The sequence below is a fragment of the Pantoea sp. YR525 genome, from assembly GCF_900116775.1.
GTDB lineage: Bacteria > Pseudomonadota > Gammaproteobacteria > Enterobacterales > Enterobacteriaceae > Pantoea > Pantoea symbiotica.
Map to the genome: position 1 here is coordinate 343,985 of NZ_FPBU01000004.1, position 115,343 is coordinate 459,327.

At 54.9% G+C, this 115,343-nt stretch carries 94 protein-coding genes, 2 tRNA genes and 1 riboswitch (2 of these 97 running past the window's edge); of the genes, 43 read left to right on the forward strand and 53 right to left on the reverse strand.

The genetic code is table 11. The features are described 5' to 3' along the window. The 3 genes from BM323_RS10485 to ompC all read left to right on the forward strand — a co-directional run. Positions 1 to 1,618, forward strand: the 3' portion of a protein-coding gene (locus BM323_RS10485; protein ID WP_008105100.1) for a type I secretion system permease/ATPase. The gene continues 515 nt to the left of window position 1, outside the view; 1,618 of the gene's 2,133 nt are visible here — the last part of the coding sequence; its start codon lies off the left edge, out of view; the stop codon is at positions 1,616 to 1,618. Continuing rightward, on the forward strand, positions 1,615 to 2,784 hold the full coding sequence (locus BM323_RS10490) for a putative HlyD family type I secretion protein (RefSeq protein WP_008105099.1): 1,170 nt from the start codon (positions 1,615 to 1,617) through the stop codon (positions 2,782 to 2,784). The genes BM323_RS10485 and BM323_RS10490 overlap by 4 nt, the downstream gene beginning before the upstream one ends. 597 nt (positions 2,785 to 3,381) lie before the next feature. Further along, positions 3,382 to 4,506 carry a porin OmpC gene (gene ompC, locus BM323_RS10495; protein ID WP_008105096.1) on the forward strand — a complete coding sequence of 375 codons (1,125 nt, stop codon included), beginning with the start codon at positions 3,382 to 3,384 and terminating at the stop codon, positions 4,504 to 4,506. Between the two features lie 24 nt (positions 4,507 to 4,530). Here ompC and BM323_RS10500 read toward each other — a convergent pair whose 3' ends face one another. Further along, positions 4,531 to 5,094, reverse strand: a complete 564-nt coding sequence (locus tag BM323_RS10500) for a TetR/AcrR family transcriptional regulator (RefSeq protein ID WP_091003729.1) — start codon at positions 5,092 to 5,094, stop codon at positions 4,531 to 4,533. 93 nt (positions 5,095 to 5,187) lie between these two features. Here BM323_RS10500 and BM323_RS10505 point away from each other — a divergent pair, with 93 nt between their 5' ends. Then, positions 5,188 to 5,643 (forward strand): nuclear transport factor 2 family protein, encoded by a 456-nt coding sequence (locus tag BM323_RS10505; RefSeq protein ID WP_008105092.1) that lies wholly within the window; start codon positions 5,188 to 5,190, stop codon positions 5,641 to 5,643. 3 nt (positions 5,644 to 5,646) lie between these two features. Here BM323_RS10505 and BM323_RS24485 read toward each other — a convergent pair whose 3' ends face one another. Beyond that, complete coding sequence (locus BM323_RS24485; protein ID WP_008105090.1) at positions 5,647 to 5,805, reverse strand: hypothetical protein; 159 nt, start codon at positions 5,803 to 5,805, stop codon at positions 5,647 to 5,649. A 402-nt stretch (positions 5,806 to 6,207) separates the two neighbouring features. On the opposite strand from BM323_RS24485, the gene apbE reads away from it, so the two are divergent. The 3 genes from apbE to BM323_RS10520 all read left to right on the forward strand — a co-directional run bounded on the left by apbE (position 6,208) and on the right by BM323_RS10520 (position 9,736). Then, positions 6,208 to 7,245: an FAD:protein FMN transferase ApbE gene (gene apbE, locus BM323_RS10510; RefSeq protein ID WP_008105087.1), complete on the forward strand. Its 1,038-nt coding sequence runs from the start codon at positions 6,208 to 6,210 to the stop codon at positions 7,243 to 7,245. 11 nt (positions 7,246 to 7,256) lie between these two features. Continuing rightward, entirely contained in the window at positions 7,257 to 7,898 is a 642-nt protein-coding gene (alkB, locus tag BM323_RS10515; protein ID WP_008105085.1) for a DNA oxidative demethylase AlkB, read from the forward strand. A 185-nt stretch (positions 7,899 to 8,083) separates the two neighbouring features. Further along, the gene (locus BM323_RS10520) at positions 8,084 to 9,736 is read left to right on the forward strand and encodes a multidrug ABC transporter permease/ATP-binding protein (protein WP_008105082.1); all 1,653 of its coding nucleotides are present in this window, start codon (positions 8,084 to 8,086) and stop codon (positions 9,734 to 9,736) included. Positions 9,737 to 9,892: 156 nt separating this feature from the next. Here the strand turns inward: BM323_RS10520 and BM323_RS10525 are convergent, their stop codons facing one another. After that, positions 9,893 to 10,615: a 4'-phosphopantetheinyl transferase family protein gene (locus BM323_RS10525; protein ID WP_008105080.1), complete on the reverse strand. Its 723-nt coding sequence runs from the start codon at positions 10,613 to 10,615 to the stop codon at positions 9,893 to 9,895. A gap of 77 nt (positions 10,616 to 10,692) precedes the next feature. Then, entirely contained in the window at positions 10,693 to 10,896 is a 204-nt protein-coding gene (locus BM323_RS10530) for a hypothetical protein (RefSeq protein WP_008105079.1), read from the reverse strand. Between the two features lie 358 nt (positions 10,897 to 11,254). Between BM323_RS10530 and BM323_RS10535 the strand changes: the two genes are divergently transcribed. Next, positions 11,255 to 11,968, forward strand: coding sequence for a hypothetical protein (locus BM323_RS10535; RefSeq protein ID WP_008105077.1), 714 nt, complete (start codon positions 11,255 to 11,257; stop codon positions 11,966 to 11,968). A 64-nt stretch (positions 11,969 to 12,032) separates the two neighbouring features. Here BM323_RS10535 and BM323_RS10540 read toward each other — a convergent pair. The 3 genes from BM323_RS10540 to BM323_RS10550 form a co-directional block, all read right to left on the reverse strand. Next, positions 12,033 to 12,109, reverse strand: a tRNA-Pro gene (locus BM323_RS10540). 70 nt (positions 12,110 to 12,179) lie between these two features. Continuing rightward, positions 12,180 to 13,934, reverse strand: coding sequence for an LPS biosynthesis-modulating metalloenzyme YejM (gene yejM / locus BM323_RS10545; protein ID WP_008105037.1), 1,755 nt, complete (start codon positions 13,932 to 13,934; stop codon positions 12,180 to 12,182). Between the two features lie 22 nt (positions 13,935 to 13,956). Next, entirely contained in the window at positions 13,957 to 14,184 is a 228-nt protein-coding gene (locus BM323_RS10550) for a YejL family protein (RefSeq protein WP_036648480.1), read from the reverse strand. A gap of 158 nt (positions 14,185 to 14,342) precedes the next feature. Between BM323_RS10550 and yejK the strand changes: the two genes are divergently transcribed. Beyond that, complete coding sequence (yejK, locus tag BM323_RS10555) at positions 14,343 to 15,347, forward strand: nucleoid-associated protein YejK (protein ID WP_008105035.1); 1,005 nt, start codon at positions 14,343 to 14,345, stop codon at positions 15,345 to 15,347. A gap of 57 nt (positions 15,348 to 15,404) precedes the next feature. Here yejK and rplY read toward each other — a convergent pair whose 3' ends face one another. Both rplY and BM323_RS10565 read right to left on the reverse strand, forming a co-directional pair. Next, positions 15,405 to 15,689, reverse strand: coding sequence for a 50S ribosomal protein L25 (gene rplY, locus BM323_RS10560; protein ID WP_008105033.1), 285 nt, complete (start codon positions 15,687 to 15,689; stop codon positions 15,405 to 15,407). A gap of 131 nt (positions 15,690 to 15,820) precedes the next feature. Further along, positions 15,821 to 17,575 carry a DNA repair helicase RadD gene (locus BM323_RS10565; RefSeq protein ID WP_036648474.1) on the reverse strand — a complete coding sequence of 585 codons (1,755 nt, stop codon included), beginning with the start codon at positions 17,573 to 17,575 and terminating at the stop codon, positions 15,821 to 15,823. 165 nt (positions 17,576 to 17,740) lie between these two features. Between BM323_RS10565 and rsuA the strand changes: the two genes are divergently transcribed. From rsuA to BM323_RS10580, 3 genes are all read left to right on the forward strand, one after another. After that, a complete protein-coding gene (gene rsuA / locus BM323_RS10570) occupies positions 17,741 to 18,463 on the forward strand; it encodes a 16S rRNA pseudouridine(516) synthase RsuA (RefSeq protein ID WP_008105030.1) in 723 nt (240 codons plus the stop codon). 12 nt (positions 18,464 to 18,475) lie between these two features. Further along, complete coding sequence (locus BM323_RS10575; RefSeq protein ID WP_008105029.1) at positions 18,476 to 19,669, forward strand: Bcr/CflA family multidrug efflux MFS transporter; 1,194 nt, start codon at positions 18,476 to 18,478, stop codon at positions 19,667 to 19,669. 382 nt (positions 19,670 to 20,051) lie between these two features. After that, positions 20,052 to 20,378, forward strand: a complete 327-nt coding sequence (locus BM323_RS10580; RefSeq protein WP_008105027.1) for a YejG family protein — start codon at positions 20,052 to 20,054, stop codon at positions 20,376 to 20,378. Here BM323_RS10580 and yejF read toward each other — a convergent pair. The 9 genes from yejF to yeiP form a co-directional block, all read right to left on the reverse strand. Continuing rightward, the gene (gene yejF / locus BM323_RS10585; protein WP_008105026.1) at positions 20,372 to 21,961 is read right to left on the reverse strand and encodes a microcin C ABC transporter ATP-binding protein YejF; all 1,590 of its coding nucleotides are present in this window, start codon (positions 21,959 to 21,961) and stop codon (positions 20,372 to 20,374) included. The two genes, BM323_RS10580 and yejF, sit on opposite strands and share 7 nt — an antisense overlap. Then, a complete protein-coding gene (locus BM323_RS10590; RefSeq protein WP_008105023.1) occupies positions 21,962 to 22,984 on the reverse strand; it encodes an ABC transporter permease in 1,023 nt (340 codons plus the stop codon). It abuts the gene before it with no gap. Then, positions 22,984 to 24,075, reverse strand: a complete 1,092-nt coding sequence (locus tag BM323_RS10595) for a microcin C ABC transporter permease YejB (RefSeq protein ID WP_008105022.1) — start codon at positions 24,073 to 24,075, stop codon at positions 22,984 to 22,986. Before BM323_RS10595 ends, BM323_RS10590 begins: the two co-directional genes overlap by 1 nt. A 10-nt stretch (positions 24,076 to 24,085) precedes the next feature. Next, positions 24,086 to 25,894 carry an extracellular solute-binding protein gene (locus tag BM323_RS10600; RefSeq protein WP_008105020.1) on the reverse strand — a complete coding sequence of 603 codons (1,809 nt, stop codon included), beginning with the start codon at positions 25,892 to 25,894 and terminating at the stop codon, positions 24,086 to 24,088. 65 nt (positions 25,895 to 25,959) lie between these two features. Further along, a complete protein-coding gene (locus BM323_RS10605; protein ID WP_036648470.1) occupies positions 25,960 to 27,525 on the reverse strand; it encodes a cyclic di-GMP phosphodiesterase in 1,566 nt (521 codons plus the stop codon). A 284-nt stretch (positions 27,526 to 27,809) separates the two neighbouring features. Continuing rightward, positions 27,810 to 28,385, reverse strand: coding sequence for a bifunctional murein DD-endopeptidase/murein LD-carboxypeptidase (gene mepS / locus BM323_RS10610; RefSeq protein ID WP_008105015.1), 576 nt, complete (start codon positions 28,383 to 28,385; stop codon positions 27,810 to 27,812). Positions 28,386 to 28,899: 514 nt separating this feature from the next. Next, the gene (locus BM323_RS10615) at positions 28,900 to 29,607 is read right to left on the reverse strand and encodes a phosphatase PAP2 family protein (protein WP_008105014.1); all 708 of its coding nucleotides are present in this window, start codon (positions 29,605 to 29,607) and stop codon (positions 28,900 to 28,902) included. A gap of 44 nt (positions 29,608 to 29,651) precedes the next feature. Further along, positions 29,652 to 30,626 (reverse strand): CobW family GTP-binding protein, encoded by a 975-nt coding sequence (locus BM323_RS10620; RefSeq protein WP_008105012.1) that lies wholly within the window; start codon positions 30,624 to 30,626, stop codon positions 29,652 to 29,654. A 106-nt stretch (positions 30,627 to 30,732) separates the two neighbouring features. Next, a complete protein-coding gene (gene yeiP / locus BM323_RS10625; protein WP_008105009.1) occupies positions 30,733 to 31,308 on the reverse strand; it encodes an elongation factor P-like protein YeiP in 576 nt (191 codons plus the stop codon). Positions 31,309 to 31,460: 152 nt separating this feature from the next. Between yeiP and BM323_RS10630 the strand changes: the two genes are divergently transcribed. The 4 genes from BM323_RS10630 to fruA all read left to right on the forward strand — a co-directional run bounded on the left by BM323_RS10630 (position 31,461) and on the right by fruA (position 35,774). After that, positions 31,461 to 31,715, forward strand: a complete 255-nt coding sequence (locus tag BM323_RS10630) for a YkgJ family cysteine cluster protein (RefSeq protein WP_008105007.1) — start codon at positions 31,461 to 31,463, stop codon at positions 31,713 to 31,715. A gap of 279 nt (positions 31,716 to 31,994) precedes the next feature. Then, a complete protein-coding gene (gene fruB / locus BM323_RS10635) occupies positions 31,995 to 33,125 on the forward strand; it encodes a fused PTS fructose transporter subunit IIA/HPr protein (RefSeq protein WP_008105005.1) in 1,131 nt (376 codons plus the stop codon). Then, on the forward strand, positions 33,122 to 34,060 hold the full coding sequence (fruK, locus tag BM323_RS10640; protein ID WP_008105004.1) for a 1-phosphofructokinase: 939 nt from the start codon (positions 33,122 to 33,124) through the stop codon (positions 34,058 to 34,060). Before fruB ends, fruK begins: the two co-directional genes overlap by 4 nt. Before the next feature lie 16 nt (positions 34,061 to 34,076). Further along, entirely contained in the window at positions 34,077 to 35,774 is a 1,698-nt protein-coding gene (gene fruA / locus BM323_RS10645) for a PTS fructose transporter subunit IIBC (RefSeq protein ID WP_008105003.1), read from the forward strand. Between the two features lie 107 nt (positions 35,775 to 35,881). Here fruA and nfo read toward each other — a convergent pair whose 3' ends face one another. Together nfo and BM323_RS10655 are read right to left on the reverse strand one after the other, a co-directional pair. After that, positions 35,882 to 36,727, reverse strand: coding sequence for a deoxyribonuclease IV (gene nfo, locus BM323_RS10650; protein ID WP_008104999.1), 846 nt, complete (start codon positions 36,725 to 36,727; stop codon positions 35,882 to 35,884). A gap of 56 nt (positions 36,728 to 36,783) precedes the next feature. Continuing rightward, positions 36,784 to 37,827, reverse strand: coding sequence for a YeiH family putative sulfate export transporter (locus tag BM323_RS10655; protein WP_008104996.1), 1,044 nt, complete (start codon positions 37,825 to 37,827; stop codon positions 36,784 to 36,786). 232 nt (positions 37,828 to 38,059) lie between these two features. On the opposite strand from BM323_RS10655, the gene yieE reads away from it, so the two are divergent. From yieE to BM323_RS10675, 4 genes are all read left to right on the forward strand, one after another. Next, positions 38,060 to 38,926, forward strand: coding sequence for a DNA-binding transcriptional regulator YeiE (yieE, locus tag BM323_RS10660; RefSeq protein ID WP_008104993.1), 867 nt, complete (start codon positions 38,060 to 38,062; stop codon positions 38,924 to 38,926). A 136-nt stretch (positions 38,927 to 39,062) separates the two neighbouring features. Further along, positions 39,063 to 40,529 carry an amino acid permease gene (locus BM323_RS10665; RefSeq protein WP_008104991.1) on the forward strand — a complete coding sequence of 489 codons (1,467 nt, stop codon included), beginning with the start codon at positions 39,063 to 39,065 and terminating at the stop codon, positions 40,527 to 40,529. A 162-nt stretch (positions 40,530 to 40,691) separates the two neighbouring features. Then, positions 40,692 to 41,771, forward strand: coding sequence for a FecCD family ABC transporter permease (locus BM323_RS10670; protein ID WP_008104989.1), 1,080 nt, complete (start codon positions 40,692 to 40,694; stop codon positions 41,769 to 41,771). Further along, entirely contained in the window at positions 41,771 to 42,556 is a 786-nt protein-coding gene (locus BM323_RS10675; protein ID WP_008104987.1) for an ABC transporter ATP-binding protein, read from the forward strand. The genes BM323_RS10670 and BM323_RS10675 overlap by 1 nt, the downstream gene beginning before the upstream one ends. A 190-nt stretch (positions 42,557 to 42,746) precedes the next feature. Here BM323_RS10675 and fghA read toward each other — a convergent pair whose 3' ends face one another. The 3 genes from fghA to BM323_RS10690 form a co-directional block, all read right to left on the reverse strand. Next, a complete protein-coding gene (gene fghA / locus BM323_RS10680) occupies positions 42,747 to 43,589 on the reverse strand; it encodes an S-formylglutathione hydrolase (protein WP_008104985.1) in 843 nt (280 codons plus the stop codon). Positions 43,590 to 43,601: 12 nt separating this feature from the next. Next, entirely contained in the window at positions 43,602 to 44,726 is a 1,125-nt protein-coding gene (locus BM323_RS10685) for an S-(hydroxymethyl)glutathione dehydrogenase/class III alcohol dehydrogenase (RefSeq protein ID WP_008104982.1), read from the reverse strand. Between the two features lie 66 nt (positions 44,727 to 44,792). Beyond that, the gene (locus BM323_RS10690; RefSeq protein WP_008104980.1) at positions 44,793 to 45,704 is read right to left on the reverse strand and encodes a putrescine utilization regulator PtrR; all 912 of its coding nucleotides are present in this window, start codon (positions 45,702 to 45,704) and stop codon (positions 44,793 to 44,795) included. Between the two features lie 99 nt (positions 45,705 to 45,803). Between BM323_RS10690 and BM323_RS10695 the strand changes: the two genes are divergently transcribed. From BM323_RS10695 to mglC, 7 genes are all read left to right on the forward strand, one after another. After that, the gene (locus BM323_RS10695) at positions 45,804 to 46,931 is read left to right on the forward strand and encodes a YbfB/YjiJ family MFS transporter (RefSeq protein WP_008104977.1); all 1,128 of its coding nucleotides are present in this window, start codon (positions 45,804 to 45,806) and stop codon (positions 46,929 to 46,931) included. A gap of 117 nt (positions 46,932 to 47,048) precedes the next feature. Next, complete coding sequence (folE, locus tag BM323_RS10700; protein WP_008104975.1) at positions 47,049 to 47,714, forward strand: GTP cyclohydrolase I FolE; 666 nt, start codon at positions 47,049 to 47,051, stop codon at positions 47,712 to 47,714. A gap of 53 nt (positions 47,715 to 47,767) precedes the next feature. Then, on the forward strand, positions 47,768 to 48,928 hold the full coding sequence (gene yeiB / locus BM323_RS10705) for a DUF418 domain-containing protein YeiB (RefSeq protein WP_008104969.1): 1,161 nt from the start codon (positions 47,768 to 47,770) through the stop codon (positions 48,926 to 48,928). Between the two features lie 142 nt (positions 48,929 to 49,070). Continuing rightward, entirely contained in the window at positions 49,071 to 50,111 is a 1,041-nt protein-coding gene (galS, locus tag BM323_RS10710; RefSeq protein ID WP_008104959.1) for an HTH-type transcriptional regulator GalS, read from the forward strand. A gap of 303 nt (positions 50,112 to 50,414) precedes the next feature. Continuing rightward, positions 50,415 to 51,410 carry a galactose/glucose ABC transporter substrate-binding protein MglB gene (gene mglB / locus BM323_RS10715; protein ID WP_008104956.1) on the forward strand — a complete coding sequence of 332 codons (996 nt, stop codon included), beginning with the start codon at positions 50,415 to 50,417 and terminating at the stop codon, positions 51,408 to 51,410. A 70-nt stretch (positions 51,411 to 51,480) separates the two neighbouring features. Continuing rightward, positions 51,481 to 53,001, forward strand: a complete 1,521-nt coding sequence (gene mglA / locus BM323_RS10720) for a galactose/methyl galactoside ABC transporter ATP-binding protein MglA (RefSeq protein ID WP_008104954.1) — start codon at positions 51,481 to 51,483, stop codon at positions 52,999 to 53,001. An 18-nt stretch (positions 53,002 to 53,019) separates the two neighbouring features. Then, entirely contained in the window at positions 53,020 to 54,030 is a 1,011-nt protein-coding gene (mglC, locus tag BM323_RS10725) for a galactose/methyl galactoside ABC transporter permease MglC (protein ID WP_007889502.1), read from the forward strand. A gap of 127 nt (positions 54,031 to 54,157) precedes the next feature. Here mglC and sanA read toward each other — a convergent pair whose 3' ends face one another. From sanA to metG, 6 genes are all read right to left on the reverse strand, one after another. Further along, positions 54,158 to 54,877 (reverse strand): outer membrane permeability protein SanA, encoded by a 720-nt coding sequence (gene sanA, locus BM323_RS10730; protein ID WP_008104952.1) that lies wholly within the window; start codon positions 54,875 to 54,877, stop codon positions 54,158 to 54,160. Between the two features lie 134 nt (positions 54,878 to 55,011). Then, the gene (locus BM323_RS10735; protein ID WP_008104950.1) at positions 55,012 to 56,709 is read right to left on the reverse strand and encodes an NAD-dependent malic enzyme; all 1,698 of its coding nucleotides are present in this window, start codon (positions 56,707 to 56,709) and stop codon (positions 55,012 to 55,014) included. A gap of 160 nt (positions 56,710 to 56,869) precedes the next feature. Then, positions 56,870 to 57,766, reverse strand: coding sequence for a cytidine deaminase (gene cdd, locus BM323_RS10740; RefSeq protein ID WP_008104947.1), 897 nt, complete (start codon positions 57,764 to 57,766; stop codon positions 56,870 to 56,872). Positions 57,767 to 57,890: 124 nt separating this feature from the next. After that, on the reverse strand, positions 57,891 to 58,583 hold the full coding sequence (locus BM323_RS10745) for a CidB/LrgB family autolysis modulator (RefSeq protein WP_008104945.1): 693 nt from the start codon (positions 58,581 to 58,583) through the stop codon (positions 57,891 to 57,893). Next, on the reverse strand, positions 58,576 to 58,959 hold the full coding sequence (locus BM323_RS10750) for a CidA/LrgA family protein (RefSeq protein WP_008104942.1): 384 nt from the start codon (positions 58,957 to 58,959) through the stop codon (positions 58,576 to 58,578). Before BM323_RS10750 ends, BM323_RS10745 begins: the two co-directional genes overlap by 8 nt. 170 nt (positions 58,960 to 59,129) lie before the next feature. Beyond that, a complete protein-coding gene (gene metG / locus BM323_RS10755) occupies positions 59,130 to 61,163 on the reverse strand; it encodes a methionine--tRNA ligase (RefSeq protein WP_008104940.1) in 2,034 nt (677 codons plus the stop codon). A 284-nt stretch (positions 61,164 to 61,447) separates the two neighbouring features. On the opposite strand from metG, the gene apbC reads away from it, so the two are divergent. Continuing rightward, positions 61,448 to 62,560 (forward strand): iron-sulfur cluster carrier protein ApbC, encoded by a 1,113-nt coding sequence (gene apbC, locus BM323_RS10765; RefSeq protein WP_008104937.1) that lies wholly within the window; start codon positions 61,448 to 61,450, stop codon positions 62,558 to 62,560. Here the strand turns inward: apbC and BM323_RS10770 are convergent. Next, positions 62,557 to 63,009, reverse strand: a complete 453-nt coding sequence (locus tag BM323_RS10770; protein WP_008104935.1) for a GNAT family N-acetyltransferase — start codon at positions 63,007 to 63,009, stop codon at positions 62,557 to 62,559. The genes apbC and BM323_RS10770 overlap by 4 nt on opposite strands. A 328-nt stretch (positions 63,010 to 63,337) precedes the next feature. On the opposite strand from BM323_RS10770, the gene ahpC reads away from it, so the two are divergent. Continuing rightward, on the forward strand, positions 63,338 to 63,901 hold the full coding sequence (ahpC, locus tag BM323_RS10775; protein ID WP_007889514.1) for an alkyl hydroperoxide reductase subunit C: 564 nt from the start codon (positions 63,338 to 63,340) through the stop codon (positions 63,899 to 63,901). A 67-nt stretch (positions 63,902 to 63,968) separates the two neighbouring features. Continuing rightward, the gene (gene ahpF / locus BM323_RS10780; RefSeq protein ID WP_008104932.1) at positions 63,969 to 65,537 is read left to right on the forward strand and encodes an alkyl hydroperoxide reductase subunit F; all 1,569 of its coding nucleotides are present in this window, start codon (positions 63,969 to 63,971) and stop codon (positions 65,535 to 65,537) included. 72 nt (positions 65,538 to 65,609) lie between these two features. Here ahpF and BM323_RS10785 read toward each other — a convergent pair whose 3' ends face one another. From BM323_RS10785 to BM323_RS10810, 6 genes are all read right to left on the reverse strand, one after another. Then, a complete protein-coding gene (locus BM323_RS10785) occupies positions 65,610 to 65,813 on the reverse strand; it encodes a hypothetical protein (RefSeq protein WP_071531650.1) in 204 nt (67 codons plus the stop codon). Positions 65,814 to 66,007: 194 nt separating this feature from the next. Next, positions 66,008 to 67,873: a GNAT family N-acetyltransferase gene (locus tag BM323_RS10790; RefSeq protein WP_008104929.1), complete on the reverse strand. Its 1,866-nt coding sequence runs from the start codon at positions 67,871 to 67,873 to the stop codon at positions 66,008 to 66,010. After that, the gene (galE, locus tag BM323_RS10795) at positions 67,870 to 68,892 is read right to left on the reverse strand and encodes a UDP-glucose 4-epimerase GalE (protein ID WP_008104927.1); all 1,023 of its coding nucleotides are present in this window, start codon (positions 68,890 to 68,892) and stop codon (positions 67,870 to 67,872) included. The genes BM323_RS10790 and galE overlap by 4 nt, the downstream gene beginning before the upstream one ends. Positions 68,893 to 68,948: 56 nt before the next feature. Further along, positions 68,949 to 70,073 (reverse strand): sugar efflux transporter, encoded by a 1,125-nt coding sequence (locus BM323_RS10800; protein WP_008104925.1) that lies wholly within the window; start codon positions 70,071 to 70,073, stop codon positions 68,949 to 68,951. Positions 70,074 to 70,126: 53 nt separating this feature from the next. Then, positions 70,127 to 72,790, reverse strand: a complete 2,664-nt coding sequence (locus tag BM323_RS10805; protein WP_008104923.1) for a beta-N-acetylhexosaminidase — start codon at positions 72,788 to 72,790, stop codon at positions 70,127 to 70,129. Between the two features lie 51 nt (positions 72,791 to 72,841). Continuing rightward, a complete protein-coding gene (locus tag BM323_RS10810; RefSeq protein ID WP_008104921.1) occupies positions 72,842 to 74,239 on the reverse strand; it encodes a chitoporin ChiP in 1,398 nt (465 codons plus the stop codon). 268 nt (positions 74,240 to 74,507) lie between these two features. After that, positions 74,508 to 74,603: riboswitch (TPP riboswitch) on the forward strand. A 33-nt stretch (positions 74,604 to 74,636) separates the two neighbouring features. On the opposite strand from BM323_RS10810, the gene thiM reads away from it, so the two are divergent. From thiM to fbaB, 3 genes are all read left to right on the forward strand, one after another. Then, entirely contained in the window at positions 74,637 to 75,422 is a 786-nt protein-coding gene (gene thiM / locus BM323_RS10815) for a hydroxyethylthiazole kinase (protein WP_008104919.1), read from the forward strand. After that, the gene (gene thiD, locus BM323_RS10820; protein ID WP_008104918.1) at positions 75,419 to 76,219 is read left to right on the forward strand and encodes a bifunctional hydroxymethylpyrimidine kinase/phosphomethylpyrimidine kinase; all 801 of its coding nucleotides are present in this window, start codon (positions 75,419 to 75,421) and stop codon (positions 76,217 to 76,219) included. Before thiM ends, thiD begins: the two co-directional genes overlap by 4 nt. Positions 76,220 to 76,366: 147 nt before the next feature. Then, positions 76,367 to 77,419, forward strand: a complete 1,053-nt coding sequence (gene fbaB, locus BM323_RS10825; protein WP_008104917.1) for a class I fructose-bisphosphate aldolase — start codon at positions 76,367 to 76,369, stop codon at positions 77,417 to 77,419. 65 nt (positions 77,420 to 77,484) lie between these two features. Here fbaB and BM323_RS10830 read toward each other — a convergent pair whose 3' ends face one another. The 5 genes from BM323_RS10830 to BM323_RS10850 form a co-directional block, all read right to left on the reverse strand. Further along, entirely contained in the window at positions 77,485 to 78,171 is a 687-nt protein-coding gene (locus BM323_RS10830) for a GntR family transcriptional regulator (protein WP_008104916.1), read from the reverse strand. A gap of 98 nt (positions 78,172 to 78,269) precedes the next feature. Further along, positions 78,270 to 79,727: a mannitol dehydrogenase family protein gene (locus tag BM323_RS10835; protein WP_091003734.1), complete on the reverse strand. Its 1,458-nt coding sequence runs from the start codon at positions 79,725 to 79,727 to the stop codon at positions 78,270 to 78,272. Between the two features lie 44 nt (positions 79,728 to 79,771). Next, positions 79,772 to 81,055: an MFS transporter gene (locus BM323_RS10840; protein WP_007889540.1), complete on the reverse strand. Its 1,284-nt coding sequence runs from the start codon at positions 81,053 to 81,055 to the stop codon at positions 79,772 to 79,774. Positions 81,056 to 81,139: 84 nt separating this feature from the next. After that, positions 81,140 to 82,150: a Zn-dependent oxidoreductase gene (locus tag BM323_RS10845; protein ID WP_008104914.1), complete on the reverse strand. Its 1,011-nt coding sequence runs from the start codon at positions 82,148 to 82,150 to the stop codon at positions 81,140 to 81,142. A gap of 277 nt (positions 82,151 to 82,427) precedes the next feature. Then, a tRNA-Asn gene (locus BM323_RS10850) sits at positions 82,428 to 82,503 on the reverse strand. Between the two features lie 306 nt (positions 82,504 to 82,809). Here BM323_RS10850 and BM323_RS10855 point away from each other — a divergent pair. Continuing rightward, a complete protein-coding gene (locus BM323_RS10855) occupies positions 82,810 to 83,931 on the forward strand; it encodes a Gfo/Idh/MocA family protein (protein WP_091003738.1) in 1,122 nt (373 codons plus the stop codon). A 39-nt stretch (positions 83,932 to 83,970) separates the two neighbouring features. Here the strand turns inward: BM323_RS10855 and yegS are convergent, their stop codons facing one another. From yegS to BM323_RS10895, 8 genes are all read right to left on the reverse strand, one after another. Continuing rightward, on the reverse strand, positions 83,971 to 84,870 hold the full coding sequence (yegS, locus tag BM323_RS10860) for a lipid kinase YegS (protein WP_091003741.1): 900 nt from the start codon (positions 84,868 to 84,870) through the stop codon (positions 83,971 to 83,973). Positions 84,871 to 85,118: 248 nt separating this feature from the next. Next, on the reverse strand, positions 85,119 to 86,486 hold the full coding sequence (gene yegQ, locus BM323_RS10865) for a prephenate-dependent tRNA uridine(34) hydroxylase TrhP (protein WP_008104911.1): 1,368 nt from the start codon (positions 86,484 to 86,486) through the stop codon (positions 85,119 to 85,121). Between the two features lie 145 nt (positions 86,487 to 86,631). Continuing rightward, positions 86,632 to 87,339 carry an envelope stress response regulator BaeR gene (baeR, locus tag BM323_RS10870; protein WP_008104910.1) on the reverse strand — a complete coding sequence of 236 codons (708 nt, stop codon included), beginning with the start codon at positions 87,337 to 87,339 and terminating at the stop codon, positions 86,632 to 86,634. A gap of 9 nt (positions 87,340 to 87,348) precedes the next feature. Next, positions 87,349 to 88,734, reverse strand: a complete 1,386-nt coding sequence (gene baeS, locus BM323_RS10875; protein WP_008104909.1) for an envelope stress sensor histidine kinase BaeS — start codon at positions 88,732 to 88,734, stop codon at positions 87,349 to 87,351. Beyond that, the gene (gene mdtD / locus BM323_RS10880) at positions 88,731 to 90,137 is read right to left on the reverse strand and encodes a multidrug transporter subunit MdtD (RefSeq protein WP_008104908.1); all 1,407 of its coding nucleotides are present in this window, start codon (positions 90,135 to 90,137) and stop codon (positions 88,731 to 88,733) included. Before mdtD ends, baeS begins: the two co-directional genes overlap by 4 nt. Positions 90,138 to 90,227: 90 nt before the next feature. Next, positions 90,228 to 93,296 (reverse strand): multidrug efflux RND transporter permease subunit MdtC, encoded by a 3,069-nt coding sequence (gene mdtC / locus BM323_RS10885; RefSeq protein ID WP_008104901.1) that lies wholly within the window; start codon positions 93,294 to 93,296, stop codon positions 90,228 to 90,230. After that, positions 93,293 to 96,415 (reverse strand): MdtB/MuxB family multidrug efflux RND transporter permease subunit, encoded by a 3,123-nt coding sequence (locus tag BM323_RS10890; protein WP_008104899.1) that lies wholly within the window; start codon positions 96,413 to 96,415, stop codon positions 93,293 to 93,295. Before BM323_RS10890 ends, mdtC begins: the two co-directional genes overlap by 4 nt. Then, positions 96,415 to 97,635, reverse strand: coding sequence for an MdtA/MuxA family multidrug efflux RND transporter periplasmic adaptor subunit (locus BM323_RS10895; RefSeq protein WP_008104897.1), 1,221 nt, complete (start codon positions 97,633 to 97,635; stop codon positions 96,415 to 96,417). The genes BM323_RS10890 and BM323_RS10895 overlap by 1 nt, the downstream gene beginning before the upstream one ends. Positions 97,636 to 97,873: 238 nt before the next feature. Here BM323_RS10895 and BM323_RS10900 point away from each other — a divergent pair, with 238 nt between their 5' ends. Together BM323_RS10900 and BM323_RS10905 are read left to right on the forward strand one after the other, a co-directional pair. After that, positions 97,874 to 98,836, forward strand: coding sequence for an aldo/keto reductase (locus tag BM323_RS10900; RefSeq protein ID WP_008104896.1), 963 nt, complete (start codon positions 97,874 to 97,876; stop codon positions 98,834 to 98,836). A gap of 218 nt (positions 98,837 to 99,054) precedes the next feature. Next, a complete protein-coding gene (locus BM323_RS10905; protein ID WP_036648467.1) occupies positions 99,055 to 100,389 on the forward strand; it encodes a carbohydrate porin in 1,335 nt (444 codons plus the stop codon). Positions 100,390 to 100,504: 115 nt separating this feature from the next. On the opposite strand, the gene yegD is transcribed toward BM323_RS10905, so the two are convergent. From yegD to BM323_RS10920, 3 genes are all read right to left on the reverse strand, one after another. Further along, on the reverse strand, positions 100,505 to 101,857 hold the full coding sequence (yegD, locus tag BM323_RS10910; protein ID WP_008104893.1) for a molecular chaperone: 1,353 nt from the start codon (positions 101,855 to 101,857) through the stop codon (positions 100,505 to 100,507). Positions 101,858 to 101,934: 77 nt separating this feature from the next. Then, entirely contained in the window at positions 101,935 to 104,499 is a 2,565-nt protein-coding gene (locus BM323_RS10915) for a diguanylate cyclase (RefSeq protein ID WP_008104891.1), read from the reverse strand. Positions 104,500 to 104,660: 161 nt separating this feature from the next. Then, positions 104,661 to 105,272 carry a phosphatase PAP2 family protein gene (locus BM323_RS10920; RefSeq protein ID WP_008104884.1) on the reverse strand — a complete coding sequence of 204 codons (612 nt, stop codon included), beginning with the start codon at positions 105,270 to 105,272 and terminating at the stop codon, positions 104,661 to 104,663. Between the two features lie 230 nt (positions 105,273 to 105,502). Here BM323_RS10920 and udk point away from each other — a divergent pair, with 230 nt between their 5' ends. The 3 genes from udk (at position 105,503) to asmA (ending at position 108,741) form a co-directional block, all read left to right on the forward strand. Continuing rightward, positions 105,503 to 106,141: a uridine kinase gene (gene udk, locus BM323_RS10925; protein WP_008104883.1), complete on the forward strand. Its 639-nt coding sequence runs from the start codon at positions 105,503 to 105,505 to the stop codon at positions 106,139 to 106,141. A 72-nt stretch (positions 106,142 to 106,213) separates the two neighbouring features. Beyond that, positions 106,214 to 106,795: a dCTP deaminase gene (gene dcd / locus BM323_RS10930; RefSeq protein ID WP_007888946.1), complete on the forward strand. Its 582-nt coding sequence runs from the start codon at positions 106,214 to 106,216 to the stop codon at positions 106,793 to 106,795. Positions 106,796 to 106,941: 146 nt separating this feature from the next. Then, entirely contained in the window at positions 106,942 to 108,741 is a 1,800-nt protein-coding gene (gene asmA, locus BM323_RS10935; RefSeq protein ID WP_008104882.1) for an outer membrane assembly protein AsmA, read from the forward strand. Positions 108,742 to 108,777: 36 nt separating this feature from the next. On the opposite strand, the gene BM323_RS10940 is transcribed toward asmA, so the two are convergent. Then, on the reverse strand, positions 108,778 to 110,334 hold the full coding sequence (locus BM323_RS10940) for a TerC family protein (protein ID WP_008104881.1): 1,557 nt from the start codon (positions 110,332 to 110,334) through the stop codon (positions 108,778 to 108,780). Positions 110,335 to 111,123: 789 nt separating this feature from the next. Here BM323_RS10940 and wbaP point away from each other — a divergent pair. From wbaP to wzc, 4 genes are all read left to right on the forward strand, one after another. Further along, entirely contained in the window at positions 111,124 to 112,557 is a 1,434-nt protein-coding gene (wbaP, locus tag BM323_RS10945; protein ID WP_008104880.1) for an undecaprenyl-phosphate galactose phosphotransferase WbaP, read from the forward strand. 273 nt (positions 112,558 to 112,830) lie between these two features. Beyond that, the gene (locus BM323_RS10950; protein WP_008104879.1) at positions 112,831 to 113,961 is read left to right on the forward strand and encodes a polysaccharide export protein; all 1,131 of its coding nucleotides are present in this window, start codon (positions 112,831 to 112,833) and stop codon (positions 113,959 to 113,961) included. Positions 113,962 to 113,970: 9 nt separating this feature from the next. Continuing rightward, positions 113,971 to 114,405 carry an arsenate reductase/protein-tyrosine-phosphatase family protein gene (locus tag BM323_RS10955; protein ID WP_008104877.1) on the forward strand — a complete coding sequence of 145 codons (435 nt, stop codon included), beginning with the start codon at positions 113,971 to 113,973 and terminating at the stop codon, positions 114,403 to 114,405. Between the two features lie 12 nt (positions 114,406 to 114,417). Next, positions 114,418 to 115,343, forward strand: the start of a protein-coding gene (gene wzc / locus BM323_RS10960) for a tyrosine-protein kinase Wzc (protein WP_008104875.1). 1,252 nt of this gene lie beyond the right edge of the window; 926 of the gene's 2,178 nt are visible here — the first part of the coding sequence; it begins with the start codon at positions 114,418 to 114,420; its stop codon lies off the right edge, out of view.

A 115,343-nucleotide genomic window follows, 5' to 3' on the forward strand; every position in this document is an offset into this window, starting at 1 on the left:
GCTGGCGCTGGCGGGCATTTTGTTTTCCATGCAGGTCTACGATCGGGTGATTCCGGCGCAGTCGCAGCCGACGTTGTGGGTGCTGTTTGCCGGTGTGGTGCTGGCTGCGGCGATCGAGTATCTGATTCGCCTGATGCGCACCCAGGTTTCCGATCTGATGGGCAAACGCATCGACCTGAAAATATCCGCCATGCTGTTTGCGCGGGCGATGAATATCCGCAACGAAGCGCGCCCGCGTTCTACTGGCTCCTTTATTGCCCAACTGCGTGAAATTGATCAGGTACGCGAGCTGCTGACTTCCACCACGGTGAATGCCGCCGCCGACCTGCCGTTTGTGCTGCTGTTTCTGCTGATCATGGCGTCGATTGGCGGCTGGCTGGTGCTGATTCCGTTACTGGCGATTCCGCTGATTGTCATTCCCGGCTTGCTGGTGCAGATCCCAATGGCGCGGCTGGCGCAGGAAGGGTTGCGTGAAAGCGCGCTGCGCCAGGCGGTGCTGGTGGAAACCCTTGAAGGCGTCGAAGACATCAAAGCGCTGCAAGCGGAACCCTATTTTCAGCGGCAATGGGAGCAAACGCACGAAGTCAGCGCGGCCATCAGCAATCAACAACGTTTGTGGGGTGCGCGCCTCACCGGTTGGTCGGCCAGCGTGCAGCAGCTCACCTATGCCGGGATGTTGGTGTTCGGTGTCTATCTGGTGCTCGACAATCAGATCACCACCGGCACGCTAGTGGCGTGCAGCTTGCTCTCGTCACGCACCATCGCGCCGCTGATGCAGCTCACCATGGTGTTCTCGCGCTGGCAGCATGCTAAATCGGCAATGAAAGGGCTGGATGAGCTGCTGAAAAAGCCGCTCGACCAACCCGATCACGCCACGCTGGCGCACTGTCCGGTGCTTACCGGCAGCTATCAACTGCAAAACGTGCATTACCGCTATGAAGAGGAGAGCGGTAATAGCGTGCTTAACATTCCGCAGCTGCAGATCACGCCCGGTGAACGTGTGGCGATCCTCGGTAAAGTCGGATCGGGTAAATCGACGCTGCTGAAAATGCTGGCCGGTCAGGCGCGCGCCAGCCAGGGAAAAGTGCTGGTGGACGGCGTCGATCTCACCTGCATCGATCCGGTCGATCTGCGGCGTCAGCTTGGCTGGCTGTCGCAGGATGCGCGGCTGTTTTTCGGTACGCTGCGCCAGAACCTGCTGCTCGGCAATCCTCACGCTAGCGAGCAGGAGATGCTGCAGGCGCTGCACATCAGCAGCGCGTTAGCGCTGGTGCAGCAGGACGCTGCCAGCCTCGATCGCATTATTCATGAAGGCGGACGCGGCTTGTCTGGCGGCCAGCGGCAAATGGTGCTGCTCAGCCGGCTGATTCTGCGCCAGCCGCAGGTGGTTTTGCTGGATGAACCGACGGCGGCGATGGATGAACAGCTGGAAGCGCAGGTGATTCGTCAGCTGGCGCAATGGGTAACCGGGCGCACGCTGGTGCTGGTGACGCATCGTCCCGCGCTGCTGCACATGGTCGATCGCATTATCGTGATGGATAACGGTCGCATTGTGGCCGATGGCGCGCGCGACGAGATTCTGCGTCATGCAGCCAGTAAAAAAGGAGATGCGGCATGAGCGTGGTGTTGCTGGATAAAGAACTGGCGCGGCGTGAACGTCGCACCTCGGCCATCATCTGGCTGTGCGTGGTGGCGCTGCTGCTGTTTCTGCTGTGGGCGTACTTTGCGGTGCTGGATGAAGTGACGGTGGGCATCGGCAAAGTCACGCCTTCCAGCCGCGCGCAGATCATCGATAGCCTTGATGGCGGCATCGTCAAACAGCTCGATGTGTACGAAGGCAATATCGTGCAGCGCGGCGAGGTGCTGGCAACGCTCGATCCCACGCGCTTTCAAACCAATTTTGGTGAAGCGATTGCGCGGGTGCGCACGTTGCGAGCCTCCTCTGAACGTTTACAGGCCGAGCTCAGCGATACGCCGCTGAAATTCAGTACCGATATCCTGCAACATCCCGAGCTGGTGGCGCGTGAAACGCAGCTCTATCAGGCACGGCGGCAGAACTTTATCGAGACCATCGGTAATTTGCAGCAATCGCTGACGTTGGTGCAGGCAGAGCTCAACGTGACGGAACCGCTGATGCTGCGCGGTGCGGCGGGCAAGGTTGATGTGATTCGTCTGCGTCGCCAGGTGAGCGATCTGCGCGGCAAAATCGACGAAGCACGCAACGATTATTATGTGCGCGCTCATGAAGAGCAGGTGAAGAACAACGGTGAACTGGATGCGCAATTGCAGGTGGCGGCGGGCAAGCAGGATCTGCTGACGCGCACCACGCTGATTTCGCCGGTGCGCGGCATTGTGAAAGATGTGCGCGTGACCACCGTGGGCGGCGTGCTGGAGCCGGGTGGCAAGCTGATGGAGATTGTGCCGCTGGAGGATCAGCTGCTGATTGAGACGCGCATCAATCCGCGCGATATCGGCTACATTCGGCCGGGTTTACCTGCGGTGGTGAAGATCACCGCCTACGACGCTTCCATCTATGGCGATCTGCGCGGAGAAGTCGAAACCGTTTCACCCGATACGTTGCAGGACGACGTGCGCCACGACGAATTTTACTATCGCGTCTATGTGCGCACGCAAAAAGCCGAGCTGACTAATAAAAGCGGACGCAAATTCGCCATCATGCCCGGCATGGTGGCCAATGTTGAAATTAAAACCGGTCAGAAAACCGTCATGGATTATTTACTTAAGCCGCTGAATAAAGCGAAGGAATCACTGCGCGAGCGTTGATAATCTGCGCCGACTATTATTGCAGCGATCTTTGTTACGTGCCGAAATTAACATTGCCATTTTAAGGCTATGAATTGAACAAAATGTGCGGAAAGAGGCAAATAATGCGCGGCGATTATTATGGTTAATTTAACCCGCATAATTAACTTTACGCAATATAAGGTGATGCCTGAATTTCGGGCAAAAAAATGCCGGGCAATCTAGCCCGGCGGGAAATTAGGGTAAATCAAATCATTCGGGGTGAATGAAGGTAATAATGAAATAAATGATGATAGCGGGGATAATTGTATGCTCTGGATGGGTTAGAGTTTTGTCATTCAGTGCGGAAATGTAACTCATGTAATTTTATGTTTTTAAACGATTAAATTATATATTTGCAAAAAGTGCTATATTTTTTACCTATCTGTGCTGGTTATTAGTTCCCCGATATTTACATCCTGAAATAACTATTAAATAGAATGAAACAGTTTTGGAAATTTAGTAGCATTTTCGTGATAGATTATTGCCCAACATAAAATAACAATGGCTTGCCGGCTGAATTTTTAATCGTTCAGCTCGCAGTGGCAAAAATAAAGGCACATTAAAGAGGGTAATAAAATGAAACGTCGCGTTCTCTCCCTGATGATTCCTGCATTGCTGGTTGCAGGATCAGCAAGCGCAGCTGAAATTTACAACAAAGATGGCAACAAATTAGACCTCTACGGCAAAGTGGATGGTCTGCATTATTTCTCTGATAACTCTAGCTCAGACGGTGACCAGTCTTACCTGCGTTTTGGCTTCAAAGGTGAAACTCAGGTGACCGATCAGCTGACCGGTTACGGCCAGTGGGAATACCAGGCAGCACTGAACACCGCAGAAAGCGAAGGCACCGCTAACAGCTTTACGCGTGTTGGTTTTGCCGGTTTGAAATTTGGTGATGCAGGTTCATTCGATTACGGCCGTAACTACGGCGTGATGTACGATCTCGGCGCATGGACTGACGTTCTGCCAGAGTTCGGTGGCGATACCTACGGCGCGGACAACTTCCTGTTCCAGCGCAGCAACGGCCTCGCAACCTATCGTAATACCAACTTCTTCGGTTTAGTCGATGGCTGGAACTTCGCGGTTCAGTATCAAGGCAAAAACGATAACCCAACCGAATCTACTGGCTCTGGTCGTGATGTACTGGGCGAGAACGGTGATGGCTACGGTCTGAGCACCACTTATGATCTGGGTTCAGGTTTCGGTATTGGTGCAGCGATGTTCCAGTCTGACCGTACCAATAACCAGAATGGTAATAATCCGCGCACTGCTAACATTCTTGGTCGCGGTGATAAAGCCGAAGCTTACAGCGGCGCGCTGAAGTATGACGCTAACAACGTTTACCTGGCCGCAATGTACAGCCGTTCATATAACGCGACGCGTTTCGGTGCGAGCGATAGCGGCACCGTTTACGGTTACGCTAACAAAGCAGATAACTGGGAATTGGTGGCACAGTACCAGTTCGACTTCGGCCTGCGTCCATCTCTGGCATTCGTCTCTTCTCGCGGGACTGACATCGAAGGTTATGGCAGCCAGAACCTGAAGAAATACATTGATGTAGGCGCAACTTACTACTTCAATAAAAACATGTCGACCTACGTTGATTACCAGATCAACCTGCTGGACGACAACAACTTCACCGACGCAGCCGGTATCAATACCGATGACGTCGTAGCGCTGGGCTTGGTTTACCAGTTCTAAGGGTGATGGAGCGTGACTTGCCGGTCACGCTCCCGTTTCCAGCAGCGCATTCAGCGCGGCACGCAGCACCTCAACCACCTGTTCCGCATCCTCGCCAATCTGTACCTGCACAATCGCGCCCTCAACCAGCAACACCATTTGCGCCGTTTTTACCTGCTGCTCGGGCATCAACTTGTCGCTTATCGCCTGCGCCATCTCACGTTTATGCTGACGAATAATTTCGCTGGCTTCCGGTAACGTGCTGCCCAGTTCCGCCGCGGTATTAATAAACGCGCAGCCGCGATAATCATCATCCCTGAACCAGCTCAGTAATGCTGCGGGCAGGGCATCGATCAACGCCGCGTGCTGATTCAGCGCATGACGAAACGCCAGCATCCAGCGCTGATGACGCTGCTGCAAAAACGCCAGCACCAGCGCATTTTTCGCCGGAAAGTGACGATAGAAAGTCACTTTAGTCACGCCCGCTTCTGCAATCACCTTATCCACGCCGGTGGCACGAATGCCCTGTTGGTAAAACAACTGCTGCGCGCACAGCAAGATACGATCGCGCGCGGATGCGCTGGCATCAAAGATCAGAGGCTCAAGCATAAAAAATTCCTTGTGTGCATGTAGACAGAATTGTCTACATACTGCAGGATGAATCAAGTAGACAGATCTGTCTACTTAATCGGGAGAAATAACATGCTGGTGCCACCATTTAATCAACAAACCGCGTTACAGAAAGTCCGCATGGCTGAAGACGCCTGGAACAGCTGCGATGCGCAGCGTGTTTCGCTGGTGTACAGCGAAGACACGCGCTGGCGCAATCGCAGTGAGTTCGTTAATGGGCGCGCAGAAGTCGTGACCTTCCTGCAGCGCAAGTGGGTCAAAGAGTTGGATTATCGACTGATCAAAGAGTTATGGGCGTGGCACGAAGATAAGCTGGCGGTGCGCTTTGCCTATGAATGGCATGATGACAGCGGTAACTGGTTCCGCAGCTATGGCAATGAGAACTGGCACTTTGGCGCCGATGGTTTGATGATTCAGCGATTCGCCTGCATCAACGATCTGCCGATCCACGCAGACCAACGTCTGTTCCACTGGCCAGCTGGCACGCGCCCGGACGATCATCCGGGCCTGAGTGAGTTGGGGTTGTAGCGATTATTGGATACCGCGCCATTTTTTGGCTTTGGGCGCCGGTTGCGGCGGCGGGTTGGTGATGGCGGTCAGGCTGCCTTCCATCGCGACACCCGCCAGTGTAAAGGCGGAGAAGCTAAGCCAGTGCTGCCATTTACTGTTTTGTGTTTTAGTATTTTCCATTCTGCACCTCGCTGAAGTTCAACTCATCTTCAACAATGCAGCATTCATGCCAGCGAACCGCTCTCAGCGCCACGCGCCTTGCAGCGACTTTGCTACACTGCGCCAGCGCTGAAGCGGTGCAGAAGGGTGATTTTCTGGTGCAATAATTTAACGTCGGCGTGCAGGATAGTGCTGAATCAGGCGATGGCGGTAAGTCTGCCAACATTTGAAGCTGCCATAAATAAACAGCGCGGCGGTAATTGCGACAATCATATAAACCATCTGATGCTCCTGTAGGCATAACGTTGCAGGAACCGGTTATCCTGTGTCAGCGTTTATCGAACATCAAGCAGCTTTAGACTGCTTTACAAGCGAGTTATGCTTTGTAATTGGCTGTAGTAATGCGTTACAGATGAGGAATTGATGCGTTTTCAGAATATTCTGCTATTTAGCCTGCTGGCATTGGGACTCAGCGGTTGCGAAAAAAACAGCAGCCAACCCGCGCTGGTGCTGGATGGCAAAACCATGGGCACCGTGTGGCGCGTCAGCGTTGCCGGGGTTGATCCGCAGCGCAAAGCGGTGTTACAGCAGCTGATTCAGCAACAGCTGGATCGTGATGACGGCGAACTCTCGACATGGAAAAGCGATTCGGTGCTGTCGCGCTTTAATCAGTATCAAGGTAATACTCCGCAGCCGGTGAGCGCCGATATGGCGGATATTGTCACTGAAGCGCTGCGAATTGGGCACAAAACCTCGGGTGCGATGGATATTACCGTCGGCCCGCTGGTCAATCTATGGGGCTTTGGCCCGACGAAGCAGCCGGCGCACACGCCCAGCGAGGCGGAAATCGCCGCAGCTCAAGCGCTGACCGGTTTGCAGCATCTGCGCGTCATTCAGGGCGTTGACGGCCAATGGCTGCAGAAAGATCTGCCCGGCTTGTATGTCGATCTCTCGACCATGGGCGAAGGTTATGCCACCGATCATCTGGCGCGCCTGATGGAGCAGCAAGGTATCACCAATTATCTGGTTTCGGTGGGCGGCGCGGTTTTGAGCCGAGGCGTTAATGCCAATCAGCAGCCGTGGCGCGTGGCGATCCAGAAACCCACCGATCGCGAAAACGCGGTGGAAGCGCGTGTTGATTTGCAAGGGCACGGCATCAGCACTTCCGGCAGCTATCGCAACTATTATGAACTGGACGGCAAACGCATTTCGCACGTCATCGATCCCCCCACGGGCAGACCGATTGAGCATAAGCTGGTATCGGCGACGGTGATTGCCACCACCGCGCTGGAAGCGGATGGCTGGGATACCGGTTTAATGGTGCTCGGCAGCGAACGCGCTAAAGCGTTGGCGTTAAAAGAGCATCTGGCGGTTTATTTGATCAGCAAGCAGGGTGACGGCTTTACTCACTGGATGTCGCCGCAGTTTAAAACCTTCCTCATCGATCAGACATCTCAATAAAGGAGGCGCACATGCTGGATTTATTTAGTGACGAAGCGCCGTGGCAGGAACCGCTGGCGGATGGCGCGGTGATTCTGCGACGTCGTGCCCGCGAGCAGGGCGATGCGCTGCTGGCGGCGATTCACGACGTCGCCGCTAAAAATCCCTTTGCCCATCGCATCACGCCCGGCGGCCATCGCATGTCGGTGGCGATGACTAACTGCGGCGATTTTGGTTGGTCCACCGATTCTCGCGGTTATCAATATACCGAGCAGGACAGCAACAGCGGACACCATTGGCCGCCGATGCCCGCGCTATTCCGCGAACTGGCGCAGCACACCGCACGCGAAGCGGGCTTTGCCGGTTTTAATCCTGATGCCTGCCTGATTAACCGCTACGAACCCGGCGCAAAACTGACGCTGCATCAGGATAAAGATGAGAAGGATCTGCGCCAGCCGATTGTGTCGGTTTCATTAGGATTGCCTGCAGTATTCCAGTTCGGTGGTTTCGAACGCGGTGATGCCACCCAGCGCGTGCTGCTGGAACATGGCGATATTGTGGTGTGGGGCGGGCCATCGCGCCTGCGTTATCACGGCATTTTGCCGCTCAAACCCGGCATTCATCCGCAGGCAGGCGCGTTCCGTTTCAACCTGACTTTCCGCCGTGCTTTTTAGGCACTTTCGGCGTTTATATGCTGGTGCGCATGAATGCGCACCCTACGAAACCCCGCCATATATCCGTAGGGTCGCCATTCATGGCGACCAATTCATTCAGGCAACTAAGAGATGAGAATTATTCTTGCTATCAGCCAAGGCGACATTAAACTGCAGGCTGCTTTATTGACCGCTGGAACCCTTTGATGGCATTGCTGCAAGTCGTTTTTCGCCAGTACCGCTGGCCTTTTATTGGCGTTATTCTTCTCACGTTGTTAAGTGCCGTGCTCGGTATCGGCCTGATTGCCTATATCAATAATGAGCTGATCGTCGCGGTGAATACCTCGATTTCGGTGCTGCCAAGTTTCCTTGGCCAACTGTTCCTGCTGATGGCGGTGACGCTCGGCTCACAGCTGGCGTTGACCATGCTCGGCCACCACTTTGTCTGGCGGCTGCGCGGCGAATTCATCAAACGGATCCTCGACACGCGCGTGGAGCGCATCGAACAGATCGGCAATGCTCAGTTGCTGGCCGGCCTCACCAGCGATGTGCGCGCCATCACCATCGCCTTCGTGCGTTTACCCGAGCTGATTCAGGGCATCATTATTACGCTGGGTTCGGCGCTTTATCTCGCCTGGCTTTCACCGAAAATGCTGCTGATCACCTGCCTGTGGCTGGTGGTGACGCTGGTTGGCGGTTGGTTGCTGGTATCACGGGTTTATCAGCACATGGCTAAGTTGCGGGAGATCGAAGATGACCTGTATCGCGATTTCCAGACCATTATTGAAGGGCGCAAAGAGCTGCAGCTCAACCGCGAACGTGCGCAGCTGATTTACGACAGCGTTTATCAGGAAAATGCCAAAAGCTATCGCCACCATATTGTGCGTGCCGATACCTTCCATCTCAGCGCGGTGAACTGGTCGAATATCATGATGCTGGGCGCAATTGGCATCGTGTTCTTTATGGCGAACGGATTGGGCTGGGCCAACACGGCAGTGGCGGCAACCTATTCGCTGACGCTGCTGTTCCTGCGCACGCCGCTGCTGGCGGCGGTTGGCGCCTTGCCGACGCTGCTCAGTGCGCAGGTTGCCTTCCGCAAACTCAACACCTTCGAACTGGCACCGTATGAAGAAACCTTCAAGGCGCTGCCAAAAGTCAGCGAATGGCAAACGCTGGAACTGCGCGACGTCTGCTTCCACTACGGCGAGCACGGATTCCAGGTTGGGCCTATCAATTTGACGCTGCGTCGCGGCGAGTTGGTATTCCTGATTGGCGGCAACGGCAGCGGAAAATCGACGCTGGCGATGTTGCTTACCGGCCTGTATCAACCGCAATCGGGCAGCTTACTGCTGGACGGCAAAGTGGTTGACTGGCAAAACCTCGATGCGTATCGCAAACATTTCTCGGCGGTGTTTACTGACGTACATCTGTTTGATCGCTTGATCGGCGACCAGGGGCAACCGGCCAATCCTGCGCTGGTGCAGCAGTGGCTGGAGCGTCTGAAGATGCAGGACAAGCTCAAGCTGGAAGGCAACAAGGTGCTCAATCTGCAACTGTCGAAAGGGCAGAGCAAGCGACTGGCGCTGCTGCTGGCGGCTGCCGAAGAGCGCGACATCCTGCTGCTCGACGAATGGGCAGCGGATCAGGATCCGCATTTCCGTCGCATCTTCTATCGTGAGCTACTGCCGTGGTTACAGGAATCGGGCAAAACGGTGTTCGCCATCAGCCACGACGATCACTACTTTATTCATGCCGATCGCTTGCTGGAGATGCGCGAAGGTCAGCTGAGTGAGTTGACCGGCAACGAACGCGATATGGCAACGCTGGATGCGGTGCAACGTACCGATACCGGCCATTAACGCCAGCCGGGAAAGCTTAGCGAAAACCCTTATTGGGCAAGAGGTTGCGGAGTGAGTAAAGTGACTTCCAGCAGAAATCCTCGTTTCTGCGTCCCTGGAACACTTTTCTGTCGTCTTGTGTTGTCACCGGCTCGGGTTTATTTCTGAGCTGGTTTTTTATTTTGGTAGCGGATGCGTCAGCAGCGTAATCACGCGGTTTCCAGCCAGCCAGAAACGCGCCTGCAGCAATACTTTCGTGGTGAAATGCCCATCAAAATCCCGACACAAGCGCAGCGTTGCGCGGCCTTGCTGCACGTCCAGCTCTACGACTTCCGCCTGAAGAAAATCCATCGGCTGATGCAACTGCGGCCACAGCGCTTTGTAAATACTCTCTTTCAGTGAAAACAGTAGCGTAGCGGCTTGGGCAAAGGGCAAAGGTTGCGCGAGCAGACGCTGTTTTTCCGCCATGTTCATCAACATTTCAGCAGTTTCATCAGCGGTTTCCTCCGCCATTATCTGCTCAACGTCCACGCCAATGCACAATGGCTCGCGTGTCGCAGCCATTACTGCAACGCTGTGCGTGTGCGACAGCGACGCCTGAATGCCGGCGGGCCACATCGGAGAACGATCAGGTGCATTACACAATACAAATTGCGGTAAGCCGAAGTGCGCAAGGTTTTGCTGCACCAGCCAACGACTCGCCAGATGCTCGGCTTTGCGCTTGATCACCGCGCTCTGTAGCGACGCGGGCAGCGGCAATTGCCACGCCTGATGCAGCTCGGCATGCCAATGTTGTTGATCAAATTCACACCAGGCGATCGGTAAGACATCCAGCGACATGCCAGCAGCACGGATAAACGGGGAAGAGGGCAGAACAAGCGGCGTTTGAGAGGCGAACATAAAAAATCACGGCTGACGGAAAACGTAGTTTTACCAGCCAGCCGGATGGAGAGCAAGCCAAAGGGGCTCACCTACTTTTAGTTGTTTGGCGGAATAGCCATTCCTTTAATCTGCACCACGAAGTGCTGATGGCCTTTGGTGATGCGCGCACCGCGATCGCACCAACGCGAGGCGAGACGGAAGAAATCGTCGCTGCCGATATCGTAAGCCAGTTCAACTTTATTGATACCCGAGTGCAGGAGTTCTTCCGCATCCTGCAGGTTTTTTGCTTTGATGACCATAATGGTTTCCATCGAAAAAACAAGAGACCTAAGAGTAAGAGAATTCTGTGACAGTTTTGTTTCAGTTTGATGAAGTGCTGTCATATTTATCCAGAAATGTGATCTGGCTCGGGTTGGGTTGCTTTCGGTAAGTTACTGATTAAAAGTCATTTATAACCTTCAGATTGGCGATAATCTGATATTTCTTCTGATTTCTAAAGAGATGGGGGCGTGGCGGAAAAATTTAATCTTCCAGATCGGGAACACAAATAAACTGTGTGTTTCTATATAAGAGACGTTTGAGGGTGACGTAGGTCAAATTTAAAAACAATAAGAAGTGTATAAATACGTCAACTTAATTCGAATCGGAAATTAACAAGTGAAATCTACCTTTGTTGCTTTATTCATTAGCATGGCTGCTTTTAACCTGAATGCTATGGATTTTTCACAGGCTCAGGAAGGCGTTAGCCATTCAAGTCGTATGGCATCCGCTGCACAAGCTCGTATTAATGATGCCCAAAGCCGAGCTTACGAAAGTGGCACTTTGCACGATAGTAATGATGCTCAAATGATGAATAGCGCAAGCGAAGCAAGAGCAAATGCAATAGCTGAGGAACGTGGATATGCCGCTGCACTGGCCAATGCTGTCAATACTCAATCACAACAAGATGCTAACTATGGCATTAAAGGCAATGCAAACCTGACAAACCAGGTTAAAGGTATGCAGCAAGCTGTTTCCTATTCAGGTGTGTCGCCGCGTCAGGGATATGGGGCAACTATTAATGTTGCTGTAAGCAGTTTGAAACCAGATACAAAAGTCAGTGTGACAGTGAACGGAGTTACCAAAGTGACTACGGCCGCTGCTATTACCGCGGTTAATCCAGAAGCACAAATTGCCGTCTCACATGTTTCCGCCTTTCAGGCTAATCCGGGCAAAGGTTCCAAAAATGATCAAGGCTCATCACATTCTGTTGGTGGCAGCGGCAATGGTGCTAATAATGCTGCTAACACTCATAGCGCGCATGGCTTAGGTGGTGGTGATCATATTGGTGGCGGTTCAGCAATGGGCGGTGGATTCCACGGTAGCTGGTAGGCGAGACTATTGAGATATGAAAAAAGGGACTATCCCGAAAGATAATCCCTTTTTCGCAGTGATTTGGTCGGCACGAGAGGATTTGAACCTCCGACCCCGGACACCCCATGACCGTGCGCTACCAGGCTGCGCTACGTGCCGAACGTGGAAGAATATTACTGTTTCCGCGCACGATTGCAATATGAGCAGCATTTAACTGCCTCATAATTAATCAGTTTGCGACGAATCGCTTCTCTTCCGTTAATACCTGCAGCAGCAGCGCCAACTGCGGTTTATGATCTTTTAGCTTGTTACCCTGCGCATCATAAGCGCTGTAGCTGCCGTTGTTATTCAGCACCAGCGTCACGGTTGGCGTGGTCACCACCAGTTTGCCATCTTCGCTGCTCGCCACCCAATCGTGGCTGCGTTGCGCGGCAAACAGATCTTCACCCTGCGAGAAGTTGGCGGGGTTGGTGCGCACGTGCAGCAGACGCTGCATCAGCGTGGTCATCACATCCTGCTGATCGGTCAGGCGATCGATGGTTTGCGCGGGCGTATTCGGCCAATGCACCACCAGCGGCACCTGCAAGGTCGCACGATTACCTGGATTATCATCGTTGCTATCAAGATTAACCGCACGCTGCGCCGTAATCACCACCACGGTGTTTTTCAGCAAATCGCGATCCTGCAAGGTTTGCAGCACCGCATTAATTTGCTCATCGACACCGCTTGCCTGACGCGTATAGCTGCGCTGGCGCGCCTTCAGGTTGTCGCCATTAACCGTGACACCGTTCAGGGCAATCCACGAGAACCATGGTGCGCTGTTTGCTCTCTGGCCGTTGAGCCAGTTTTGCCACTGCGTCACCGTGGTGCTATTCGGCTGGGTATCGGCCTGCGGCAGCGAATAGTCTGCTAATAAAGCCTGACGATACAGCGGTTGGCTAAAGCCGTCCGATGAGAACAAGCCAAACTGATACCCTTGCGCATTCAGCGCATTGAGCAGGGCGGAAGGCGTGCGCGATGCTAAGACGCCATCCATATAGCTGGAAGAGATGCCGTAGAACAGGCCAAACAACCCTTTTTCCGGCTGCAGTCCCGCGCTGTAGTGCTGGGTGAAGCGCACATTTTCGCTGGCGAAATGATTAAGCGATGGCAGGGCTTTATCGACGGTGGCGTTATTCAGGCCATCAACGGTCAGCACCAGCAGATTGTGGCGCGTACCGCCATCGCGGAAGGTAATGTCACTCAGCGGATACTGCACTGACAACGCTTCTGGATCGCCCTGTTGCACCAAACGGCGCTGATACTCTTGCGCATCCAGCAAACCGTGACGCTCAAGGAAGCGACGCGCGGTCATTGGATAGGAGAGCGGCAGATTGGCGCGCTGCATGGTAATCGGGCGATAGAAGTTGGCATCGGCCCAGATATACAGCAGATGGCTAGCGAAGAAGGCGCTGATAAACAGGGCGGCCAGCGGCTTACCGAACGAACGCCGATTAAGGCTACGCAGCTTTTGCCAGCTCCAGGTCGCAAACAGCATTTCGACGAGGAAAATCAGTGGCACGCTAATAAACATCAGCTGCCAGTCACGCGCCATCTCGCTTTGATCGGGGTTAATCACCAGCTCCCACACCACCGGATTGAGGTGCAAGTGGAAGCGGCTGAATACCGCGCTATCGACCATAATCAGCGTCAGCCCGGCGGTGGCGATAATCGCCGACAGCACCCTCAGCAATCGCTGTGACATCACCACAAAGGTGAGCGGGAAAATGATCAGCAGATAGCCCGCGAAGACAATGAAACTGAAATGACCGATCCAGCTGGTAAAGGCATAGATACGTCCCGCGAGCGACGCGGGCCAGTCGGCGACCAACAGGTAGCGGCTGCCTAATATAAACGCGAAGATAATATTAAACAGGGCAAACCAATGCCCCCAGCTGATCATCTGGGAGACTTTTTCGCGGTAGCGCTGCCGGTTGGTTACCATATTATGAGGTCAAATCTGCATATTAATGAGCGTTATCGTCGCGTACGGATGACTGCAACGCATCCGCGAAAGATCGTGCCAGAGTGCGGCGTTGAGCCGGTGAAACGCTGGTATTGATCAAGTTAGTTACCATGTTACCCAATACCATCAGGGAAAGGTCGGTTGGCGCTTTGTCTTTTTCAAGAATCTGCGCCATCTCTGCGAGGAGCTTTTCCACGCGTTCGTCACTGTAACGGGATGATTGTGGCATATCGTCGTCTAATCAAGGGTGAAAAGGCGGTATATTACCGTAACAACGCACTTTTTTCCGCAATTTTATCGCAAGCAGAGCGATCAGTTTGTGCTGATAGTTGAAAGCGGCTGCGGGCGGTGTTTGAATACGCGCCTGAGCTAAAAGGAGAGTCTACCATGAGTCTGGATATCGACCAGATTGCCCTGCATCAGTTAGTTAAACGTGATGAAAACCAGCTGGAACTGGTACTGCGCGACACTTTGCTGCCCGCGACCCACGCGGTTGAAGAGATGGCAGAAGAGCTGCATCGGGTTTACAGCGCCAAAAGCAAAGCTTACGGCCTGTTTAACGAGGACAGCGAACTGGCCGACGCGTTGCGTAACTGCCGCAAAGGGGATGATGACTTTCTGGCATTTAGCCGTGCGGCAACCGGACGTCTGCGCGATGAGCTGGGTAAATATCCGTTTGCGGAAGGCGGCGTGGTGTTGTTCCTGCACTATCGCTATCTGGCCGTCGAATATTTGCTGATTGCGGTTCTCAACAGCCAGTCGAGCATGCGCGTGAATGAACAGCTGGATATCAGCAGCACGCATTATCTCGATATCAATCATGCGGATATCGTGGCACGCATCGATCTCACCGAGTGGGAAACCAACCCGGAATCCACCCGTTATCTCACCTTCCTGCGCGGTCGCGTCGGCCGTAAAGTGGCAGATTTCTTTATGGATTTCCTCGGTGCCAGCGTCGGTCTGGACACCAAGGCGCAAAACCGTGGCTTGCTGCAAGCGGTGGATGATTATTGCGCCGAATCGGATCTCGATAAAAACGAGCGCCAGAACTATCGTCAGCAGGTTTACACTTACTGCAACGATCAGCTGCAGGCCGGCGAAGAGATTGCGCTGCACGATCTCTCCAGCGAATTACCGCCGCTGGGCGAAAAAACCTTCCAGGCGTTTACTCAGGAGCAGGGGTACGAGCTGGAAGAGACCTTCCCGGCGGATCGAAGCACCTTGCGTCAGTTGACCAAGTTCGCTGGTAGCGGCGGTGGCTTAACCCTGAACTTTGACGCCATGCTGCTTGGCGAGCGCATCTTCTGGGATCCCACCACCGACACGCTGACCATCAAAGGCACGCCACCGAATCTGCGCGATCAGCTGCAACGTCGTACCAGCAGTAAATAAATTTCAGCCATAAAAAAACGCCGCATATGCGGCGTTTTTTTTCAACTCATTCAGCGATTAAGCGCGAACGAAGTCGATGTGGAACAGTTTTGGCTTGAACGGATGACGCTGTACCGCCTGAGCTTTAACTTTGATTTCTTTACCATCAACAGCGATGGTCAGCACTTCGCTGTAGAACTCAGCTTTAACTTGCACGTTCATCACAGCGTCGTGGTCCAGTTCGATAGCAACTGGTGCTTCATTTCCGCCATAGATGATGGCTGGGAATTTGTTTGCTACACGCAGGCGGCGGCTCGCACCCTTACCCTGGTCTTTACGTACTTCAGCGTTAATAGTGAACATTTGATGTCTCTTCAATAGTTCCTGCTACAGGCGACCCAGCAACAGGACGGTTATTCAAACTGCTTTTACGGATGCAAAAGCGGGCGGCATTATAGCCCCAATGATGCCGCAGGGGCAAATGATTCTGCCGCTTATCGCAGCTCATTGGCGCGGCGATAACGGCCCTGATAATCAAACATTTTTTCGCGGATCTGCCAGAAATGGCCTTTTGCACGTGCCACCACGAAATCTGGATGGCGTAATAAAGGCTGTAAGGCGATCACATCTGCTGCGGTTTGCCAGCCAAGTTCAACGCCTGGCGCGCGCTGATGCGGACGCATAAACAGCTGCTCAAAGGCTTTACGTTGCGCTGGGGTTTGCAGGCGAAAACGTTCGCTGACGCTGGTGCCATCTTCATCGAAATAAGTAGCTTTCAGCCATTCACCTTTGTCATCGCGTCCTTGCTCCAGCGTCATGCCAGAACAGCGCAATACGCGCGCATCTTTCAGTTTCAGCGCGGCTTTCAGCATGTCATCCGGGTCGACCAGAATTTTGTCGCATTGATTGCAGCGCCGCGCGGCGATGTCATTCTCGGCTCCGCAATCCGGGCAGCTTTTAAAGCGGAAGCGGTAATCACACTGTTCGCGCTCGCCTTCATCATCTTCCAGCACGCCCTGACAGCGGCGGCCAAAATGCTCGATGATGTGACCATCTTCAGTGGTTTTGCCCCAAAAGGTATTGGCGAAACCGCAGGCGGGACAGAACACCTGCACCGGCTGATTGTCGCTGGCGCCTTTCGGTGCGCCGACTTCGGGGGTGAAAAGATCGTGTGGATTTCCAGCGTAATCCAGCACCAGACAATCGGTTTTGCCGGGCGACAGGCGCAAACCGCGACCGACAATCTGCTGATAGAGGCTGACGGATTCGGTAGGGCGCAGAATGGCGATCAAATCAACGTGGGGCGCGTCAAAGCCGGTGGTCAGAACGGCAACGTTGACCAGGAACTTCAGCTGCTGCGCTTTAAATTCACCAATTAAGCGGTCGCGATCTTTCACTGCCGTTTCCGCCGATACCAGCGCGCTGTTTTCAGGCAGTAGCGTGAGAATTTCACGGGCGTGTTCCACGGTAGAAGCAAACACCATCACGCCGCGTCGATCTTCAGCAAACTCAACAATCTGCCGGATAATATGCGGCGTCACGCGATGCTGTTGTTTCAGCTCGCGGTTGAGATCGGCTTCGCTAAACAGCCCATTATTCTGCGGGATCAGCCGGCTGAAATCGTACTGCACCACCGGCATATCTAAGCGCTCCGGCGGCACCAGAAAGCCGTGTTTGATCATATAGCGCAGCGGCAGCTCATAAATGCAGTCGCGGAACAGTGCTTTCTCATCACCGCGCACCATGCCGTGATAGTGGAACTGGTAAATCCAGCCTTTGCCGAGACGGAAGGGCGTGGCGGTCAAACCCAACAGGCGCAGCTGCGGATTATGTTGCCGCAGGTGAGTGAACAGCAGCTGATACTGACTCTCTTCGTTATCGCTGATGCGGTGACACTCATCGACGATCACCAGCGAAAAGGCGCTGTCGAAGCGATCAAGATTGCGCGCCACCGACTGCACGCTGCCAAACACCACTTTGCTTTCGCTCTGTTTGCGCTGCAAACCGGCGGCGAAGATGTCGGCTTGCAGGCCATACGCCTGATATTTACTGTGATTCTGCTCCACCAGCTCTTTCACGTGGGCCAGCACCAATACTCGTCCGCGCGCTAACCGCGCCAGTTCAGCAATCACCAGACTCTTTCCCGCGCCGGTCGGCAGCACAATCACCGCCGGCGTAGCATGGCGACGAAAGTGGTTGAGCGTGGCGTCAACCGCCTCTTGTTGGTATGGGCGCAGGGTGAATGACATCGGGGCAAACTTTTTTCTGGAACGGACGCGCATTATGGCATGAAAGCCAGTTAAACGCAGGTTCACTACTGTTAGCAGTCTAAGGATCAAGCTATACTGCCCACACTTTCTTAACGGACAAAACACCGTTTCAGTTTCCCCCGCAGTAACAGGCAAAGCGAATTCATGCGACTCGAAAAATTCATATCTCAGCAACTGGAAGTTAGCCGTGCTATCGCTGGACGCGAAATCCGCGCCAAAAAAGTCACCATTAACGGCGAAGTCGTGCGCGATGCGGCTTACAAAGTACTGCCAGACGATGACGTCGAATACGACGGCAATCCACTGGTGGTGCAGCAAGGTCCGCGCTACTTCATGCTGAACAAGCCGCAAGGTTACGTCTGCTCAACCGACGATCCCGATCATCCCACCGTGCTGTTCTTTATCGAAGAACCTGCGGCGTTCAAGTTGCATGCGGCGGGACGTCTCGATATCGACACCACCGGTTTGGTGCTGCTGACCGACGATGGCCAATGGTCACACCGCATTACCTCACCGAAGCATCACCTGGAAAAAACCTATCTGGTGGAAGTCGAAGAGCCGATCGATCCAGAACTGGTTGAGAAGTTTGCTGCAGGTGTACAGCTGCACAATGAGAAAGAGCTCACCAAACCTGCGGTGCTGGAGATCCTTGATGAGAAAGCGGCACGCTTGACCATCAGTGAAGGGCGCTACCATCAGGTCAAACGCATGTTTGCGGCGATGGGTAACCATGTATCGGCGCTGCATCGCGAACGTATTGGTGACATCGAGCTCGATGAAGATCTCGGTGAAGGTGAATATCGTGAATTGACCCAGCAAGAGGTCGACAGCATCGGCCTGCCAGAAGAACTCAAACAACGCAAATAGCGGGAGAACGCGGTGCGCAAGGAAAAGAATTCACCGGTTGGTTTAGTGGTCATCCTCGGATTGCTGGCGATGTTGATGCCACTTTCGATTGATATGTATCTGCCGGCCATGCCGCAAATCGCCCATGAGTTCGCGGTTTCGGCGGGCAGCGTGCAGATGACGCTCAACCTCTACATCCTCGGTTTCGCCATTGGCCAGTTGGTGTATGGACCTCTGGCGGACAGCTACGGACGTAAACCGGTGATTGTGCTGGGCACGCTGATCTTTGCCTGCGCCGCTGCGGCTTGTGCGCTGTCACAAACCATCGATCAGCTGATCTTTATGCGCTTCCTGCACGGCTTATCGGCCGCTGCTGCCAGCGTGGTGATCAACGCCTTGATGCGCGATACCTACTCGAAAGAGGACTTCTCGCGCATGATGTCGTTCGTGATGCTGGTGACCACCATCGCGCCGCTGCTGGCACCGATTATCGGTGGCTGGCTGCTGTTGCTGTGGAACTGGCACGCCATCTTCTGGACGCTGGCGGGTGCCGCGCTGATCACCACGGTGCTGGTGGTGACGCAAATCCGTGAAACGCTTAAGCCTGAACAGCGGCAGCGCTTTCATCTGCGTACCACATTAGGCAACTTCGTGGCGCTGGTGCGCCATAAACGCGCCTTCAGTTATATGCTGGCGAGCGGTTTCTCCTTTGCCGGATTATTCACCTTCCTCAACGCCGGTCCGTTTGTGTACATCGAAGTGAACCACGTTTCACCGCAGAACTTCGGCTATTACTTTGGCCTCAACGTGGTGTTTCTGTTCGTGATGACGCTAATCAATAGCCGCGCCGTGCGCCGCTTTGGTCCGGTGAAAATGTTCCGCCTGGGATTGGTGATTCAGTTCGCGATGGGCGTTTGGCTGCTGATTTCCAGCGCGCTGGATTTAGGTTTCCTGTCGCTGGTATTTGGCGTGGCGATGTTTATTGGCTGCGTCTCGACGGTGTCGTCGAATGCGATGGCGGTGATTCTGGATGAGTTCCCGCACATGGCGGGCACGGCTTCCTCGCTGGCGGGCACGCTGCGCTTTGGTGTCGGTGCGTTAGTCGGCGCGCTGCTCTCATTAGTCAGCATTAACAGCGCATGGCCGATGGTGGCTACGATTGCGCTGTGCGCCACCATCTCGATTTTGCTGTTCACCTATGCTTCACGGCCTCAACGGGCAGCGTGACATCCTCAAGGTCGCCATGAATGGCGACCTTACATATCCTGAATCTTTCCGTAGGGTCGCCATTTATGGCGACCTGGCCTAACTTAAATCTCTCCCCTCACTCGCTAATCCCCATTCATTCGTTATGCTTAATGTTTCCATTATGTGAAAATTTAGAGATAAAAAAGTAACGATAATGCGTCTAAAATGATTGTTAACCGCAGCCGAACACGGTAAACATAGGCATAAATGTGAGAAGCCTCGCAAATTATAAATTGGCTACACGCTTTGTGCTTAAAACGAGAAGGCAGACTGAGTTCGTATTCTGAGCTAACCAGGTTGGGATTCACCACGTTATGCCGTCGTCGTGAATAAAGTTAACGTCTCTGGGGGCCGTATAACTATGCTGCAACTTTCCGTTGTGCATCGCTTGCCACAACATTATCGCTGGTCGCTTGAACATGCGGGTGAAATTGAGCGTCAGGAAGCGGCGAATGGCGTACATGCCGAAGATTTAGTGGTGCTGCGCCTGCTGAGCCACGATGGTCATCCGGCGCTGGAAATTCTGCACCAGCTGAAAGAAACGCTGGCGCAGATTCAGGTCGAGTGCAAAATTGCCCAGTGTGAAGGGCAGCCTTGTCTGTTGATTCAACGTGATGACGAAAGCGCGACCAACTGCTGCCTGAAAAATCAGGGTGTTGCTATCGCCGAAACCTTCGATGGTCACTGACTCAGATCTTTTCCCTGCGCTGACGCCAGTAGCTGCCGCGTGTAATCGGCTGCTGGTGCGTTAAAAAGTGTTTCGCAATCACCTTGTTCCACCACTTCACCCTGACGCAGCACAATCAGCTGATGACAGAGCGCGCGTACCACCTGCAAATCATGACTGATAAACAGATAGGCGAGCTGATGCTGCTGCTGCAAACGACGCAGTAAGGTCAGAATTTGCTTCTGCACTGAGCGGTCCAGCGACGAGGTGGGTTCATCCAGCACAATCAGCTGCGGCTCAAGGATCAACGCGCGGGCGATAGCGATGCGCTGGCGCTGACCGCCGGAAAACTCCGCCGGATAACGTGAACGGCTGTCGGCATCAAGTCCCACTTCCTGCATCACCGCAATCACTTTGGCTTCCTGCTCGGCAGCACTGAGTTCCGGACGATGCACCGCTAAGCCTTCTGCAATCACCTGTTGCACCGTCATGCGCGGATTGAGCGACGAATTGGGATCCTGAAACACCACCTGAATGCGCTGGCGCAGCGGCAACAACTGCTTTGGCGACAGCTGATGCAGCGGCTGATCGTCAAACCAGATCTCCCCGCGCGCGGTGATTAAGCGCAGCAGCGCCAGGCCCGTAGTACTTTTACCTGAACCCGATTCGCCGACCAATCCCAGGCTTTCGCCACGACGCAGCGTAAAGCTGAGATCCTTGAGCGCCAGCTTCTCTGCCACGGTGCGACGCAGCAATCCACGCCGGATCGGGAAACCAACCTGCAGATTCTTCACCTGCAACAGCGGCTTAGCATCCAGCAGCGGCACCGGTTGACCATCCGGCTCGGCGGCGATCAGCTCACGCGTGTAGGGCTGCTGCGGTTGGCTAAACAGCAAATCGCAGCGGTTGTGTTCCACACCGCGGCCATTACGCATCACCGTGACGCTGTGCGCCAGCTGACGCACAATATTCAGGTTATGGGTGATGAACAGCATGCCCATGTTGAGTTCACGCTGCAGTTCGCGCAGCAGTTGCAGAATCTGCGCCTGAACCGTGACATCCAGCGCGGTGGTCGGTTCATCGGCGATCAGCAGCTTCGGCTGCGTCAGCAGCGCCATGGCGATCATCACGCGCTGCCGCTCGCCACCGGAAAGCTGATGCGGAAAATCCTGCAAACGAGACGCCGCGTTACGAATGCCGACGCGATCCAGGCAACTGAGCATTTCGCCACGCGCGGCTTCGCGCCGCATCCCGCGATGCACCGACAGCACTTCATACAGCTGCTTTTCCACATTGTGCAGCGGATTGAGCGACACCATCGGCTCCTGAAAAATCATCGCCATCTGGTTGCCACGCAGCCCGCGCAGGGTACGTTCGCTGGCCTGCAAAATATCCTGGCCGTTAAATAGGATTTCGCCTTGCGGATAGTTGACCGGCGGCTGCGGCAATAAGCGCATGATTGACAGCGCGGTCACGCTTTTACCGGAACCGGATTCGCCCACCAGCGCCAGCGTTTCGCCAGCATCAATGTGCAGCGAAATGTCTTCCACCACGCGGCGATCCTGAAAGGCCACCGCCAGATGATTCACCGTTAACAGGCTCATTTAGCGTCCTCGGCTCGGGTCAAAGGCATCGCGAACCGCTTCGCCGATAAAGATCAGTAATGACAGCAGCAGGGCGAGGGCAAAGAAGCCCGCCAGCCCCAGCCACGGCGCCTGTAAATTGTTTTTGCCCTGTAACAGCAGCTCGCCGAGCGATGGCGATCCGACTGGCAAACCAAAACCAAGGAAGTCGAGCGAGGTTAACGTGGTGATTGAGCCGCACAGGATAAACGGTAGAAACGTTAATGTGGCGACCATGGCGTTTGGCAGCATGTGGCGCAGCATAATACGGCTGTCGCTGACGCCGAGCGCGCGCGCCGCACGTATATAATCGTAGTTACGCGCACGCAGGAATTCGGCACGCACTACGCTCACCAGGCTCATCCAGCCAAACACCACGGTAACCAGCAGCAGCCACCAAAAGCCGGGCTGAATTACGCTGGAGAGCAGAATCAGCAGGAACAGCGAAGGCATGCCGGACCACACTTCAATCAGGCGTTGGCCGACCAAATCGATGCGGCCACCAAAGTAGCCTTGCACCGCGCCGACCACGATGCCAATCACGCTGGAGAATAGCGTCAACATAATGCCGAACAGCAATGAGATGCGCGTGCCATACAGCAAGCGTGCCAGCACATCGCCGCCGTTAGCATCGGTGCCGAGCCAGTTTTGCGCCGAAGGCGGAGAAGGGAAGGGCACATCGGTGGCGAAGTTGATGGTGCTGTCGCTAAAGCGAATCGGTGCCCAAATCGCCCAACCTTGCTGATCGATGCGCTGCTTCAACCACGGATCCTGATAATCAGCGGGCGTAGAGAAATCACCGCCGTAATCACTTTCGCTGTAGTTGAACAGCAGCGGCATGTACCAGCGCTGCTGATAATGCACCAGCAGCGGTTTGTCGTTGGCCAGCAACTCAGCGCCCAACGACAGGACAAAAATGATCAGGAAAATCCACAGCGACCAGTAACCGCGACGGTTATGGCGAAAACGCTGCCAGCGCTGCTGGTTAACAGGAGATAAGCGCATCAGCGTCCCTCAAAATCAATGCGCGGATCGACCAGCGTGTAGGTCAGATCGCTGAGAATGTTCATCAGCAGGCCAATTAACGTGAAGATGTAAAGCGTGCCAAACATCACCGGATAATCGCGCTGGATGGTGGCGTCGTAGCCGAGCAGGCCCAAACCATTAAGCGAGAACATCACCTCAATTAACACCGAGCTGGTGAAAAACATGCTGATAAAGGTGGCAGGAAAACCAGCGATCACCAGCAGCATGGCATTGCGGAACACGTGGCCGTACAGCACGCGCTTCTCATCCAGCCCTTTGGCGCGCGCGGTGACCACGTATTGTTTGCGGATCTCATCGAGGAAGGAGTTTTTGGTCAGCATGGTCAGCGTGGCAAAACCGCCAATCACCGTCGCCAGCACCGGCAGCGTGATGTGCCACAGGTAATCGGTGATTTTGCTGTACCACGGCAGCGCATCAAACTGCGGTGACGTCAGGCCGCGCAGCGGGAACCAGTCAAAGTAGCTGCCGCCGGCAAACAGCACAATCAGCATGATGCCGAACAGGAACGCCGGAATCGAATAGCCAATGATGATAAAGGTGCTACTCCAGATATCGAAGGCGCTGCCGTTACGCACCGCTTTTTTGATGCCCAGCGGAATCGACACCAGATAAATGATCAAGGTGCTCCACAATCCCAAACTGACCGAGACCGGCAAACTCTCTTTGATTAACTGCAGCACCGATGCGCTGCGGAACAGGCTGTCGCCGAAATCAAAACGGATGTAGTTCCACAGCATTTCGCCGTAACGCTGCAGCAGCGGCTTATCGAAGCCGTAACGATGCTTAATTTCCGCGATCACTTCCGGATCCAGGCCGCGTGCGCCGCGATATTGGCTGTCGCCGGGATTGTCGCGCACCAGCGATCCGCGCGTGCTGCTGTCGCCACCGCCTGAGCCGGGAATACCGGTGCTATGACCAAACTGCACGTTGGCTAACGCCTGATCCACCGGGCCGCCGGGTGCTATCTGCACAATAAAGAAGTTCAGGGTGATGATCGCCCACAGCGTGGGGATGATCAGCAGTAACCTGCGAAGAAAATAGGCTGCCAAACCGTGCTCCTCAGCGTCGATCGGCCGGCAATCGCCCGGCTTTGTTCACATCGTACCACCAGTTTTCCAGACCGGTAGCAAACGCGGGTTTAATCTCGGGATGGGAAAACTTGTCCCAATACGCCATGCGATCTTCCGCGCTGTACCACATCGGAATCATGTAGGCATTCCACAGCAGGATGCGATCCAGTGCCTGACCAAGCGGCAGCAGCGCTTTCTCATCGCCCTGATGCTCAACGATCTGCTGGACAAAATGGTCGACGATGGGATCTTTCACGCGCGGCGTATTCCATGAGGAGTTGATGAACTCAGACTGCCAGATGGTGCGCAAGCTGGTGGAGGGCCATGGCATCGCGTAATAGAGTGACGGAATCATGTCGTAGTCACCTTCGCGTAAACGCCGTAAATATTGCGAGCTGTCAATCTGGCGCAATGTGATTTGGATGCCAAGCCGTTGCAGGCTGTGCTGGAACGGCAGCGCCCAGTCGTTTTGCGTGCCGCTGCGCATCAGTAATTCGAAACGGAACGGCTGGCCGGTTTTCACGTTCACCAGCTGCTGGTTTTTAATCTCCCAGCCCGCTTCTTTTAGCAGCTTCATGGCTTGCAACAGGTTGCCGCGATCGAAACCGCTGCCGTCGGAACGGGGCGGGGCATACTCATTGTTGAACACTTCCGCTGGCAGCTGCGCCTTGTACGGCGCCAGCAGAATCAACTGCTCGGCTTTGGGATAGCCAAGTGCAGCATATTCGGTGTTCTGGAAATAGCTGCGCGTGCGTTTATAAGCGCCGTAGAACAACGCTTTATTCATCCACTCAAAATCGAACGCTAGCGTGATGGCTTCGCGTACGCGACGATCGGCGAACAGCGGCTTTTCGTTGTTAAAGGCCAGCCAACGCGTGTCGGTGGAAACGGTGTTGGGAATGGTTGATTTGACGATGGCGTGACTATCAAAGTTGCGCCCGCGATATTGCGTGGCCCATTTCTTGGCTGAACTCTCTTCACGCAAATCGTAAGCGCCGGCTTTGAAGGCCTCGAACGCCACGTTGTCATCGAGATAATAGTCGTAGCGCAGGGTGTCGAAGTTAAAGCGTCCGCGATTGACCGGCAGATTGGCCGCCCAGTAATCTTTCACCCGGCTGTACTGGATAAACTGACCCGACTTATACGAGGTGACGCGATAAGGTCCGCTGGCCAGCGGCGGATAACCAATCGGCTCATTAAACTTTTTGTTTTGCCAGAATTTTTCTGGGATGACCGGCAGCGTTAACCAGCTAAGAACGCGATCTTTGTCCGGCTTCGGCATGTCGATACGCACGGTGAGGCGGTTAAGCGCTTTAACTTGCACGTCGCGAAACGCCACGCGGAATTGCGGCACACCTTCCGTCATGAATTTCTGAAAGGTAAAAGCCACATCCTGCGCGGTAATCGGTGTTCCGTCCTGAAACTGCGCATGCGGATTGATCGACACTTCCATCCAGCGATAGTCGTCAGGATAGCGCGCCGATTCAGCGATCAGCGGATAGTAGCTGCCAGGTTCATCATCGGAGGTGGTAAACAGGCCGTCATACAGCGTATCGGTGCCAATGCCGGGATTGCCGCGCGAGGCGAAGCGATTGAAGTTGTCGTAGGTACCGACTACCGCCAGCGTGATTTTGCCGCCTTTGGGCGCGGCGGGATTGGCGTAATCGTAGTGCGTGAAATTGACCGCATATTTCGGCTCGCCCAGTTTAGCAAAGGCATAGCTTTCGTTGATGGTTGCGGCATGCAGCGGCGCAATGGCGCTACAAAACAATAACGCTGTGACAAGACGCAGCAGCATAAGTGAGGCGATCTCCTGTGGTGTTCCGCACTTTATGGTAGCAGTTTCATGGGGTTCGCGTGATGCTAACTCAGCACGCGCTGGCGTTGGAAATAACTGGCGAGTTTTTCAGGTCGTAGCGGGCGGCTAAACAGATAGCCCTGTAAATGCGTCACGCCGCGATTCACCAGCCATGCAGCCTGATCGCCGGTTTCAACGCCTTCCGCCACGGTTTTCAGGTTGAGTTTTTTCGCCAGCAGCAGCACCGCATCAAGAACCGGCGAGGTGACGGTTTCCGTGCCAATGCTTTGCACAAACCCACGATCGATCTTCAGATAATCGAACGGATATTTTTCCAGATAGATCAGCGCACTGTGTCCGGTGCCAAAATCATCAATCGCAATTTTGAAATTGTTTTCATGAAGCCAGGCGAAGATTTCACCGGCATTTTTTTCCCCGACCATAGTGCGTTCGGTAATCTCAAACACATAGTTGAAATGATCAGGCGGCATGGCATTAATCCATACCTGCACATCATGACGGAAACTCTCTGAGGCGAGATGCAGCGGCGAGAGATTGAGGCTCAGACGTGTGCCACGCGGCAGTTGTTTACAGAGAAACTGTGCATCGCGTGCCACCAGGGTAAACAGATGCTGGGTGAGCGGAATAATCAGGTTTTGCGCTTCGGCGTAGCTTATAAAGGCATCAGGCGGAATCATGCCTTCAGTGGGATGCGTCCAGCGCAGCAGCGCTTCCACGCCGTAAGGTTGTCCATCATGTGCGGTAACCAGCGGCTGGTATTCAACGTGAAACTGGCCACGTTTGATTCCCTGCATGATCTCTTTGCCCGGACGCTGATGTCGAGTCAGCAATAGCCAACTCAAAGCGGAAACCAGTAAGGAAAATAGTATCCCAGTGAGCAACGTCAGTGAGTAATCGCGTGGCGCTAGGGTGCTGCCAAAGAGCACAAAGCGCAGGTCGCTATTGTTAAAGGCTATTTCATGCAGCGATGCAGGCAAATCACTGGCGTGCACCACCTTATTGCTGCCGCTGAGTAGCGCCTTATTACCGATCACCAACGCCATACCGGTGATTTCAGGATGATAGGAAGCCAGCAGCTGGTAAGGCGTCAGGCTGATGTTCATGGTGGCGAGAATGCCGGTCTCTGCCGAACCTGGATTTTTCAGCCAAAGCGCCAGCGCCGGTTTTGTTGGCAGCAATGGCGTGCCTTCCAGTAAGCGCATATCGTGATCGCGTTCCAGTTCAGATTCAGGCGATATCGCGTTGGCAGCCAGCAAAAAACTGCCCGTAGCAGAAGAGCAGTAAGCATTACTGTCACGGACTAGCAGAATGGCGCGGATATTTCCCGCAAACGCGGCGCGAGAAGTCAGCTCACGGCCGACGCTGTTACAGGTTAATTGTGTGTATTGCTGCAGTGGATAAAGCGTATCCACCAGGGTTGTAATGACCTGTTGTAAATCGTCACGGCTGTGAGCCAGTAGCTGTTGATGTTGTTGTACGCGTTTTTGCCAGGTCAGTGTTAACAGGACGGTGACAAAAAGCAGAAAAAACAACGTGCCGATGATTACGCTACTCCAGGCGATGCGTCTTGAGTAGCTGGCGTGGCGTTTTAATGTCCCCGAAAGTGGCATGGAGTGTATTCCCCTTGTCTTGCCATTTTTTATTATGTTTATCACTTTGGTCATTACCCAGAGTCCTGCCGACATCGCAGTAATCACGGCGTCTGAAGGGCGATGTTTGGGTATCAGGAAGTCAACGAGAATATAACGAGAGCGCGAAGAATGTCTCGTTATATTTTTGATTCTCAATTACTTTTTATCGATTGGATTTGAGTTAAAAACAGTGGGCGAAAAAAAAACGCTGCCGGGGCAGCGTTTTCTGATTCTCTGGCTGAGAGGATCTTCAAAAGAATACGTTAGCTCGGGTTTTTAGCGAGAACCCGACGCGCTTCACGGTAACGATTTTTCCAATAACTGTCATTCAGATTGGAAATCATCACGCCACTGCTAGTGGATGCGTGAACAAAATTATCGTTGCCGAGATAAATGCCAACGTGGCGACCGGTAGAACCGGCGCGGAACAGCACTAAGTCACCTGCGCGCAATTTATTGCGTGAAATCTCTTTGCCGGTGTCTTGCTGTTCTGACGTTGAGCGTGGCAAATCTAAACCAAACTGCTCGCGAAAGGTGCGCTGAACAAAAGCAGAACAATCAATGCCGCGTTTGGTGTCGCCGCCTAAGCGATAACGTACACCTTTCCAGTCACTGTACTGTTCCATGATGCGGGACTTAACGTCCACGTTCTGCACCATCTGTTCAAATTCGTCCTGAGACGCTTGAAGTAAAAAACCATTCTGGTTGTTAACTTCATGATTCTCGTTATTCGCGTTCTGACCGTTATGGGTGCTGCTACATGCTGATAAAAGTGTTGCCAGAGCAACTGCGGGAATGATCCGCCTGAGGTATCTCAGTATTGGTTGAGACTTGACCATTGTACGTGAATTCCTTCGGTTTCCTTACGACAGAATGTCGTCAGCCAGATGACAAAACGGGTTGAGATTAATAAGTACGGCCGTCTAAGACAAATCCTTAATTACTAAAATGTGTTAATGCACACATTTTTGTAGCTTTAAGCACCGCATTTTATGCTGTTGCTTACTAATCGGATTTGAGGTTAACCGATTACAGACCGCGTGGCGAGTGCTTTTATATAAATATTCAAAGGTTTTTTCGATGTGAAATCAATCTGTAACACAATGGCTAGTTTATCAACAATTGGCAGCGATTTAATAGCCAAACAGCGGTGCAATAAGGGGGTAATTCTGGCGCTAAGGCCGATTTTAAGAGGGTTCGGGCTGGACAGACTAAGATAAAGGCTATTGTTCCGCATTTTTCATCATAATCTTTTCTTTTACCTGAATAATGTTAGTTTGCTAATAGTTTATTCAGGTTTTAAATAAGCGCGAGCGATCGACTTTTTATTCTATGATCACTCGCGCTTAACAATTACCTGCGCGGCTTATATTTGCCCGGCAACGAACGATCCAGCCAATTGACTAGCTTGTCGCTGAATGGCGTTAACAGGCACCAGCTCATGCCAACCAGCACCACCGACAACGAACCAACAACAATATCGGTAAACCAGTGTGCACCCGCCATCACGCGTGGCAGAGCAAACACCACGCTAATCGCCAGGCCCACCAGAAACGCGCGGAAGCCGAAATAGCGCCACATAAAGCAGGTGAAGATCATCAGCATCATGCCGTGGTCGCCCGGGAAGCTATCTTTCGACGCATCTTTGGCCGGGATGCCGGTCAGTTCGCTTACGCGATGCACATTGTCAAAGAACAGCGTTGGGCTGGAGTGTTGCACCGGCAACAGATGGCCGAGCTGGTTCAGGATCACGGCGCTAAGCAACATGGTGATGCCAATCGCGAGCATGCGGCGGCGGCCTTGCGGTGTTTCGCGACGCCAGAAGCACAGATACAGCGCACCCATCGCCAGCAGTGAAACCACATCGAAGCCGCGGAAGTTAGTGATGGCCACTAACAGCGCGAAGCCGTGATGATCAACCATCTGGTCATTGAAGCCATAAAAGATGGCTTTATCGATACCAAACCAGAACCCGTGATCGGGCGGCAGGTACCATGAAACAAACAACATTATCCCTAGCGCATTCAGCAGCAGGATGGTGATTAATCGTGACGCGCGCATAAAAAATAAATCCAAAGTGAAAACAACGGGGCAACCTAACGCATCTAATTTAAACGAATCTTCAACAAGGCGGTCTGCAAAAGGTTCCAGTCTACGGGCTGATGATGGATTAATTCGATGCGGCTATCCGGCGGTGTAGTAGGGCGCGTTTCGATAAACAAGTCTTCGCCCTGGCGATTGATGTTGACTAAACCGTCCGACGTGCGCAGTACGCCTTTAACGCGATCCACCGGCGCAAGCCGCGCCCACTCTAGTGCGGCAATGGTATCAAACACGGTTTCCTCATCAAAAATCCAGCCGCAGGAAGCATAACCCTGGCCTTCATTGAGCGCCCGACGCCAGCGCGCCTGACCATCCAGTTTCAGTGCGGCTAAGCCTTGTGGACGTGAAGCGTGGTGGTGATGGGCTGCATCGGGAACCGCACGATCCGCCAAGGCGGGTTGCGTCAGCAGCGCGGGATCGATCGCACCCCAGGCCGCTTCTACCAGTTGGCGTTCACCCAAAAATTGCAGCTGCCAATCCTGTAAACGCTGACGATCCTCATCGCTCCAGCGATCGCTTTTGTTCGCCACAATGATATCGGCCGCCACTAGCTGATCGCGGAAGTTCTCATTCTCCACCACGCGTGCGTCGGCGAGCTGGCGCGGATCGAGCAGCGTTAAGGTGGCATCCACCTGAATCCAGGGTTGATAGACGGCAGCACGCAGCATGTTCAGCAGCTGTTTGGGATGGCCAAGTCCAGTGGGTTCGATAATCAGACGATCGGGTTTCGCCTGCTTCAGCAGCATGTTCAGCCCAACCTGCAGCGGCAAGCCGTTAACGCAGCACATGCAGCCGCCGGGAATCTCTTTCAGCGTGGCACCACGATCGGCGAGCAGTGCGCCGTCGATGCCAATTTCGCCAAATTCGTTGACCAGTATCGCCCAGTTTTCGTTGGCGGGTTTGTTGGCTAACAGATGCAGCAGCGTGGTGGTTTTTCCGCTGCCGAGAAATCCGGTGATGAGGTTTACGCGCGTCACAAAAGGGCTCCCAAAAAAAGAGAATAAATCGCGCGCGGATGAGGGGCATCCGGCACGCACGGCCTTGTTATACTATAACAATCACCGGCGGCCGGACGGAAGCACGTTATGAGTCAGCGCGTCCCATGTAACGGCGTTCCGCAATATGAATGCGGATGCGATCGCCATTGCTCAGATATTCTGGCACCTGAATGGATAAGCCGGTGCTCATGCCAGCGGGTTTGGATCGCGCGCTAGCGGAGGCGCCTTTGATGCCCGGTGAGGTATCAACAATTTCCATGTCAACGGTTTGTGGCAGTTCAAGCGCCAATACCTGGCCGTCCATCGTCAGTACCTGAATGCCAGGAATGCCGCCTTCAGGAATAAACAGCAGCTCTTCTTCGATTTGCTCTTTCTTGAAGTTGTACGGCGTGTAGTCTTCGTCATCCATAAACACATACTCATCACCATCTATATAAGAGAAGGTGACGGCGCGGCGGCTGAGCGAAATGGCGTCAATAATATCGTCGCCTTTGAAGCGCTCTTCCACTTTCAGGCCGGTGCGGACATCGGTAAAACGCATCTTATAAAGCGTCGCGGCACCGCGCGCACTTGGGCTCTGTACATCAATGTCTTTCACCAGCAACAGTTTGCCGTTCCAGGTGACAGCCATCCCTTTTTTGATCTCATTTGCCTTTGGCATGGTGGTTTTCTCGCTGACGGGAGGTTAATGCGCGTCACGTTACTCGCGCGGCGAAAAACTGGCAAGCGAGGCAATGTAAAATTGTTGCCGGTGCATGGCATTCGCGGCCTCAGACTGTTATTGTCGCGGCGAATTGTCTACAGGAGCGCATGATGTTTTGTCGTGACCAGTGCGGTGCCTGTTGCACAGCCCCCTCAATCTCATCCCCGATTCCTGGCATGCCACACGGCAAGCCGGCCAATACGCGTTGCGTGCAACTTGATGAGCAGCAGCGCTGCAAAATCTTTGGTTCACCTCTGCGTCCTGCGGTCTGTGCCGGTCTACAACCGAGCGCTGAAATGTGCGGCAGCAGCCGTGATAGCGCCATGACGTTCTTGCTAAAACTGGAAGCTGATACCGCACCTTGAACCCTTTGCTGACGCAGAGCTGAAGAATTTGGCTTAGTGCCGGTTGTCTGTACAGCAAAAGCATCAGCCCGCCTGCCGGTAAAAATCTTAAATCCAACATGAAGTGTGCGGGACGTCAAAAATCTGCTACTCAGATCGCGCATTTTCTTGCCTGCTGTTCGTGGCTGTACCATATTCCCTGAAACGTTTCAGCGTTGTCATTCCGGCTAAGTCCGCGATGCATAGCATCTTTTTTCAACATCTAGCTGAAACGATTCAATACAGCAAGCGAGGAGAGATATGTTCCAGCTCGAAGTTCAGGCCATTCATACCGGTGCTAGCGCACAGAATAAAGAAGAGGCCATTCGTCAGGTTGCCGCTGCGTTAACCGCTGCGGGCAATGTGGCTGAAGGCTACGTTAACGGCATGCTGGCGCGCGAACAGCAAACCACCACTTTCCTGGGTAACGGCATTGCCATTCCGCACGGCACCACCGACACCCGCGACCTGGTGCTGAAAACTGGCGTGCAGGTTTACCAGTTCCCGCAGGGCGTGGATTGGGGCGACGGACAAACGGCGTATGTGGCGATCGGTATTGCTGCCAAGTCTGATGAACACCTCGCGTTGCTGCGCCAGCTCACCCACGTATTAAGCGACGACAGCATTGCTGAACAGCTGAAAACCGCTTCTGCGGAAGATCTGCGAGCCTTGCTGATGGGCGAAAACCAGGCGGCAGAATTCAAATTCGATACCTCGCTGATTGCCGTTGATGTAGCGGCCAGCGATTTGATCACCTTACAGGCACTGAACGCCGGTCGTCTGCAGGCTGCAGGCGCGGTAGACGCGTCCTTTATTGCTGACGTGATTTCACGGGCACCGCTGAGCCTGGGTCAGGGCATCTGGCTGAGCGACAGCGCTAACGGCAATATTGGCAGCGCAGTGGCTGTCAGCCGCACCGCTGTGCCATTCCAGCATCAGGGCGAAAACGTTGCGCTGCTGCTGACCGTGGCGGCTAACGATCAGCGTCCGCTGGAGGTGCTGGGCTACCTCAGTAACTTGCTGCTAACCAACAAAGCTGAACGTCTGCTGAAGGCCGATGCCGCCGGGATTCTGGCGCTGCTGACCAGCGAAGTCGATGAAGCCGCTGAGCTGCTGACCGCGGAGTTCACCATTCGCAACGAACACGGATTGCATGCGCGTCCGGGCACGGCGCTGGTTACTGTGATCAAACAGTTCAACAGCGATATCACTGTGACCAATCTCGACGGCAGCGGTAAACCCGCTAACGGCCGTAGCCTGATGAAAGTCGTCGCGCTGGGCGTGAAAAAAGGCCATCGCCTGCGCTTTACCGCCAGCGGTGATGATGCGCAGCAGGCGCTGAACGCGATTGAAGAAGCCATTAACGCCGGTTTAGGCGAGGGGGCAGCATGAGTCGTCGTGTCGCAACAATTACCTTAAACCCGGCTTACGATCTGGTCGGTTACACGCCAGAAATTGAGCGCGGTGAAGTTAACCTGGTGAAAACCACCGGTCTGCACGCGGCGGGTAAGGGCATCAACGTTGCCAAGGTGCTGAAGGATCTCGGTATTGATGTCACCGTCGGCGGTTTCCTCGGCAAAGAGAATCAGGACGGCTTTCAGCAGCTGTTCAGCGAGCTCGGCATTGCTAACCGTTTTCAGGTGGTGCAGGGCCGTACACGTATCAACGTTAAGCTGACTGAAAAAGACGGCGATGTAACCGACCTGAATTTCTCCGGTTTTGACGTAACCGCGCAGGATTGGGAGCGCTTCACCGCCGATTCACTCACCTGGCTGGGCCAGTTCGACATGGTGTGCGTCAGCGGCAGCTTGCCAGCCGGCGTAGCGCCAGAAGCGTTCACCAAGTGGATGAGCGATCTGCGCACGCTGTGCCCGTGCATCATCTTCGACAGCAGCCGCGAAGCGCTGGTCGCCGGTCTGAAAGCCGCGCCGTGGCTGGTGAAACCGAACCGCCGCGAGCTGGAGATTTGGGCTGGTCGCAAACTGCCTGCACTGCAGGACGTGATTGGTGCTGCACATGAACTGCGTGAGCAAGGTATTGCGCACGTGGTGATTTCTCTCGGTGCGGAAGGCGCGCTGTGGGTGAATGCTTCCGGCGAATGGATCGCCAAACCGCCTGCTTGCGAAGTGGTCAGCACCGTTGGTGCCGGCGATTCGATGGTCGGCGGCCTGATTTACGGCTTGCTGATGCGTGAATCCAGCGAGCACACGCTGCGTCTGGCAACGGCAGTGGCGGCGATGGCCGTCAGCCAAAGCAACGTTGGCGTTAAAGATCGTACCCAGTTGGCCGCGATGATGGCGCGCGTCGACTTACAACCCGTTAACTAACAGCAGGAGAGCGATAATGAAAACGCTGCTGATAAAAGATTCTTCACTGGGACTGGCTTCAGGACATCTGGCGCTGGAACGCTTACGTGCGACGGCGGCACAAGCCGGACTGACGCTGACCGATAATGCCGCCGAAGCGGAACTGGTGCTGGTTGCTGGTCTTAATGCGCCGCATGACGCAGAGCTGGCGGGTAAATCGCTGGCGCTGGTTGATGTGCAGCAAGCGCTGCGCGATCCGTTGGCGGCAATCAATCAAGCCAAAGCGAGTGCCAAAACCTGGCAGCCTGCTGCTGCAACCGCTGCCGCGCCAGTGGCGGCGCAGAACGGTGGTCAGAAACGCATCGTGGCGGTGACCGCTTGCCCAACTGGCGTTGCCCATACCTTTATGGCCGCCGAAGCTATTCAGGCCGAAGCGACCAAGCGTGGCTGGTGGGTGAAAGTCGAAACCCGTGGTTCTGTGGGCGCAGGCAACGCGATTACGCCAGAAGAAGTAGCGGCGGCCGATCTGGTGATCGTCGCGGCTGATATCGATGTGGATCTGGCGAAATTTGCCGGTAAGCCGATGTACCGCACCTCAACCAGTCTGGCGCTGAAGAAAACCGCGCAGGAGCTGGATAAAGCGCAGGCCGAAGCGAAAACCTATCAGCCGAGCGGCAATCAGGCGGCCAGCGCGCAGGGCGACAGCAAAGAGAAAGCCGGTGCCTATCGTCACCTGCTGACCGGCGTGTCCTACATGCTGCCGATGGTGGTTGCCGGTGGTTTGAGCATCGCGCTGTCATTCGCCTTTGGTATCACCGCATTTAAAGAGCCGGGTACTTTAGCGGCTGCATTGATGCAGATTGGTGGCGGCAGCGCCTTTGCGCTGATGGTGCCCGTTTTGGCCGGCTTCATTGCCTTCTCGATTGCGGACCGTCCGGGTCTGACGCCAGGTTTGATTGGCGGCATGATCGCCACCAGCATTAACGCCGGTTTCCTTGGCGGCATCATCGCCGGTTTCATCGCCGGTTACGCCGCGAAGATGCTCAGCAGCAAAGTAAAACTGCCGCAGAGTATGGAAGCGTTGAAGCCGATTCTGATCATTCCGCTGGTGGCGAGTTTGATTACCGGTTTGCTGATGATTTACGTGGTTGGTAAGCCGGTTGCTGGCATCATGACTGGCCTGACAACCTGGCTGGCAAACATGGGCACGGCGAATGCGGTGCTGCTGGGCGCGATTCTCGGTGGCATGATGTGTACCGACATGGGCGGTCCGGTGAACAAAGTGGCTTACGCATTTGGTGTTGGTCTGCTGAGTTCACAAACCTACGCACCGATGGCGGCCATTATGGCGGCCGGTATGGTGCCACCGCTGGCGATGGGCCTGGCGACGATTGTTGCGCGTCGTAAGTTCAACAAAGGTCAGCAGGAAGGCGGTAAAGCGGCGCTGGTACTTGGTCTGTGCTTTATCTCTGAAGGTGCCATTCCGTTTGCGGCGCGTGACCCAATGCGTGTGCTGCCATGCTGTATCATTGGCGGCGCGGTAACCGGTGCGATTTCCATGGCGATTGGCGCGAAACTGATGGCACCGCACGGTGGCCTGTTCGTCCTGCTGATTCCAGGCGCGATTACCCCAGTTTTGGGTTATCTGATGGCGATTGTGATTGGCACTGCGGTGGCAGGTCTTGGCTACGCCATCCTGAAACGTCCGGAAGAAGAGCTGGTAAAAGCGGCGTAATCTTCGCCAGACATGAAAAAGGGAGCCTCGGCTCCCTTTCGTTTATGGCTGGCATCAATACAGAACCATTCCGTAGGGTCGCCATTCATGGCGACCTGGTTAAATAATTAACCCTGCTGCTCTGACTTCAGCCATGCAATCTCATCCTTCCAGATATCCGGATTGATGGTTTCCAGAATCATCGGAATGCCGTCAAAACGTTTATCCTTCATCAGCCAGCTGAACGCCGTTTTGCCGATATTGCCTTCACCCAAACTGTGATGGCGGTCGACGCGACTGCCCAGCGTGCTCTTGGCATCATTAAGGTGCATCCCTCGCAGATACTGGAAACCGACGATGCGTTCAAAATCGCTAAACGTCTCCGCGCAGGCTTCTTCGGTACGTAAATCGTAACCGCCCGCAAACGCGTGGCAGGTATCAATGCACACGCCAACGCGCGACTTATCTTCTACATGTTCAATAATGGTGGCGAGGTGCTCAAAGCGGAAACCGAGGTTGCTGCCCTGACCGGCGGTGTTTTCGATCACCGCCACCACGCTGCTGGTTTTATCCAGCGCGATGTTGATCGATTCGGCAATACGCTTCAGGCACGCCTCTTCATCAATTTGCTTAAGATGGCTGCCGGGATGGAAGTTCAGCAAGGTCAAACCCAGCTGCTCGGCACGTTGCATTTCATCGAGGAAAGCTTCGCGCGATTTCTCCAGTGCTTCCATCACCGGATGGCCAAGGTTAATCAGATAGCTATCGTGCGGCAGGATCTGCGCAGAGGTGAAGTTGTAGCGATCGCAGGCGGTTTTAAACGCATCGATCACTTCCCCTGACAGCGGTGCTGCTTTCCACTGGCGCTGATTTTTGGTGAACAAGGCAAACGCGGTGGCTTCGAGTTCGTGGGCACGGATAACTGCCTGGTCCACGCCGCCTGATGCACTGACGTGTGCGCCGATATATTTCATGCCGCTCTCCTGATTGGGCGATTGCTACTGCAAAGCGCTCACTATAGCGGATGCGATTACGCCATGAAATGTTGCACCAGCACATTGAGTGCTCCGCCGCCAACAATCAACCAGCCAAACATCATCAAGCCGAGCAGCAACGGTTTCAAACCGGCCTGCTTTAAGGCACTGAAACGCGTGGTTAAACCCAGCGCCGCCATCGCCATTGCCAGCAGCAGATTCGCCAGCTGATTCAGCGTACTAACTACATTGGCAGGTAATAGATGAAGCGAGTTAAACAGCGCAACCACAATAAACAGCAGCGCGAACCACGGGAAACTGATTGATTGCTGCTGCGCGCTGTGGCTACGTTGACGCTTCAGCCAGCTGCCCAGAATCAGTAAGAAGGGCGCTAACATCATCACGCGCAGCATTTTAGCGATCACCGCAGTATTCTCGGTTTCTGCACCCATCGCATGACCAGCCGCGACAACCTGCGCCACTTCATGCAGCGTCGATCCGGTAAAGATGCCGAAATGTTCTGCACTGACCGTTGGCAGCAGCGACCACAGCAGCGGATACAGCACGATGCCAACGGTGCCAAACAGCACCACGGTGGCAACCGCTACCGCCACTTTTGACGGCGCAGCTTTAACGATAGGTTCACTCGCCAGCACCGCCGCCGCGCCGCAAATGCTACTGCCCGCACCAATCAGCCACACGGTTTCACGGTCCATCTTCAACAGCCGAATGCCGATAAAACAGGTCAGCAGGAAAGTGGAGCTGAGGACCAGCGCATCGATCAGCACGCCGCTCAGACCAACATCAGCAATCTGCTGCACGGTAATACGAAAGCCATACAGGATGATGCCGAGGCGCAGCAAGCGCTGTTTCGCCAGCAGCACGCCGCTGTCACAAGCTCCAGCAATCTGCGGATAAAGGCTGTTGCCGAGCACGATGCCCAAAATAATCGCTAACGTCAGCGCACCGAATCCGGCACCGGCCAACCAAGACTGATTGCCAAGCCATGCCGCGATACCGGCAATCGCGACAGTCAGCAGCAAACCCGGCAGCCACTGATGTAGATGAAACGGGGTTTTATTCACGCTTAACTCAGCCATACTTTTCTCCTTATCGTGTCGGCATTCATTTCGAAATGCCGCTCACTTAAGCAATAAATCGCTTATGTAATCAGGTGCGCATGAATGCGCACCCTACGAAAACCCGTAGGGGCGCCATTTATGGCGACCTTCTAACATTCAATCTCTGCCTCAAGCGTGCGCTGCACTGGTATAAAAGTAAAATTGATAATATATTTATAATTAACCAGTATAAGTAATATAAGAGGGACACATGCACATCACGTTGCGGCAGATTGAAGTGTTTACCGAAGTGCTGAAAAGCGGCTCGACAACCCAGGCTTCGCAAGTGCTGTCGCTGTCGCAGTCGGCGGTGAGCGCCGCGTTAGCGGATCTGGAAAACCAGCTTGGCGTTCAGCTGTTTGACCGCGTCGGTAAGCGGCTGGTGGTGAATGAGCATGGACGTTTACTCTATCCGCGCGCCGTGGGATTGATGGAGCAGGCGGGTGAAATCGAACAGCTGTTTAAAGAAGATAACGGGGCGATTCGCCTGTTCGCCAGCAGCACCATCGGCAATTATCTGCTGCCCGGCATGATCGCTGCCTATCGCCGTGATTTCCCCGCGCTGCCGCTGGAGCTGAGTGTCGGCAACAGCCAGGATGCGATTAATGCGGTGGCGGATTTTCGCGTCGATATCGGTTTGATCGAAGGTCCATGTCACGAGCTGGATATTATCAGCGAGCCGTGGCTGGAAGATGAGCTGGTGGTATTTGCCGCGCCGGATGCTGCCATCCTGCAGCAGCCGATTACGCTGGAAACACTCGCCGCCGCGCCGTGGATTCTGCGTGAACGCGGTTCGGGTACGCGTGAGATCGTGGATTATCTGCTGCTGTCGCATCTGCCGCAGTTTCAGCTCGGCATGGAGTTGGGCAACTCAGAGGCGATTAAACACGCAGTGCGTCACGGCATGGGCATCAGCTGTTTGTCGCGGCGGGTGATTGAAGATCTGCTGGAAGCCGGCACGCTGGTGGAAGTAATGATCCCGCTGCCGCGCCTGACGCGCACGTTGTATCGCATCCATCATCGGCAGAAGCATGTCTCCAAAGCTTTGAGCCGTTTCCTGTCGTATTGCCGAGAATAATCGCAGTGCTTAGCACGCTGCGGCTAATAATTCCTGGCCGATCATGAAGGTAACTAATAACCCGACGTGAATGCTATACAGCTTGGGGCTAGCTGCTACAATCTCGCCTCATTTTTATCCAGCATAGCGTTTACACATGCATAATGACTCAAAAACAACACAACAACCTGGATTGCGCCGTGAATTAAAAGCGCGTCATCTCACCATGATCGCCATTGGTGGCTCCATCGGTACCGGCCTGTTTGTCGCCTCGGGTGCCACCATTTCTCAGGCCGGACCTGGCGGCGCGCTGCTCTCTTATGCGCTCATCGGCCTGATGGTTTACTTCCTGATGACCAGCCTCGGCGAACTCGCGGCATTTATGCCGGTTTCTGGCTCCTTCTCCACTTACGGTTCGAAATACGTTGAAGAAGGTTTCGGCTTCGCGCTGGGCTGGAACTATTGGTACAACTGGGCGGTCACCATCGCCGTTGACCTCGTCGCCTCACAGCTCGTCATGAACTACTGGTTCCCGGACACGCCCGGCTGGATCTGGAGCGCACTGTTCCTCGGCCTGATGTTCCTGCTCAACTACATCTCCGTAAAAGGCTTCGGCGAAGCGGAATACTGGTTCTCGCTGATCAAAGTGACCACTGTCATCATCTTTATTGTGGTGGGCGTGCTGATGATCACCGGCATTATGCGTGGCGCAGAAAACGCTGGCTGGCATAACTGGACAGTAGGCGAAGCGCCGTTTGCCGGTGGATTTGCCGCAATGATTGGCGTGGCGATGATTGTCGGCTTCTCCTTCCAGGGCACCGAACTGATTGGTATCGCGGCCGGTGAATCCCAGGATCCTGCGAAGAACATCCCGCGCGCGGTGCGTCAGGTGTTCTGGCGAATCCTGCTGTTCTATATCTTCGCCATTCTGATTATCAGCCTGATTCTGCCGTATACCGATCCGAAGCTGCTGCATAACGACGTCACCGATATCGCCATCAGCCCGTTCACGCTAGTGTTCCAGAATGCCGGTCTGCTCTCAGCGGCGGCGGTGATGAACGCGGTAATTCTGACGGCGGTGCTGTCGGCGGGTAACTCTGGTATGTATGCCTCAACGCGCATGCTGTTCAACCTGGCACGCGAAGGCAAAGCGCCACGCATTTTCGGCAAGCTGTCGAAAGGTGGCGTGCCGCGTAACGCGCTGATTGCCACCACCGTGGTGGCGGGATTGTGCTTCCTGAGCTCGAAATTTGGTAACCAGGAAGTCTACCTGTGGCTGCTGAACACTTCGGGTATGACCGGCTTTATCGCCTGGTTGGGTATCGCCATCAGCCATTACCGTTTCCGTCGCGGTTATATCGCGCAGGGTCACAGCCTTGCCGATTTGCCGTACCGTTCGGGCTTCTTCCCGCTGGGACCGATCTTCGCCTTTATTCTGTGTCTGATCATCACGCTGGGGCAGAACTATCAGGCGTTCCTTGCCGACCGCATTGATTGGTATGGCGTGGCCGCAACCTATATTGGTCTGCCGCTGTTCCTGGTGATTTGGTTGGGTTACAAGCTGACACGCGGCTCGCGCTTCGTGAAATACAGCGAGATGGAATTCCCGACGTTTAAAGAGTGATTGCTGTACGAAGGTCGCCATAAATGGCGATCCGACAATCCTGAAAAGTGCGCAATTATGCGCACTTTTTTTTGGATTTTGTTACTCAGATTGAATTGATAATTATTATCACCTGCACTATTGTGGCTGCCGTTATGATTTCGACAAGAAACGGGTAGAACAATGCGTACCACCGACGCCACGCTGCTGGCGGAAAACGGCCTCGAAACCGATACCATCACACATTATCGTCAGGTACTGCGCCAGCGACTGTTGTTAATTGGCGTGCTGGTGCTGGCGATACTGGCCTCAGTAATTCTTGATTTCACGCTCGGCCCGGCTGGGCTCTCCCTCGATACCTTATGGCAAACGCTGACCCATCCCGATGCGGTCGATGCCGGCACGCGCGTGATTGTCTGGGATATCCGGTTACCGTACGCCTTGATGGCGGTGGTGGTGGGCTTTTCGCTTGGCCTTGCCGGTGCAGAGATGCAAACCATTCTGAATAACCCGCTCGCCAGCCCGTTTACGCTCGGTGTCTCGTCAGCGGCGGCCTTTGGCGCGGCGCTGGCGATCATCCTCGGTATCGGCATTCCGGGCGTACCGGATCAGTGGTTTATCTCCGCCAACGCCTTTGTGTTTGCGCTGTTTGCCGCCTTGATGCTGGATGGCGTGACGCGCTGGACCAAAGTCTCAACCTCTGGCGTGGTGCTGTTTGGTATCGCGCTGGTGTTCACCTTCAACGCATTAGTCTCGATGATGCAGTTCATCGCCAGCGAAGATACCTTGCAGGGCTTGGTGTTCTGGACCATGGGCAGCCTCGCGCGCGCCTCATGGGAAAAGCTCGGCGTGTTAACCGCCGCCTTTGCCATCCTGATTCCGTTCTCAATGCACAGCAGCTGGAAGCTGACCGCGCTGCGCCTCGGCGAAGATCGTGCGGTGAGCTTTGGTATCGACGTGCGCCGTCTGCGCCTGGCGACGCTGCTGCGCATCAGTATTCTCTCCGCGCTGGCGGTGGCGTTTGTCGGTCCGATTGGCTTTATCGGCCTGGTCGCGCCGCATATTGCACGCATGATGTTTGGTGAAGATCACCGTTATTACCTGCCAGCGAGCGCGCTGGTGGGTGCGCTGGTGCTGTCGCTGGCCTCGGTGGCGTCGAAAAACCTGATTCCCGGCGTGATCATTCCGGTGGGGATTGTGACTTCGCTGGTCGGCGTGCCGTTCTTCCTCAGCATTATTCTGCGTCATCGGGGGACGGTGTAATGGAACAGGGATTACGTCTGAGTCATTTCTCCGCCGGTTACCCGAAGCGCAAGGTGATTGAAGATCTTAACGTGCCGGAACTGCCGCAAGGCAAAATCACCGTGTTGCTCGGTCCTAACGGCTGCGGCAAATCAACGCTGCTGCGCGCGCTGGCCGGTCTCGGCAAAGGGCAGGGCGAGCTGTGGCTGAACGGTGAAGAGCTGATGGGCCAGCCGTTTGCGCGTCGGGCGCAGCGCGTGGTTTATCTGCCGCAAAGTTTGCCAGCTGGCGTGCATCTGCACGTGCTGGAGTCGATTATCGTGGCGCAGCGCGCGTCGGGAGGCTTGCACAGCGCCTCGAGCGAAGCGGAGATCATGCATCTGCTTGAGCAACTCGGCATCGCGCATTTAGCCATGCGCTATCTCGATCAGCTGTCGGGCGGACAGAAGCAGTTGGTTGGCCTGGCGCAATCGTTGATTCGTCGTCCGGAACTGCTGCTGCTGGATGAACCGCTCAGCGCGCTGGACCTCAACTACCAGTTCCACGTGATGGATCTGGTACGTCGTGAAACCCGGCTGCGCAATATTGTGACGGTGGTGGTGGTGCATGATATCAACATCGCGCTGCGTCATGCGGATCACGCGCTGATGCTGAAGGATGGCAATCTGCTGGCGGACGGCGAGCCGTCGCAGGTGATCACGCCAGAGACGCTGGCGCAGGTGTATGGCGTGCGCGGCCGTATCGAGCACTGCTCACGCGGCATGCCGCAGGTGATGATCGACGGGCTGGCAGAGACGTTGGTTTAGTTAGGTAGGTGCACGCTGTCCCCCATCCCGGCCTTCCCCCGTAAACGGGGGAAGGAGATGCTGCCACATGCAGCTTCCAAACTCACATTTTGCAGCATCTTCCTCCCCCATTTATGGGGGAGGACCGAGGAGGGGGACAGCCAGCACATACCGAGGGGGACAGCCAGCACATACTGCGAAGACAGCACCGTCACACCAACAAATGCTTCGCGTGGAAACGCAGATGGTCTTCCACGAAGCTGGCGATAAAGAAGTAGCTATGGTCGTAACCCGGCTGAATGCGTAACTCCAGCGGGAAACCTTGCTCACGCGCCACGGCTTCCAGTCGCTCTGGACGCAGTTGATCGGCGAGGAACTGGTCGCTATCCCCTTGATCAATCAAAATCGGCAAGCGCTGTTCCACGTCACGCATCAACAGGCAGCTATCCCATTCACGCCACGTCTGACGATCTTCACCCAAGTAAGCGGCAAAGGCCTTCTGGCCCCACGGCACTTCAGTCGGATTGACGATCGGCGCGAAAGCCGAAGCAGACGCAAAACGCCCGCCGAGACGCAGTGCCAGCACCAGCGCACCGTGCCCGCCCATCGAATGCCCCATCACCGACTGACGATCGCTCAGCTTGAAGTTATCCGCCACCAGCTCCGGCAACTCGCTGCTGAGGTAATCGAACATGCGGAAGTTCGCCGCCCACGGCTGCTGCGTGGCGTTGAGGTAGAAACCTGCGCCCTGGCCGAGATCGTAACCGCTGTCGTTCGCCACCTCGTCACCGCGCGGGCTGGTGTCCGGCATAATCAGCACCAAACCCAGCTCAGCAGCAACGCGCTGTGCACCGGCTTTGGTGGTGAAGTTCTCATCGCTGCAGGTCAACCCAGCGAGAAACCACACCACCGGTGGCGGCGCGTCACTCTGCGGCGGCGGCAGAAAAATGCTGAAGGTCATCGGACAGTTCAGCACCGCCGACTGATGACGCCAGCGCTGCTGCCAGCCACCAAAGATGCGATGCTCTTCTAACAGCTCCAAAGTGGAAGCCATAACGTCTCCTGATTACTTAGTAAAATGCACCACCGTACGGATTGATTTCCCTTCATGCATCAGATCAAAGGCGTCGTTAATCTCTTCCAGCGGCAGTTTGTGGGTGATGAAATCGTTCAGCGCGAATTTACCGTCGAGATAATCCTGCACGATGCCCGGCAGCTGTGAGCGGCCTTTCACGCCACCAAATGCGGAACCACGCCATACGCGACCGGTCACCAACTGGAATGGACGGGTAGAAATCTCCTGGCCCGCGCCAGCAACGCCGATGATCACCGATTCGCCCCAACCTTTATGGCAGCACTCCAGCGCCGAACGCATCACGTTGACGTTTCCGATGCACTCGAAGGAGAAATCGACGCCGCCGTCGGTCAGTTCAACGATCACATCCTGAATCGGTTTATCGTGATCTTTCGGGTTGATCAGATCGGTTGCACCCAGTTTGCGCGCCAGATCGAATTTGCTGGTGTTGAGATCGATACCAATGATGCGGCCGGCCTTCGCCATTTTCGCGCCAATGATCGCTGACAAACCAATGCCGCCGAGGCCGAAGATCGCCACGGTATCGCCTTCTTTCACTTTAGCGGTATTCATCACCGCGCCCATGCCGGTGGTGACGCCGCAGCCCAGCAGGCACACTTCTTCCAGTGGCGCTTCTTTGCTAATCACCGCCAGCGAGATTTCCGGTACCACGGTGTATTCAGAGAAGGTTGAAGTGCCCATGTAGTGGAAAATTGGCTTGCCGTCTTTGAAGAAGCGGGTGGTGCCGTCTGGCATCAAACCTTTGCCCTGGGTGGCGCGAATCGCCTGACACAGGTTGGTTTTGCCCGAGAGGCAGAACTTACACTTGCCGCATTCTGGGGTGTAAAGCGGAATCACGTGGTCGCCCACGGCCACGCTGGTCACGCCTTCACCGACCGCTTCCACCACGCCGCCGCCTTCGTGGCCGAGGATCGCCGGGAATACACCTTCCGGATCTTGTCCAGACAAGGTGTAAGCATCGGTGTGGCACACGCCGGTGGCCACGATGCGCACCAGCACTTCACCTTTTTGCGGTGGCATCAGATCCACTTCTTCGATTTTCAGCGGTTCGCCAGCTGCCCAGGCAACGGCGGCGCGGGTTTTAATCATGTTCATGCAATCCCTCTTCCTGTAGATGCGGGACAAAAGCCCCGATGGTCGTGATGTCGATAAAAAAGAAAATTACTTGGCAGCGTGCAGCGGATGCCGCAATTCGTCGTTAACCGGGCGATCGTCAAACAGTTCAATAATCAAATACTTCAGCGCTTCCACGTTGGGAGTAAACGCATCGCGTCGCCACATCAGCCAAGTGGCGGTATCGCGGTAAGCGGGCGGTAACGCATGCTCCTGCACGCGTGCGCGCGCCGGCATTTGTGCCAGCACCGAGGCGGGAATCATCGCCACGCCCGCGCCACCGGCCACGCAAGCTACCATCGCGTGATAGGACTGAATCTCCATCACGCTGCTCGGCGCAGTCTGGCTTTCGCGATACCAGGCTTCCAGCTTGGTGCGGTAGGAACAGCTATTGCGGAAAGCAAACAGCGTGTCGCCTTGCACATCGCGCGCGCAGGCAATCGGCGCATGTTCCGGGCTGGTGATCAGCACCATCTGCTCGTTAAAGGCAATGCAGCCGTTGAGATCGTCGTGCGCCACCGGGCCATCCACCAGCGCGGCAGCCAGCGTACCTTCACGCACCTTGTCGATGATTTCACCGGAGGTATTGGTGATCAGCGACAGTTCCACGGCGGGAAAACGCTGGTGATAGGCCGCCAACAGCGCGGGCAACCGCGTCGCGGCGGTGCTCTCCATTGAACCGAGCGCGAAATTACCGCCCGGTTCACCGGCGCGCGCCATATTTAGCGCTTCATCGCTCAGCGCCAGGATGCGCTGCGCATAGTTGAGGAAATTGTGGCCCATTGGCGACAAACGAATGCGTTGCTTCTCACGAATAAACAGATCAACGCCAATTTCATCTTCCAGCTGGCGCAGACGCGTGGTGAGATTGGAAGGTACGCGATGGAGTTGCTCGGCGGCACGCGCCAGCGAACCGGATTCGGCTACGGAGCAAAACATGCGGAGCTGTACTAAATCCATATTCTCTTCTCGTAAACAACTTGGTTAGTATTATTCACTTTCCGTGAGTTTAAACGTCATGCATGCTAGTGACAAGTGATAAAACATCCTGAGGTCGCTATGGCGTTTCGTGTCGCGCTTAGCGCGTTCTTAAGTTTAGTGGTTGCGATGGGGATTGGGCGTTTTGCTTTCACGCCGCAGGTTCCGCTGATGATTAATGACCATCAACTGACGCTCACCAGCGCCAGTCTGGTGGCAGCTCTCAACTATCTCGGTTATTTGTTTGGCTCTTTTGATGCGATGCGTGCGCGCAAACGCGTCGAGTGGCGCTTACAGGCGGGCGTGTGGGGCGCGGTGATATTAACGCTGCTGTCGGCCTGCGTCAGCGGTCCGTGGTTACATGGCCTGATTCGTTTCCTGATTGGCTGGGCCAGCGGCTGGGCCATGGTGTTGCTGGCGGCATGGGCCAGCGATCAGCTGCATCATCATGGCCGTCCGGGCTTGCTGGCAGCGGTGTTTGCTGGTCCCGGCACCGGCATCTTTATCAGCGGCATGCTGGCCGTGGCGTTGCATGCCAGCGGCGTCAGTGCGGCCTTTGCGTGGGCGGCGTATGGTTTGCTGGCACTGTTGTTGATTGCCGCAATTGCGCGTTTTCTGCCGCGTACCGGCCAATTGCATCGTCCCGATCAAGCTGTCTCACCGTTGGTATTGAATGGCGATCTTAAGCGCTTGGTATTGAGCTACAGCCTTGCCGGCTTTGGCTACATTCTGCCCGCCACCTTTTTGTCGCAAATGGCGGCGGCGCGTTTTCCTGACAGCGCCTTTGCCCAGTTTGTCTGGCCAGTGTTTGGCGGCGCGGCGGTGATCGGCATCGTGTTAGGCATCCTGACGCGTCACTGGGGCAGCAGCCATGCGCGTTTAGCGATGGTGCTGTGGGCGCAGGCGTTGGGCGTTATCGCCGCGATTGTGCTGCCGGGGTTAAATGGCCTGATGCTGGGTGCGGCACTGATTGGCGGCGGCTTCCTGTGCGTGGTGCAACTGACGCTGCAATATGGGCGTGAGCTGGCACCGCAGCATGCGCGCTATCTTGCCGGTTTGCTCACCACCGGTTATGCGGTCGGGCAGTTGGCCGGTCCGCTGCTGTCGTGGATTTCCAGCATGCTGTGGCATCAACTGGAACCGGCGCTGTGGGTGGCGGGTGCCAGCTTAATCGTTGCCGGGATGCTGGTTTTACGTCGCAGTAAGTGATGAAAAGCTTATCGGAATGATTACTGGATTAAGGGCGCGGAGTATTTCACAATACGCGCTCAGAATTTCCCCCGTGGGCGAAGACCCGCGGGCGCATCACCTGCCGGAGAAGAGTAAATGAGTATCTTAAGTCAGGAAGCCGCCCTGGTTCACGAAGCGCTGTTGGCGCGTGGTCTGGAAACGCCGCTACGCGCCCCGGTGCGTGAAATGGATGACGACGCACGTAAACGCGAAATTGCCGGCCACATGACGCAAATCATGCAACTGCTGAACCTGGATCTGGAAGATGACAGCCTGATGGAGACGCCGCATCGCATCGCCAAGATGTATGTGGATGAGATTTTCTCAGGTCTGGATTACGCCAACTTCCCGAAAATCACCGTCATCGAAAACAAGATGAAAGTGGATGAAATGGTGACCGTGCGCGATATCACGCTGACCAGCACCTGCGAACACCACTTTGTGATTATCGATGGCAAAGCCACTGTGGCGTATATCCCGAAAGAGAAAGTGATTGGCCTGTCGAAAATCAACCGTATCGTGCAGTTCTTCGCCCAGCGTCCGCAGGTGCAAGAGCGCCTGACGCAGCAAGTGCTGGTGGCGCTGCAAACGCTGCTGGGCACCAATAACGTTGCGGTGTCGATTGATGCGGTGCATTACTGCGTGAAAGCGCGTGGCGTGAAAGATGCCACCAGCGCCACCACCACTACCTCGCTGGGCGGCTTGTTCAAATCCAGCCAGAACACGCGTCAGGAATTTTTACGCGCAGTTCGCCACAGCTAATCTGTTTGGGCGGCAGCTTGTCGCCCGATTTCCTCTCTCCGTCAGGGCACTCGATGCAACGCTATCTCGCGCTGGATTTCATTCGTGGTTGCGCCATTCTTGGCATCTTGCTGCTTAACATTGTCGGCTTTGCGTTGCCATCGGCGGCCTATCTCAATCCGGCGTGGCGCGGAGAAGCTTCAATATCTGATGCCTGGACGTGGGCGATCATGGATGGCCTGGCGCAGCTGAAATTCCTCACGCTGTTTGCCTTGCTGTTTGGTGCTGGCCTTTACATGCAGGCGCCGCGCGGCAGCCGCTGGATGTCGGCGCGTCTGACGCTGCTGGTGCTGCTCGGTTTCATTCACGGCATCTTTTTCTGGGAAGGCGATATCCTGCTGGATTACGGCCTGATTGGGCTGATTATCTGGCGCATGCTGCGTGATGTGCCGTCCGACCGTGCGTTGTTACAAACCGGCGCATTACTCTATTTGGTTGGCTGTGGCGTTTTGGTGGTATTCGGCTTAATTTCCAGTCCCAATCCAACGAATTCCTGGCTGCCGGGCGCGGCGGATCTGCAATATGAAAGCTACTGGAAACTGCTCGGCGGTTGGGAAGCGGTGCAGAATCGGCTGGATCACCTGTCGTCCGGCTTAATGGCGCTGGCGTCACAATATGGCTGGCAGCTGGCGGGGTTGATGCTGATTGGAGCGGCATTGATGCGCAGTGGCTGGTTCAGCGGGCAATTCAGCGTGCAGCACTATCGTCGTTCAGCGGCGCTGCTGCTGACCATCGGCTGGCTGATCGCCATTCCCGGCATCGCCGCGCAGTGGATGATTGGCTGGGAATTCCGCTGGACCGGCTTCTTCTTGCAGGTGCCGCGCGATCTAGCCAGCCCATTTATCAGCCTCGGTTACGCCGCACTTTGCCTCGGATTCTGGCCGCAAATTGCGTCAACGCGCATCAGTTACGCCATTCAATGCGTTGGCCGCATGGCATTAAGCAATTACCTGTTACAGACGTTGATTTGCACCACGCTGTTCTACCGCTTCAACCTGTTCCTCAAGTTTGATCGCCTGCACTTGCTGGCCTTTGTACCGGCTATCTGGTTGGTTAACATCCTGTTTTCCGTGCTGTGGCTGCGTGTCTTCCCGCAGGGGCCAATGGAGTGGATGTGGCGCAAACTGACGCGTCTGGCCGCTGGAAAACCTGACCCTTCCTCCTCACTCAGATAATGATGTTCATCACAAAGGTTGCAGAATTGTATGTAACCGTTTTCATTGGTGTGACGTGATTCACGTAGTCGTTGCAGATGCCCTGACAGAATAGCGCCGTTACGCGCTTGTCGCGCATTTTCAGCCTCTGTGGAACAGCTGCATGATAACGATTCGTGATGTCGCCCGTCAGGCCGGTGTGTCAGTAGCCACCGTGTCGCGTGTGCTCAATAACAGCAGTGCAGTCACCGCCGATACCCGTGAAGCCGTGCTGGCCGCCGTTGACGCGTTAGGCTATCGCCCGAACGCCAACGCCCAGGCGCTGGCCACGCAAATCAGTGACACCATTGGCGTGGTGGTGATGGATGTTTCCGATCCCTTCTTTGGCGCGCTGGTGAAAGCGGTCGATACCGTGGCGCAGCGCGTGCATAAACACGTGTTAATCAGTAACTCCTGGCATCAGGAAGAGAAAGAACGTCACGCAATTGAGGTGCTGATACGTCAACGCTGCAACGCATTGGTGGTGCACGCGAAAACGCTTTCAGACGCTGAACTGACGCAGTTTATGGATCAGGTTCCTGGTATGGTATTGATTAACCGTACAATTCCCGGTTATGAACACCGCTGCGTTTGCCTGGATAACGTCACTGGCGCGCAGGTAGCGACGCGCATGTTGTTACAACAGGGACATCAACGCATTGGCTTTCTCAGCTCCAGTCATCCGATTGAGGATGTGACGCAGCGCCGCGAAGGTTGGCTGCAGGCCTTGTCAGAGCAGGGAATTCGTCCGCAGGAATCATGGATTGCTCATGCTGAACCTGACATGCAAGGCGGTGAAGCAGCGATGGTGGAATTACTGGGCCGTAACTTACATTTAACAGCGGTGTTTTCCTACAATGACGGCATGGCAGCGGGTGCGTTGACTGCTTTGAAGGACAACGGCATCCAGGTTCCACAGCATTTCTCTGTCATTGGCTTTGATGACATTCCCATCTCCCGTTACACCGATCCGCAGTTAACTACGGTCCGTTATCCTATTGTTTCTATGGCAAAACTTGCCACTGAGCTGGCGCTCAAAGGTGCGGCCGGTGAACTGGATATCAATGCATCTCACTGCTTTATGCCCACGCTGGTACGTCGCCATTCTGTCGCCCAGCGGCAAATTGTGGAGTCGGTCACTAATTCAGGCGATAGCTCAGTGTAACCGTTTCCAATCTGTGATTGCATTCACAGTTAATTAACATGCCGCTCACTATGATGGCAGCGTCTTACCGGACTGAAACATCATGTAACGCTGAGAAATCCTCTTCCCAGCAGGTTTCAGTAGCCGATTGAAATAGTTCACAACACTCTTCAGGAAGCGTTTACCTACAGGGAAGTCAGGATTGCGATGGTGGCCCGGCTTTGCGTTACGCGTCCGCCCATTATCAGGTTTACAACCGACGGCGCTGTTTGCCCGCAGGCAAATAGCGCAATGAAATGCCCTACATAAAAAACCGGAGATACCATGAATAAGAAGGTTTTCACGCTCACAGCACTGGTTGCCAGCATGATGTTTGGTGCAACTGCGCACGCCGCCGATACCCGCATTGGCGTGACGATTTACAAATACGACGACAACTTCATGTCGATGGTGCGTAAGGACATTGAGAAAGAAGCGAAATCATTGGGCGGCATTCAGCTGCTGATGAACGACTCACAGAACGACCAGTCCAAACAGAACGATCAGATTGACGTGCTGATGGCAAAAGGCGTGAAAGCGCTGGCTATCAACCTGGTGGACCCGGCTGCTGCGGCAGTGGTGATTGATAAAGCGCGCGGCAACGATGTGCCGGTGGTGTTCTTCAACAAAGAACCTAACGCCAAAGTGCTGGCCAGCTATCCGAAAGCCTACTACGTCGGTACCGACTCTAAAGAGTCAGGCATCATCCAGGGTCAGCTGATCGAGAAGCACTGGAAAGCTACGCCAGCGTGGGATCTGAACAAAGACGGTACGATTCAGTTCGTGCTGCTGAAAGGCGAGCCGGGCCATCCGGATGCCGAAGCGCGTACCAAATACGTGATCGATACCCTGAACAAAGACGGTCTGAAAACGCAGCAGCTGGCGATGGATACCGCGATGTGGGATACCGCACAGGCAAAAGACAAAGTTGACGCCTGGCTCTCTGGCCCGAATGCCGACAAGATTGAAGTGATCATCGCCAACAACGATGCGATGGCGATGGGTGCGGTTGAAGCGCTGAAAGCGCACAACAAAACCAGCATTCCAGTGTTTGGTGTCGATGCACTGCCAGAAGCGCTGGCGCTGGTGAAATCAGGCGCCCTGGCCGGTACCGTGTTGAACGATGCGGAAAACCAGGCGAAAGCGACGCTGGATATTGCTAATAATCTGGCCAATGGCAAAGAGCCAACCGCTGGCACCAACTTCAAGATGGAAAACAAAATCGTACGTGTTCCTTACGTACCAGTAGATAAAGAAAATCTGTCGCAGTTTGTGAAGTAATTCATCCTGGGCGCGGCTTTTCGCCGCGCCTTATTGCATCTGACCAACGCTTTATTTAGCCAGGTAAATTATGGCCAGTGAGAATCCGACCACACAGCGTGAATATCTGCTGGAGATGACGAATGTCTCGAAATCATTTCCAGGGGTTAAAGCCTTAGATAATGTGAATTTAAAAGTGCGGCCGCACTCCGTTCATGCATTAATGGGAGAAAACGGCGCCGGGAAATCTACATTATTAAAATGTCTGTTTGGGATTTATAAAAAGGATACGGGGAGCATCCTGTTTCAGGGTGAGGAAATTGATTATAAGAGCTCCAAAGAGGCGCTGGAAAATGGCGTTTCCATGGTGCATCAGGAATTAAACCTGGTTCTGCAACGCAACGTCATGGATAACATGTGGCTTGGCCGTTATCCACGTAAAGGCGTATTTGTCGATCAGGATAAAATGTATCGCGATACCAAAGCGATTTTTGATGAATTAGATATTGATATCGATCCGCGCGATAAAGTCGCCACCTTATCTGTCTCGCAGATGCAGATGATCGAAATCGCCAAAGCTTTTTCCTATGACGCGAAGATCGTCATTATGGATGAGCCGACATCATCGCTGACCGAAAAAGAAGTGAATCACTTGTTCACTATTATTCGTAAGCTGAAAGATCGCGGCTGCGGCATTGTCTATATCTCGCATAAGATGGAAGAGATATTCCAGCTGTGCGATGAGATCACCATTTTGCGTGATGGGCAGTGGATCGCCACTCAGCCGCTGGAAGGGCTGGATATGGACAAGATCATCTCGATGATGGTTGGCCGTTCATTGAACCAGCGTTTCCCAGACAAAACCAACGTGCCGGGGGAAACCATTCTTGAGGTGCGTCATTTAACCTCACTGCGTCAGCCTTCGATTCGTGATATCTCGTTCGATCTGCGTAAAGGTGAAATTCTTGGTATTGCCGGTTTGGTGGGAGCCAAGCGTACCGACATCGTCGAAACCCTGTTTGGGATTCGCGAAAAGTCGGGCGGCACGATTAAATTGCACGGCAAGGCGATTAACAACCATAGCGCCAACGAAGCCATTAACCACGGCTTTGCGCTGGTGACGGAAGAGCGTCGTTCCACCGGTATTTATGCGTATCTGGATATTGGCTTTAACTCGCTTATCTCCAATATCAAAAAGTATAAATCCAGCATGGGACTGCTCGATAATAAACGCATGAAAAGCGACACCCAATGGGTTATTGATTCGATGCGCGTGAAAACGCCGGGTCATCATACGCAAATTGGTTCGCTTTCCGGTGGTAACCAACAAAAAGTGATCATTGGTCGCTGGTTATTAACGCAGCCGGAAATATTGATGCTTGATGAACCAACGCGCGGGATTGATGTGGGCGCGAAGTTCGAAATCTACCAACTTATTGCTGAGTTGGCGAAGAAAGAGAAGGGCATCATTATTATCTCTTCTGAAATGCCAGAACTGTTGGGTATTACCGATCGTATTTTAGTGATGAGTAATGGCCAGGTAGCAGGCATTGTTGATACCAAAACGACCTCGCAGAATGAAATCCTGCGTTTAGCGTCATTACACCTTTAATGAAGCAAGGGCTTTAACATGAAAGCGACTACTAAAAAGAATGCGCTAACCTGGTTAAAAGAGGGCGGCATTTACGTTGTCCTGTTTGTACTGCTGGCAATTATTATTTTCCAGGATCCAACGTTCTTAAGTTTAATGAACCTGAGTAACATTCTGACCCAATCCTCAGTGCGTATTATTATCGCATTGGGCGTGGCCGGTTTGATTGTCACCCAGGGTACGGACCTTTCAGCGGGTCGTCAGGTAGGCTTAGCGGCAGTTGTGGCAGCAACGCTGCTGCAGGCGATGGATAACGCGAACAAGGTGTTCCCGCATCTGGACACCGTGCCAATTCCGGTAGTTATCCTGACCGTGTGCATCATCGGCGGCGTGATTGGTCTGGTGAACGGTGTGATCATTGCTTACCTCAAGGTAACGCCATTTATCACCACCTTGGGCACCATGATTATCGTTTACGGCATCAACTCACTCTATTACGACTTTGTGGGTGCATCGCCGATTGCCGGTTTCGATCCTGGCTTCTCCAAATTTGCCCAAGGCTTCCTGCGTTTCGGTGACTTCAAACTGTCGTTCATCACCTTCTACGCCGTGATTGCCATCGTATTTGTTTGGGTGCTGTGGAATAAAACCCGCTTCGGCCGCAACATCTTCGCTATCGGCGGTAACCCGGAAGCGGCGAAAGTGTCTGGCGTAAACGTACCGTTCAACCTGATTCTGGTGTATGCACTGTCTGGCGTGTTCTACGCGTTCGGCGGGATGCTGGAAGCGGGCCGTATCGGCAGCGCCACCAACAACCTCGGATTTATGTATGAGCTGGATGCGATTGCGGCTTGTGTGGTCGGCGGCGTGTCGTTTGCCGGTGGCGTGGGTTCTGTAGCGGGCGTGGTAACCGGTGTCATCATCTTCACCGTGATCAACTACGGTTTGACCTACATCGGCGTTAACCCTTACTGGCAGTACATCATCAAGGGCGGCATTATTATCTTCGCCGTGGCGCTGGATTCACTGAAGTACGCACGTAAGAAGTAATAGGTTTCCCCTCACCCTAGCCCTCTCCCGCAGGCGGGAGAGGGAACCGTACGGTGAAGGTTTTAAGATAGAGCTCGATCAGCCCCCTCTCCCGCAAGCGGGAGAGGGTTGGGGTGAGGGCAAAACATCACTTCTGCAGCTTCTCTTCCAACTCTAAAAGCTGCTCTGGCGTCACCGCCGGATAACTCTGCGCATCTTCTGGCACTTCATGCACCGCAGGAATCGGCACTAGCGGGCCGAGGAAACGCGGCTCGCGCTTCATCAAATACAAATCCGCCAGCGCACCCAAACGTGCACCCACTTCGCGGAAACGTACCGACAACATGTTTTTCGGCGACGGCACCGCATAACATTGCGCCTGAATCCCCAGATGCTGCGCGATATACAGCGCGCGTTCACAGTGGAAGCGCTGGGTAATGATGATGAAATCGTTGGTATCGAACACTTTGCGCGTGCGCACAATCGAATCCAGCGTGCGGAACCCGGCGTAATCCAGCACGATGTCCGACGGCGCGACGCCCGCTTTAATCAAATCGCGGCGCATGGTCATCGGTTCGTTATAGCTTTGCTGCGCATTGTCACCGCTCAGCAGCAGGTAATTGACCTTGCCGCTGTTATAGGCGTTCAACGCGCCCTGAATGCGATAGAGGTAATACTGATTGATGACGCCGGTGCGGTAATACTTGGCTGTGCCCAAGACCACGCCGACCTGACGATGCGGCAGCGAGGTGACATCTTCGTAAATAAAGGGCGCGGTTTTCCAGCTGATCCAGCGATCCAGGCCGAGCGCGGTCGCCACCATCAGTAAGATGATGAAAAACAGACCAAAGAAAACGCGTTTAATCATGCGCGCGGGCACTCGGTTGGCAGAATTCAGAATGGATAAAGGCTACTTGAGGCGGGCGGGGGAAGCAAGTAAACGCCAGTTGGCTGACGTTTTTTTAAACGTTGCCGGATCTAAATGATCCGGCAACGAATTTATCAGATCGAAGTACGGCGATAGTTACGATACTGCGGCAGCCAGAAGTTGTTGCTGACGGCTTTCGACAACACATCTTCCGAGGTCACCACCGCCACGCCAGCCAGCTGAGCGGCTTTGCCCACTTCAATGGCAATCAGCTTAGATACGCCCTGAATATCTTTGATCTCCGGCAGAACCGGCCCTTCGCCGTCGTTGACCAGCGGCGAGCAGTCGGCCAGTGCGCGGCTGGCGGTCATCAGCATCGAATCCGTCACGCGACTTGCGCCCGCAGCGATGACACCCAAACCGATGCCAGGGAAGATATAGGAGTTGTTGCATTGGGCGATTGGATAGGTTTTCCCTTTCCAGGTGACCGGTGAGAATGGGCTGCCGGTGGCAACCAGCGCGGCACCGTCGGTCCAGGCGATGATGTCGGCTGGCGTCGCTTCCACGCGTGATGTCGGGTTCGACAGCGGCATAACGATTGGACGCTTGGTGTGCTTGTGCATCTCGCGGATGATCTCTTCGGTGAACAGGCCAGGTTGACCTGACACGCCGATCAGAATATCCGGCTTGGCGTTGCGCACCACGTCGAGCAGAGAAATTGAATCGCTATTGGTGTCCCAATCTTTCAGGCTGTCGCTCTTCTGCACCAGCTTGCTCTGGAAATTGAGCAGGTTCGGCAGCTTGTCGGTCAGCAGACCAAAGCGATCGACCATCATCACGCGGCCACGCGCTTCATCATCGCTCAAACCTTCCGACTTCATCTGCGCGATGATCTGCTCGGCGATACCGCAACCGGCAGAACCGGCACCGAGGAACACCACTTTCTGCTCGCACAGACGGCTGCCGGCAGCGCGGCTGGCGGCGATCAAAGTGCCGACGGTCACCGCAGCGGTGCCCTGAATATCGTCGTTGAAGCAGCAGATCTCATCGCGATAGCGCTCCAGCAGCGGCATGGCGTTTTTCTGCGCGAAGTCTTCGAACTGCAACAGCACGTTCGGCCAGCGACGGTTCACTGCCTGGATGAACTCGTTAACGAACTCTTCGTACTCTTCGCCAGTGATACGCGGATGACGCCAGCCCATGTAGAGCGGATCGTTCAGCAGCTGTTGGTTATTGGTGCCGACATCCAGCACTACCGGCAAGGTGTAAGCCGGACTGATGCCGCCACACGCGGTATACAGCGACAGCTTACCGATTGGGATGCCCATGCCGCCGATACCCAAATCGCCGAGGCCAAGAATACGTTCGCCATCAGTCACCACGATCACTTTTACATTCTGCTTAGTGGCGTTCTGCAGCATGTCTTCGATGCGGTCGCGGTTGTTGTAAGAGATGAACACGCCGCGCGCGCGACGGTAGATTTCAGAGAAGTGTTCACAGGCGGCGCCGACCGTTGGGGTGTAGATAATCGGCATCATCTCTTCCAGATGATTGTCGAGCAGGCGATAGAACAGAGTTTCGTTGGTATCCTGGATGTTACGCAGATAGACATGCTTGTCGTTGTTATTTTTGAAATCCAGGAACTGGCGCCAGGCACGTTCTGCCTGCTCTTCGATGGTTTCTACCGCTTCCGGTAGCAGGCCGTTGAGGTTAAATTCGTTACGTTCTTCGAGGGTGAAGGCGCTGCCTTTATTCAACAGCGGAAATTCCAGCAGGATCGGACCCGCATAAGGAATATACAGCGGGCGTTTACTTTCGTAGTCGAGTTCCATGCAGTGCTTGCTCCGGTTGCAGTGTTTTCTGACGTATCGCCGGGAAAAGGTAACGCCAGTCCATCTTGAAGTGAAGAGGTTCTGGCGCCCGATCCTATGAAAATTCCTGCAGATGTACAGCTTTTGTTAACAGAAGGTCACAAAAGCGGTAAAAGGATCACTAAACTGATGTTTTCGAAACTAAAGTAAGTGAGAAATCCTCACATCCTAACGCCGTAAGCGTAGCGCGTGTCGCATCCAGCTGACTCAGCGTGCTCTCCTGACATTCCGCCAAAACCGCTTGCTGAATAGTCTCCAGCGCCTCATTGCTCATGTTCATCAAAATCAGTGCGGCCTGCAGCGGCGGCAAGCTTGGGTTGAAGGCGGCGTTTTCCGCATAGCGGCCGGTAAAGACCTTGCCGCTCTGGCTGCGCAACGCCACGCCGCTGTAGCTTTTACTGTATGGCGCGTGACTGTGATTGGCGGCGGAAATGGCAGCCTGTTGCAATGCATCGCCTGCAAGCGCAAAACCATGGTCGATCGGCGTCAGCAAACGTTCTGTGATGTTGAGATCGGCTGGACCAAACGCATCCGGTAAATAGTCGCCCAGCGTGCTAACCGCGCGTCCCGGCAGGCTGATGCGAATTGCCGTGCCGCTGTTCAGCTCGTTCATAAACTGACGGCAATGTCCGCACGGCGTGTAGTTGACGGTAATCGCCGCCAGTTTCTCTTCACCGCACAGCCAGGCATGCGTAATGGCACTTTGTTCGGCGTGCACCGTCTGCTGCAGCGGCGTGTGCAGGAACTCCATGTTAGCGCCGAAGTACCAATGGCCGCTGACGCCGCGTGAGATCGCGCCGACATTAAAATTTGATACGGTTGCCACCGCGCAGCTCGCCGCCAGCGGCAGCAGTTCCAGCGCCAGCGCATCATCATCCAGACCGGTAAGCTGTTTCAGTTGCGCGACATCCTGCGGACGCAATACGCCATGGAAATCCGGCGCATCGAGCAGCGGCTGAATCGCAGCTTGCAGCGCAGCGGGCAGGGCAGAAAAAGCAGTAAGGAATCGTGAATGCATGATGTGATGGCCTCAGTTACGCGTTAGCGGCGATGCGCCGCCAGAGGATTTATATGTGATCCAAGTCGCTCTGACAATGCAAGCTGATTGGGTTGTTTCAACTTTGCGAGATCTCTCGCAAGTTTCAGCCCCACCAATGCATTAATAGCGGAAAAAGGAACGGTGCCAGTAACGAAGTGATGATGCCGCAAATCACCAAAGCCAGTGAGCTGAAGGCGCCTTCCTGATAATCGATCTCAGCGGCGCGTGCGGTGCCTAATGCGTGCGAAGCGTTACCAATTGCCAATCCGCGCGAAGATTTGTTTTTCACCTTAAACAGATTAAGCAGCATATGGCCAAACACCGCACCCAGTACACCAGCGATGAGCACGCAGATAGCGCTGATAGCGGGAATACCGTGCAGCGAAGCGGAGACCGCCATCGCAATCGGCGTGGTGACGGATTTCGGCATAATGGTGGCGGCGATTTCCGGCGTTGCGCCCATCCACAGCGCAATCGCGGTACCCGACACCATCGCCGTAATGCTGCCGATGAAACAGACGCTGATGATGGTTTTCCAGCGCGCACGAATCTGATGCATCTGCTCATACAGCGGTAACGCCAGCGCGACAACCGCCGGTTGCAGCAACTGATTGAGCAGGCTGCTGCCAGCAAAATAGCGCGTGTAAGGCAGATTGGTGAGCAGCAGAATCGGAATGACAATCGCCATCGCCACCAGCAATGGATTGACGATGGAGATATTGATTTTCGCCGCCAGTTTACGCGCCAGAAAATAGGCGATTACGGTCAGCGGCAGCGACCACCATGCGTCAATCATTCGGCTTCTCCTGCGGGCGCTGCAAACGCTCAGCGCTGAGACCCACAATCAGCAGCACCATAAAGGTACTGACAATGCACGACACCACAATCGGCCCGAACTGGGCGGTGAGGATATCGGTATAGCTCATCACGCCAACGCTAATTGGCACAAACAGCAGCGCCATATAGCGAATCAGTAAATGGCATCCAGGTTTTACCCACTCAACCGGCATGATTTGCAGCGCCAGCAACAGAAACAGCAGCAGCATGCCGATGATACTGCCGGGAATGGTTATCGGGAGCAGGGCAGAAATCCCTATTCCGGCGTAGAGCGCCGCATAGATGATGGCGAAGGCGCGCACATAGCGCCAACAAGCAGAGAGAACGGCAGGCATGTCAGGCTCCTGTTTTCGTAGCGCTTTATCATACGCATTAAGCGATTAGCGTGCTAGCGATCACAATACTGTCTGAGCTGGTCGCCATAAATGGCGGCCCTACGAAAAACGCGCCAATCCTTTGCAGGATCAACAGGTACAAAAAAGCCGCCCTGAGGCGGCTTGTTAGCTTACTTAACCGGCATGCCCGGCACTGCGCCGCTATCGACGGACAGCACAAACAGGTCTTTGCCGCCTGGACCCGCTGACAGCACCATGCCTTCTGAAATACCGAAGCGCATTTTACGCGGCGCGAGGTTAGCCACGATGATGGTCATTTTGCCGACCAGCACGGAAGGATCCGGATACGCCGCGCGAATGCCAGAGAAAATCTGACGCTTCTCGCCACCCAAATCCAGCTCCAGACGCAGCAGTTTGTCAGAACCGTCAACCAGCTCAGCTTTCTCGATCAGCGCCACGCGCATATCGACCTTGGCGAAATCATCGATGGTGATGGTGTCACCAATCGGCGCATCGGCCAGCGGGCCGGTTGCCGCAGGTTTGTTCGCCGCAGCTGCATCCTCTTTCGAGGCTTCAACCAGCGCGTCAACCTTGGTCATTTCGATACGGCCATACAGCGCTTTGAACGGTGCTACTTCATGATCCAGCAGCGGTTGGGCAATCGCATCCCAGCTCAGCTCGCTCTGCAGGAAGGCTTCGGTGCGTTCGGTCAGCGATGGCAACACTGGCTTCAGCCAAGTCATCAATACGCGGAACAGGTTGATGCCCATTGAGCAGATCGCTTGCAGGTCGGCATCGCGGCCTTCTTGCTTCGCCACCACCCAAGGTGCCTGCTCATCGACATAGCGGTTCGCCAGATCGGCCAGCGCCATGATTTCACGGATCGCGCGGTTATATTCGCGGCTGGCCCAGGCTTCGCCAATCTTCTCAGAGGCATCAACAAAGGTCTGATACAACGCCGGATCGGCCAGTTCGCTCGCCAGCTTGCCGCCAAAGCGTTTGGTCAGGAAGCCCGCATTACGCGACGCCAGGTTCACCACTTTGTTCACCACGTCTGCATTCACGCGCTGTACGAAATCTTCCAGATTCAGGTCAATGTCGTCGATGCGCGAAGAGAGCTTGGCCGCGTAGTAGTAACGCAGGCTGTCGGCATCCAGATGCTGCAACCAGGTGCTGGCTTTAATAAAGGTGCCGCGCGATTTGGACATCTTCGCGCCGTTCACCGTCACATAACCGTGTACGAACAGGTTGGTTGGCTTGCGGAAGTTGCTGCCTTCCAGCATCGCCGGCCAGAACAGGCTGTGGAAATAGACGATGTCTTTACCGATGAAGTGATACAGCTCGGTGGTGGAATCTTTCTTCCAGAACTCGTCGAAATCGAGATCGCCGCGCTTGTCGCACAAGTTTTTGAACGAACCCATGTAACCGATTGGCGCATCCAGCCAGACGTAAAAATATTTGCCCGGCGCGCCAGGAATTTCGAAGCCGAAGTAAGGTGCGTCGCGGGAGATATCCCACTGCTGCAAGCCAGACTCAAACCACTCCTGCATCTTGTTCGCCACCTGCTCTTGTAGCGCGCCAGAACGCGTCCACGCCTGCAGCATCGCGCTGAAAGAGGGCAGATCAAAGAAGAAGTGCTCGGAATCACGCAGCACCGGCGTCGCGCCTGAAACCACAGATTTCGGGTCGATCAGCTCGGTTGGGCTGTAGGTCGCGCTGCACACTTCGCAGTTATCGCCATACTGATCCGGTGACTTACATTTCGGGCAGGTGCCTTTCACGAAACGGTCCGGCAGGAACATGCCTTTCTCAGGGTCGTACAGTTGCGAAATGGTGCGGTTCTTAATGAAGCCGTTCTCTTTCAGACGACCATAAATCAGCTCGGACAGCTGACGGTTTTCGTCGCCGTGCGTCGAGTGATAGTTGTCGTAGCTGATGTTGAAGCCGGCGAAATCGGTTTCGTGCTCCTGCTTCATCTCCGCGATCATCTGCTCCGGCGCGATGCCCAGCTGCTGCGCTTTCAGCATAATCGGCGTGCCGTGGGCGTCATCTGCACAGATGAAGTGAACCTGGTTGCCACGCATTCGCTGGTAACGGACCCAAATGTCAGCCTGAATGTGTTCAAGCATGTGACCGAGATGGATTGAACCGTTTGCGTACGGCAGCGCGCACGTTACCAGAATTTTTTTAGTGACTATAGTCATGATTGCGTAGCGTTCCATTGATGAAAAAGCGGGTTTCCCCGTCATACTTCGCGTTGCAGGCGCGTTGTCTTCTCTCGCTCACCCAAATCACTTACTTGAGTAAGCTCATTGGGATTCTCTCGTTTGCCGCCTTCCTGCAACACGAATTATTTAGGGGAATGATGGTAACCGAAGCACCCTCTGCCGTAAACACAGCTGCACATCCCCATCACTTTTAGCGCCTATCTGATACTATTGAACAGACACCGCCGCAATCTGGCGTGAAGAATAAACAAGGAGAGGGGATGACTTCACAATCCCAGCAACATCATTCACCTGAAGCGCTGCGAGCATTGGTTATCGGCGTGCTGAGTGACTTTGAACATCCGACGCTGCAACACAACCTGACCACGCTGAAAGCGCTGCGCCACGTCGCGCTGCTGGATGACAAGCTGCATATCGAACTGGTGATGCCGTTCGCGTGGGCCAGCGCCTTTGAAGAGCTGAAAGCGCAAACCAGCGCCGAACTGTTGCGTCTGACCGATGCCAGCGCCATTGACTGGCGGCTGCGCCACGACATCGCCACGCTGAAGCGGGTGAAAAATCATCCGGGCGCGACCGGTGTGAAGAACATCATCGCCGTCAGTTCAGGCAAAGGTGGCGTGGGTAAATCCAGCACCGCCGTGAACATGGCGCTGGCGCTGATTGCCGAAGGGGCGCGCGTGGGGATTCTGGATGCGGATATTTATGGTCCGTCGATTCCTAACATGCTCGGCACCGAAAATCAGCGTCCAACCTCGCCGGATGGCACGCATATGGCACCGATCATGGCGCACGGCCTGGCGACCAATTCGATCGGTTATCTGGTCACTGACGACAATGCGATGGTGTGGCGCGGGCCGATGGCCAGCAAAGCCCTGATGCAGCTGCTCAACGAAACCATGTGGCCGGATCTGGATTATCTGATCCTCGATATGCCGCCAGGTACCGGCGATATTCAGCTGACGCTGGCGCAGAACGTGCCGGTGACCGGCGCGTTAGTGGTTACCACGCCGCAGGACATTGCCTTGATTGATGCACGTAAAGGCATGGTGATGTTCGAGAAAGTCAGCGTGCCGGTATTGGGCGTGGTTGAGAACATGAGCATGCACATCTGCAGCCAATGCGGACATCACGAGCCGATTTTCGGCACCGGCGGCGCGCAGAAGCTGGTGGAGGATTACAACACGCGTTTGCTGGCTCAACTGCCGCTGCACATTACGTTGCGTGAAGATCTGGATGATGGTGAACCTACTGTGGTGCGCCGTCCGGAGAGTGATTTCACCGCGCTCTACCGCCAGCTGGCGGGGCGCGTGGCGGCGCAGCTCTATTGGCAGGGGGAAATCATCCCTGGCGATATCGCCTTCCGCGCCATTTAACGTCGCCCATTTCCGCTGGCACGTCTTGCCAGCGGAAAATGCATCAGCACATATTTTCCCTGCTCGCTCTCGCCAATCGCTTCACGCCGCCAGCCGTGTTTGAGATAAAAATCCAGCGCCGCCTGATTCTGTTGCAAACATTTCAATGCGCCAGTCGAGCTAAATCGCGACTGCACTTTTTCTAACAGCGCGCTACCCACGCCTTGTCCCTGTGCGTTTGGATCGACGTACAGACTATGCAGGAAGTTGTCATTATCCAGCACCGCCGCAAACCCCACGCGATGCCCGTCCAGTTCGGCGACCAGCACGGTTTCGCCCAAAATTACCGCATCAAAATCTTCTAACTGCCAATCATCGCCATCCAGCCACGTCCAGTTATGGCGTCGCGCGGCAAGATACAGCGTGCGCAGAAAAGGCCGATCGGCTTCATCAAAAAAACGGATTTGCACGCAAAAGCTCCATTTGGGGGGGTAATCTGTGACGTTGCCAGGTGCGCATAAATGCGCACCCCACTAAACCCATACCCGCTAAATCGTAGGGTCGCCATTCATGGCGACCGCCTAATGTCTATTACCCAACGTAAAAGTAGCAGTTTCATCGCAAAAAGATAAAGCCTGTCAGAACCGCGCCATTTTTGTGTAGAATGCCCGCGCGAGCCGCATGAAAGCTGGCGTCGGCGCTTTGATAGCTTTTGGTTATCTAATTGATAACGTCTGCATATTAGAAGTTGGCCCGAAAATTCTGTAGCCTGCATCACATCTTTTAACGGAGGTCACCATGTCCATCATTAATACCAAGATCAAACCATTTAAAAACGCAGCGTTCAAAAACGGCGAATTCATCGAAGTCACCGAGAAAGACGTTGAAGGTAAATGGAGTGTTTTCTTCTTCTACCCGGCTGACTTCACCTTCGTATGCCCAACCGAACTGGGTGACGTTGCAGACCATCACGAAGAGTTCCAGAAACTGGGTGTAGATATCTACTCTGTTTCTACTGACACGCACTTTACCCACAAAGCCTGGCACGGTTCTTCAGACACCATCGCGAAAATCAAATACGCGATGATCGGTGACCCAACTGGCGCGCTGACCCGTAACTTCGAAATCATGCGCGAAGACGAAGGTCTGGCAGATCGCGGTACCTTCATCGTTGACCCGGAAGGCATCATCCAGGCGATCGAAATCACTGCAGAAGGCATTGGCCGTGACGCATCTGACCTGATCCGCAAAGTGAAAGCAGCACAGTACGTTGCTTCTCACCCAGGCGAAGTTTGCCCGGCAAAATGGAAAGAAGGCGAAGCAACTCTGGCTCCATCACTGGACCTGGTTGGCAAAATCTAAGTTAGCTGCCATTCGATCTTTCTCTATCGGGTGCTACGGCACCCGATTTTCATGACAGGAACTCACTATGCTCGACACCAATTTAAAAACCCAACTCAAGGCTTACCTTGAGAAACTAACGAAACCGGTTGAGTTGATTGCCACATTGGATGATGGCGCCAAATCCGCAGAGATCCGTTCTCTGTTGGCCGATATCGCGGGCTTGTCAGACAAAGTCAGCTTCCGTGAAGAGAACGATCGTCCGGTTCGTAAACCCTCTTTCCTGATCACTAACCCAGGCAGCCACAGCGGTCCGCGCTTTGCCGGTTCGCCGATGGGCCACGAATTTACTTCACTGGTTTTAGCTTTGCTGCAAACCGGTGGACACCCTTCGAAAGAAGCGCAGAGCCTGCTGGATCAGGTTGTGGCTTTGGAAGGCGACTTCCACTTCGAAACTTATTATTCACTGTCGTGCCACAACTGTCCTGACGTGGTACAGGCGCTGAACCTGATGGCAGTACTGAACCCGCGCATCAGCCATACCGCAATTGACGGCGGCATGTTCCAGAACGAAATCACCGAACGCAACGTGATGGGCGTGCCGGCGGTGTTCCTCAACGGTAAAGAGTTCGGTCAGGGTCGTCTGAGCCTGGCGGAAATCGTCGGTAAAGTGGACACCAACGCAGAGAAGCGTGCGGCAGAAGAGCTGAACAAACGTGATGCCTACGAAGTGCTAATCGTCGGCAGCGGCCCGGCGGGCGCGGCTGCGGCCATCTACTCTGCACGTAAAGGCATCCGTACTGGCCTGATGGGCGAGCGTTTCGGTGGTCAGGTGCTGGACACCGTAGACATCGAAAACTACATCTCCGTACCGAAAACCGAAGGCGCGAAGCTGGCCGGTTCTCTACGTGCTCACGTGGATGATTACGACGTCGATGTGATTGACACCCAGAGCGCCATCAAGCTGATACCAGCGGCGAAAGAGGGCGGTCTGCACGCGATTGAAACCGCATCTGGCGCGGTACTGAAATCCCGCAGCATCATCATTGCTACCGGCGCACGCTGGCGCAACATGGGCGTACCGGGCGAAGAGCAGTATCGCACCAAGGGCGTAACCTATTGCCCGCACTGCGACGGCCCGCTGTTTAAAGGCAAACGCACCGCAGTGATCGGCGGCGGTAACTCAGGCGTGGAAGCGGCTATTGATTTGGCCGGCATTGTTGAGCACGTAACGCTGCTGGAATTCGCCAGCGAAATGCGCGCCGACAAAGTGCTGCAGGACAAACTGCGCAGCCTGAAAAACGTCGATGTGATTTTGAACGCACAGACCACCGAAGTGAAAGGCGATGGCAGCAAAGTCACCAGCCTGACTTACATCGACCGTAACAACCAGACCAGCCACGAAATCGCGCTGAGCGGCATCTTCGTGCAGATTGGTTTGCTGCCGAACACCACCTTCCTCGAAGGTGCGGTAGAGCGCAACAAAATGGGCGAAATCATCATTGATGCCAAGTGCGAAACCAGCCTGAAAGGCGTATTCGCCGCAGGCGACTGCACTACGGTGCCGTACAAGCAGATCATCATCGCCAGCGGTGAAGGCGCGAAAGCCTCACTCAGCGCCTTTGATTATCTGATTCGCACCAAACCGGCTGAATAAGTTTTGCGATAGCCACGCAATAGCCCCGCAACCTGTGTTGCGGGGCTTTTTTTATTTCAAAACAGACAATAATTACCCTATCCAGCGAATGGCTTGCGCATCGCTAATATCGCGGTAATAGATTTTATGCAGCCGTTCGCCGCAGCCTTTACATTGAGCTTCAACATGGGTTGAGAAATAGGCTCGTCCGGTGGGGGAAGTAGCGCCTTTACGGGAAATACGGATGTTGTGCCATTTGTGTGCATGCGGAATAAAGCTGAAGAATTTTAATTTCATTATCGCTACCGGAATGGAGTGGGCGGTATTTATCTTCAAATCCGGAGCGCAATTAGGCCGTTTTTAAATTGGTTTTATTTTGATTTGTATCAATCTGTATTACGCTATCGCATAATTAGCTCATATTGAACCGTTTGGTTTAATAAGTGGCGGGCGATAAGCTAATAGCACGCCACGATAATTGACTTAACGCGTTACAGCGAAAATGCCATAAACAGCAATTGATCGTTAAAACGCGTCATTTCATTTGTCATGGTTCCAATGACTTCAAAGCCCTTTTTGCGATAAATCATAGATGCAGGACTTGATTGCCACACACACAACGTGATGCGGCGCAATTTTTGCTGCTTAGCCTGCTCAATCATGCGTGACAGAACTTGATTGAAGTAGCCTTTCCCCTGTTCCTCGGGCAAGAAGGCTACGCTGCAGACGAAGTAATCATCTGGCTGGCCGTAGTGATTAACAAAGTCGTCGTAAGCCTCATCAAGAGGACGTACCTCTTTACGATAGCCGTATTCAACTTTGATCTGATCATATTCCTTAATCGATGCCGCATTGAGGAATCCAATCATTTTTCCCTGCGAGTTATAAATCATTGAGATCTGCTGCAGGAACGGCTGAATATTTTGTCGCAGCTGTAAGGTAGTTAAGTCGGTGGCATAAATATTATCGACTGAGCAGTATTCCAGATAGCTGGTGCTGAAGATTAACTGCGCCATGCGGCGTTGTTCACGCTGGTCAGAAATAGTGCCCGGTTTAAAGATAAGTGGTAAGGATGTTGCCCGATAAACTGGCTGCCAGAAAGCACCGTCATTTATCTTCTTATCAGTTAGCGCAACCAGGTAATCGCTAAATAACCCGTTTACTTTATCAAGTTGAGGATCCTGACACAGCACGCCGTAATAGTGGTAATAGGGGATTTCAGCGCGCAGTTGCGGCGCATAGGCAATCTGTAAAATTTCCTGCTCGGCAAATAAAGGTACCAGTTCACCCAGCTGCAGTGGATCGCTGAGTTGCCAGCTTCGTTGCGAAAGTTGATTCACAGTTTGTTGATAATGCTGCTGTTCATCGATATTTAACGCGCAACGTTCACCACTTAAAATATCCTCCTGTAAGCGCATCCCTTTAATGCCGCATACGCGCGGAGTTGGCGCATCAAATCCGTATACGGCAAAACAGCTAAAGTCTTGATGACTCAGCTGCGTGATCTGTAATTGTTCGCACCATAACTGATAAAACGGTTCGAAGATGGCGCGTTCACTGTCGGGCGTTTTAGCTGCAATCGGTTGAGGCCAGCCACGATAAACCTCACTGAGCCGCCGCTGTAACTCCTGCAATACCGGATTGTTTTGATGGCTGATGATCATGCCAGTTTCATCAGTGAACAAATTTAGCCAGCTGATGTGCTGCTGTTCGCCAGGAAAATCGGGCAGCTCCGGCTGACACAGAAACAGCGTGGCGGGTTGAGCGGGGATCGTATCGGCATCCAGGTAAACGCCGCCGCACTCGGTAAGAATGGCCAAACGGAAGAAGTCAGAGAGCGTGGCGTAATAGCGTTTGTCGTGCAGTTGCTGTAAGACGTCGGCCAGCGCGCAGTCAATAGAGTGCATCAGTGCGCTCAGGCTGTTCACCTGCACCAGCGCATCAGGCAGAAACAGCGTGCCCAGTTGTAATGCGCTATCTCGCGGCTGAGCGACAAAATGGCTATCAGCCGCCAGCTGTTGCGCATCCCAAACCCACAGCGTTTGCTGAAAATCACTGCGGCTGGCTTCAATCGCACGTTGCCACTGGGCGATGGTGCGGTTGACGTTGAGCGGCGTAGATCCGCCGAGCCAGACGCGATGCAGCCTGCACTCGGTTCCCGTCAGCCGACTGGTGGGCACTGCGAACATCGAAGAGAAATCGGCTACTGCCACATCCTGTGGCTGATGCTGTTGTCGCCACTGCTTAAACTGGCTGAACACTTCTTGCCAATCGACTGAAGCAGGCGCGGTGAAGGCTTTTTTCAGCGCGGCGAGCTGACGTTCATAGAGCGGTAAAAACGTTTCGCGCGTCATCATAAGGTTTCGCTCCCAATGTAGCCCTGCGGATTCTGCGTGTGCCAGCGCCATGCATCGCGCAGCATCGCTTCGAGACCGCGCGTTGCCTGCCAGCCAAGCTCTTTTTTCGCCTGTCCGGGATCGGATAAGCAGATAGCGACATCGCCGGGACGGCGTGCGCGCATATCGACCGGGACACGTTTACCGCTCACCTGTTCAAACATCTGCACGATTTCCAGCACCGAGTAGCCTTGTCCGGTGCCCAGATTGTAATGACGATAGCCTGGTTTGAGATGATTCAGCGCCTGGATGTGGCCCTCGGCGAGATCCATCACATGAATGTAATCGCGCACGCCGGTGCCATCCGGTGTTGCATAGTCATCTCCAAATACCGGCAGATTGCCTCTTTGTCCATTGGCAACCTGAAACAGATAGGACAGCAAATTGTTGGGAATACCTTCAGGGTGCTCACCAATCTGGCCGGAGGGATGCGCCCCGGCGGGATTAAAATAACGCAGTGCGGTAATGGCTAAGTCAGGTTGTGCATCAACCACTTCACCCATTATTTTCTCAACCATATATTTGGAAGCGCCATAAGGATTGGTGGTATTACCGGTATCGCAGTTTTCGCACAGTGGAATTTTTTCCGGGATGCCATAAACCGTGGCAGATGAACTAAATATAAGTTTATTAACCTGATGCTGTTTCATGATTTCCAGCAACATCAGCGTTCCCGCAATATTATTCTGATAATATTTCACCGGCTTTTGCAGCGATTCATTCACCGATTTCAAACCCGCCATATGAATCACGGCATCGATCGGCTGCTGATTAAAAACCTGATTTAAATCGGCACGGCGGCGAATATCGCCCTGATGAAAAGTGATTTTCTTTCCGCTCAATGCTTCAACGCGCGTTAAGGCTATTGGCGAGCTATTGCACAAATTATCCAGCACAATCACATGATGATTTTGCTGCAGCAGGCTAAGGGCAATGTGCGAACCAATATAGCCCGCGCCACCCGTAATTAAGACATTCATTAGCGTACACTCCATGTGTTTTGATGCGCGCAGCGATGCGCGACGAATGAGGTTTTTTAAACATTGTCGACCTTTGTTATCAGTAGTAATGACATCACTAACAGCACACAGGCCGCTGGCCAGATGGCTAGCGGTGAGACTGCGGTGAGAATTCCCTGTAATACGCCAGCAATCAGCACGCCGATGGACATCGAATTGGTATACAGCGTGGCCGCCATACCTTGACGATGTTGCAGCAAGTCCTGAAACCAGAACAACCCAACGGTAGCGATGATGGCGATAAAAACGGCATTGAAAAATTGCAGCATCATCAATGGAATAAACCCATTGCTGAAGAAAATACCGGCATAGAAAATGATGCCGCATAGCATGGCGGCCTGCATTTGCGATTGCTTGCCCCAGCGCTTGAGCATTCTGGCGCTGAGCAGCATGATCGGGATTTCCAGCGCTGCGGCGAGTCCAAACATCACGCCGGTCCATTCAGCGGAAAGTGTGGGCTGCTGCGCCAGATGCAGAGGAAAGCCAATCAGATAGAGTGAGCTGCAGCTCCAGACCAGCAAGGTGGCGAGCATCAGCAACGTCAGGTTTTGTCCCAGCGGCTGCTGATCATCTGGCTGTGCAGGCTTAGCGACAACCGTTTGATCGCCCGGCGGCAAGGAAAGCGCCAGAAGCGTCACGCTGAGTAATAATCCGGACATGATGGAATAAAGCCAGGCGAAGCCGGCCAACTGAATGATCCAGAATGCCAGAGGCGGGCCAAATACCCACGCCAGCGAAAATTGGGCGCGTAAGATCGCGCTGAACGTGTTGTCGCTGCGGGTTTGCCGCGCAAGCGCGAACAACTGTGGCACCGCCGCGCTGCCGCAGGCGCTAAGTAGCGAGCCGAGCGTTATCAGTAATAGATAATGACGGCAGAAGATAAACAGCAGTGAATTAAGCGCGAGCGAGAATAAACAAAACAGTAACAGTGGCCGGCGCTGCTTTATACGATCGGAATAACGAGCAATGAGCAAACTGATTGCAATACTGCTAAGCGCATTAATACTGTAAAAGGCACCGATCTTCCAGGCTGCCACATTAAGTTCGTTAGCCAGAAATAAGCTGAGTGTTGGAATGAACAGGGCACCGCTTAAACCGGCGCCCAGCGCAACAATATAGAATGAAAACGTTGAGTGTTTCATCGACATCCTTGTCAGTTTCCGCCCCTTGCACTCCAGCGAGGGGCGAATCAGGTTTAAAGTGCTTCTGCGCGGCTGAAACGTTTGCCATCCGGACTCACGCTACGCACCCAGACTTTATCGGCGGCGGTGATGGCCGGTTTGGCATGTGGCAGATAACGTTGCCAGTTTTTCCCGTTATCCACGCTGTACTCCAGCGGCAGTCCTGGCAGCGCAATGTTCATGGTCAGCGTGCCATTCTCCACGCGCGCGCCCGGTACCGGCAGGCGATAGTGAATACCGGCTTTATCCAACTTGCCCAATTCACGCTGGCCTAACAGGTTGGCGAAACGCTGCCAGTCCTGATTGCGCTGTTGCTGGTTAACGAAGTGGGTTTCGCCGCCTTTAAAGGTGCGGCCCTGTTGATAATCCAGCTCCCACTCCGCGCGATGCCAGCCGCGTTCGGCCACTGATAGCAGGCGAGGGAACACCATGTAATCCATCTGCTGATCGGTACGCGTGGTTTCGCTCCACAGCTGTACTGAAATGCCGTATGCGCCTGACCACGGCTTATTCGAGGTGGCAACAAAGGTTTTGCCATCGCGATCCACCGAGGTTTCAGCGTTCTGCGGAAGGTTGTCTGGTGCGAAGCCAAACATCTTGCGCTCATCGCTGAAGCGCGTTCCCCAGTAATAACCGCGCTCGTTAGGATTCACTTCATACGGGAAGTCCATGTAGACGTAATCCGGATTGGAGATCACCACTTCGTAATCTTTCAGCGTCCAGTCGTTGGAAGTGTCAAAGCCGCCCCAATAGAGCGTGTCCCAGAAGTTAACGCGTACGCGCGAGGTGGCGAAGGCATGAGCGTCAGCTGCATCTTTCAGCCCATCCTGCCAGGCCTGCATCACCGGGATGCCGTGGGCTTTCACCATTTTGCTCACTTCCAGCGCGAAGTGGCTCGGTAAATGCTCCAGATCTTCAACCTTGCCGGACTTCACTACCGCCTGGCAGACCTGAGATTTTGCCCAAGGTTTGTCTTCTTTGCTTTGGTCTAAAATGCCCGTTCCCGCTTTCGGGTTCTTAACATCGCTGTAGCCGCTACCGAGGCGAATGTTTTTCGCTTCATCACCGCCAAAGTGCCAGGTGGTCAACGGTTGGCCCGCTTCACGGTGCATCGCCTGCACTTCACCAATCACTTTATCGACAAAGCGCTTTGAGGAATCGAGGCAAGGATTGAGATAGCTGGTGCGGTCGTACAACTGCACGGAACGGGTATTCGAGGTATCGGTTGGATCCACCAGACGATATTCACTGGCCTGCTGCGGTTTACCCGCTTTCATGTACTGCTGATAACGCGCTTCCATCGAGATCACCGCAGCGCGTGCGTGCGCGGGCATATCGATTTCCGGAATGACTTCAATGTTGCGCGCCTGCGCGTATTTGACGATCTCAATATAATCGGCGCGGCTGAAATGCCCGGTTCCGTTGTTATCCGTGAACGGACCAGAACCCAATTGCGGCAGCAGACATTGCTGCTCGGTGAGATCGTGACAGCGCTTGCTGCCCACGTCGGTCAACTCAGGCAGACCGGGAATTTCAATGCGCCAGGCTTCATCATCGGTCAGGTGGAAGTGGAATTTATTCATCTTCCATGCCGCCATTTGATCGAGCATGCGCAGCACCGCTTGCTTGCTGTGGAAGTTACGCGCCACATCGAGGAAGGCGCCGCGATAGGCAAAGCGCGGGGCATCTTTGGCTTCAAGCGTGGCGATAATCGGTTTGCCCTCAGCGGGTACCAGCGAGAGTAACGACATCAAGCCGTAATAGACGCCCGCCTGGTCGTAACCAATGATATCGGTGCCGCGTGGCGTGATGCGCAGTTCATAAGCACCAGAAACCGCATCTGCGCCACGGAAATGATTAACGGCGATACGAGTATGAACGGCATAACCCGCTGACTGCTGTTTGAGTCCCATCAAATCGAAGCGCTGCTTAACCGCATCGGCTTGATTGTTCGCCAATACATCCAGGTGCAAAGTGACGCCACGGCTCAGATCGACATCGGCAGCATGAACTTTCACCATGCGCGGCGTTGGGGTGATTTGTCCGCGCAACACGCTAGCAGGCAGTTGCGCCACATCGGCATTCTTGGTGAAGCGACTTTGCGGCAGCATCAGCACGTTTTTATCGTCGGCGATGCGCTTCCATTGGTCGCCAAACGGCTTAACGAAGTCGCTGAGGTTTTCGGTATCGGTGCTGGTGATTATTTTTGGCGAGGCATTGGCGGCGGTAACGTACCAGCGCGGCATCACGTCAGTGATAAACAGCTGCCAGTATTCGTTGACGATCGGGATTTCAATCGACTCGCCAGCCGCGATACCTTTGAATTTTTCCGTCGGTTCCAGTCGGGTAAGATCGCCGACGATGTGCGTCATTTTGAACTGATCGTTATCGACCCGCAGCGTTTCGTGCACGTTGCTCATGTAGATCGCCCAGTTTTTGCTGGTGAGCGCCGGGCCGTTGTTGGTCAGCGTAATGGTGGCGGTATTGCAGGATGCCCAATCGGCACCGAGTTTCGCGCAGTTCACGCCGTGATCGGCAGCCTGATTGTCAGTGACCTGATACTGCACGCCGAACTGGCTGATTTGGTCAACGACCTGCTGATTGCTGCGCGGGGATGAACTGCAGGCGGCAAGGCCCATCACGCTCAGCGCCAGTAAACTGATTTTTAACTTTTTCATGCTGTTATCCTTTTCCACAGATGTAAGTCTCTGGCTCCTGCCAGATCGGGGTCAAAACAGGGTGAATGGCGCGACGACCATAAATTTGATGTCTTTTTCGTCCTGGAAGATGTTGCCGTAACCGCCGCTGTAGCTGGGAAGATCGCTGTGATTGTCGTAGCGGGTGTAATGCAGTTTGAATTGCGTGTCTTTGGCGCGGCCTTGCTGGATGGTGTAAACCAGGTCCATGCTCCATGCCGACTCTTTCAGGCGCTGGTTCTGGTCATAAATGGGATTGGTGGAAGGCTTCGCGTCCCAGCCATAGGCGTACGAAGTGCCGACCTGCCAGCCGGGTAATTGCCAGTGCCCAAGATCGACCATCACACCAGCGAATAAAGCTTTTTCACCGTTGGCGTTCCAGTCAGAGCGCGAATCCCACCACACATCCATGCGGCCATTCGAGCTGGCATAGGACGGCGTCATACGCTGCAGGAAGAAGCCCTGATTACCTTCGGCTTTTACCCATGTGCCTTCAAGGCGGAAATCGAACGCGCCCAGCGTGTAGCCGAACGTCAGCGCCTGCAGCCAAGCGAGGCCATCGTAAACATCGTTGACCTGGCCCACGCCGCTGTTGTCACGATCTTTCGCGCCGTAAAACTGATAGCTGGTGCGCAGTGGTGCATCGGCCAGCGGCAGCTGATAAGAGGCTTTGGCAAAATACTGATCCATGTAATTCGCCGCTTGGCCATATGCGCCTTCCAGCACCAGCGAATTTTTGAAATCGTATTTGGCACCAAAGGATTGCAGCCACGGAATCTCGGTTAGGCCATCGGCTTTGCGGAAGTTGTACATGTCGCGATACCACGGCGCTTTGTATTCGTCAGTCCACATCCAGGAGACGGAAAGGGCGCCCGCATCGCTGAAATCGAAGAGGGTTCCCGCTTCAACGCCGCGATAGGTGCCGGGCAGGAAACTCCAGTGCGGTGCCAGCAGCGTCTGTCCGCTGGGTTGCAGATAGCCGGCGCGCAGCCAGTTATCCTGCCATTTTGCCTTGATCGCCGCTTTATAAAGACTTAAGCCGCTCTTATCACCGCTCCAGTCCTCATCCCAGCGCGTACGGGCGTTGCTGAAACCAATTTCATTCGGTGCTGCCGGGCCGCCATTGCTTAACTCCAACGCGCCAAACGCTGCCAGGTCGAGGCCAATCACATCGCCCGCATAACCGGAAGAGAAGTCGAGATTGGCGTTAGCAGAGGCGTGATGCAGATTGGCATCATACTGACCGTACGAGCCTTTTTGCGGATCCATCTCTTTGCGATCGCGCTGACGTTGCCAGTAAAACAGGTTGCCAGTGAGCGATGAGTCTTCGACAAAACCCGTGGCGTGGGCGGAGGGAACAGGGACAAAAGTACCGGCGAATAGGGCAGAGATAAGGGCCGCAGAGAGCGGCGCGCGTGGAATCCGACGCATAGCTAATCCTCCGTGATGCTTCCATGAACAATTAATAAATCCGTACTGTTTCGTCATGAAACAAGTTGTGGGGGATGCTATTTTTCGCGACGCGAATTATCAATGGAATTTATTACAAAGTATGACATGGCACGCAAAAAGAAGGGTTTTTAAGGACTTTATTCAAACAGTTAGATGAACCTGTAAAATGTAACTTTGCGAGCAAGATCCACAGAGAAGGCGGCGATTGCTTGCTTTAATCTGGCTTGTTCCCTATGCTCGCCAACGTAGTTTTGACTCGGGGTGCCCCTCTAATACAGGGCTGAGATACACCCGCTGACCTGATCTGGATAATGCCAGCGTAGGGAAGTCAGATGCCTGACCGCATTCGCCTTCTTGATCGCCGGTTGGGAGCCTTATGAAACAGCCTGACCTTCTTTCCCCCGCACAACTTGCGCACTCTCTGCAACTGCTGCGTCAGCAAGCGCCGCTGGTGCACTGCATGACCAATGACGTGGTGCAAACCTTTACCGCCAACGTGCTGCTGGCACTGCAAGCGTCGCCTGCGATGGTGATCGATCCCGAGGAAGCGGCGCAGTTTGCCGGTTTTGCCGATGCGGTGTTGATCAACGTAGGCACCTTAACCATTGAACGTCGTGATGCGATGTTGGCGGCGGTGCAAGCAGCGCAAGCGGCAGGCACACCGTGGACGCTGGATCCGGTGGCGGTCGGTGCTTTAAGCCTGCGCACCGCCTTCTGCCAACAGTTGCTGAGCCTGCAACCGGCAGCGATTCGCGGTAACGCTTCAGAAATTCTCGCCCTGGCGCATCAGGCAATCGGCGGACGCGGCGTCGACAGCCTGCATCAGGCCGATGCCGCGCTGAGCGCCGCTCAGCAGCTGGCACGTGATTTCAAAACAATTGTGGCAGTGACCGGTGAAGTCGATTACGTCACCGATGGCTTGCAGACATTCGCGATTCCCGGTGGCAGCCCGCTGATGACGCGCGTGGTTGGCACCGGTTGCGCGTTGTCAGCGGTGGTGGCGGCCTTCACCAGCTTGCCAGGCGATCGCCTGCAACATGTGGCTGCGGCTTGCCGCGTGATGTCGTTGGCCGGTGAACTGACAGCACGTCAGGTCGCTGGACCGGGCAGCTTTGTCGCTGCCTTCCTCGATACGCTGTGGACGCTGGAGGTGAAAGCATGAAACGCATCAACGCATTAACCATTGCCGGCACCGATCCGAGCGGCGGCGCGGGTATCCAGGCCGATCTCAAAGCCTTCTCCGCATTGGGCGCTTACGGCACCAGCGTTATTACCGCGCTGGTGGCGCAAAACACCTGTGGTGTGCAATCGGTCTATCGCATCGCACCGGATTTCGTCGGCGCACAGCTCGATTCAGTGCTGGATGATGTGCGCATTGATGCCGCGAAGATCGGCATGTTGTCCGAAACCGCGATAGTCGAGGTGGTCGCCGAGCGGCTGAAACGGGCCAGCCTGCCGTTTGTGGTGCTGGATACGGTGATGATTGCCAAAAGCGGCGATGCGCTACTGTCGCCAGATGCCGTAGCCAGCGTGCGTGAATTGCTGCTGCCGCAGGTGTCGCTGATCACGCCGAACCTGCCGGAAGCCGCGGCGCTGCTGGGACGCGCTATGGCGCAGGATGAGAAGACCATGTTGCAGCAGGGCGATGCGCTGCTCGATCTCGGCTGTGAAGCGGTGCTGATGAAGGGTGGGCATCTCAGCGATGCCGAAAGTCCGGATTGGCTGATTACCCGCGACGGACGCCAGCGCTTTACCGCGCCGCGTGTTAATACGCGCCACACGCACGGCACAGGCTGCTCGCTCTCTGCGGCGCTGGCAGCGTTGCGTCCGCGTCATGATGATTGGGCTGCAACGGTGGCCGAAGCCAAGGCGTGGCTACAACAGGCGCTGCTGCACGCCGATTCGCTGGAGGTCGGTAAAGGCATTGGGCCGGTGCACCATTTCCATCAATGGTGGTAGGGCGTAACGCCAGATTGCCGCTTTTTCACTGCGCATCCGTCTGAAAAATGGAGTCAGCAATTTGCCAGCCTGGCGCTTTCCGGTCCAGGCTGTTGGGGGCGAATCGGCATCGGCCGGTTCCAATCCAGCCATTTATCAGGAGCGAACATGACGGACATCGTACAGTTATTGGGCAAAGAGGCGGACAGCCTTCTTCAACATCGCTGCATGACCATTCCAGCGGATAGCCTCTATTTACCAGGCGCGGATTATGTTGATCGCGTGATGATCGACAACAATCGTTCTCCCACCGTACTGCGCAACATGCAAACGCTGTACAACACCGGACGTTTGGCTGGCACCGGCTATTTGTCGATTCTGCCGGTCGATCAGGGCGTTGAGCACTCGGCGGGTGCCTCCTTTGCGGCGAACCCAGCTTATTTCGATCCGAAAAACATCGTTGAGCTGGCAATTGAAGCTGGCTGTAACTGCGTGGCATCCACCTACGGCGTGCTGGCCTCGGTTTCACGTCGCTACGCGCACCGCATTCCGTTTATGGTGAAGCTCAACCACAACGAAACCCTGAGCTATCCGACGCAATATGACCAGACGCTGTACGCCAGCGTTGAGCAGGCCTTTAATCTGGGCGCGGTGGCGGTTGGCGCCACCATCTACTTTGGTTCTGAGCAATCGCGCCGTCAGATTGAAGAGATCTCGGCAGCTTTCGAGCGCGCGCACGAGCTCGGAATGGTGACGGTGCTGTGGGCCTATCTGCGTAATGATGCGTTCAAGAAAGACGGCGTCGATTATCACGCCAGCGCCGATTTAACCGGCCAGGCCAACCATCTGGCGGCGACTATCGGTGCGGATATCGTTAAGCAAAAGATGGCTGAGAATAACGGCGGTTACAACGCGGTGAAGTTTGGTCACACCGATGAGCGCGTCTATAGCAAGCTGACCAGCGAGAACCCGATTGATTTGGTGCGTTACCAGTTAGCGAACTGCTATATGGGGCGCGCGGGATTGATCAATTCCGGTGGCGCATCTGCCGGGGAAACGGATATCGCGGAGTCAGTGCGTACGGCGGTGATCAACAAGCGTGCTGGCGGCATGGGATTGATTCTGGGGCGCAAGGCGTTTAAGAAGACGCTGAAAGAGGGCGTGCAGCTGATTAATGCGGTGCAGGATGTTTATCTGTCAAAAGATGTGACCATAGCCTAAATGTAAAAAGGTCAGCATAAATGCTGACCCTACGTAGGGTCGCCATTCATGGCGACCTCGTCCATTTAAGGTGCCTCAAACCACTCACTATTACGCTCGGCAATCGGCGTAATGGTCAAAATCATCTCCTGCAGATGACGGCGCATCGCGCTCTCAGCGGCTTCAACATCATGCGCTTTCAACGCGTTATAAATATCTTCATGCTGCTGAATCAAACGCTCCGGCGGCGACACTTCGCTTAAGGTCAGAAAACGCACGCGGTCCATGGTGGCTTTAATGTTCTCTACCGTTTCCCACGCCAGCAGGCAGTTAATCCCTTCCGCAATCAGGCGGTGAAACTCATCATCCAGCCCTAAGAAGGCCTGGCTGTCATGACGTTCAGCGGCGAGACGCTGCAGCTGCAGGTTATGCTCCAGCGCCATCAATCCGTTGGCACCAATCTCCTGCGCGGCGCGGCGTACCACGGCAATCTCTACCGCTTCACGGATAAAGCGGCCGTCGGCCACGCGCTGGGCAGAGATTTTGCGTACGAAGGTGCCGCGCTGCGGTAACACCTGCACCAATCCGGCTTCCGCCAGCTTGATGAAAGCTTCACGTACCGGCTGACGCGATACGTTAAAACGCGCCGACACTTCCTTCTCCGACAGCAGCGAGCCCGGATGAATAACGCAGGTCACAATATCTTTGCGCAGATAACGATAGATCTGCTGATTTACCGGTTCGCTGGTGGTTATGGTATAGGCAGTCGACATGCAGCAATATCCGTATTACGGCTGGCATCTGCCAGCCCGTTAAGAAAGGTTCAGTCTAATCAGCACGCTGCGTCTGCGCTACACATTTGTGCAGGCGCTTAGCCTTGTGTGACGAGGCTTTGCACCGTGGCGCGCGCGCCCTGTTGCAACAGCTGCAGATAGAGTTCGGTCACGCGTGAGACAAAGGCCTGCTGCTGCAGATCGTCGCCGAACACCGCGTTTAGGCCGAGCAATGCTTTAACGCGCGCTGCACCGTCTTCACTGTTAGCCACAATGTTTGCCAGCTGATCTTTCAGCGGATCGCGAATCTCAATTGCCTGGCCTTGCTCATCCACGCCGCTGACGTAACGCATCCAGCCTGCCACACCCAGCAACACGAAGTCGCATGAAGTGCCGTTGCGCAGATGCCAGCGCGCGCTATCCAGCAGACGCTGCGGCAGCTTTTGCGTGCCATCGGTGGCGATTTGATAGGTGCGATGTTTGATGGCGCGATTCTCGTAACGTGCAATCAGGGAATCGGCATAGGCTTCGAGATCGACGCCCTGCGTACGCAGCGTGGGTGCCTGATCCTGCAACATCAATGCGCGTGCCGCCGCACGATAGCTGGCATCGGCCATACAATCGCTGATGTGCTCATAACCGGCGAGAAAACCGAGATAGGCGAGGAACGAGTGGCTGCCGTTAAGCATACGCAACTTCATCTCTTCGAACGGCAGCACATCGCTGACCAGCTCCGCACCGGCGTTTTCCCACGCCGGACGTCCGTTAACAAAGTTGTCTTCGATGACCCATTGGAAAAACGGCTCAGCTTCTACCGCCACCGGATCGCGGCTGCCTAAACGTTCGGCCAGCGCGTCGAATGCCGCATCGGTCATTGCCGGGACGATGCGATCAACCATAGTTGAAGGGAAGGTGATGTGCGTCTGGATATAATCCGCCAGTTCAGCGCTGTGGCGCTCGGCCAGCTGGGTAATCACGTTACGCGTGACATGGCCGTTTTCCGGCATGTTGTCGCAGGACATCACGCTAAACGGCGGCAGATGGCGTTCGCGGCGACGGATAATGGCCGCCAGAATCAGGCCGGGCAGTGAGCGTGGCTGAGTAGGATTCGCGAGGTCGTGCACAATATCGGGATGATCGGGATTGAGCTTGCCGCTCGACGGCATGTAGCAATAGCCTTTCTCGGTCACAGTCATCGAGACAATCGCCACATCCGGCTGGCTCATCGCCTCAATCACTGAATCAATGCCGTCGCCTTTGCCATGCAGCGCTTGCGTCACCACGCCAATCACGCGCGTGTGTAAACTCTCATCGGCAATTTCGGTCAGCGTATAGAGCAGATCCTGCTGACGCAGCGCCTGAATCAGCGTGCCGCTGTTGAGATTCACTTCGCAGTAACCCCAATCGCTGCCTTGTGCAGCCAGCTTATCGGTTGCCAGCGCCTGATGCGCACGATGGAAGGCACCAAAGCCGATGTGCACCATGCGGGTTTTCAGTTGGCTGCGATCGTAAGCGGGACGTTGGACATCAGCGGGGAGGCGTTCAAGCTCTAACATAATCATTCCTTTTGGCAAATGGGGCGCTCAGCGCCCCATGAGATTTACACTGAAACCGGTTTATTGTTGGCCTTGGGTTCGCGAATTACCAGCAGCACCAGCAGCGCACCGACGCCAGCAACCGCACCCGCGAGGATGAAGGCGCTGTCAAACTTACCCGAGTGCTGCACGATGAAGCCAGTCACCACCGGGCCGATTACGCCTGACAGGCTACCAATCAGATGGATAAAGCCACTGATGCTGCCGACACGGCTTTTATGCACCACATCCTGCACAATCGCCCAGTAAATCGCGCCGGTGATGTAGAGGAAGAAGATGGAGATCGACATCATGATCACCGCCGAGTTGACCTCTTTTATCGTACCTGCCAGCGCCACGCAAATCGCGGCGGCGGTAAGTGAAACCACCAGCACAATTTTTCGTGAAAGCAGCAGCTTGCCGGTGATATTGAAAATCTTATCGGAGATCCAGCCACCCAACGCCAGGCCAACGAAGCCAACAATCCACGGGATCATGGTGGTGATGCTCATCGCTTTGATGTCGAGGCCGTGCGCCTGCACCAGATACGCCGGGAACCAGCTCAGGAAGAAGAACAGAATGTAGTTGTAGCAGAAGAAAGCAAAGGCGGTGACCAGGATGATTGGCTGGCGCAGATAGAAGCCCAAACCGTGCGCGTTGCCGCTTGGGTCGATCACGTCAGCCGGTTCTTCGGCTTTCAGTTTTTCCACTAAGGCACGCTCTTCCGCCGATACGCGCTTACTTTTCGCCGGGTTATCGGACGCGAAGAAGAACCACAGCGCCAGCCAGACAAAACCAATCGCGGCGATCACCACAAACGCCGGACGCCAGCCAAACGACAGCGCCAGATAGCCCACAATCGGACCGGCAACTGCGCCACCCAGCGGTGAACCCGAGCTGAGTAAACCCATCGCGGTGGCGGCCTGTTTTTTCGGGAACCAGCCGTTAATGGCTTTGTTCGCTGAGGCTGAAATTGGGCCTTCCGCCATGCCAAACAGTACGCGCAGAATCATCATCGACCAGAAGCCGGTCGCCATCGCGGTCAGGCCGCAGAACAGCGACCACATGCCAACGGCGGTGCCGAGCACGATGGTCGGGCCGAATTTATCGGTCGCTAAGCCACCGATGAAGTTGAACAGGGCATAACCGAAGAAGAAGCTGCCGAAAATCATGCCGAACTGTTCGGCGTTGATCATCAGGTCTTTTTCCACCAGCGGTACGGTCAGAGAGAGGGCGATACGATCAAGGTAGTTGATCATAAACACCAGGAACAACAGCAGTACGAGGGTCCAGCGCAGGTTCTTAAACATAGAAACTCCGTCATCGTCATTTTTTATAGTAATAATGCCGGCGGGTAAGGTACCGGCATGGGGACACCTGGTGTGCGGGTTAACTTAACCCATTTGTAGGATCACTTTGCAGCAGGTGCGGGGATCTTTTTCGAACAGCGTCATGGCTTGCTCAACCTCGGCCAGCGGGAAATAGTGCGTTACCAGTTTCTCCGGCTGGATCTGGCCTTGCTCAATCCACTCAATCACCTGCGGGAAGCGATTGCTGTTGAGACGCGAGGTGAACAGCGACAGCTCTTTACTGGTGAGACTTTGCTGCGTGATGCTGCACGGCTCGCCAGAAAAGCCCAGCAGGCCGATACGCGCTGCCGGTGAGGCGAGGGCGGCGGCTTCGGACAGAATCGTAGGATGGCAGGCGGCATCAATAATCAGCGTCGGCTGCACGCCTTCCAGCTGCGCGGCGAGCGGAATATCGCTGTTGTTGAACACCTGATCGGCACCGTTTTCCAGCGCCAGCGCCAGACGTTCTGGCAGACGATCAACCACTAATACCTGTTCAACGCCATACACGCCTTTCAGCACCTGAATGGCGGTGAGGCCCATTGGACCGGCACCGTAAATCAGCGCCACATCGTTTGGCTGTGGTTTGAGGAAGGCGGTGATATTGGCCGCGATAGTGAAAGGTTCGACCATGCTGGCGAGTTTGTCGGGAACGCTATCCGGCAGGCGGAAGGCGTTTTTAGCCGGTGCGACGGCATATTCGCTAAAGCCGCCGTCGCGGTGTACGCCAATCACCTGCAGCTCTTTGCAGACGTTTGGGCGACCAATGGAGCAGGGATAGCAGTTGCCGCAACTAACCACCGGATCGACCGCTACGCGTTCGCCAATGCGGCTGGCGGCAACGTCAGCGCCGACCGCATCGATCAGGCCAAAGAATTCGTGACCAAGGACGCGCGGATATTTGGCGAAAGGATTGTGACCGTGCCAGATATGCACATCGGAACCGCAGATGCTGGCATATTGCACCTTCACGCGTACTTCACCTGCTGCGGGTTGCGGCAGCGGACGCTCAGCCAATACCAATTCACCCGGTTGCTCTATCACTACACTTTTCATCATCTACTCCAACGGGAATGCAATGATGAAAAAATACGCGCACTAATACTACCATACAAGTCGGCGTTGCAGAGTTGTGAAGAGAATCACAGAGCATATCGTTTCCCTCACCCCAACCCTCTCCCAAAGGAGAGGGAGCTGATCGGCGAGTGCATAAAGGCATGGTGCAGGGGAGTGTTCCCTCTCCCGCTGGGAGAGGGCTAGGGTGAGGGGGAAAACAGCACCCAAATCGCAGACATAAAAAAAGCAGCCTTATAGGCTGCTCTTTTCAAGAATTTGGCTCCTCTGACTGGACTCGAACCAGTGACATACGGATTAACAGTCCGCCGTTCTACCGACTGAACTACAGAGGAATCGTTTGAACGGGGCGCATATTATCGAGCAGACCTCGCCTTGTCAAAACTCTTTTTCACAATTCGTTCTGACTGCTGAATAAAGCGTCAATTGCACGCTATGAGCGAACTCAGCGCGGCAAAATTACGGCTGACAGAATCGGTTTTGTGATGATGATCACTAACTCTATGCAAAATTACATTCTGATTTGTCGATTTTGTCAGATACCTCGCATGCATGATCACAGATATTTCATTTCACCGTTGTCGGGGCAAAAAGCGAAACATATATTCCACATCAACTCTTACCCGAATGCAGGATTAGTCATGAACAAAGTCAGAATCGGTATGATTGGCAGTGGTTACATCGGTCGTTGTCATGCAATTGCCTACGCTCAGGCACCCACAGTTTTTGCCCTGAAAGGCGAGATCGTGCGTGAGATGCTGGCGGAAGTTAATCCAGAGCTGGCGGCGAAACAAGCGGCAACCTTTGGCTTTGCCCGTTCTACTGGCGACTGGCGTGAGCTGGTACGCGATCCAAACATCGATGTGGTTGATATCTGTGCGCCAAACTTCCTGCACAAAGAGATGGCGCTGGAAGCGATTCGCAACGGCAAGCACGTTTACTCCGAGAAACCGTTATCGCTGTCAGTGGCCGATGCGGAAGAGATGGTGCAAGCGGCGCAGCAGGCGGGCGTGAAAACGCTGGTCGGTTTCAACTACATGAAAAACCCGACCAGCCAGCTGGCACGCGAAATTATCGCTCGCGGTGAAATCGGCGACGTGGTGCATTTCTACGGCACGCACAACGAAGATTATCTGGCACGCCCGGAAACCCCACTCGACTGGCACTGCCAGAAAGCGCTGGCGGGATTAGGCGCGTTAGGCGACCTCGCCGCGCATATTGTGAATATGGCGCACTATCTGGTCGGTGATATCGAAGAAGTCAGCGGCGATATGATGACGGTGATTAAAGAGCGTCCGGACCCGAAGGATAAGTCGCGCCTGCTGCCGGTGGAAAACGAAGATCAGGCCAGCGCCTTGCTGCGCTTTAAAAACGGTGCGCACGGCGTGTTTGAAACCTCGCGTATCGCCTGCGGCAGCAAAATGGGCCTGACCTATGTGGTCACCGGCACCAAAGGCACGCTGCGTTATACCCAGGAGCGTATGGCCGAGCTGGAGTTGTACATTCACGATGAACCGGCAGGACGTCAGGGTTTCAAAACCATTTTGACCGGTCCGGCACATCCGGATTACGCCAACTTCTGCGTCTCGGCCGGGCACGGCATCGGTTTTAACGATCAGAAAACCGTTGAAATCCGCGATTTGATCAATGGCATTGCCTCTGGCGATCGCATGTGGCCAGATTTCGCCGAAGGATTGCAGGTGCAGAAGGTGCTGGAAGCGGTAGCGGTTTCCGCGCTGGAACGCCGCTGGATGAAGGTGTAATTACAAATCGGGTCGCCATGCTTGGCGACCCGCGAAAAATCACGCTAATAACGGGCATTGCGGCGGCAAGCGGCAGCTCAGTGCGCCCGCCATCACTTCAATCTCAAACTCACTTCCGGTCAGTGGTTCACCATCCAGATTAAACGTCATCTCATGCGGTGAACGGATGGTAAGCGACTGCAACTGCGCGCTGACGATATTCGGATTTTCATCATCACGCGTCAGGGAATGTAGCAACGTGGGCAGCAGCTCTTGCGCGGTAACGATGCTGAGATTGAGCTGGCCATCATTAATCAGCGCATCCGGGCAGAGCTTTTGCCCGCCGCCGGCCTGACGTCCATTGCCAATGCCTATCACCAGCGCATCGCCTTGCCAGTTGAAGCCGGGTCCGCTGATTTCACAGCGATCCGGTTTCAGCGCATCAACGCGCATCAATCCATGAATAAAGTACGATACGCCGCCGAGCGCCGATTTCAGCTTTTCGGGGGTTTCGGTGGTGATGCGCGTGCCAAATCCGCCGGTCGCCATATTGATAAAGTAGCGATCGCCGTTCACCCGCGCCAAATCGATGGTTGTCGCTTTTCCCACCAACGCTAAGCGTAAAGCCGGTTCCATCCCTTCCGGAATACCGACGCTGGTGGCGAAATCGTTGGCGGTGCCGAGCGGTAAAATGCCCAGCGCTGGGCGTTGCTGTTCGGGCAAGCGCGCTAGCGCAGTCGCGATCTCATTGATGGTGCCATCGCCGCCGCCGGCCACCACGGTTTCTGCCTGCAAATCAACCGCTTCCTGAACATAACGATCGCCATCCCCCTTTTCCCAGGTGACGCGCACCGCCAGATTAAAGCCTTCATCACGCAGCGTATTCACCGCAGCGCGCAAATCTTCATTACCTGCGCCTTTCCCGTTGAGGATCAGCAGCGTCAGCGGTTTGTTTTGCATTATCAGTTCCTTGATGCGAGTTACAGAGCACAGGTTATAGCATAGCCGGGGAGAGAACTTTATCGGCGGGCGATGAAAAATTGGGTGGCGTAGAAAAAAGAAAACCCGCACGGGGGAGCCGGGCGGGTGAATGAGGTGGTTCCTGGTACTACCTGCTTTTATTCTTACTCGTTAGCAGCAGGCGGGATTCTAAAGCGAGGGGAAGAGGTGGTCTGTGATCCTAATCTAACTTCGCCGAAATCTTTTCATTAAGTGCGATTTTTCCCGTGTGGATCGTAGGTGCTGTTGCCATCGGTGAAATTACGCAGCAGCAAGGCAAAGGCGAGGTTGACCGATTCCGGCACCGGAATCCACACGCGATGCCCATCGCCTGGCGCCATGTCCACCGCCGATCCTTTATCGTTCTGCATGGTTTCAAGCGTGCAGTTGAGGTTGCCTTCTGGCGTCATGATCTCGACAGAATCGCCGAGCATAAACTTGTTCTTCACCGCAATCTGCGCCCAGTCACCGCGACGCTCGCCAGTAAATTCACCAACAAACTGCTGGCGCTCGGAGATGGAGAAACCTTGCTCGTAGTTCTGATAGCTGTCATGGGTATGACGACGCAGGAAACCTTCGGTATAACCGCGATGCGCCAGGCCTTCCAGCGTCTCCAGCAGCGCCGGGTCGAACGGTTTTCCCGCAGCGGCATCGTCGATGGCGCGACGATAAACCTGCGCGGTGCGCGCGCAGTAGTAGAAGGATTTGGTGCGGCCTTCAATTTTCAATGAATGCACGCCCATTTGACTCAGACGTTCAACGTGCGCCACCGCGCGCAGATCTTTTGAGTTCATGATGTAGGTGCCGTGTTCGTCCTCGAAGGCGCTCATCACTTCACCCGGTTTCATCTTCTCTTCCAACAGGAACACGCGGTCGGTGGTCGCGCCGACGCCGAGCGTGGGCTCTTGCACCTTAACCGGTTCATGGAATCCGACAATGTTGCCAACCTCGTCCTGCTTGCCTTCTTCCACTTTATATTCCCAGCGGCAGGCGTTGGTGCAGGTACCTTGATTGGGATCGCGTTTGTTAAGGTAGCCGGAGAGCAGGCAGCGACCGGAGTAAGCCATGCACAGCGCGCCGTGTACGAAGATCTCAATCTCCATTTCCGGCACCTGCTGGCGGATTTCGGCAATCTCATCCAGCGACAGCTCACGCGACAGAATCACGCGCGTCAGTCCCATTTGCTGCCAGAATTTCACCGTCGCCCAGTTAACCGCGTTGGCCTGTACCGACAGATGGATCGGCATCTGCGGGAAGGCTTCACGCACCAGCATAATCAGGCCGGGATCGGACATGATCAGCGCGTCCGGCTGCATTGCCACCACCGGCGTCAGATCGCGGATAAAGGTTTTCAGTTTGGCGTTATGCGGGGCGATGTTGACCACTACGTAGAATTTCTTACCCAGTTCATGGGCTTCATTGATGCCCTTGGCCAGAATCTCGTGGGTGAATTCGTTGTTGCGAACGCGCAGGCTGTAGCGAGGTTGGCCGGCATAGACGGCGTCAGCGCCGTAGGCAAAGGCGTAGCGCATATTCTTCAGCGATCCCGCTGGAGAAAGCAGTTCAGGTTTTAACATGGATTTTCTCACTGATGTCAGGTCAGCATGCCATCGTGGATGGCCGGTGCAGCGGCCGCATTATACGGCCCTGCAAAAGGTGGGGAATTGTAAGCAGGCCCGCACTCGATGTAAATTGACCTGGATCAATGTAAGCCGTTGCAGGCTACAGCAAGCGGCAAACGTCCGCTTCCCAGCGATAGCCCATACCGTATACGGCGCGGATAAACGGCTGTTCCGCATCGAGGCTTTCCAGCTTGCGGCGCAGGTTTTTGATGTGGCTGTCGATGGTGCGATCGGTGACTACGCGGTAATCGTCGTAGAGATGATTGAGCAGCTGCTCGCGCGAGAACACTTTCCCCGGCTCCAACGCCAGCGTTTTCAGCAGACGAAACTCCGCAGGCGTCAGCTCCAGCTGCTGTTCACGCCAGCTGGCCTGAAAGCGGCTTTCATCAATATGCAGATGCGATTCCTGCTGCGCTTCTTCCGGCGAACGTTTGACGCGGCGCAAAATGGTTTTGACGCGCGCCACCACTTCACGCGGACTGAACGGCTTGCAGATATAGTCATCCGCACCGATTTCCAGCCCCAGCAGGCGATCAATCTCTTCGGTACGCGCGGTCACCATGATGATCGGCAGCTCAGAGAAACGACGAATTTCGCGGCACAGCGTTAAGCCATCGCGGCCGGGCAGCATCAAATCCAGCAGCATCAGATCCGGCGGAGTTTGCTGCACATAGCTCAACACCTCGTTACCGTCGGCAATGTGGTGCGTGCGATAGTTGGACGCCTGCAGATAATCAATCATCAGCTGCGCCAGTTTGGGTTCATCTTCTACAACAAGGATCAGAGGATCGCTATTTTCCGGGCTCATAAGGGACGTCTAGTGAGGAACATACGGCAAGTTTAGCGTGATTTGCAGTCCACCTAAATCAGAGTGATCCGCACTGATGCTGCCGTCATGCGCTTCAGCGATGTTTTTACAGATCGCCAGGCCAAGCCCCGAGCCGCCGCTGGCGCGATTACGCGAACTTTCCGCGCGGAAAAATCGTTCAAATAATTGTGCCTGATGGGCCGGATCGACACCCGGCGCGCTATCCGCAAACCTCAGCTGCCAGTTTTCACCCGCCAGCTGCATCGAGAGCTGCACCGCGCCGCCGCTGTCGGTATAACGCAGGCTGTTTTCCAGCAAATTGGTGAACAGTTGCATCAGACGATCGGGATCGCCAAAGCTCTCCGCCTGCGCGGGCAATGCCAGATTGAGCGTTAAGCCGCGGCTGCGATAACGTTCGCCGAAGCTGCCGGCCACCACTTCCAGCAGATTAACCAGATCAACCGGCTGTTTGCGATAGGCGAGGGCGCCCGCATCGGACAGCGACAACTGATGTAGATCGTCGACCAGTTTGGTGAGAACCACCACTTCGCTCTGCAACGAGCTGATGGCTTCCGGCGTCAGCTTGCGCACGCCATCCTGCATCGCTTCCAGCTCACCGCGCAGAATCGCCAGCGGCGTGCGCAGTTCATGGGATATGTCGGCCATAAAGGCGCGGCGATTGCTTTCATTCTTTTCCAGCGAGCTGGCAAGCAGGTTGAAGTCGCGGCCCAGTTGACCGAGTTCATCGCTGCTGCCGACTTCCACGCGGGTGGCGAAATTGCCCGCCGCCAGATGGTGCGTACCATCTACCAGTCGTTTCACCGGTGCCAGTAAACCGCGCGCCAACAGCCAGGTGACCAACGCAGCGAGTAAACCGGTTAGCGCCACGATCATCCAGCTGGTGCGTCGTTGCTGCTGATCAAAGTTGATGTCGGTGCTGCGCGTCAGACGTTCAGCCGGAGAGGCAATCACCCAGCCAACAATCTTGCCGTTGCTGGTGGTGATATTGCGCCTGGTGCCTTCCGGCGGCACCGGCTGACGCGGACCTGACAGCACTTTATATTGCTGATCGATAATCCAGAACTGCGTGCGCCAGCCATGCGGCGGTAGCTGATTAACACTGCCAGGATTCTGCTCCAGCGAGCGCAAAATAGAAAAAATCAGCTTGTCATTAGTACGCAGAAAATCCCAGCTACCGTGCTGCTCATACTGATCGGCCAGCGCATCGCTCAGCAGGGTTAAGCGCTGTTCGTTGCCTTTTTTGATGTAGTCCACAAAGCCGTGCTCAAAGCTGAGCCGCACGCCCCAATGCATGGTGATGATCACCAGCATGCAGGTGGAAAAAATCGCCGCAAACAGTTTGGCGCCAATGCCCCATTTTACCGGCCGTTTCATCCTTTGCTCCTGCCTCTGAGGTCAACGTTTTTACTGACATCCTTCGGTACGCGCCAAAATACAAACGCCGGCAGCGCTATCACCAGCGCCATGCACAGATAGGTGTAAATGAAGGTTTGATGGGCCGCCGCGCTGTCGGTCACCACGCCGTGACCGAAGGCGCCCAGCAGCAAACCGGCTACGGTGACGCCAATACTCATCGACAGCTGCATGATCATCGATAACAACGAGTTACCGCTTGAAGCCAGCTCGTCCGGCAGTTCCTTTAGCGTCAAGGTGTTCATCGAGGAGAAGCGAATCGCATTCACCATGCCTTGCATTAAAAGCACCACCGGCAGCAGCCAGATCCAGCCAAGCAGCGCCACCAGCGGGAACAGCAGCACCACTAACGCCAGCGCAAGGGTCGCGCCGACTAACGCATTGCGATAACCAAACAGGTTAACGATGCGCACCACCACGCGTTTGGTTCCCATATTGCCGAGCACCATCGGAATCATCATCAAACCGGCGTGGAACGGGCTGTAGCCAAGACCGACCTGCAGGAAGATCGGCGTCATAAACGGCAGCATGCCGCTACCGATGCGGCCGGTAAAACTGCCGAGCAGGCCAATCGAATAGATGCGGTTATCAAACAGTTTCAGGCTGAACAGCGCGTTATCGTTGTTGCGGCCGTGCATCAGGTAGAACAGCAGCGAAAACACCCCGACCAGAATCAGTAAGCCGAGCAACAGCGGCGATCCGCCGGAGCTGCGCTGACCATCCAGCGCCAGCGTTAAGGTCGCCATGCCGACAGCCAGCAGCACAAAGCCGAGGAAATCGAAGCGCCGCGTCTGCATGGTGTAGTTGGGCATCAGCGTTAGCGTGGCAATCGCGCCAATGATGCCAACCGGAATGTTGATCAGGAAAATCCAGTGCCAGCTGGCGTATTGCACCAGAATCCCGCCCAGCGCCGGGCCGAGCAGCGGACCAATTTGTCCCGGCGTGGTGACGAAGGTCATCGCCGACATATATTGCTCGCGCGGCACGATTTTCATCACCGTCAAACGGCCAACCGGTACCATCATCGCGCCGCCAATGCCTTGCACCACGCGCGCCATAATCAGCTCATCCAACGTAGTGGAGAAGGCGCACAGCAGCGAGCCGATGCTGAACAGCACAATGGCGCAGAAGAAGATATTGCGCACGCCAAAGCGGTCCGCCAGCCAGCCGCTGATCGGCAGCGTAATCGCCACGGTCAGCACGTAGGAGACGATCACCGAGTGCATATTCAGTGGGCTGACGTTGAGATCGCGCGCCATCGATGGGATCGCGGTGTTAACGATGGTGGTATCCAGCGCCTGCATAAAGAAGCCGAACGCGACGATCCATAGCTGCCAGCGCACGGTGGCGTTTTGCGTGTTCACTGAATCTCCTCTGCTATGCGGTCACCATAAATGGTGACCCTACGAATGTAGTGTGCGGTTTTGTAGGGTCGCCATTCATGGCGACCTCCCTTAACCCGCCACCAACACCTTTTTCTTACGCCGCCGCAGCTTATCCATCATCAAATAAACCACCGGCGTGGTGTAGAGCGTCAGCAGCTGACTCATTACCAAACCCCCGGCGATGGTGATGCCGAGCGGCTGACGCAGTTCCGCGCCGTCACCGCTGGTCAGCACCAGCGGCAGTGCACCAAACAGCGCGGCGAGCGTGGTCATCAGAATCGGGCGGAAGCGCAGCTGGCACGCCTGGAAGATCGCGTCGCGCGGCGTCAGATTGCCGTTGCGCTCGGCATCCAGCGCAAAGTCGACCATCATGATGGCGTTTTTCTTCACGATACCGATCAGCAGCAGAATGCCGATCAGCGCAATCAGGCTGAACGGCGTGTTGAACAGCTCCAGCGCCAGCAGCGCGCCGACGCCCGCCGACGGCAGCGTGGAGAGAATGGTCAGCGGATGCACGTAGCTCTCATACAGAATGCCGAGCACGATATACACCGCCGCAATCGCTGCCAGCATCAGGTAAAGCTGATTGGATTGCGACTGCTGGAACACCTGCGCGGTGCCGGCAAAACTGCCGCGCACGCTGGAGGGCACGCCAAGCGCGGTGATGGTGCGATCGATGGCTTCAGACGCCTGCGACAGCGATACGCCTTCCGGCAGGTTAAACGAAATGGTGGACGCCGCCGACAAGCCTTCGTGGTTTACCGAAAGCGGCGCATTGGCTGGTTGCCATTTGGCAAACCAGCTTAGCGGAATCGCTTTGCCGTCGCTGTTAATCACAAACATCTGACCGAGTGAACTGATGTCCTGGGTGTAACGCGGATCGACTTCCATCACCACTTTGTACTGATTGAGCGGCTGATAAATGGTGGAGATCTGGCGCTGACCAAAGGCGTTATTCAGCAGCGCGTTAGCGGCAGACACATCGATGCCGAGCCGCGCCATGCTTTCACGATCGTAGGTCAGATTCATTTCGCTGCCGTTGTCCTGCTGATCCGAGTTGACGTCCGCCAGCTCGGGCAGGGCGGCAAACGCCTGACGGATTTTCGGCTCCCATTCGCGCAAATCATTCAGGTTGTCTGACAACAAGCTGTATTGATAGCTGGCGTTGGATTCACGTCCGCCAATGCGAATGTCCTGCACCGCGTTGAGATAGAGATTCGCGCCCGGCTCTTTCGCCAGCTTGATACGCAGCCGGGCGATCACTTGCTGCGCGCTTTCGCTGCGCTCGGAGAGCGGCTTGAGCGAGACGAACATCGAACCGCTGTTGGTGCGCGAACCGCCGGTAAAGCCGGTGACGTTATCCACCGCCGGATCGGCTTTGATGATGTTCATGAAATCCTGCAGCTTGCCGCGCATCGCCTGGAACGAAATGCTCTGGTCCGCCGAGATAAACCCTTGTAAGCGGCCAGTATCCTGCTCTGGCATAAAGGTTTTCGGGATCGAGATGAACAGCCAAACGGTAAGCGCCACGGTGCCGAGCAGCAGCATCAGCACCCAAATGGCGTGATTCAGCACCCAACCCAATGAACGCGCGTAGCCGTTTTGCACCTTCATCAGCAGCTTGCCGAAACCGCGTATACGCGGCTGGCTGCGCTTGACCTGCGGCTTGAGCAGGTAAGCGCACATCATCGGCGTCAGCGTGACCGAGATAAACAGCGAGATCAGAATCGCCACCGACAGCGTGATGGCAAACTCCGAGAAGAAGCGGCCAATGATGCCGCCAATCATCAGCAGCGGCAGGAACACCGCAATCAGCGACAGGCTCATCGACAGCACGGTAAAACCGACCTCGCGCACGCCGGTCAGCGCCGCCTGCAGCGGCTTCATGCCCGCTTCGACGTGGCGCGCAATGTTCTCCAGCACCACAATCGCGTCATCGACGACAAAACCGGTGGCGATGGTTAACGCCATCAGCGACAGGTTATTCAGGCTAAAGCCGCACAGATACATGGCGGCGAAGGTGCCAATCAGCGAAACCGGCACCGCAGCGGCGGGGATCAGCGTGGCGCGCCAGTCACGCAGGAAGGCAAACACCACAAAAATTACCAGCGCCACGGCGATGATCAGCGACTGTTCCACTTCATGCAGCGAGGCGCGAATGGTGGGAGAACGATCCTGAGCAATTTGCAGATCGATGGCGGCGGGGATCACGTCATGCAGTTCCGGCAATTCGCCACGAATGCGATCAACGGTATCGATGATGTTGGCTTCCGGCGATTTACGCACCACCAGCAGCACCGCCGCTTTGCCGTTGGTCATCCCGGCGTTGCGTACGTCCTGCACTGAATCCTGAACGTTAGCGACATCGCTGAGGCGCACCGCCGCACCGTTGTTGTAATGCACCACCAGCGGTTGATACTCACTGGCGGTTTGCAATTCTCCGTTGGTGCGTAACTGCCAGCGCTGCTGCACATCATCAATCGCGCCCTGCGGACGGCGCTGGTTGGCGTTGCTGATGGCGGTGCGCACCGCATCCAGCGAAACGCCTTGATTGAATAAAGCCTGCGGATTGAGTTCGACGCGCACCGCAGGCAACGAGCTGCCGCCAACCGTCACATCGCCCACGCCTTCAATTTGCGACAGCTTCTGCGCCAGCTGCGTTGAGGCGTAATCATACAGCTGACCGGGATTATAAATGTCTGAGGTCAGCGTCAGGATCATGATCGGCGCATCGGAAGGGTTGGCTTTGCGGTAGCTGGGACGGCTCGGCATGCCGGTTGGCAGCAGGCTTTGCGCGGCGTTGATCGCCGCCTGCACATCGCGCGCCGCGCCGTTGATGTCGCGATCAAAATCGAACACCAGAATAATGCGCGTACTGCCCAGCGAGCTGGTGGAGGTCATTTCACTGACGCCGGCAATGCGCCCCAGCGAGCGCTCGAGCGGCGTTGCTACCGAGGCCGCCATGGTTTCCGGCGATGCGCCGGGCAGCGAAGCCGAGATCAAAATCACCGGGAAATCCAGCTGCGGCAGCGGCGCTACCGGCAGCAGGCGGAAGCCGAGAATACCGGCCAGCGCAATCGCCAGCGTCAGCAAAGTGGTGGCGACCGGGCGATGGATAAACAGCGCGAAGAACTTCACGACTGCGCCTCCGAGCGTTTAAAGCGACGGCGCGTCGCGTGTGACAGACGATCAAACAGCAGATAGATCACCGGCGTGGTGAACAGCGTCAGCACCTGGCTCACCACCAAACCGCCGACCATGGCGATCCCCAGCGGATGGCGCAACTCCGCGCCGACGCCGGTGCTCAGCATCAGCGGCAGCGCACCGAGCAACGCCGCCAATGTCGTCATCAGAATCGGACGGAAACGCAGTAAGCACGCCTGATAAATCGCCTCACGCGGCGGCATGCCTTGCTCACGCTCTGCGGCCAGCGCGAAGTCGATCATCATGATGGCGTTTTTCTTCACGATACCGATCAGCAAGATAATGCCAATGATGCCGATGATATCCAGCTCGTTGCCGCTCAGCATCAGCGCCAGCAGCGCACCCACACCGGCGGTGGGCAGCGTCGAGAGAATGGTGATCGGATGGATAAAGCTCTCATACAGCACGCCAAGCACGATATACATCGCCACCACCGCCGCCACGATCAGCCACACGGTACTGGACAATGCCGCTTCGAAGGCCAGCGTGCTGCCCTGGAACTGCGTCATCATCTCGGCGGGCATGCCAACCTGATCTTCTGCCGCGCTCACCGCTTTCACCGCATCGCCCAGCGAATAGCCGTCGGCGACATCAAACGAGAAGGTTGCTGACGGGAACTGATCGAGATGGTTGATGCTGAGCGCGGCGTGGCGCTCCTCAATTTGCGCGATGGCGCTAAGCGGCACACTGCCGCCGTCGCTGCTGGTCAGACGAATGCCGTCGAGGCTCGCCAGTCCCGGCGTGGCATCGCTGTTCTGTTCCAGCACCACGCGATATTGGTTGGCCTGGGTGTAAATGGTGGAGATCAGCCGCTGACCAAAGGCGTTATACAGCGCGTTATCCACATCGGCCATGCTGATGCCCAAGCGGCTGGCGCTGTCACGATCGACACGTACAAAAGCTTCCAAACCTTGATCCTGCCAGTCACTGCTGACGTCACGCAGCTGCGGCAGCGTATTCAGTTGCTCCAGCAGTTTCGGCACCCACAAACTTAGCGACTCGAGCGAGCCGGATTGCAGCGTGAACTGGTACGGCGTGCGGCTGGCCTGGGTATCAATGGTCAAATCCTGCACCGGCTGCAGCCACAGCGAAATGCCCGGCACTTTAGCTAACGCCTGTTGCAGGCGCTGCTGCACCGCCGGAATACGATCGTCACGCTCATTCAGCGGCTTGAGGTTGATTTGCAGGCGTGCGCTGTTGAGCGCGGCGTTGGTGCCATCGACGCCGACAAACGAAGTCATGCTCTGCACCGCCGGATCTTTCATGATGATCGAAGCAACATCGCGCGTGCGTTCCGCCATGTTGGCGTAAGAAACCGACTGCGGTGCCTGCAAGGTGCCCTGAATGATGCTGTTATCCTGCTGCGGGAAGAAGCCTTTGGGGATGACGATCCACAGCAACACGGTGATCAGCAAGGTGCTGAGCGCCACCGACAAGGTGATCCACGGATGCAACAGCACGCGCGTTAAGCCGCGCCCGTAGCTGGCAATAATGCGGTCAAACATCGCTTCGCTGGCACGCGAAAAGCGGTTCTGCTTGCGCAACGATTCGGCGCTTAACATGCGGGCGCACATCATCGGCGTCAGCGTCAGCGATACTACGGCGGAAATCAAAATCGCCACCGCCAGCGTCACCGCGAATTCGCGGAACAGGCGGCCAATCACATCGCCCATAAATAGCAGCGGGATCAGCACCGCAATCAGCGAGAAGGTGAGGGAGATAATGGTGAAGCCAATCTCGCCCGCGCCTTTCAGCGCCGCCGTCAGCGGCTTTTCGCCTTTTTCGATATAGCGTGAGATGTTCTCGATCACCACGATGGCATCATCGACCACAAAGCCGGTGGCGATGGTTAGCGCCATCAGCGTCAGATTATTTACCGAGAAGCCAAGGAAATACATCGCGGCAAAGGTGCCGACCAGCGACAGCGGTACGGCGACAGCGGGAATGATGGTCGCCGGGACGTTACGCAGGAACAGGTAGATGATCATCACCACCAAACCCATCGCCAGCATCAGTTCGTGCTGGGTATCGCTGACCGAAGCGCGGATGTTGGTGGTACGATCGGTAAGCAGTTTCACATCCACCGATTTCGGCAGCGTGGCGGTTAAACCGGGCAACATGGCGCGGATATTATCGGCGGTGGCGATGATGTTGGCGCCGGGCTGGCGCTGCACGTTGAGCACAATTGCCTGCTGACGGTTCGCCCAGGCGCCGAGCCAGCTGTTCTCGGCACCTTGTTCAATGGTGGCGACATCGCCCAGTCGCACCGGCGCGCCGTTGTTATAGCTGATGATCAGCTTGCGATAATCTTCCGCCGAGGTCATCTGGTCGTTGGCCGACAGCGTAATCGAGCGCGTTGGGCCGTCGAGGCTGCCTTTCGCCGAGTTGACGTTAGCGTTGGTAATGGCGGTACGTACCGATTCGCTGGTCAGGCCGAGCGCGGCCAGCGCCTGGGTGTTCATCTTCACGCGCACCGCAGGACGTTGCCCGCCCGAAAGCGTCACCAAACCCACGCCCGAAACCTGGGAAATTTTTTGCGCCACGCGCGTTTCCACCATGTCCTGCACCTGCGTAAGCGGCATGCTGGTGGTGGTAACGGCAAGCGTCATGATCGGCGGATCGGCCGGATTCACTTTGCTGTAAACCGGCGGGTTCGGCAGATCGTTAGGCAGCAGGTTGGTGGCGGAGTTGATCGCCGCCTGCACTTCCTGCTCGGCAACATCCAGTGACAGCGTCAGCTGAAACTGCAATGTCACCACGGAAGCGCCGCCCGAACTCTGCGACGACATCTGCTTCAGGCCGGACATCTGGCCGAACTGGCGTTCCAGCGGCGCGGTAATGGATGAAGTCACGACATCAGGACTGGCGCCGGGATAAAGCGTAACCACCTGAATGGTCGGGTAATCGACTTCAGGCAGAGCGGAAACGGGCAGAAAACGGTAGCCGAGCACGCCGGCTAACAGAATGGCGATCATTAGCAGCGTTGTGGCGACCGGGCGCAGAATAAACAGGCGCGAAGGTCCACCGCTGCTGTCAGGAGGCATCACCTGCATTATTGACGCTCTCCGCGTGCAGGCTGCGCAGCGCGCGTGCTGTGTGTCGCGGCACTTTGCGGTGCCACCACTTCAACGGTGGCGCCTTCCGTCAGACGATCCAGCCCGTCGGTCACCACGCGATCGCCCGCTTCGAGGCCCGCGCTGATCACCACTTTCTGGCTGTCCTGCAACCCAGCGGTAACGCGTTTCTTGCTCACTTTGTTGTCGCTGTTGACCACCCAGACAAAGTGGCCGTCGTTGCTCATCTGCAGCGCAGCGGTCGGGATCACCACCGCATCCTGCAAGGTATCGACTTTCAGACGTGCGTTGACAAACTGGTTCGGGAACAGCGTGTCATCTTCGTTGCTAAAGCGCGCCTTGAGCTTGATGGTGCCGGTGGTGGCATCAATCTGGTTATCGAGACTCAATAGCGTGCCGCTGGTCAGCAGCGTTTTGTTGCTGCGATCCCAGGCTTCGACGATCAGCGGCTGTCCGCTTTTCTGCGCCTTGAGGATTTGGCTGATGTTGTTCTCGGCGACGCTGAACACCACGTCAATCGGGTGTGTTTCGGTAATCACCACTAAACCGGTGGTATCGCCGGACGTGATGTAGTTGCCGACATCAACCTGCTTCAAGCCGACGCGTCCACCAATTGGCGCGGTAATGCGACTGTAAGTCAGATTGAGCTGGGCGCTGGCGACGTTACCTTCATCGGCTTTGATGGTGCCAAGCGTTTCGCTCACCAGCGAACGTTGCGTATCAAGTTCCTGCTGCGACACCAGCGAAGTTTTTGCCAGTTTTTCATAGCGGCTGAGATCGCGGCGCGCATTGGCGAGTGTGGCCTGATCTTTTGCCAATTGGCCCTGCGCCTGGGTTAACGCCACCTGATAAGGACGCGGATCGATTTCCGCCAGCAAAGCGCCGGCGGCCACTTGCTGTCCTTCCTGGAAGTGCAGCGCCATCAATTGCCCATCAACGCGACTGCGCACGGTGACGGTATTGGCGGCGGTGACGGTGCCGAGGCCGCTGAGGAAATACGGCACGCTTTCAGTTCTGGCAGCTGCGGCTTGCACTGGCGCTAAGGGGCGTTTGCCGCCTGCGCCGCGACCACGCTGCTGCTGACCTTCAGCCTGCGTCTGTTTATTCGGTTCCGCTGGATGTTGCCACCAGTAATATCCGCCAGCCAATACGGCAATCACGGCTACGGCCAGCAAGCTTGTTTTTAGTCGACGGTTCATCAAGGTGTGTGCTCTCCAGCGGTTTCGTATTCCCAAGGTGCGTAATAAAAGTGCCACTACGCAAACGAATGATTGTAGTCGCCCGGATCGGGCAAAAATTGAAGGAAATAAGAATATCGCCCTGGCGAAGGTAAGTATTCATATTCTGTAAATATTCTGCCAGCAATACGCATAAGCGAGACCATTTCCTTTGCTAAGCTCAATAGCAGACCTGTCTCGTTTGAATAAGGAGAACAAAATGAGTCAACAGAAACTCCGCCAGCTTGGCGACAGCGGTATCGAAGTTCCCCGTCTCACCTTTGGCGGCAACGTGTTTGGCTGGACGGTAGATGAGAAAACCTCGTTCTCACTGCTTGATGCGCTGGTGGAGAAGGGCTTGTTCTTCATCGATACCGCCGACGTTTATTCGCGCTGGGCGCCGGGTAACGAAGGTGGCGAATCGGAAACCATTATTGGTAAATGGCTGAAGAAAAGCGGTAAGCGCGACAGCATCGTGCTGGCCACCAAAGTTGGCATGGAGTTGTCGCCAGAGAAAACCGGTCTTAAACCGGCTTACATTCGTCAGGCGGTGGAAGATTCACTGCGTCGCCTGCAAACCGACGTTATCGATCTTTATCAGGCGCACCGCGATGATGAAATCACGCCGCTGCTGGACACGCTCAAAGCCTTCGATTCGCTGATCAAAGAGGGCAAAGTGCGTGCGATTGGCGCGTCTAACTACAACGCTAAACGTCTGCAGGAAGCGCTGGATGTGAGCAAGCAGCACGGCCTGGCACGCTATGAAACGCTGCAGCCGGAATACAATCTCTACGATCGTCAGGAGTATGAAAGCGGTCTGGAGCAGGTCGCGGTGAAAAATGGCCTCGGCGTGATTAACTACTATTCGCTGGCCAGCGGCTTCCTCAGCGGTAAGTACAAAAAGCCGGAAGATGCCAGCAAAAGTAAGCGCGGGCAGGGCATCGTGGATAAGTACCTGAATGAACGCGGCAAGCGCATTGTTGAAGCGCTGGAAGATGTCGCCGCCTCGCACGATGTTTCAGCAACGCAGGTTGCGCTGGCGTGGCAGATTGCGCGCCCAAGCATTACCGCGCCAATTGTCAGTGCCACTTCGCTGGAGCAGCTGGATGAGCTGGTGAAAGCTACTCAGCTGGAACTCAGCAAGCAAGAGATCGAAGAGCTGGCGAGCGCCAGCAAATTGTAATGTTTTCAGGGACGCTGCGGCGTCCCGCCTTTTTCCTGCTCTGCCTCACAAAAAATGCCATTTTAGCCAAAAGATTTTCAATCATCGACTGGCGTCACAATTGCGCTAACGCACTATCAACCTGCGGTAAACTGCGCACATATTTGCAAAAATTGCCAAATCCTCAGCACTATCCTCTGTTCGAACCATTCCAGTAACTTCATATAAGAATAACCATCATGAACAGAAAAGAAGCAGTGCAGCATTTACCCCGCCTGGCAGCTGGAACCCTGATGTTTGCGATGCTGAGTGCATCTGCGCTGGCCGCTGATGCTTTCAGTTACGACTCTCCATATATGTTTGGTGATTGGGGCGGTTACCGAACGCAACTGGAAAATGACGGCATTAAATTCGACGTTAACTACACCATGGAAACCGGCTCCAACCTGGCAGGCGGTGCCGATACCAACACCACCATGCGCTACAGCGACCAGTGGGCGTTTGGCGCTAACTTCGACCTGGAAAAACTGCTCAACTGGCAGGATGCCCAATTCCAGGTGACGATTACCGATCGTAATGGTCAGAACATCGCCGATCAGGTCGGCGATTCTCGTACTGGCATGTTGTCATCACCTCAGGAAGTGTACGGACGCGGCCAAACCTGGCGCTTAACCCAATTCTGGTTGAGCCAGGGTCTGTTCGATAACACCGTGAACCTGAAAGCCGGTCGTGTGACCGTTGGTGAAGATTTCGATAACTTTGACAGTAAGTTCCAGAACCTGGCGTTTGGTAGCGGCCAGGCAGGTAACTGGCGTGGCGATCGCTGGTTCAACTGGCCGGTTTCCCAATGGGGCGGCCGGGTGAAAGTGAATATCACGCCAGAGGTATTCTTCCAGGTCGGTTTCTATAACCAGAACAGTGCCAACTACGATCGCGGCGATGGCTTCCGCCTGGATACCAGCAACTCCGAAGGCAATATGGTGCCGGTAGAGTTGGGCTGGAAACCGACCTTAGGCGCAGACAAGCTGCCGGGTAATTACCGCATCGGTTATTACTACTCTTCGGCGAATGGCGACAACTACGGCAGCTGGCGCGATGGCGCGTATCAAAGCCAGGATCATGCTTATGGCGGCTACGTGCTGTTGCAACAGCAGTTGACGGCACAAGGTGGCGATGCCAGCCGTGGCTTGGGCGTAACCGTACAAGCGGTGATGAACGACCACAAAACCTCGAAAACCGATAACTATCAGTCGGTGAGCTTCACCTGGAAAGGGCCGTTTGATGCGCGTCCGCAGGATGAGATTGGTGTCGGTGCAGCGCGTATTCACGTTAACAGCGCTTACACGCGTTCTCTGCGTGAGCAGAACAACGCTAACGGCGAAACGGACTTCAACAGCCCAACTTATCTGCCGATTCAGGATGGTTCGGAATATAACTATGAGATTTACTACAACGCTCAGCTGACCAAATGGCTGCAGCTGCGTCCGAACCTGCAATATGTGGTTGCGCCGGGTGCGGTGAGTGAAGTGAAAGATGCGTTTGTAGGCGGGATCAGTGCGAACGTGAATTTCTAATCTGGCAGAATCTTTGGCTTTTCCCTCTCCTTTTGGGAGAGGGCAGGGTGAGGGGAAAATCGCACCGTGCGTTCTGTCCCTCACCCTAACCCTCTCCCGCAAGCGGGAGAAGGAACTATCTGAACATCACTTCGGCCCAGCGGGCGAGGCCGGCGGTCACCGAGGCGAAGTCATCGCCGCTGGCAATTGGCGTATCGGGCAGCGCCTGTTGCAGTGCGGCGCGCAATACCGGCGAACGTGCGCTACCACCGGTGAGATAAATCACTTCTGGCTTGGTTTCGCAGGTGGCGAGCGCCAGATGCACTTGCTCCAGAATCCGTTCCAGCGGTTGGTTAATCGCATCTTCCAGCTGCGCTGCGCTGATTTGCGCCTGCAATTGGGCGGCGATAAACGCCAGCGAGGCGTCGGTTTCTTTCACCTCCGACAGCGCAATCTTGCTCTCCTCCGCCGCACGCACCAGACGATAGCTCAGCTTCTGCTGCCACACTTTCAGCAGGTGCGCCACTTTGTCACTGTGTTCGGCATCACGAATCAAATCGCGCAGCAGTTTGCCGCTGGCCGCAGAATAGAAGTCGCTTTGCGCCGGAACATCGTTGATTGCTACCGCATTCCACCACGGCAGCGCAGGCAGCGCGGTGCCTTTTTGCGTATTGCCACCGAGGCCCAGCAGCGGCATCAGGGTTTTGAACGCCAGCATAATGTCGAGATCGTTTCCGCCCACGCGGCATCCGCTGTGGCCGAGCAAGCTTTCACGGCGATCGGTTTTGTGACGCCATTCCGGGCCCATCAGCAGCATCGAGCAGTCGGTGGTGCCGCCGCCGATATCAACCACCAGCACGCGCGTCTCTTTCTGCAGCGTGGCTTCAAAATCCAGGCCTGCCGCCACCGGCTCAAACTGGAACTCGACATCACGGAAACCGGCGCGCTGTGCTGCACGCAGCAAAATGCCTTGCGCCTGCTGATTGGCCTCTTCGCCGCCTAAACCCTGGAAGTTAATCGGGCGACCAATTACCGCTTGCTCAATCGGGCGATCGAGCTGAGTTTCACCTTGCTGACGAATGTGCAGCATCATGGCGCACACCAGCTCTTCAAAGAAAGCGATCTGCTGCGGCTTCAGGCCGTTAGCGCCGAGGAAGGATTTCGGTGATTTAACGAACCACACTTCTTCGGGATCGACCATATATTGCTGCAGCGCAGTCAAACCGAACTGCACGCTGCCTGGCGTGACGTCGATATCTTCTTCGCGGTTATAGCGCAGCGCACGCTGCAATAAGGCGGTGCCTTCGCTGTCTGGCGTTGGAACCTGATGATGGCGATGCAGCCATTCACTGATCGCTTCACGCGTTGGTGCACAAATCATGGAGGGAAGCAGGCGCTGACCATTCTCCAGTGTCAGCAGGCGCGGCGTGCCATTATCGCTGACCGCAATTGAGCAGTTTGCTGTGCCGTAATCGAATCCGATAAACATATTTATCCCCCATGCCGGAAAAAAGGGGGCGACTTTAGCGCAGCCAGCGCGGGCTGGCAATGGGCAGACGTGGCAGATTACATCTGCACTTCCTGATAAACGTGATACTGACCACGGCCCGCATGTTTTGCGCTGTAACAGGCGACATCGGCCTGTGACATCACCACATTGCTGATGCAGTTGCGTTGATCGATTTGCGTGATGCCGGCACTCGCGCCGACGTGATAAGGCTGATCCTGCCACATAAAGCGGTATTCGCTCACGGCGGTGACGATGCGCTGCACCACGTCGCGCACCTGATCCACTTCGCAATTTGGCAGCAACACGCCAAACTCATCGCCGCCCAAACGTGCCAGCATATCGCTGCTGCGCAGATGATGTGGCATCAGCTCTGCCAGTTCGCGCAGCAGCGCATCACCGGCGGCGTGGCCAGCGGTATCGTTCACCGCTTTGAATTTATCCAGATCGATAAACACCAATACGTGATGGCTATTATTGGCCGCCGCATCGTTCACCAACTGCTTTAAACGCTGCTCGAAGCTGTGACGATTTGGCAGGCGCGTCAGCATGTCATGTGAGGCGCTGTAGCTCAGACGCTTCATCACCTTGCGCGATTCACTGACATCCTGAATAACCATTACCGCGCCGATGCTGGCACCGGTCAGGGTTTTCAGCGGCGTAATGCTGTAATGAATCTCGACGCGCGTGCCGTCTGGCGTGTGCAGCACCAGCTCTTCATCGAGATCGGGGGAAATTTTTTCGCCTGGCAGCTGGCACAGCAACAGGTTGTCCACACGCGGCCCGCTCGCGCCACGCGTGATGTTGAGTAGCTCGGTAATCGGCACGCCTGCCGCTTTTTCCTGCGGCCAGCCGCTCAGCGTTTCGGCCACCGGATTCATAAAGGTGACGCGCATTTCATCATCGGTACTGATCACCGCTTCGCCGATGGAATCGAGAGTGATCGCCATGCGCTCTTTTTCCTGGAACAGCGCTTCATTCAGCGCGCGCAGCGGCGTGATGTCCTGACAGATGCCGAGCATACGTTCGATCTGCCCATCCTGACTCAGGATACGGTTGGCCTCAGAACGCACATAGCGCGGGCCTTCCGGCAAATTGATGCGGTATTCCAGATGGAAGGCGCTGCGACGTTCGATGGCCTGCTGCACCACCAGCGCGGCGGTTTCCCGTTCAGCCGGATCAAGCAGATGCACCCACAGATCGTAGGTGGGCGTTTGGTGCGGACCTAAGCCAAACAGCTCGTACATGCGCTTGTCCCACAACATCTCACCGGTTAGCAGATTCCACTCCCACACGCCAATGCCGCCAGCTTCGTTGGCCAACGTGATGCGTTCCATCAGGCGGCGATTGACCTGCTCGCTCTGCTTCAGCTCGGAGATATCGATGATCTGGGCGATGAAGTAGTGCGGCTGTTGCGCGGCATCGCGCACCATCGACACCGTCAGGCGCGCCCAGACGATCTCGCCATCCTTGCGGAAATAGCGCTTCTCCATGGTGTAGGTCATGATTTCACCCGCCACCAATCGTTCCAACTGCTGCAAATCGCTGTTGAGATCGTCGGGATGGGTGATTTGCTGGAAAGTGAGTTTTTTTAGCTCATCTGCCGGGAAGCCTAGCGTCTGGCACAGCGACTGATTGACCTGCTGCCAGCCACCATTCGGCGCAACCAGCGCCATGCCGATCGCGGAGTATTCCATGGCGTTACGGAAGCGGGTTTCACTCTCGCTGATGTGATGCTTTTCGCGCTGGAAGGCGTCCATCACCAGCGCCATCACGTGGCTCGGCAGCAGCACCAACAGGAACGGCAGCCAGGTGCTGACCTGGCCGAGCAGCATGCCGTTTTGCGCCAGGTTGACCAAATTAAAGGCGAGCAGAATCGAGATAAAACTGGCGTTCAGGAAGAACAGCAGAAAGGCTTCAAATTTTGGCAGCCGCACCGCACACCAGAACAGAATCACCACAATAAAGGTGAAGGGCCACGGCAGAAAACGCAGCGATAAATAGCTGGCGAGTAGCGTGCCAAATAGCGTCAGACAGGTTTCCAGCTGTCGGCCTGGCGTAAAAATCTGGCGCAGCGGTTTATTCGGCCACAGCAATAACACCGGACCAAATGCCAGCACGCCGATCACCTCAGAAATCACCCACGTCGAGAAGAAGGGCAGTGACGCGCTGCTACCGACATGCAGCATCCACAACGCCACCACACCGCCAAGCAGCGGCGCAATCAGACCAGCGCACAGGGCAAAGCGCACCCAGTCGAGTAACGAATTGAGCGGGGCGCGGCGATCGAGCAGGGCGCGCAGCATCACGCCGCCCAGAATCGCCTGCACCATATTTAAGATGGCGAACTTAATGTTACTGAGCGCGGGACCAATAATGATCAGATTGGCCAGCGCGGTTCCCATCACGCAAGCAAACAGCAACAAGGGAACGTGTCTGGAGTGCGCACGAAACACGATCACCGTCATTAGCGCGGTGGAGTACCAAAGCGGTGAAATACGTCCGCTGACAACAATCAGTTCCAGACAAAATAGCGTCAGTAGAAAAGTGAGCCCGCCAATGAGCAAGGCTTTGAGCCAAATTCGTTGTGGTCTGTCTCGTGAGGTCAATATTTCGAGGGTCATGCAAGAATCCAGCTGCGCGCACCTGATTCACGATGGAAAATGCGCCAATCAATCACTATTTCGCATGCTAGCACATCTGTTTGAGATGTCTGCCGGGAATTGCATTTAAGTCGTTATTCACTGAATTGATTGGCCCTTTGCGCGCAAAGGGCCAATCGGTGTTAGCGAAAAAGATCGGCGCGGGTATAGGGCTTTTCTAAGCCGGCAAGATTGGCAGAGAAGCGCTCAAGGAATTGTTGTGTGGTGGCGACGCGACCATGGCCCAGCAGCAACAGCGGCACCAGCAGCGCAACGCCAATTTGCGGCAGACTAAAGCCCTTCAGCGAAGTGCGGCGCTGCGTCAGCAGGAATGCGGTGCTGAGCGTAAAACCGAGCATCAGGCCCGCCAGTACTTCGCTTTTTGAGTGCGCGTGGATTACCAGGCGCGACAGGCCGACCATCAACGGGATCAGATAGCCGATACCGATGGTAAACAGACGCCAGCGCGGCGACCAGCGACCTGAGATCAACCACATCATCACCGGCCAGAGCGTGGCGGACATCGCGCTGTGTCCGCTGAAGCCGGTGAAGTTGAATCTGGCGCTACCAATACCAAAGCCGAGAAACAGTATTTTTGAAACGCTCACCACCAGGCCAGCCAGACCAAACGCCAGCACCCAATACCAGACGGTTTGGCGGTTGTCGCTTTTCCATGGCAATACCAGCGCGATGATTACCGCAGTCGGGATCAGCAACATGCTGTCGCCAAAATAGGTCAGGGTTTTCCAGCTCATACTTTTCCTTGCGGCTACATTCGGAGTGCCAACGCCAGCTACAGTGTTGGCAGATGAACAGTGTATCGATTAAGCGTCTGGCTGCAAAAGGGGATATTCTGAAAAGCCGTTGGCCCATTTCTCTGGCATCAAACCGGTGAAATACCTATAATTGCCGCCAACTAACCCTCTCATTCGGCCCGTTACAGCTTCGGCTTAGGCAGGCTCCAGTTATCAGGTCTTAAAAAAGTATGACTGACAAGTCTCATCAGTGCGTGATCGTTGGCATCGCAGGTGCATCCGCATCCGGAAAAAGTCTTATCGCCAGCACGCTCTATCGTGAAATCCGTGACCAGGTCGGTGACGAGCATATCGGTGTGATCCCCGAAGATGCCTACTATAAAGATCAGAGCCACCTCACCATGGAAGAGAGGGTGAAAACCAACTATGACCATCCGAGTGCGATGGATCATGATTTGTTGTTGCAGCATCTGCGCGCGTTGAAAGCCGGCCAGGAAATTGAGCTGCCGGTTTACAGCTATGTTGAGCACACGCGCACCAGCGATTGTATTCATCTCAAATCGAAGAAAGTCATCATCCTCGAAGGCATCTTGCTGTTAACCGATGCGCGCCTGCGCCAGGAGATGAATTTCTCCATCTTCGTCGATACACCGCTGGATATCTGCCTGATGCGCCGCATGAAGCGCGATGTGAATGAGCGCGGCCGCTCAATGGATTCGGTGATGAGCCAGTATCAGAAGACCGTGCGTCCGATGTTCCTGCAATTTATTGAACCTTCCAAGCAGTACGCTGACATCATTGTGCCGCGCGGCGGAAAAAACCGTATCGCGATTGATATCCTCAAGGCCAAGATTAATCAGTATCTGTAACGACATGGCGTCCGCCCCGACGTGACGCGCTGTCGTAGCCATTCGCTACACTTAATTCATGGAGTACCTGCGATGAGATTATGCGATCGCGATATTGAAGCCTGGCTGGACAACGGAAAGTTGGCGATTGAGCCGCGCCCACCGGTGGAACGCATTAATGGCGCCACGGTGGATGTGCGCCTCGGCAACCAGTTCCGCACCTTTAGCGGCCACACGGCGGCGTTTATTGATTTGAGTGGTCCTAAGCACGAAGTCAGTGCTGCGCTGGACCGCGTCATGAGCGATGAGATTGTCCTGCCGGAAGGCGAAGCCTTTTTCCTGCATCCTGGCGAACTGGCGCTGGCGGTAACGCTGGAATCGGTCACCATTCCCGACGATCTGGTCGGCTGGCTGGATGGCCGCTCTTCGCTGGCGCGCCTGGGTTTGATGGTACACGTCACGGCGCACCGTATCGATCCGGGCTGGCAAGGCCGCATCGTGCTGGAGTTCTATAACTCCGGCAAACTGCCGCTGGCGCTGCGTCCCGGCATGTTAATTGGTGCTTTGAGCTTTGAGCCGCTGTCAGGCCCGGCTGCGCGACCGTATAACCGTCGCGAAGACGCCAAATATCGTGGTCAGCAGGGCGCGGATGCCAGCCGTATAGATAAAGACTGACTAAAACTAATGCTTGCCAAAATAATTCGAGTTGCAGCAAGGCGGCAAGCGAGTAAATCCCCGGAAGCTTACATCAGTAAGTGACTGGGGTGAGCGAGCGCAGCCAACGCTGCGGCAACTTGAAGTATGACGGCAATGAGGAATTGATGAGAAGAGTGATAACTACGCTGGCCATCCTGTTAGTGGTGGTCGTAGCGGGCATGACAGCATTGGTGTTGCTGGTCAATCCCAACGACTTTCGTACCTATATGGTACAGCAGGTAGAGCAGCGCAGTGGTTATCAGCTTCAGGTTGGCGGCGATCTGCGCTGGCATGTCTGGCCGCAGCTCAGCATTCTCGCCGGGCGCATGAGTCTGACCGCGCCTGGCGCCACGCAGCCAATGGTCACCGCCGACAATATGCGGCTGGATGTCAATCTCTGGCCGCTGTTGTCGCATCAACTGAGCGTCAGCCAGGTGATGCTAAAAAACGCCATCATCCGCGTAACGCCAGACAGTGCAGCGCAAAAACCGACCGGTGCGCCGGTGGGTCCGGGTGATGCCGAGCCGGTGAGCAGCAGCAATAACGGCTGGTCATTCAACATCGGCAAATTGCGTCTTGCCGATAGTTTGCTGATTTGGCAGCAGCCAGGCGGCGATGAATACAATTTCCGCGACCTGAATCTCAACCTCGATCAGGATGCCAGCAAACAGGCCAGCATCAATCTGGCTACCCGAATTTCGCGTAATCAGCGCAATGTCAGCGTCAATCTCAAAGGGCAAATGAATGTGGCGCAGTATCCGCATCGTTTAGTCGGACAGTTGGATGAGATGAATTACGCCATCGACGGTGCCAATCTGCCGACGCAGGGGATAAAAGGCACCTTGAGCGGTCAGGGGGAATGGAACGGTGACAATCAGCATTTCTCTTTACAGAAGATGCAGCTCACCGCCAACGACAGCGCGCTGGAAGGCAGCGCCGATGGACGTTTGGCGCTTCCACAGCAGCTAAATCTGGCGCTGCATGCCACCAGTTTGAATATCGACGCGTTGATGGCGAATGCACCGTCGACGGATAACAGCGCGCCGCAGCAGGCTAACGTGACCAGCACGCCGGTGATTGCTGAGCCGCGTATGCGTGACAACAGCGACTCGCCGCTGAATCAGCTGGATTTGACGCTCAACCTCACCGCAGATAACAGCGTGTGGCGCGGCCTGACGCTGACCAATTTGCAGCTCGACGGCAGCAATCAGCAGGGTTTGATGACGTTGAGTAAGCTGCAAGGCAAATTCGGCGAAGGGCATTTCTCGGTGCCCGGCTCGGTAGATATTCGTAAACCGGTAACGCAAGTGGCGTTCCAGCCTGAGCTGGATAACATCGCCATTGCGCCATTGCTGAAAGCTTTAGAACTGCCAGAGACGCTGCAAGGTACCGTTTCGCTGAAAGGCGATATCAGCGGAGCGGGATTAAGCATTGAAGAGGCAAAACGCAACTGGCAGGGCAGTGCGGATCTGGAAGCGACTAATTTGCAACTTTCGCAGCTGAATCTGCAACAGATGGTGCGACGTGCGGTGGCGCGCGTCAGTAATCGTGTCACCAACGATCAGCCCGACGATCAGGGCATTCAGCAGTTGAGTGGACGCGTTACGCTTAAACAGGGCATCTTCAGCTTGCCGGATCTGCAGGGCGGCAACAGTCGTCTGGCAGTGCAGACCAAAGGCAATGTCGATATGGTCAAACAGCAACTCGACGTCACCATTAATATGATGCTGCGCGGCTGGCAGGGCGACGACAAATTAGCTGCTCTGCTGAACCAGCAAACTATTCCGCTACGCATGTACGGCGGCTGGAATAATCTGCAGTACTCATTGCCAGTGGATGACGTGGTGCGTCAGCAGCTGCAAAGTGAAGCGAAGTCGCGCTTGAATCAGTGGCTGGATCGCCAGCAACCGGAGAAGCAGCCATAATCGTTGTAGGGTCGCCATTTATGGCGACCTGGTTGATTACAAAACGATCGGCACTATCTCCACCTTCTGTACGCGATGGTTTTCTACCTGCAACGTACGCAGCAGATAATCGCCGATCTGTAACTCTTCGCCTTCCTGCGGCACATGTTGCAGGCTATCCATCAGCAATCCCGCCAGCGTGTGGTAATTGCGCTTTTCATCCAGCGGCAGCTGCACGTAGACGGCTAAATCCTCTAATGGCATATGACCGTTTGCCACCCATCCTCCGTCTGGCAGCACTTGAATATCATAGCGTGCATCAACTTTTTCCCCTTCAATCGGCAGATTGCCGGCGATGGTTTCCATCAGATCGCTTAGCGTGACCACGCCTTCCACCGAACCAAACTCATCCACCACAAAGGCGAAGTGGGTGCGCGCATTGCGGAACTGCTCCAGCGCCTGCAATAAGGTGACGCGCTCAGGAAATATCAGCGGCTGGCGAATCAGCGAGCGTAAATCTAGTGATTTGCTGTGCAACGATTGATGCAGCAAATCAATCACGTGCACCACGCCAACTGGGTCGCGGCCCTGTTCGGTAACCAGAATGCGCGTGTGCTGATTACGATCGAGCTTCGCCATAATCTCCGCTGGATCTTCAGTCAAATCGATATGCTCAACGTCATGGCGCGAGGTCATGATGCTATTAATCTGACGCTGGCCAAGCCCCAACACGCGCGCAATCATGCGGCGTTCCTGGCGATTGAAGAGTGCACCTTCCTCGCCGTCGGCCACCAGTGACGCGGTATCGGCGTCAAGTTCCGCACGTTGCGCCTCGCCGCGCAGAATACGCAATACGGCTTCTGAAGTGCGCTGACGCAGCGGACGTCCGGCGGTGAGGTAGCGGCGGCGATTGAACATCGCCAGCTGATTGAGTATCTCGATGACGATGGAGAATCCAATCGCCGCGTAGAGATAACCTTTCGGGATAATAAAGCCTAATCCTTCTGCCACCAGACTGAAGCCGATCATCAGCAGGAAGCTCAGGCAGAGAATCACAATGGTCGGATGGCCGTTGACGAAACGCGTCAGCGGCTTACTCGCCAATAGCATCAGCAGTATTGCCACCGTTACTGCCGCCATCATCACCGGCAGCTCATTGACCATGCCAACGGCGGTAATTACCGAGTCCAGCGAGAAGATGGCGTCCAGCACCACTATTTGCGCCACCACTGGCCAGAATTTAGCACCGTTCTTATTTTGACCAGTTTCCTCGTCAGCCCCTTCCAGACGGCTGTTTAACTCGGTGGTGGCTTTATAAAGCAGAAAGAAGCCCCCGCACAGCAGCAGCAGATCGCGGGCGCTGAACCCATGATTCAGCAGAGTGAACAGCGGTTTTGTCAGCGTAACCAGCCAGGAAAGTGAGGCGAGTAGCGCTAAACGCGACACCAGTGCAAGTAGCAGACCGATAATGCGCGCACGGTCGCGTTCCTTTGGCGGCAACTTTTCAACCAGAATGGCAATGAAAACCAGGTTATCAATGCCCAGCACCAGCTCCAGAACGATTAGCGTTACTAATCCGGCCCAGAGCGACGGATCAATGATCCACTCCAACATGTGTTAATCACCTTAATGTCTGTGTCATGCGCTTAATCTGATGATAGTTAAATGGCATAAAGCCTACAAATAGCGGCTAACGCGGTCAATGCACGGTGTTGCCAGGCAAGAAGAATAACCCTGATTGCCGATTTGCACAGATAAGATGAAAGTATGGATAAAAATTGCACCTGAATGATGGCGGCTATTATTTTTTTTCAGCAGACAAGTACGTGCATTTTTAATGCAGCGTATTGCGTCGTTGAGTATCGAATTAATCTGAATTTTGCAGAGGAATGGCCTGAAAGGGCTGGCATCAATACTTATGGCTGGTAGTCTTTTTCCTAAAATAGTGCAGGGAAGACGGGGCCTACTTGTAAACAAGCCAGTAATAACTAGTATAGCAACGTGTTAGTAAATGTCTGCGCCAAAGTCGTTAATAGAGTGCTCCTTAGCCTTCTAATGTTGCGAATTGTGATCGCACGCGGACCACGGCCAGTAATTAGCGCAAAAATGCCGCATAAAACAAGCTGTAATTAGGATGATGAAAGCGGTATTGGCAGCGACAGCCAAGGGCGGTAGCGTGCCTGAAGCGCCTTTCTCTTGGTTTAACGGTCTGCCACTGTGGTAAGGGAAGTCGGACTAATCTGTTGGTATTAATCACAATTCTCTTGCTTACTATTGTGAGAATTGATTTGGCCTCAGAGAATTTACCGCAGATTGCCTCAACAAATGCAGTGAATGTTTCGCTCGTTTATTAAACAGCGTTGAGGCATTAGGGATTAAAGAAATAATATAAAAGAGTTAAATATGCGCGATAACGAAATTACATATAAAAGTCTTCTGACCAAAATTTTACTGGCGTGCTCGGATTTAATTTGTTTCAACGCAGCATTGTTTATTGCCATGGCGTTGATTAATTCGTTTACCCATTCTCCACTGGCAGATATATCTGAAAAATACCTGCATTTAAAAATCGCTACTCACATTGCGTTATCGGTTATTTGCGTAGGCTGGTTCTGGGTTCGCCTGCGTCATTATACTTACCGCAAACCATTCTGGTTCGAGCTCAAAGAGATCTTTCGTACCATTCTTATTTTCTCTGTCATTGATTTGTCAATTTCAGCACTTTCACAATGGCAAATGTCGCGCTTTGTCTGGGTAGCGACCTGGGTTCTGGCGTTGATTCTGATTCCATTAGCGCGCGCCATCTCTAAACGTGTGCTGAATCATTACGGTATGTGGAAGAAGCAAACCATCATCATCGGCAGCAGCCGCAACGCGCAGGAAGCCTGGCAGGCGCTGCAGAGCGAAGAAGTGATGGGCTTTGATGTTATCGCCTTCTTCGATGTCGATAAGAGCAGCCCGCAGGCCAGCATCTCTGGCGTACCAGTGCTGCACAACGAACAAGAGCTGTGGCAGCTGACCAACAGCGAAACCCAGTTCATTGTGGCGGTGGAGTTTGAACAGAGCCAGCACCGCGATCACTGGCTGAAAACGCTGGCGATGCACAATTGCCGTTCCGTTTCCGTGATCCCAACGCTGCGTGGTGTACCGCTGTATGGCACCGACATGGCTTATATCTTCAGCCATGAAGTGATGATTCTGCGCGTGAATAACAACCTGGCGAAGCGCACTTCGCGTTTCCTTAAGCGTGCATTCGATATCGTCGGCGCACTGAGCATTATCCTGGCGCTGTCACCGGCGTTGCTGGTGCTCGGCTTTATGGTTGGCCGCGATGGCGGACCACCGATTTACGGTCATGAACGTGTGGGTCTGGGCGGACGTAAGTTCAAATGCCTGAAATTCCGCTCCATGGTGATCAACTCGAAAGAGGTGCTGGAAGAGGTACTGCGTACCGATCCTGTTGCCCGCGCTGAGTGGGATAAAGATTTCAAACTGAAGAACGACCCACGCATTACCAAAGTCGGTCATTTCATCCGTAAAACCAGTCTGGATGAGCTGCCGCAGCTGTGGAACGTAGTACGTGGCGATATGAGCCTGGTGGGTCCGCGCCCGGTTATTGAAGATGAACTCTGCCGTTATGCCGGTGATGTCGATTATTACCTGATGGCGAAACCAGGCATGACGGGATTGTGGCAGGTTAGCGGTCGTAACGACGTTGACTATGAAACACGCGTCTATTTTGACTCGTGGTATGTCAAGAACTGGTCGCTGTGGAACGACATTGCGATTCTGTTTAAGACGGTTGGCGTAGTGCTGAAACGCGATGGCGCCTATTGATAGACAGCGAGGTCGGGGAGGGCATTACTTCCCCGATTGAAAACTGCGGGTGCTGAGTGTGTCGTTATTAGACAGCTGCACTGATTGAGTCTGTATAAACCATTTTAATTGATGTCGTCTTTAGACTCGGTGACAACATAAAACCAAGGGAGCGCATAATAATGACCCACAGTTTCAGTGTTTAACCTGTCATATTCCATTTTTGTAAGACGCTACACAGCGGGCGATTTCGCCTCTATCAATCAATAACTGATAGCGAAGAATCAGATGATAATGAAAATTAAATTGATACCTTTACTGGTATCCGCGACTTTTCTCTCCGGATGTACCATTGAGCCGGGTTCTCACCTTTCCACCAGTGGAAAAGATGTCATAGAGCAACAGGATAGCAACTATGACATCGACAAATATGTCAACGTCTTCCCGCTGACGCCGCGTCTGGTTGAACAGATGCGTCCGAAGCCGTTAGTCGCTCAGGCTAACCCAATGCTGCAAAATGAAATTCAGAGCTACGAATACCGCATCGGTGTTGGCGACGTGCTGAACGTCACCGTCTGGGATCACCCAGAGTTGACCACACCAGCCGGTCAGTACCGTAGCGCCAGCGACACCGGTAACTGGGTGCAGGCTGATGGCACTATTTTCTATCCGTACATCGGTAAAGTGCGTGTAGCAGGTCGAACTGTCACCGAGATCCGCACCGAAGTGGCGCGTCGCCTGGCACAGTTCATTGAAAGCCCGCAGGTTGACGTTAACGTCGCCTCATTCCGTTCACAGAAAGCTTATGTGACCGGTTCAGTCACCACTTCCGGACAGCAGCCGATCACTAACGTACCGCTGACCGTGCTGGATGCCGTTAACGCCGCAGGCGGTTTAGCCGCCGACGCTGACTGGCGCAACGTGGTGCTGACGCACAACGGCAAAGAACAACGTCTTTCGTTGCAGGCGCTGATGCAAAACGGCGACCTGAGCCAAAATCATCTGCTCTATCCGGGCGACATCCTTTACGTGCCACGTAACGACGATCTCAAAGTCTTCGTAATGGGTGAAGTGAAGCAGCAGTCAACGCTGAAGATGGACCGCAGCGGCATGACGCTGGCCGAAGCGCTGGGCAACTCGCAGGGTATGGATCAGACCACATCTGATGCTACCGGCGTGTTCGTGATTCGTCCGATTCGCGGCGCCAACCGCACCAAGATCGCCAACATCTATCAGTTGAATACCAAAGATGCGGCATCGATGGTGATGGGCACCGAATTCCAACTGGAGCCATACGACATCGTCTATGTCACCGCTACACCACTTACCCGTTGGAACCGTGTGATTTCAAGCCTGCTGCCGACCATCGTAGGTGTTGACGATGCCAGCTCCGCGGCGCTTCGTTTCCGCAATTGGTCGAACTAAGGGTTCGCCATGATTAAGTCCGTGTTAGTCGTCTGCGTCGGCAACATTTGCCGCTCCCCAACCGGGGAGCGTCTGTTCAAGCGCGCGCTACCAAACACCCGGATCGCCTCAGCAGGGCTCAGTGCCCTGAAAGGTTATCCGGCGGACCAGAAAGCCCTCGATGTGGCCGCCGATCACGGTGTGTCGCTCGATGGTCATCAGGCACAGCAGTTAACGGCCAGCATGTGCCGTGACTATGACCTGATTCTGGTAATGGAAAAGCGCCACGTTGAGCAGGTGAATCGCATCGATCCAGCCGCACGCGGAAAAACCATGCTGCTTGGGCACTGGCTCAATCAGCAGGAAATTGCGGATCCGTACAAAAAAAGTCGCGAGGCCTTTGAAGAGGTCTACGGGTTACTGGAAAACGCTACCCAGAAATGGGTCAACGTATTAAGCCGATAGTTGGGATTATCCATGAATATCAAAAACAAGGTTATGACCGCGCCAAAGGAAGATTCGAATGGATGGGATCTGGCGCATCTTGTGGGACAGCTGATTGATCATCGCTGGATCATTGTTGCCGTTACCGCCTTCTTCATGCTGGTGGCGACGCTCTACACACTGTTTGCTACACCAATCTACAGCGCAGATGCGTTAGTGCAGGTTGAGCAGAAGAATGCCAGCTCAGTACTGAATGAGTTAGACAGCATTCTGCCGCCAACGCCGGCGTCCGATACCGAGATTCAGATTCTTGAATCACGTATGGTTATCGGTAAAACCGTTGACGATCTGGGTCTGGACACCGTTGTCACTCAGAACTATTTCCCGGTGATTGGTAAAGGTCTGTCGCGCCTGATGGGCAACAAGCCATCGACCGTCGCGATCTCCCGCCTGGAAATTCCACGCACTATCGATAAGCGCACCGTTGAACTGGAAGTGACCGGTCCTGACTCGTACACCGTGTCAGCGGATGGTGATGAGCTGTTCAAAGGTAAAGTCGGTCAGCTGGAAACGCACGGTGAAGTGACCATGCTGGTGAGCGGCATCAATGCTGATGAAGGCACCAGCTTCAGCGTTACCAAGCTGAACGAGCTGCAGGCGATCAACTCCGTGCTGGCCAACCTGACCGTTGCGGACAAAGGTAAAGACACCGGCGTGCTGGGTCTGGAATATCTGGGTGAAGATCCAGAGCAGATCAGCAAAGTGCTGAACCAAATCGTCAATAACTACCTGCTGCAGAACGTTGAACGTAAATCTGAGCAAGCGGAAAAGAGCCTCGAATTCCTGCGCAATCAGCTGCCGCAAGTGCGTGGCAAACTGGATGATGCGGAAGACAAGCTGAATACCTTCCGTCGCCAGAACGAGTCGGTTGACCTGTCGCTGGAAGCAAAATCTGCGCT

Coding starts and splice junctions, on each gene's coding strand:
- mglA (WP_008104954.1), top strand. CDS start 51,481: ATGGCCAGTGAGAATCCGACCACACAGCGTGAATATCTGCTGGAGATG.
- BM323_RS10615 (WP_008105014.1), bottom strand. CDS start 29,607: ATGCGCGCGTCACGATTAATCACCATCCTGCTGCTGAATGCGCTAGGG.
- BM323_RS10550 (WP_036648480.1), bottom strand. CDS start 14,184: ATGCCACAATCATCCCGTTACAGTGACGAACGCGTGGAAAAGCTCCTC.
- ompC (WP_008105096.1), top strand. CDS start 3,382: ATGAAACGTCGCGTTCTCTCCCTGATGATTCCTGCATTGCTGGTTGCA.
- BM323_RS10690 (WP_008104980.1), bottom strand. CDS start 45,704: ATGGATTTAGTACAGCTCCGCATGTTTTGCTCCGTAGCCGAATCCGGT.
- BM323_RS10845 (WP_008104914.1), bottom strand. CDS start 82,150: ATGAAAAGTGTAGTGATAGAGCAACCGGGTGAATTGGTATTGGCTGAG.
- BM323_RS10750 (WP_008104942.1), bottom strand. CDS start 58,959: ATGCCTGCCGTTCTCTCTGCTTGTTGGCGCTATGTGCGCGCCTTCGCC.
- rplY (WP_008105033.1), bottom strand. CDS start 15,689: ATGTTCACTATTAACGCTGAAGTACGTAAAGACCAGGGTAAGGGTGCG.
- BM323_RS10605 (WP_036648470.1), bottom strand. CDS start 27,525: ATGCCACTTTCGGGGACATTAAAACGCCACGCCAGCTACTCAAGACGC.
- yegQ (WP_008104911.1), bottom strand. CDS start 86,486: ATGTTAAAACCTGAACTGCTTTCTCCAGCGGGATCGCTGAAGAATATG.
- yejM (WP_008105037.1), bottom strand. CDS start 13,934: ATGGTAACCAACCGGCAGCGCTACCGCGAAAAAGTCTCCCAGATGATC.
- ahpF (WP_008104932.1), top strand. CDS start 63,969: ATGCTCGACACCAATTTAAAAACCCAACTCAAGGCTTACCTTGAGAAA.
- BM323_RS10890 (WP_008104899.1), bottom strand. CDS start 96,415: ATGCAGGTGATGCCTCCTGACAGCAGCGGTGGACCTTCGCGCCTGTTT.
- BM323_RS10505 (WP_008105092.1), top strand. CDS start 5,188: ATGCTGGTGCCACCATTTAATCAACAAACCGCGTTACAGAAAGTCCGC.
- baeS (WP_008104909.1), bottom strand. CDS start 88,734: ATGAAACGGCCGGTAAAATGGGGCATTGGCGCCAAACTGTTTGCGGCG.
- fruB (WP_008105005.1), top strand. CDS start 31,995: ATGTTCCAGCTCGAAGTTCAGGCCATTCATACCGGTGCTAGCGCACAG.
- BM323_RS10630 (WP_008105007.1), top strand. CDS start 31,461: ATGTTTTGTCGTGACCAGTGCGGTGCCTGTTGCACAGCCCCCTCAATC.
- BM323_RS10490 (WP_008105099.1), top strand. CDS start 1,615: ATGAGCGTGGTGTTGCTGGATAAAGAACTGGCGCGGCGTGAACGTCGC.
- BM323_RS10565 (WP_036648474.1), bottom strand. CDS start 17,575: ATGTCATTCACCCTGCGCCCATACCAACAAGAGGCGGTTGACGCCACG.
- BM323_RS10530 (WP_008105079.1), bottom strand. CDS start 10,896: ATGGTCATCAAAGCAAAAAACCTGCAGGATGCGGAAGAACTCCTGCAC.
- galE (WP_008104927.1), bottom strand. CDS start 68,892: ATGAATGTCTTAATTACGGGTGGCGCGGGCTATATTGGTTCGCACATT.
- BM323_RS10735 (WP_008104950.1), bottom strand. CDS start 56,709: ATGGAACTCGACTACGAAAGTAAACGCCCGCTGTATATTCCTTATGCG.
- BM323_RS10600 (WP_008105020.1), bottom strand. CDS start 25,894: ATGCTGCTGCGTCTTGTCACAGCGTTATTGTTTTGTAGCGCCATTGCG.
- yeiB (WP_008104969.1), top strand. CDS start 47,768: ATGCAACGCTATCTCGCGCTGGATTTCATTCGTGGTTGCGCCATTCTT.
- yieE (WP_008104993.1), top strand. CDS start 38,060: ATGCACATCACGTTGCGGCAGATTGAAGTGTTTACCGAAGTGCTGAAA.
- yeiP (WP_008105009.1), bottom strand. CDS start 31,308: ATGCCAAAGGCAAATGAGATCAAAAAAGGGATGGCTGTCACCTGGAAC.
- BM323_RS10785 (WP_071531650.1), bottom strand. CDS start 65,813: ATGAAATTAAAATTCTTCAGCTTTATTCCGCATGCACACAAATGGCAC.
- BM323_RS10895 (WP_008104897.1), bottom strand. CDS start 97,635: ATGAACCGTCGACTAAAAACAAGCTTGCTGGCCGTAGCCGTGATTGCC.
- alkB (WP_008105085.1), top strand. CDS start 7,257: ATGCTGGATTTATTTAGTGACGAAGCGCCGTGGCAGGAACCGCTGGCG.
- BM323_RS10940 (WP_008104881.1), bottom strand. CDS start 110,334: ATGTTGGAGTGGATCATTGATCCGTCGCTCTGGGCCGGATTAGTAACG.
- BM323_RS10955 (WP_008104877.1), top strand. CDS start 113,971: ATGATTAAGTCCGTGTTAGTCGTCTGCGTCGGCAACATTTGCCGCTCC.
- BM323_RS10840 (WP_007889540.1), bottom strand. CDS start 81,055: ATGTTTAAGAACCTGCGCTGGACCCTCGTACTGCTGTTGTTCCTGGTG.
- dcd (WP_007888946.1), top strand. CDS start 106,214: ATGAGATTATGCGATCGCGATATTGAAGCCTGGCTGGACAACGGAAAG.
- BM323_RS10500 (WP_091003729.1), bottom strand. CDS start 5,094: ATGCTTGAGCCTCTGATCTTTGATGCCAGCGCATCCGCGCGCGATCGT.
- BM323_RS10675 (WP_008104987.1), top strand. CDS start 41,771: ATGGAACAGGGATTACGTCTGAGTCATTTCTCCGCCGGTTACCCGAAG.
- yegD (WP_008104893.1), bottom strand. CDS start 101,857: ATGTTTATCGGATTCGATTACGGCACAGCAAACTGCTCAATTGCGGTC.
- asmA (WP_008104882.1), top strand. CDS start 106,942: ATGAGAAGAGTGATAACTACGCTGGCCATCCTGTTAGTGGTGGTCGTA.
- BM323_RS10810 (WP_008104921.1), bottom strand. CDS start 74,239: ATGCGTCGGATTCCACGCGCGCCGCTCTCTGCGGCCCTTATCTCTGCC.
- BM323_RS10665 (WP_008104991.1), top strand. CDS start 39,063: ATGCATAATGACTCAAAAACAACACAACAACCTGGATTGCGCCGTGAA.
- BM323_RS10900 (WP_008104896.1), top strand. CDS start 97,874: ATGAGTCAACAGAAACTCCGCCAGCTTGGCGACAGCGGTATCGAAGTT.
- BM323_RS10670 (WP_008104989.1), top strand. CDS start 40,692: ATGCGTACCACCGACGCCACGCTGCTGGCGGAAAACGGCCTCGAAACC.
- BM323_RS10695 (WP_008104977.1), top strand. CDS start 45,804: ATGGCGTTTCGTGTCGCGCTTAGCGCGTTCTTAAGTTTAGTGGTTGCG.
- BM323_RS10590 (WP_008105023.1), bottom strand. CDS start 22,984: ATGCGCTTATCTCCTGTTAACCAGCAGCGCTGGCAGCGTTTTCGCCAT.
- yejF (WP_008105026.1), bottom strand. CDS start 21,961: ATGAGCCTGTTAACGGTGAATCATCTGGCGGTGGCCTTTCAGGATCGC.
- thiM (WP_008104919.1), top strand. CDS start 74,637: ATGAAACAGCCTGACCTTCTTTCCCCCGCACAACTTGCGCACTCTCTG.
- yejK (WP_008105035.1), top strand. CDS start 14,343: ATGAGTCTGGATATCGACCAGATTGCCCTGCATCAGTTAGTTAAACGT.
- folE (WP_008104975.1), top strand. CDS start 47,049: ATGAGTATCTTAAGTCAGGAAGCCGCCCTGGTTCACGAAGCGCTGTTG.
- cdd (WP_008104947.1), bottom strand. CDS start 57,766: ATGCATTCACGATTCCTTACTGCTTTTTCTGCCCTGCCCGCTGCGCTG.
- wbaP (WP_008104880.1), top strand. CDS start 111,124: ATGCGCGATAACGAAATTACATATAAAAGTCTTCTGACCAAAATTTTA.
- BM323_RS10525 (WP_008105080.1), bottom strand. CDS start 10,615: ATGTTCGCCTCTCAAACGCCGCTTGTTCTGCCCTCTTCCCCGTTTATC.
- fghA (WP_008104985.1), bottom strand. CDS start 43,589: ATGGCTTCCACTTTGGAGCTGTTAGAAGAGCATCGCATCTTTGGTGGC.
- fruA (WP_008105003.1), top strand. CDS start 34,077: ATGAAAACGCTGCTGATAAAAGATTCTTCACTGGGACTGGCTTCAGGA.
- BM323_RS10805 (WP_008104923.1), bottom strand. CDS start 72,790: ATGAAAAAGTTAAAAATCAGTTTACTGGCGCTGAGCGTGATGGGCCTT.
- ahpC (WP_007889514.1), top strand. CDS start 63,338: ATGTCCATCATTAATACCAAGATCAAACCATTTAAAAACGCAGCGTTC.
- BM323_RS10905 (WP_036648467.1), top strand. CDS start 99,055: ATGAACAGAAAAGAAGCAGTGCAGCATTTACCCCGCCTGGCAGCTGGA.
- BM323_RS10520 (WP_008105082.1), top strand. CDS start 8,084: ATGGCATTGCTGCAAGTCGTTTTTCGCCAGTACCGCTGGCCTTTTATT.
- BM323_RS10800 (WP_008104925.1), bottom strand. CDS start 70,073: ATGAAACACTCAACGTTTTCATTCTATATTGTTGCGCTGGGCGCCGGT.
- BM323_RS10655 (WP_008104996.1), bottom strand. CDS start 37,827: ATGGCTGAGTTAAGCGTGAATAAAACCCCGTTTCATCTACATCAGTGG.
- rsuA (WP_008105030.1), top strand. CDS start 17,741: ATGCGACTCGAAAAATTCATATCTCAGCAACTGGAAGTTAGCCGTGCT.
- mglB (WP_008104956.1), top strand. CDS start 50,415: ATGAATAAGAAGGTTTTCACGCTCACAGCACTGGTTGCCAGCATGATG.
- metG (WP_008104940.1), bottom strand. CDS start 61,163: ATGACTATAGTCACTAAAAAAATTCTGGTAACGTGCGCGCTGCCGTAC.
- BM323_RS10950 (WP_008104879.1), top strand. CDS start 112,831: ATGAAAATTAAATTGATACCTTTACTGGTATCCGCGACTTTTCTCTCC.
- BM323_RS10920 (WP_008104884.1), bottom strand. CDS start 105,272: ATGAGCTGGAAAACCCTGACCTATTTTGGCGACAGCATGTTGCTGATC.
- BM323_RS10855 (WP_091003738.1), top strand. CDS start 82,810: ATGAACAAAGTCAGAATCGGTATGATTGGCAGTGGTTACATCGGTCGT.
- udk (WP_008104883.1), top strand. CDS start 105,503: ATGACTGACAAGTCTCATCAGTGCGTGATCGTTGGCATCGCAGGTGCA.
- BM323_RS24485 (WP_008105090.1), bottom strand. CDS start 5,805: ATGGAAAATACTAAAACACAAAACAGTAAATGGCAGCACTGGCTTAGC.
- BM323_RS10790 (WP_008104929.1), bottom strand. CDS start 67,873: ATGATGACGCGCGAAACGTTTTTACCGCTCTATGAACGTCAGCTCGCC.
- sanA (WP_008104952.1), bottom strand. CDS start 54,877: ATGATTAAACGCGTTTTCTTTGGTCTGTTTTTCATCATCTTACTGATG.
- BM323_RS10915 (WP_008104891.1), bottom strand. CDS start 104,499: ATGACCCTCGAAATATTGACCTCACGAGACAGACCACAACGAATTTGG.
- apbE (WP_008105087.1), top strand. CDS start 6,208: ATGCGTTTTCAGAATATTCTGCTATTTAGCCTGCTGGCATTGGGACTC.
- BM323_RS10580 (WP_008105027.1), top strand. CDS start 20,052: ATGCTGCAACTTTCCGTTGTGCATCGCTTGCCACAACATTATCGCTGG.
- mglC (WP_007889502.1), top strand. CDS start 53,020: ATGAAAGCGACTACTAAAAAGAATGCGCTAACCTGGTTAAAAGAGGGC.
- mepS (WP_008105015.1), bottom strand. CDS start 28,385: ATGGTCAAGTCTCAACCAATACTGAGATACCTCAGGCGGATCATTCCC.
- BM323_RS10835 (WP_091003734.1), bottom strand. CDS start 79,727: ATGTTAGAGCTTGAACGCCTCCCCGCTGATGTCCAACGTCCCGCTTAC.
- BM323_RS10830 (WP_008104916.1), bottom strand. CDS start 78,171: ATGTCGACTGCCTATACCATAACCACCAGCGAACCGGTAAATCAGCAG.
- BM323_RS10685 (WP_008104982.1), bottom strand. CDS start 44,726: ATGAACATGATTAAAACCCGCGCCGCCGTTGCCTGGGCAGCTGGCGAA.
- fbaB (WP_008104917.1), top strand. CDS start 76,367: ATGACGGACATCGTACAGTTATTGGGCAAAGAGGCGGACAGCCTTCTT.
- apbC (WP_008104937.1), top strand. CDS start 61,448: ATGACTTCACAATCCCAGCAACATCATTCACCTGAAGCGCTGCGAGCA.
- galS (WP_008104959.1), top strand. CDS start 49,071: ATGATAACGATTCGTGATGTCGCCCGTCAGGCCGGTGTGTCAGTAGCC.
- nfo (WP_008104999.1), bottom strand. CDS start 36,727: ATGAAATATATCGGCGCACACGTCAGTGCATCAGGCGGCGTGGACCAG.
- thiD (WP_008104918.1), top strand. CDS start 75,419: ATGAAACGCATCAACGCATTAACCATTGCCGGCACCGATCCGAGCGGC.
- baeR (WP_008104910.1), bottom strand. CDS start 87,339: ATGAGCCCGGAAAATAGCGATCCTCTGATCCTTGTTGTAGAAGATGAA.
- BM323_RS10745 (WP_008104945.1), bottom strand. CDS start 58,583: ATGATTGACGCATGGTGGTCGCTGCCGCTGACCGTAATCGCCTATTTT.
- fruK (WP_008105004.1), top strand. CDS start 33,122: ATGAGTCGTCGTGTCGCAACAATTACCTTAAACCCGGCTTACGATCTG.
- yegS (WP_091003741.1), bottom strand. CDS start 84,870: ATGCAAAACAAACCGCTGACGCTGCTGATCCTCAACGGGAAAGGCGCA.